At 58.5% G+C, this 115,343-nt stretch carries 104 protein-coding genes and 5 tRNA genes (2 of these 109 only partly in view); 69 read left to right on the top strand and 40 right to left on the bottom strand.

Annotation, left to right across the window (positions count from 1 at the left end):
- Window positions 1-68: the 3' portion of a quinolinate synthase NadA gene (gene nadA, locus FRH_RS02360; RefSeq protein WP_281997683.1), read on the top strand. It extends 961 nt beyond the left edge of the window; the window shows 68 of its 1,029 coding nt (coding positions 962-1,029); its start codon lies off the left edge, out of view; the stop codon is at window positions 66-68.
- A gap of 76 nt (window positions 69-144) precedes the next feature.
- Here nadA and FRH_RS02355 read toward each other — a convergent pair whose 3' ends face one another.
- Window positions 145-1,605: a M48 family metalloprotease gene (locus tag FRH_RS02355; protein ID WP_281997682.1), complete on the bottom strand. Its 1,461-nt coding sequence runs from the start codon at window positions 1,603-1,605 to the stop codon at window positions 145-147.
- A 182-nt stretch (window positions 1,606-1,787) separates the two neighbouring features.
- Here FRH_RS02355 and FRH_RS02350 point away from each other — a divergent pair, with 182 nt between their 5' ends.
- Complete coding sequence (locus FRH_RS02350) at window positions 1,788-2,066, top strand: sulfurtransferase TusA family protein (RefSeq protein WP_139526357.1); 279 nt, start codon at window positions 1,788-1,790, stop codon at window positions 2,064-2,066.
- A complete protein-coding gene (locus FRH_RS02345; RefSeq protein WP_139526358.1) occupies window positions 2,063-3,166 on the top strand; it encodes an AI-2E family transporter in 1,104 nt (367 codons plus the stop codon). Before FRH_RS02350 ends, FRH_RS02345 begins: the two co-directional genes overlap by 4 nt.
- Window positions 3,167-3,206: 40 nt before the next feature.
- On the opposite strand, the gene FRH_RS02340 is transcribed toward FRH_RS02345, so the two are convergent.
- On the bottom strand, window positions 3,207-3,680 hold the full coding sequence (locus FRH_RS02340) for a peroxiredoxin (protein ID WP_153842505.1): 474 nt from the start codon (window positions 3,678-3,680) through the stop codon (window positions 3,207-3,209).
- A gap of 247 nt (window positions 3,681-3,927) precedes the next feature.
- Between FRH_RS02340 and dapA the strand changes: the two genes are divergently transcribed.
- The 3 genes from dapA to purC all read left to right on the top strand — a co-directional run bounded on the left by dapA (window position 3,928) and on the right by purC (window position 6,623).
- The gene (gene dapA / locus FRH_RS02335) at window positions 3,928-4,812 is read left to right on the top strand and encodes a 4-hydroxy-tetrahydrodipicolinate synthase (protein WP_139526360.1); all 885 of its coding nucleotides are present in this window, start codon (window positions 3,928-3,930) and stop codon (window positions 4,810-4,812) included.
- An 81-nt stretch (window positions 4,813-4,893) separates the two neighbouring features.
- Window positions 4,894-5,874 carry an outer membrane protein assembly factor BamC gene (gene bamC / locus FRH_RS02330; RefSeq protein ID WP_139526361.1) on the top strand — a complete coding sequence of 327 codons (981 nt, stop codon included), beginning with the start codon at window positions 4,894-4,896 and terminating at the stop codon, window positions 5,872-5,874.
- A gap of 32 nt (window positions 5,875-5,906) precedes the next feature.
- A complete protein-coding gene (purC, locus tag FRH_RS02325; RefSeq protein WP_139526362.1) occupies window positions 5,907-6,623 on the top strand; it encodes a phosphoribosylaminoimidazolesuccinocarboxamide synthase in 717 nt (238 codons plus the stop codon).
- Here the strand turns inward: purC and tsaA are convergent.
- A complete protein-coding gene (gene tsaA / locus FRH_RS02320) occupies window positions 6,600-7,370 on the bottom strand; it encodes a tRNA (N6-threonylcarbamoyladenosine(37)-N6)-methyltransferase TrmO (RefSeq protein ID WP_139526363.1) in 771 nt (256 codons plus the stop codon). The genes purC and tsaA overlap by 24 nt on opposite strands.
- A 139-nt stretch (window positions 7,371-7,509) precedes the next feature.
- On the opposite strand from tsaA, the gene FRH_RS02315 reads away from it, so the two are divergent.
- Window positions 7,510-8,040: a GNAT family N-acetyltransferase gene (locus FRH_RS02315; RefSeq protein ID WP_139526364.1), complete on the top strand. Its 531-nt coding sequence runs from the start codon at window positions 7,510-7,512 to the stop codon at window positions 8,038-8,040.
- A 4-nt stretch (window positions 8,041-8,044) separates the two neighbouring features.
- On the opposite strand, the gene nadC is transcribed toward FRH_RS02315, so the two are convergent.
- Window positions 8,045-8,899 carry a carboxylating nicotinate-nucleotide diphosphorylase gene (gene nadC, locus FRH_RS02310; protein WP_139526365.1) on the bottom strand — a complete coding sequence of 285 codons (855 nt, stop codon included), beginning with the start codon at window positions 8,897-8,899 and terminating at the stop codon, window positions 8,045-8,047.
- Between the two features lie 82 nt (window positions 8,900-8,981).
- Between nadC and ampD the strand changes: the two genes are divergently transcribed.
- The 7 genes from ampD (at window position 8,982) to FRH_RS02275 (ending at window position 18,310) form a co-directional block, all read left to right on the top strand.
- Window positions 8,982-9,557, top strand: coding sequence for a 1,6-anhydro-N-acetylmuramyl-L-alanine amidase AmpD (gene ampD / locus FRH_RS02305; protein ID WP_281997681.1), 576 nt, complete (start codon window positions 8,982-8,984; stop codon window positions 9,555-9,557).
- Between the two features lie 410 nt (window positions 9,558-9,967).
- Complete coding sequence (gene aceE, locus FRH_RS02300; protein ID WP_153842506.1) at window positions 9,968-12,640, top strand: pyruvate dehydrogenase (acetyl-transferring), homodimeric type; 2,673 nt, start codon at window positions 9,968-9,970, stop codon at window positions 12,638-12,640.
- Window positions 12,641-12,698: 58 nt separating this feature from the next.
- On the top strand, window positions 12,699-14,714 hold the full coding sequence (aceF, locus tag FRH_RS02295; RefSeq protein ID WP_281997680.1) for a pyruvate dehydrogenase complex dihydrolipoyllysine-residue acetyltransferase: 2,016 nt from the start codon (window positions 12,699-12,701) through the stop codon (window positions 14,712-14,714).
- Window positions 14,715-14,976: 262 nt separating this feature from the next.
- Window positions 14,977-15,630: an adenylate kinase gene (gene adk / locus FRH_RS02290; RefSeq protein WP_219861735.1), complete on the top strand. Its 654-nt coding sequence runs from the start codon at window positions 14,977-14,979 to the stop codon at window positions 15,628-15,630.
- A gap of 112 nt (window positions 15,631-15,742) precedes the next feature.
- Window positions 15,743-16,444 (top strand): tRNA (adenosine(37)-N6)-threonylcarbamoyltransferase complex dimerization subunit type 1 TsaB, encoded by a 702-nt coding sequence (gene tsaB, locus FRH_RS02285; protein WP_139526370.1) that lies wholly within the window; start codon window positions 15,743-15,745, stop codon window positions 16,442-16,444.
- Window positions 16,441-17,151, top strand: coding sequence for a class I SAM-dependent methyltransferase (locus FRH_RS02280; RefSeq protein ID WP_139526371.1), 711 nt, complete (start codon window positions 16,441-16,443; stop codon window positions 17,149-17,151). Before tsaB ends, FRH_RS02280 begins: the two co-directional genes overlap by 4 nt.
- A 37-nt stretch (window positions 17,152-17,188) precedes the next feature.
- Entirely contained in the window at window positions 17,189-18,310 is a 1,122-nt protein-coding gene (locus FRH_RS02275; protein ID WP_219861733.1) for a phospholipase D-like domain-containing protein, read from the top strand.
- A 5-nt stretch (window positions 18,311-18,315) separates the two neighbouring features.
- Here the strand turns inward: FRH_RS02275 and FRH_RS02270 are convergent, their stop codons facing one another.
- On the bottom strand, window positions 18,316-18,996 hold the full coding sequence (locus FRH_RS02270; protein ID WP_153842510.1) for a YecA family protein: 681 nt from the start codon (window positions 18,994-18,996) through the stop codon (window positions 18,316-18,318).
- Window positions 18,997-19,083: 87 nt separating this feature from the next.
- Here FRH_RS02270 and FRH_RS02265 point away from each other — a divergent pair, with 87 nt between their 5' ends.
- From FRH_RS02265 to FRH_RS02255, 3 genes are all read left to right on the top strand, one after another.
- Window positions 19,084-19,632 carry a SprT-like domain-containing protein gene (locus FRH_RS02265; RefSeq protein ID WP_219861731.1) on the top strand — a complete coding sequence of 183 codons (549 nt, stop codon included), beginning with the start codon at window positions 19,084-19,086 and terminating at the stop codon, window positions 19,630-19,632.
- A 170-nt stretch (window positions 19,633-19,802) separates the two neighbouring features.
- Window positions 19,803-21,752 carry an acetate--CoA ligase gene (gene acs, locus FRH_RS02260; protein WP_139526375.1) on the top strand — a complete coding sequence of 650 codons (1,950 nt, stop codon included), beginning with the start codon at window positions 19,803-19,805 and terminating at the stop codon, window positions 21,750-21,752.
- A gap of 268 nt (window positions 21,753-22,020) precedes the next feature.
- Complete coding sequence (locus FRH_RS02255; RefSeq protein WP_016916171.1) at window positions 22,021-22,683, top strand: response regulator transcription factor; 663 nt, start codon at window positions 22,021-22,023, stop codon at window positions 22,681-22,683.
- An 81-nt stretch (window positions 22,684-22,764) separates the two neighbouring features.
- Here FRH_RS02255 and FRH_RS02250 read toward each other — a convergent pair whose 3' ends face one another.
- The 4 genes from FRH_RS02250 to FRH_RS02235 all read right to left on the bottom strand — a co-directional run bounded on the left by FRH_RS02250 (window position 22,765) and on the right by FRH_RS02235 (window position 29,477).
- On the bottom strand, window positions 22,765-26,706 hold the full coding sequence (locus FRH_RS02250; RefSeq protein ID WP_281997679.1) for a NahK/ErcS family hybrid sensor histidine kinase/response regulator: 3,942 nt from the start codon (window positions 26,704-26,706) through the stop codon (window positions 22,765-22,767).
- Between the two features lie 87 nt (window positions 26,707-26,793).
- Complete coding sequence (locus tag FRH_RS02245; RefSeq protein WP_139526377.1) at window positions 26,794-27,324, bottom strand: hypothetical protein; 531 nt, start codon at window positions 27,322-27,324, stop codon at window positions 26,794-26,796.
- 104 nt (window positions 27,325-27,428) lie between these two features.
- Window positions 27,429-29,210 (bottom strand): sodium:solute symporter family protein, encoded by a 1,782-nt coding sequence (locus FRH_RS02240; protein WP_139526378.1) that lies wholly within the window; start codon window positions 29,208-29,210, stop codon window positions 27,429-27,431.
- 6 nt (window positions 29,211-29,216) lie between these two features.
- On the bottom strand, window positions 29,217-29,477 hold the full coding sequence (locus tag FRH_RS02235) for a DUF4212 domain-containing protein (RefSeq protein ID WP_054641318.1): 261 nt from the start codon (window positions 29,475-29,477) through the stop codon (window positions 29,217-29,219).
- A gap of 606 nt (window positions 29,478-30,083) precedes the next feature.
- Here FRH_RS02235 and FRH_RS02230 point away from each other — a divergent pair.
- From FRH_RS02230 to ttcA, 3 genes are all read left to right on the top strand, one after another.
- A complete protein-coding gene (locus FRH_RS02230) occupies window positions 30,084-31,901 on the top strand; it encodes a putative nucleotidyltransferase substrate binding domain-containing protein (protein ID WP_139526379.1) in 1,818 nt (605 codons plus the stop codon).
- A 5-nt stretch (window positions 31,902-31,906) separates the two neighbouring features.
- The gene (locus FRH_RS02225) at window positions 31,907-32,557 is read left to right on the top strand and encodes a DNA polymerase III subunit epsilon (RefSeq protein WP_139526883.1); all 651 of its coding nucleotides are present in this window, start codon (window positions 31,907-31,909) and stop codon (window positions 32,555-32,557) included.
- Window positions 32,558-32,632: 75 nt separating this feature from the next.
- Complete coding sequence (ttcA, locus tag FRH_RS02220; RefSeq protein ID WP_139526380.1) at window positions 32,633-33,541, top strand: tRNA 2-thiocytidine(32) synthetase TtcA; 909 nt, start codon at window positions 32,633-32,635, stop codon at window positions 33,539-33,541.
- Here the strand turns inward: ttcA and fnr are convergent.
- From fnr to ccoN, 11 genes are all read right to left on the bottom strand, one after another.
- Window positions 33,531-34,280 carry a fumarate/nitrate reduction transcriptional regulator Fnr gene (gene fnr / locus FRH_RS02215; protein WP_139526381.1) on the bottom strand — a complete coding sequence of 250 codons (750 nt, stop codon included), beginning with the start codon at window positions 34,278-34,280 and terminating at the stop codon, window positions 33,531-33,533. The two genes, ttcA and fnr, sit on opposite strands and share 11 nt — an antisense overlap.
- A gap of 58 nt (window positions 34,281-34,338) precedes the next feature.
- Window positions 34,339-35,766 (bottom strand): oxygen-independent coproporphyrinogen III oxidase, encoded by a 1,428-nt coding sequence (hemN, locus tag FRH_RS02210; protein ID WP_219861726.1) that lies wholly within the window; start codon window positions 35,764-35,766, stop codon window positions 34,339-34,341.
- Window positions 35,767-35,929: 163 nt separating this feature from the next.
- Window positions 35,930-36,625 (bottom strand): sulfite exporter TauE/SafE family protein, encoded by a 696-nt coding sequence (locus tag FRH_RS02205; protein ID WP_219861724.1) that lies wholly within the window; start codon window positions 36,623-36,625, stop codon window positions 35,930-35,932.
- Entirely contained in the window at window positions 36,622-36,840 is a 219-nt protein-coding gene (ccoS, locus tag FRH_RS02200) for a cbb3-type cytochrome oxidase assembly protein CcoS (protein ID WP_044628710.1), read from the bottom strand. The genes FRH_RS02205 and ccoS overlap by 4 nt, the downstream gene beginning before the upstream one ends.
- Window positions 36,837-39,287, bottom strand: a complete 2,451-nt coding sequence (locus FRH_RS02195; RefSeq protein ID WP_219861721.1) for a heavy metal translocating P-type ATPase — start codon at window positions 39,285-39,287, stop codon at window positions 36,837-36,839. The genes ccoS and FRH_RS02195 overlap by 4 nt, the downstream gene beginning before the upstream one ends.
- Window positions 39,284-39,808, bottom strand: a complete 525-nt coding sequence (locus tag FRH_RS02190) for a FixH family protein (RefSeq protein WP_139526386.1) — start codon at window positions 39,806-39,808, stop codon at window positions 39,284-39,286. The genes FRH_RS02195 and FRH_RS02190 overlap by 4 nt, the downstream gene beginning before the upstream one ends.
- A 7-nt stretch (window positions 39,809-39,815) precedes the next feature.
- The gene (gene ccoG / locus FRH_RS02185; RefSeq protein ID WP_219861719.1) at window positions 39,816-41,252 is read right to left on the bottom strand and encodes a cytochrome c oxidase accessory protein CcoG; all 1,437 of its coding nucleotides are present in this window, start codon (window positions 41,250-41,252) and stop codon (window positions 39,816-39,818) included.
- A gap of 223 nt (window positions 41,253-41,475) precedes the next feature.
- Window positions 41,476-42,405 (bottom strand): cytochrome-c oxidase, cbb3-type subunit III, encoded by a 930-nt coding sequence (ccoP, locus tag FRH_RS02180; protein WP_139526388.1) that lies wholly within the window; start codon window positions 42,403-42,405, stop codon window positions 41,476-41,478.
- Entirely contained in the window at window positions 42,402-42,620 is a 219-nt protein-coding gene (locus FRH_RS02175) for a cbb3-type cytochrome c oxidase subunit 3 (protein ID WP_139526389.1), read from the bottom strand. Before FRH_RS02175 ends, ccoP begins: the two co-directional genes overlap by 4 nt.
- A gap of 3 nt (window positions 42,621-42,623) precedes the next feature.
- The gene (gene ccoO, locus FRH_RS02170; protein ID WP_153842519.1) at window positions 42,624-43,232 is read right to left on the bottom strand and encodes a cytochrome-c oxidase, cbb3-type subunit II; all 609 of its coding nucleotides are present in this window, start codon (window positions 43,230-43,232) and stop codon (window positions 42,624-42,626) included.
- 19 nt (window positions 43,233-43,251) lie between these two features.
- Window positions 43,252-44,676: a cytochrome-c oxidase, cbb3-type subunit I gene (gene ccoN, locus FRH_RS02165; RefSeq protein ID WP_139526391.1), complete on the bottom strand. Its 1,425-nt coding sequence runs from the start codon at window positions 44,674-44,676 to the stop codon at window positions 43,252-43,254.
- Window positions 44,677-44,866: 190 nt separating this feature from the next.
- Here ccoN and FRH_RS02160 point away from each other — a divergent pair, with 190 nt between their 5' ends.
- From FRH_RS02160 to FRH_RS02135, 6 genes are all read left to right on the top strand, one after another.
- Complete coding sequence (locus FRH_RS02160; RefSeq protein ID WP_219861717.1) at window positions 44,867-45,586, top strand: alpha/beta fold hydrolase; 720 nt, start codon at window positions 44,867-44,869, stop codon at window positions 45,584-45,586.
- A gap of 106 nt (window positions 45,587-45,692) precedes the next feature.
- Window positions 45,693-45,768, top strand: a tRNA-Val gene (locus FRH_RS02155).
- A gap of 46 nt (window positions 45,769-45,814) precedes the next feature.
- Window positions 45,815-45,891: transfer RNA gene (locus FRH_RS02150), tRNA-Asp, on the top strand.
- 35 nt (window positions 45,892-45,926) lie between these two features.
- Window positions 45,927-46,003: transfer RNA gene (locus tag FRH_RS02145), tRNA-Asp, on the top strand.
- A gap of 51 nt (window positions 46,004-46,054) precedes the next feature.
- A tRNA-Val gene (locus FRH_RS02140) sits at window positions 46,055-46,130 on the top strand.
- A 68-nt stretch (window positions 46,131-46,198) separates the two neighbouring features.
- Window positions 46,199-46,275, top strand: a tRNA-Asp gene (locus FRH_RS02135).
- Window positions 46,276-46,427: 152 nt separating this feature from the next.
- On the opposite strand, the gene FRH_RS02130 is transcribed toward FRH_RS02135, so the two are convergent.
- The 4 genes from FRH_RS02130 to glcD all read right to left on the bottom strand — a co-directional run bounded on the left by FRH_RS02130 (window position 46,428) and on the right by glcD (window position 50,775).
- Window positions 46,428-46,829, bottom strand: coding sequence for a heme-binding protein (locus FRH_RS02130; protein WP_219861715.1), 402 nt, complete (start codon window positions 46,827-46,829; stop codon window positions 46,428-46,430).
- An 81-nt stretch (window positions 46,830-46,910) separates the two neighbouring features.
- Window positions 46,911-48,143 carry a glycolate oxidase subunit GlcF gene (gene glcF / locus FRH_RS02125; protein ID WP_219861713.1) on the bottom strand — a complete coding sequence of 411 codons (1,233 nt, stop codon included), beginning with the start codon at window positions 48,141-48,143 and terminating at the stop codon, window positions 46,911-46,913.
- Window positions 48,144-48,157: 14 nt separating this feature from the next.
- Window positions 48,158-49,258: a glycolate oxidase subunit GlcE gene (gene glcE / locus FRH_RS02120; protein WP_219861711.1), complete on the bottom strand. Its 1,101-nt coding sequence runs from the start codon at window positions 49,256-49,258 to the stop codon at window positions 48,158-48,160.
- 17 nt (window positions 49,259-49,275) lie between these two features.
- Window positions 49,276-50,775 carry a glycolate oxidase subunit GlcD gene (glcD, locus tag FRH_RS02115; protein ID WP_153842521.1) on the bottom strand — a complete coding sequence of 500 codons (1,500 nt, stop codon included), beginning with the start codon at window positions 50,773-50,775 and terminating at the stop codon, window positions 49,276-49,278.
- Window positions 50,776-50,988: 213 nt separating this feature from the next.
- Here glcD and glcC point away from each other — a divergent pair, with 213 nt between their 5' ends.
- Entirely contained in the window at window positions 50,989-51,771 is a 783-nt protein-coding gene (gene glcC / locus FRH_RS02110) for a transcriptional regulator GlcC (RefSeq protein ID WP_139526397.1), read from the top strand.
- Window positions 51,772-51,775: 4 nt separating this feature from the next.
- On the opposite strand, the gene FRH_RS02105 is transcribed toward glcC, so the two are convergent.
- Window positions 51,776-52,456 (bottom strand): GntR family transcriptional regulator, encoded by a 681-nt coding sequence (locus FRH_RS02105; protein WP_139526398.1) that lies wholly within the window; start codon window positions 52,454-52,456, stop codon window positions 51,776-51,778.
- Between the two features lie 221 nt (window positions 52,457-52,677).
- Here FRH_RS02105 and FRH_RS02100 point away from each other — a divergent pair, with 221 nt between their 5' ends.
- The 9 genes from FRH_RS02100 (at window position 52,678) to FRH_RS02060 (ending at window position 63,237) form a co-directional block, all read left to right on the top strand.
- Window positions 52,678-53,151: a heme-binding protein gene (locus FRH_RS02100; RefSeq protein ID WP_219861709.1), complete on the top strand. Its 474-nt coding sequence runs from the start codon at window positions 52,678-52,680 to the stop codon at window positions 53,149-53,151.
- A 204-nt stretch (window positions 53,152-53,355) separates the two neighbouring features.
- Entirely contained in the window at window positions 53,356-54,333 is a 978-nt protein-coding gene (locus tag FRH_RS02095) for a TRAP transporter substrate-binding protein (protein ID WP_139526400.1), read from the top strand.
- Window positions 54,334-54,402: 69 nt separating this feature from the next.
- Entirely contained in the window at window positions 54,403-54,963 is a 561-nt protein-coding gene (locus tag FRH_RS02090) for a TRAP transporter small permease (RefSeq protein ID WP_139526401.1), read from the top strand.
- Between the two features lie 9 nt (window positions 54,964-54,972).
- On the top strand, window positions 54,973-56,256 hold the full coding sequence (locus FRH_RS02085) for a TRAP transporter large permease (protein WP_176558224.1): 1,284 nt from the start codon (window positions 54,973-54,975) through the stop codon (window positions 56,254-56,256).
- A 10-nt stretch (window positions 56,257-56,266) separates the two neighbouring features.
- A complete protein-coding gene (locus FRH_RS02080) occupies window positions 56,267-57,073 on the top strand; it encodes an enoyl-CoA hydratase (RefSeq protein WP_219861707.1) in 807 nt (268 codons plus the stop codon).
- Window positions 57,074-57,125: 52 nt separating this feature from the next.
- Window positions 57,126-58,313: a CoA transferase gene (locus FRH_RS02075; protein ID WP_139526403.1), complete on the top strand. Its 1,188-nt coding sequence runs from the start codon at window positions 57,126-57,128 to the stop codon at window positions 58,311-58,313.
- A gap of 107 nt (window positions 58,314-58,420) precedes the next feature.
- Window positions 58,421-59,644, top strand: a complete 1,224-nt coding sequence (locus FRH_RS02070) for an aminotransferase class V-fold PLP-dependent enzyme (RefSeq protein ID WP_219861705.1) — start codon at window positions 58,421-58,423, stop codon at window positions 59,642-59,644.
- Between the two features lie 16 nt (window positions 59,645-59,660).
- Complete coding sequence (locus tag FRH_RS02065) at window positions 59,661-62,684, top strand: FAD-binding and (Fe-S)-binding domain-containing protein (protein ID WP_281997678.1); 3,024 nt, start codon at window positions 59,661-59,663, stop codon at window positions 62,682-62,684.
- A 28-nt stretch (window positions 62,685-62,712) separates the two neighbouring features.
- Complete coding sequence (locus tag FRH_RS02060) at window positions 62,713-63,237, top strand: gamma carbonic anhydrase family protein (protein WP_153842527.1); 525 nt, start codon at window positions 62,713-62,715, stop codon at window positions 63,235-63,237.
- Window positions 63,238-63,311: 74 nt separating this feature from the next.
- Here the strand turns inward: FRH_RS02060 and FRH_RS02055 are convergent, their stop codons facing one another.
- A complete protein-coding gene (locus FRH_RS02055; RefSeq protein WP_139526407.1) occupies window positions 63,312-65,003 on the bottom strand; it encodes an L-lactate permease in 1,692 nt (563 codons plus the stop codon).
- A gap of 361 nt (window positions 65,004-65,364) precedes the next feature.
- Here FRH_RS02055 and FRH_RS02050 point away from each other — a divergent pair, with 361 nt between their 5' ends.
- The 3 genes from FRH_RS02050 to FRH_RS02040 all read left to right on the top strand — a co-directional run bounded on the left by FRH_RS02050 (window position 65,365) and on the right by FRH_RS02040 (window position 67,361).
- The gene (locus FRH_RS02050) at window positions 65,365-66,057 is read left to right on the top strand and encodes a glutathione S-transferase N-terminal domain-containing protein (RefSeq protein WP_139526408.1); all 693 of its coding nucleotides are present in this window, start codon (window positions 65,365-65,367) and stop codon (window positions 66,055-66,057) included.
- An 80-nt stretch (window positions 66,058-66,137) separates the two neighbouring features.
- Complete coding sequence (locus FRH_RS02045; protein WP_219861700.1) at window positions 66,138-66,827, top strand: glutathione binding-like protein; 690 nt, start codon at window positions 66,138-66,140, stop codon at window positions 66,825-66,827.
- A 177-nt stretch (window positions 66,828-67,004) separates the two neighbouring features.
- Entirely contained in the window at window positions 67,005-67,361 is a 357-nt protein-coding gene (locus FRH_RS02040; protein ID WP_139526410.1) for a phasin family protein, read from the top strand.
- 78 nt (window positions 67,362-67,439) lie between these two features.
- On the opposite strand, the gene uraD is transcribed toward FRH_RS02040, so the two are convergent.
- Window positions 67,440-67,982, bottom strand: a complete 543-nt coding sequence (gene uraD, locus FRH_RS02035; protein ID WP_139526411.1) for a 2-oxo-4-hydroxy-4-carboxy-5-ureidoimidazoline decarboxylase — start codon at window positions 67,980-67,982, stop codon at window positions 67,440-67,442.
- Window positions 67,983-68,120: 138 nt separating this feature from the next.
- On the opposite strand from uraD, the gene uraH reads away from it, so the two are divergent.
- Genes uraH through FRH_RS02020 form a run of 3 tightly spaced genes read left to right on the top strand, consistent with a single transcriptional unit; the run spans window position 68,121 to window position 70,426 of the window.
- Window positions 68,121-68,474, top strand: coding sequence for a hydroxyisourate hydrolase (gene uraH / locus FRH_RS02030; protein WP_153842528.1), 354 nt, complete (start codon window positions 68,121-68,123; stop codon window positions 68,472-68,474).
- An 11-nt stretch (window positions 68,475-68,485) separates the two neighbouring features.
- On the top strand, window positions 68,486-69,685 hold the full coding sequence (locus FRH_RS02025; protein WP_219861698.1) for a urate hydroxylase PuuD: 1,200 nt from the start codon (window positions 68,486-68,488) through the stop codon (window positions 69,683-69,685).
- A 24-nt stretch (window positions 69,686-69,709) separates the two neighbouring features.
- Window positions 69,710-70,426 (top strand): GntR family transcriptional regulator, encoded by a 717-nt coding sequence (locus FRH_RS02020; RefSeq protein ID WP_219861696.1) that lies wholly within the window; start codon window positions 69,710-69,712, stop codon window positions 70,424-70,426.
- A 150-nt stretch (window positions 70,427-70,576) separates the two neighbouring features.
- On the opposite strand, the gene FRH_RS02015 is transcribed toward FRH_RS02020, so the two are convergent.
- The 3 genes from FRH_RS02015 to FRH_RS02005 form a co-directional block, all read right to left on the bottom strand.
- Window positions 70,577-72,049 (bottom strand): NCS1 family nucleobase:cation symporter-1, encoded by a 1,473-nt coding sequence (locus FRH_RS02015; RefSeq protein WP_219861694.1) that lies wholly within the window; start codon window positions 72,047-72,049, stop codon window positions 70,577-70,579.
- A 65-nt stretch (window positions 72,050-72,114) separates the two neighbouring features.
- Entirely contained in the window at window positions 72,115-73,485 is a 1,371-nt protein-coding gene (locus tag FRH_RS02010) for an NCS1 family transporter (RefSeq protein WP_281997677.1), read from the bottom strand.
- Between the two features lie 156 nt (window positions 73,486-73,641).
- The gene (locus FRH_RS02005) at window positions 73,642-74,400 is read right to left on the bottom strand and encodes an aspartate/glutamate racemase family protein (protein ID WP_139526417.1); all 759 of its coding nucleotides are present in this window, start codon (window positions 74,398-74,400) and stop codon (window positions 73,642-73,644) included.
- A 263-nt stretch (window positions 74,401-74,663) separates the two neighbouring features.
- On the opposite strand from FRH_RS02005, the gene puuE reads away from it, so the two are divergent.
- The 13 genes from puuE (at window position 74,664) to FRH_RS01940 (ending at window position 85,805) form a co-directional block, all read left to right on the top strand.
- The gene (gene puuE, locus FRH_RS02000) at window positions 74,664-75,587 is read left to right on the top strand and encodes an allantoinase PuuE (RefSeq protein ID WP_139526418.1); all 924 of its coding nucleotides are present in this window, start codon (window positions 74,664-74,666) and stop codon (window positions 75,585-75,587) included.
- A gap of 14 nt (window positions 75,588-75,601) precedes the next feature.
- Window positions 75,602-76,486 (top strand): MurR/RpiR family transcriptional regulator, encoded by an 885-nt coding sequence (locus tag FRH_RS01995; RefSeq protein ID WP_139526419.1) that lies wholly within the window; start codon window positions 75,602-75,604, stop codon window positions 76,484-76,486.
- 272 nt (window positions 76,487-76,758) lie between these two features.
- Entirely contained in the window at window positions 76,759-77,613 is an 855-nt protein-coding gene (locus FRH_RS01990; RefSeq protein ID WP_153842533.1) for a transporter substrate-binding domain-containing protein, read from the top strand.
- 8 nt (window positions 77,614-77,621) lie between these two features.
- Window positions 77,622-78,299, top strand: a complete 678-nt coding sequence (locus tag FRH_RS01985; protein ID WP_058577175.1) for an amino acid ABC transporter permease — start codon at window positions 77,622-77,624, stop codon at window positions 78,297-78,299.
- Window positions 78,296-78,952, top strand: coding sequence for an amino acid ABC transporter permease (locus tag FRH_RS01980; RefSeq protein WP_139526421.1), 657 nt, complete (start codon window positions 78,296-78,298; stop codon window positions 78,950-78,952). Before FRH_RS01985 ends, FRH_RS01980 begins: the two co-directional genes overlap by 4 nt.
- Window positions 78,933-79,661 carry an amino acid ABC transporter ATP-binding protein gene (locus tag FRH_RS01975; protein ID WP_281997676.1) on the top strand — a complete coding sequence of 243 codons (729 nt, stop codon included), beginning with the start codon at window positions 78,933-78,935 and terminating at the stop codon, window positions 79,659-79,661. The genes FRH_RS01980 and FRH_RS01975 overlap by 20 nt, the downstream gene beginning before the upstream one ends.
- Before the next feature lie 121 nt (window positions 79,662-79,782).
- Window positions 79,783-80,619: a bifunctional allantoicase/(S)-ureidoglycine aminohydrolase gene (locus tag FRH_RS01970; protein ID WP_281997675.1), complete on the top strand. Its 837-nt coding sequence runs from the start codon at window positions 79,783-79,785 to the stop codon at window positions 80,617-80,619.
- 42 nt (window positions 80,620-80,661) lie between these two features.
- Entirely contained in the window at window positions 80,662-81,153 is a 492-nt protein-coding gene (locus FRH_RS01965) for an ureidoglycolate lyase (protein ID WP_281997674.1), read from the top strand.
- Between the two features lie 84 nt (window positions 81,154-81,237).
- Window positions 81,238-82,722 carry a pyruvate kinase gene (gene pyk / locus FRH_RS01960; RefSeq protein ID WP_153842535.1) on the top strand — a complete coding sequence of 495 codons (1,485 nt, stop codon included), beginning with the start codon at window positions 81,238-81,240 and terminating at the stop codon, window positions 82,720-82,722.
- A gap of 3 nt (window positions 82,723-82,725) precedes the next feature.
- Entirely contained in the window at window positions 82,726-83,493 is a 768-nt protein-coding gene (gene modA, locus FRH_RS01955) for a molybdate ABC transporter substrate-binding protein (protein WP_281997673.1), read from the top strand.
- A complete protein-coding gene (gene modB / locus FRH_RS01950) occupies window positions 83,493-84,161 on the top strand; it encodes a molybdate ABC transporter permease subunit (RefSeq protein WP_219861686.1) in 669 nt (222 codons plus the stop codon). Before modA ends, modB begins: the two co-directional genes overlap by 1 nt.
- Complete coding sequence (locus FRH_RS01945; protein ID WP_281997672.1) at window positions 84,154-85,287, top strand: ABC transporter ATP-binding protein; 1,134 nt, start codon at window positions 84,154-84,156, stop codon at window positions 85,285-85,287. The genes modB and FRH_RS01945 overlap by 8 nt, the downstream gene beginning before the upstream one ends.
- Complete coding sequence (locus tag FRH_RS01940) at window positions 85,284-85,805, top strand: DUF192 domain-containing protein (RefSeq protein WP_219861682.1); 522 nt, start codon at window positions 85,284-85,286, stop codon at window positions 85,803-85,805. The genes FRH_RS01945 and FRH_RS01940 overlap by 4 nt, the downstream gene beginning before the upstream one ends.
- A gap of 9 nt (window positions 85,806-85,814) precedes the next feature.
- Here FRH_RS01940 and FRH_RS01935 read toward each other — a convergent pair whose 3' ends face one another.
- Entirely contained in the window at window positions 85,815-86,678 is an 864-nt protein-coding gene (locus FRH_RS01935) for an EamA family transporter (RefSeq protein WP_239285523.1), read from the bottom strand.
- Window positions 86,679-86,911: 233 nt separating this feature from the next.
- Here FRH_RS01935 and FRH_RS01930 point away from each other — a divergent pair, with 233 nt between their 5' ends.
- The 11 genes from FRH_RS01930 (at window position 86,912) to FRH_RS01880 (ending at window position 100,838) form a co-directional block, all read left to right on the top strand.
- Window positions 86,912-87,922: a DctP family TRAP transporter solute-binding subunit gene (locus FRH_RS01930; protein WP_219861678.1), complete on the top strand. Its 1,011-nt coding sequence runs from the start codon at window positions 86,912-86,914 to the stop codon at window positions 87,920-87,922.
- Between the two features lie 59 nt (window positions 87,923-87,981).
- The gene (locus tag FRH_RS01925; protein ID WP_219861676.1) at window positions 87,982-88,461 is read left to right on the top strand and encodes a TRAP transporter small permease; all 480 of its coding nucleotides are present in this window, start codon (window positions 87,982-87,984) and stop codon (window positions 88,459-88,461) included.
- Complete coding sequence (locus FRH_RS01920) at window positions 88,451-89,752, top strand: TRAP transporter large permease (protein ID WP_139526432.1); 1,302 nt, start codon at window positions 88,451-88,453, stop codon at window positions 89,750-89,752. Before FRH_RS01925 ends, FRH_RS01920 begins: the two co-directional genes overlap by 11 nt.
- 430 nt (window positions 89,753-90,182) lie before the next feature.
- Entirely contained in the window at window positions 90,183-91,163 is a 981-nt protein-coding gene (locus FRH_RS01915; RefSeq protein ID WP_139526433.1) for a TAXI family TRAP transporter solute-binding subunit, read from the top strand.
- Between the two features lie 135 nt (window positions 91,164-91,298).
- Window positions 91,299-93,899: a TRAP transporter permease gene (locus FRH_RS01910; RefSeq protein ID WP_219861674.1), complete on the top strand. Its 2,601-nt coding sequence runs from the start codon at window positions 91,299-91,301 to the stop codon at window positions 93,897-93,899.
- 10 nt (window positions 93,900-93,909) lie between these two features.
- Complete coding sequence (locus FRH_RS01905; protein ID WP_139526435.1) at window positions 93,910-94,338, top strand: universal stress protein; 429 nt, start codon at window positions 93,910-93,912, stop codon at window positions 94,336-94,338.
- A gap of 281 nt (window positions 94,339-94,619) precedes the next feature.
- Complete coding sequence (locus FRH_RS01900; protein WP_139526436.1) at window positions 94,620-95,441, top strand: DUF2189 domain-containing protein; 822 nt, start codon at window positions 94,620-94,622, stop codon at window positions 95,439-95,441.
- Window positions 95,442-95,591: 150 nt separating this feature from the next.
- Complete coding sequence (locus FRH_RS01895; RefSeq protein WP_239285521.1) at window positions 95,592-96,119, top strand: molybdopterin-dependent oxidoreductase; 528 nt, start codon at window positions 95,592-95,594, stop codon at window positions 96,117-96,119.
- The gene (locus FRH_RS01890; RefSeq protein ID WP_139526437.1) at window positions 96,109-98,352 is read left to right on the top strand and encodes an ATP-binding protein; all 2,244 of its coding nucleotides are present in this window, start codon (window positions 96,109-96,111) and stop codon (window positions 98,350-98,352) included. The genes FRH_RS01895 and FRH_RS01890 overlap by 11 nt, the downstream gene beginning before the upstream one ends.
- Complete coding sequence (gene nosP / locus FRH_RS01885; RefSeq protein ID WP_239285519.1) at window positions 98,333-99,490, top strand: nitric oxide-sensing protein NosP; 1,158 nt, start codon at window positions 98,333-98,335, stop codon at window positions 99,488-99,490. Before FRH_RS01890 ends, nosP begins: the two co-directional genes overlap by 20 nt.
- A complete protein-coding gene (locus tag FRH_RS01880; protein ID WP_139526439.1) occupies window positions 99,468-100,838 on the top strand; it encodes a hybrid sensor histidine kinase/response regulator in 1,371 nt (456 codons plus the stop codon). Before nosP ends, FRH_RS01880 begins: the two co-directional genes overlap by 23 nt.
- Here the strand turns inward: FRH_RS01880 and FRH_RS01875 are convergent.
- The gene (locus FRH_RS01875) at window positions 100,835-101,515 is read right to left on the bottom strand and encodes a response regulator transcription factor (protein WP_139526440.1); all 681 of its coding nucleotides are present in this window, start codon (window positions 101,513-101,515) and stop codon (window positions 100,835-100,837) included. The two genes, FRH_RS01880 and FRH_RS01875, sit on opposite strands and share 4 nt — an antisense overlap.
- 117 nt (window positions 101,516-101,632) lie before the next feature.
- Between FRH_RS01875 and FRH_RS01870 the strand changes: the two genes are divergently transcribed.
- Window positions 101,633-103,153, top strand: a complete 1,521-nt coding sequence (locus tag FRH_RS01870) for an aldehyde dehydrogenase family protein (protein ID WP_139526441.1) — start codon at window positions 101,633-101,635, stop codon at window positions 103,151-103,153.
- Window positions 103,154-103,223: 70 nt separating this feature from the next.
- Here the strand turns inward: FRH_RS01870 and betT are convergent, their stop codons facing one another.
- Window positions 103,224-105,272: a choline BCCT transporter BetT gene (gene betT, locus FRH_RS01865; RefSeq protein WP_219861670.1), complete on the bottom strand. Its 2,049-nt coding sequence runs from the start codon at window positions 105,270-105,272 to the stop codon at window positions 103,224-103,226.
- Window positions 105,273-105,489: 217 nt separating this feature from the next.
- Window positions 105,490-105,897 (bottom strand): hypothetical protein, encoded by a 408-nt coding sequence (locus FRH_RS01860; RefSeq protein WP_139526443.1) that lies wholly within the window; start codon window positions 105,895-105,897, stop codon window positions 105,490-105,492.
- Window positions 105,898-106,078: 181 nt separating this feature from the next.
- Here FRH_RS01860 and FRH_RS01855 point away from each other — a divergent pair, with 181 nt between their 5' ends.
- Window positions 106,079-107,017 (top strand): alpha/beta hydrolase, encoded by a 939-nt coding sequence (locus FRH_RS01855; protein WP_219861667.1) that lies wholly within the window; start codon window positions 106,079-106,081, stop codon window positions 107,015-107,017.
- On the opposite strand, the gene FRH_RS01850 is transcribed toward FRH_RS01855, so the two are convergent.
- From FRH_RS01850 to FRH_RS01835, 4 genes are read right to left on the bottom strand one after another with little or no spacing between them, the layout of a single operon-like run.
- Entirely contained in the window at window positions 107,002-107,748 is a 747-nt protein-coding gene (locus FRH_RS01850) for a response regulator (RefSeq protein WP_219861665.1), read from the bottom strand. The genes FRH_RS01855 and FRH_RS01850 overlap by 16 nt on opposite strands.
- A gap of 21 nt (window positions 107,749-107,769) precedes the next feature.
- Window positions 107,770-109,194, bottom strand: coding sequence for an ATP-binding protein (locus FRH_RS01845; RefSeq protein WP_239285517.1), 1,425 nt, complete (start codon window positions 109,192-109,194; stop codon window positions 107,770-107,772).
- On the bottom strand, window positions 109,194-112,292 hold the full coding sequence (locus FRH_RS01840) for an efflux RND transporter permease subunit (RefSeq protein ID WP_281997670.1): 3,099 nt from the start codon (window positions 112,290-112,292) through the stop codon (window positions 109,194-109,196). The genes FRH_RS01845 and FRH_RS01840 overlap by 1 nt, the downstream gene beginning before the upstream one ends.
- Window positions 112,289-113,494, bottom strand: coding sequence for an efflux RND transporter periplasmic adaptor subunit (locus tag FRH_RS01835; protein WP_153842551.1), 1,206 nt, complete (start codon window positions 113,492-113,494; stop codon window positions 112,289-112,291). The genes FRH_RS01840 and FRH_RS01835 overlap by 4 nt, the downstream gene beginning before the upstream one ends.
- Before the next feature lie 215 nt (window positions 113,495-113,709).
- Here FRH_RS01835 and FRH_RS01830 point away from each other — a divergent pair, with 215 nt between their 5' ends.
- Complete coding sequence (locus FRH_RS01830; protein WP_139526449.1) at window positions 113,710-114,297, top strand: TetR/AcrR family transcriptional regulator; 588 nt, start codon at window positions 113,710-113,712, stop codon at window positions 114,295-114,297.
- A gap of 11 nt (window positions 114,298-114,308) precedes the next feature.
- On the opposite strand, the gene FRH_RS01825 is transcribed toward FRH_RS01830, so the two are convergent.
- Window positions 114,309-115,112: a helix-turn-helix transcriptional regulator gene (locus FRH_RS01825; RefSeq protein WP_281997669.1), complete on the bottom strand. Its 804-nt coding sequence runs from the start codon at window positions 115,110-115,112 to the stop codon at window positions 114,309-114,311.
- Window positions 115,113-115,218: 106 nt separating this feature from the next.
- On the bottom strand, window positions 115,219-115,343 hold the 3' end of the coding sequence (locus FRH_RS01820; protein ID WP_281997668.1) for a zinc-binding alcohol dehydrogenase family protein. 886 nt of this gene lie beyond the right edge of the window; the window shows 125 of its 1,011 coding nt (coding positions 887-1,011); the start codon falls outside the window, past its right edge — the gene reads right to left on this strand; the stop codon is at window positions 115,219-115,221.

Genomic DNA, 115,343 nt, shown 5'->3' with positions numbered 1-115,343 from the left:
TCGTCGACGACGCGCTACGTCAGCAGGCGCTAAAGCCCCTCGAGCGTATGCTGAATTTCAACGCTTAAGCCACCGCACGACCTCCCTATCGTCAGCCAAACGCCCGAACGCTATGCTCGGGCGTTTGGCATGTCTTGATAGGTATTAAAACTTCTCCAGCGCCTCCCGATACTCAAGAAACGCTTCTCGGCGCTGCTCGATGCGCGCGAGCGCTTGGGCGTCGTTCTCCTGCTGGGCAGCGTCTTTGGCAATACCCAGCTGGCGGATGGCGCGGTCTATGCGACCGGTGAGCTGGAGGTGTTCGGCGCGCGCCAAGTGCCCCCAACCGTTAAAGCCGCTGCGCCCAGCAGCCTCCGCAAGCAGGTTGAAGCCCTGTGGATTCTCCGGGTGCTGCGTAGTAATCCCCCGGAGCAAATCGTAGGCGGCGTTAGGATCACGCTGTAACTGCGCTTCCGCCAGGGTGAGTTGAGCAGGCAGATAGTGGGGCATCAGCCGCAGCAGCCGTTGGCTGCGCTCGATGGCGTCGTCGTAGCGCTGTGCTTCCAGGGCTACCTGCGCCGCCGTGGCGGGCAGCATGCCGTAATCAGGCAGTTCGTTGGCTAGCTGGTCGAGGGTTTGCAGCGCGCGGTCGGTATGGCCGTTTTGCGCTGCGATCAGCGCGTCGATGTAGCGTAGTGCAGGCGCCTCGGCACCTTCTTGTGCCAGCCGCGAGGCCGCCTGCTGGGGGGTGTTGCGATAAATGCTCAGCAGCGCTCGTGCGCGCATCATGTCGTACAGCGTATCGCTGGTGTAACGACTGGCGACGCTAAGTTGAGAGGCTCGCGCTTGGGCGTCGCTCAGGCGGCTGTCCGAGACCGGGTGAGTCAGCAAGAACTCAGGCGGTGTACCACCTTGAAGGCGTGACAGCCGCTGCATGGTATCGAACATGCGCACCATGGCCTCTGGATCGTAACCGGCGTCGGCCATGGCCTGCAGGCCGATACGGTCGGCCTCCTGTTCGAAGCGCCTTGAGTAGGCAAGCTGGTCTTGAATCAGCGCCGCTTGAGATCCCATGGCGGTGGCAATGCCCGCGTCGCCGCCGCCGCTGGCGGCAATCAGCATCCCAGCGAGCATGGCCGCCATGGCGGGCAGTTGGGTTTGCTCCGCGCGGGCGCTACCGCGGGCGTAGTGTCGTTGGGAAAGGTGGCCAAGCTCATGGGCAATCACCGAAACGAACGACCCTTCATCCTCGGCGAAGGCAAACAGGCCAGAGTTGATGCCGACGACTCCGCCGGGAACGGCAAAGGCATTGAGCGATCGGTTATCGACCATCACCGTGGTGGTTTGCAGGCTGCCCAACTGACTGTAGGGGGCCAAGCGTGCGACTAGGCTTTCCAGGTAATCACTGACGATGGGGTCCTGCCATTGCGGTGCCTGAGCGCGAAACTGGCGTAGCCACGCGCGACCTAAACGAAACTCTTCGTTGCTCGCGGAGGCCGATGCGCCCCCTAGCGTGGGCAGCCGATAGTCATCATACCCGTGGCTGGGCAAGCTCGCGCACAGGGTGCCAAGCGACAGGGCTAGCGCACAGGCCCAGCGGGCATTGGTGGGTCTAAAAAGCAGCATGACGTCCCCATTCGTTCAAGTAGTGGGCGCGGCGAACAGCGGTGTGACATTGATTCGGGCCAGGAAGTGCCGTTAAATCATCGTCACGATGGGCATCGCAAAAAAACAGTTTATGCAACAATGCGACGCTTATGTAGCCATCGAACGATCGAGCACCATAAAAGCTGCCTTTGGGGAGAAGTATGTCTGAGCAAATAGCGTCTGGGTTGGCCGAAGGGGTTCAGCCTGACCAATTATTGGACGCCACTGGATTGCACTGCCCGCTACCGCTGCTGAAAGCCAAGCAGGCACTGGCTGGCTTGGCTCCCGGTCAGCTGCTGGAAGTAAGCGCCACCGACGCCGGGTCTTGGCGCGATATGGCGGCCTTTACCGAGCTAAGCGAGCATGTCATGGAAGCGCGGACGCAGCGCGGCGATGTGTATGTGTTTTGGATTCGTAAAGCAGGGAACGCTCGCTCATGACCATGCGCAGCATTCTGAAAAGCTGGGTCGAGCGCTATTTTTCAGACGAAGAGGCGTTGATTCTGCTGCTCGTTTTGGTGGGCGGTTTTGCCGCGATCATCTGGTTCGGGCGTATGCTCGCGCCTTTTTTCACCGCTCTGGTGTTGGCGTTTCTGCTGCAAGGCGTGGTCAGCGCCCTGACGAGGCGGCGAGTGCCGCACTTGCTGGCCGTCATTTTGGTGTTTGTGGCGTTCGTTAGCGTCCTGCTGGCGCTTGCTTTCATTTTGATGCCGCTGATTTGGAATCAGCTGGTGGGACTCGTCCAAGAGACACCGCGGATGTTTGCTAGTGGTCAAGGGTGGCTGGATCAGTTGCAGGAGCGCTTTCCCAATATCGTAACGCCCGATCAGATACAGAGCTGGATCGGCGTGGCCGGGCGGGAGATCAGTCAGCTTGGCCAGCGTGCCCTAACGCTTTCATTGACGTCGCTGGGCAACATCATGTCACTGATCATTTATTTGGTGTTAGTCCCCATTTTGGTCTTTTTCATGTTGAAAGATCGTGAGGCGCTGGTGGGTTTTACGCTCTCGCTGCTGCCGCAAAAGCGGACGCTGTTGACCCGCATTTGGCACGAAATGGATCGTCAGATCGCTAATTATATTCGTGGAAAATCCATCGAAATCGTCATCGTCGGTACGGTGGCGTACATCACCTTCGCCTTTTTCGGGCTGCCCTATACGGCGCTGCTGGCGGTGCTGGTCGGTTTTTCCGTCCTGGTGCCTTACATTGGTGCGGCGGTGGCCACGCTCCCCGTGGCAGCGGTGGCCGGGTTCCATTTTGGCATTAGCGAGCAGTTCGTGTACGTACTGGTGGCTTACGGGATATTGCAGGCGCTGGATGGTAACGTGCTGGCCCCTGTACTGTTCTCGGAGACCAACAACATTCACCCGGTCTCGATTATCGTCGCCGTACTGTTCTTTGGCGGTATTTGGGGGTTTTGGGGGGTGTTCTTCGCTATCCCGCTGGCCACGCTGCTCAAGGCGTTGGTATACGCCTGGCCACGGGGGCTCGAAAGCCGACAGGCAGTGCAGCCACCTCAGTTGGAGCAGGAGTCGCCCTAAGCGCGGTGCCCCCCGAGGGGCACCGCGTTGAGCGCCGTGATTACTGGTTGTGAAGCGCCTGCGCTGCGTTCAGCACGTCCTCTGCATGGCCGGGCACTTTGACGCCGCGCCACTCCTGGGCCAGTTTGCCGTCCTGGTCGATCAAGAAGGTGCTGCGCTCGATGCCCAAGTGCTCTTTGCCGTACATCTTCTTGAGTTTGATGACATCGAATAGCCGACAAACGGTTTCGTCTTTATCTGATATCAGCTCAAAATTGAAATCCTGTTTGGCTTTGAAATTCTCCTGGGCACGCAGTCCGTCGCGTGACACGCCAATGATCACGGTGTTGGCCGCATCGAAGGCGGCTTTGCGGTCGCGAAAGTCGCCGCCTTCGGTGGTGCAGCCTGGCGTGCTGGCTTTCGGATAAAAATACACCACCACTTGCTTACCGCGCAGTTCGGATAGCGTAATGGTGGTGTCGCCGGTGGCGGGGGCGGAAAAGTCGGGGACGGGCTGGCCAAGTTCAATGGTCATAAAGGCTCCTTTCAAGGGTGACTTTCATAGAGAATTACACGCAAGCGCCGCGCAACTGTCAAAGCGTTCGATAAACTCACAGCGCTTTACGCTGTACAGGCTCGAATCGCCTGAGTACCATTTGCTGTTTGTGGGCGGGGGTGACGGCGCTCCTTCAAGGCATCAACGCTGCGTCTTGTCGCAATGTACGTTATTGCATCCCACGTGGCAGCTTGATTTCAACTTTTTGCAGGTGAGGAAAATACGGATGATCACAGGCAGCATTGTCGCCCTGGCGACGCCGATGAAGGTCAATGGCGACATCGACTGGGAGGCGCTTCGTCGTCTGGTGAACTTCCACCTCGACAATGGTACCGATGCCATCGTCGCTGCGGGCACCACGGGTGAGCCCACCACCATGTCATTTGCCGAACACTTCGATGTGATTCGCAGCGTAGTGGAAGAGGTGAACGGCCGCATTCCGGTGATTGCCGGTACCGGGGCGAACGCGACCTCGGAAGCCGTCGAATTGGCGCGTTACGCCAGTGAAGTGGGTGCGGATTACTGCCTGTCGGTCTGCCCTTACTACAACAAGCCTACCCAGGAAGGCTTGTATCAACACTTCAAGGCGGTGGCAGAAGGCAGCAAACTGCCGGTGATTTTGTATAACGTACCGGGCCGCACCTGTTCCGACCTTTATAACGAGACCGTGGTGCGCTTGGCCGAGGTGAACAACATTATCGGCCTGAAAGACGCGACCGGGAACCTTGAGCGTGCTGAGGATCTAATCTCACGCCTGAAAGGCAGCGACTTCATGCTCTACTCCGGTGACGACGCCACGGCCTGCGATTTCATGCTGATGGGCGGCCACGGTGACATCTCCGTCACCGCGAACGTGGCCCCAAAAGCGATGCACGATCTTTGCGTGGCCGCTGTGGCCGGTGACGCTGACAAGGCGCACCAAATCAATACGCGCCTGATGCCGCTACATACCAATCTGGGCATCGAATCCAACCCCATTCCCGTCAAGTGGGCGTTGCACCGCATGGGCTATATGGACGCCGGTATTCGCCTGCCGCTGACCTGGCTGTCGGAGAAGTACCACGGCACGGTCAGCGAAGCGCTACAGCTGGCGGGCGTCGTAGAGGAGTAGTCCGGCGCTCGAAACCCTTTTGCTACCCGGTGAAGGCAGTGCCTGCCGGGTAACCGATCTGTTGACTGTTAAGGTGGCTTGATGAGCTCTGTGCTTGAACAACGTGCGCTTAAATGGATACCGCTGGCACTCGCAGCCGCTGTCACACTGGCAGGTTGCGCGCGCGATGGTTACTACCACGACCGCAACTTGGACTACACCGAAGCGGCTCCTGCGCCGCCTCTCGTGCTGCCTGACACCCGCGACACCCAGCGTTACCGCGACGCAATGCCGGTCCCCCAGGTGGCCATGCAGGGCACGCGGCTCGATGAGCCGGCCGAGATTCAGCCGCCGCAGTCACTGGCCATTGGCAGCGGATTGGAGCCCGACTACGTCGAGCGTCGCCAAGTCGGCGATCAAAGCTGGCTGGTCGTGGCGGCAGATCCTGGCAGCGTATGGCCACAGCTGGAAGCCTTCGTGCGCAGCCGCCAGCTTCCCGTTCAAGACAGCAGTGCCAATCAGGGCGTCATCGTAACCCCACAAGCGACGCTCAGGTTGCAAAGCGCTCTGCGTGCCGGTAGCAGCGAAGTACGCTGCGACCAGAACGGCCAAAGCGTCGAGAGCTGTCTTGCTGCCCTGGAACAGTATTTGGGCGCACGCAGTGCCACTGCCAGCTCCTCTTCGTGGACTGCCCAGCGTTTGGCCAATGAGCAAACGCTTCAGCTACGTCAGCAAGGCGAGGAGTGGGAAGTCGTCATTCCGCAGCCCATTGACCGTGTATGGGCCGAGCTGAACCACTATTTGTCGCTCGATTTCACCCAAGAGGGTCAGCGCGACCTGCTCGCGACCTCCGCTGATGACTACGAGTTCTTGGTGGAGTACATGACCGAAACCGAGCGTGGACGTAACCCGTTGCAGATCGTCTTTAGCCCAGATGTACGCCGGATGTCCCAGCAGATTCGCTTGGCGCTCGAGCCCAACGGCGACCAAACCGTGCTGCGTGCCATCAACGCCAGCGAGCGTAATTTTAGTGCTGATGATCAGCGCGAGTTGCTTGAGCGTGTCTCCGGCTACTTACGTTAACCTTTTGATTCTCACTTTCTCACGGAGCCTCCATGGAAAAGCGCCAAGAACTCTATGCCGGCAAGGCAAAATCCGTCTACACCACTGACGATCCTGACCTTCTGGTACTGCACTTTCGTGATGACACCAGCGCTTTCGATGGTAAGAAGAAAGAGGCGCTCGCCCGCAAGGGGATGGTGAACAACATCTTCAACGCCTTCATCATGGAGCGCTTGGAAGAGGGGGGTATCCCCACGCATTTCGAGAAACAGCTTTCCGATAACGAGAGCTTGGTCAAGAGAATGCAGATGATTCCGGTCGAGTGCGTGGTGCGCAACATTGCAGCGGGCGGTTTGGTGAAGCGTTTGGGAGTGGAAGAGGGGATCGCCCTTAACCCGCCGACTTTCGAGTTGTTCTTGAAGAACGACGAGAAGGGCGATCCGATGATCAACGAGTCGCTGGCGGAAACGTTTGGCTGGGCAACGCCCGAGCAGCTTGCCAAAATGAAGGCATTGACGTTCAAAGTGAACCACATTCTCAAGCAGCTATTTGCCGAAGGCGACATGCTGCTGGTGGATTACAAATTGGAGTTCGGCGTATTCAACGGCGAGGTGGTACTGGGCGATGAGTTCTCACCGGACGGTTGCCGCCTGTGGGATGCCAACACCCGCGAGAAGCTGGATAAAGACCGCTTCCGTCAGGGCTTAGGTGGTGTGATCGAGGCCTACGAAGAGGTGGGTCGTCGTCTAGGCATTACCTTTCCCGCCTAGGACCGTTTCGTCAGTCAGCGGATCGATTGCCACCACCTTGAAGGTGGTGGCGTCGTTTCCAGAGGCGGCATTAGTCGCCTGAAATTTGACGTCCACATCCCGCAGCCGTACGCCGTATATGCGCTCGCTCTGGAGGTCTTTCTGGTAGGCAGGGCGGGGGTCTTGGCCCAATACTTGCTCTATCAGCGCATGGAGTGACGCCCCATCGGCACGAGCGGCAAGGCTTGCTTGGGCGGCCTGGCTAAAGTGCACGGGCAGCAGTGTCGGTGCATGGGGAGCAAACCCGCCCCGTGCTTCAGGCTTGGCTTCGGCCCACGGCAGATAGGGCTTGATGTCGACCACGGGCGTACCGCTAATCAAGTCACACCCGGCGAGGTGCAGGCTCACGCCTTGCCGAGTGTCGATGTGCGACAGCTCAATCAATGACAGCCCAAGTCGATTGGGACGGTGAGTGCTGCGGCTAGCAAAGACGCCGACTTTGCGGTTGCCGCCCAGCCTGGGTGGGCGCACCAAGGGCGTCCAGCGGGTCGGGCTGTGATGAAAGATAAACGTCACCCACAGGTGGCTAAACGCTTCCAAGCCTCGTACGGTGAGAGGATCATCGAACGGTGCAGTCAGTAGCAAACGCGCGTTGGCCGCTGGCGCGAGCCCAGGCTGGCGGGGGACGCCGAACTTATCCGGATAGTCGCTGACGATATGGCCAATGGGCGTCAGTGTAAACGACGCGCTGTCCGAGCGATCATGCATAGCACTGCCTTGTGGTTGACCGACACCGACGGGGTCGACGAGGTGGTACTTTCGTAACGTGGCAACGAGTATAAAATAGCTCGCTGGTGACCGACAGTCCGCTATCGTTACCAGCCGCTAAATCGCATTGAGGCGAAGCATGTTGAAAACGAACGAACGCGCACCCTCTGCTGCGCCGACGGCCCGTGTGACCTACCGCGCGGCGCTAGCCAAAGATGCCGCTGACCAGGCGGAAGTCTTCTATCATGCGGTCATGCAGGGGGCGGCCACTCACTACGGGTTGGATGAGCGCCGCGCCTGGGCCAACGCGCTACCTCGCGAGGCGAGCGCTTGGGCGGCGCGCCAAGCGCTCTATACCACGCTGGTGGCGGCTTGCGATGGCCGTTGTGTTGGTTTCCTGGAACTCAACATTAGCGCAGGTCGTATCGAAACGCTCTACGTCTGGCCATCGCTGGCGGGGCGAGGGATCGGTACCACGCTACTGATCCACGCCGAGCGCATTCTGCTTGAGAACGGCGTGTCTAGCATAGAGATCGAGGCGAGCCTGGTCCTCTATGAGCGCCTGCTGCGTCGAGGCTTCGACAACCTCGGCGAGCAGTGGGTCGAACGCAGTGGTGAAATGCTGCGTCGTTACCGATTAGTGAAGCGGCTCAGCGCAATAGAAACGTAGCGCGCTAAACGTTGAAGGTTTGGGTGATCCGCATCGACAGGTCGATGGAGGTGACGTCTTTCGTCAGTGCGCCGCTGGAGATGCAGTCGACCCCTGTGTCGGCAATCGCCCTTAGCGTGGCATCCTTTACGTTGCCAGAGGCTTCTAGGGTAGCTCGCCCGCCGTTGATTTCGACGGCCACGTGGAGATCCTCGATGGCGAAGTTGTCCAGCATGACGATATCCGCCCCGGCCGCTAGCGCTTGGTCGAGCTCCTCAAAGGTTTCGACTTCTACCTCTACGGGCAGGTCGCTGGCCACTTTGCGGGCTTGCGCTACGGCCGCCTGAATGCCACCGCAGGCGGCAATGTGGTTCTCCTTGATCAAGAAAGCGTCCCATAGGCCGATGCGGTGATTGTGGCCGCCTCCACAGGTGACCGCGTATTTTTGAGCCAGTCGCAGGCCGGGAAGGGTTTTCCGAGTATCCAACAAGCGTACGCCGGTGCCTTCGAGCAAGTCGACGTAGCGTCGCGTCGCACTCGCGGTCGCCGACAGCGTTTGCAGCACGTTGAGCGCGGCGCGTTCGCCAGTGAGCAAGCTACGCGCCGGACCTTCTAATTCGAGAAAGCACTCGTCGGCCGCCAAACGGTCACCGTCGGCGGCTTGCCAACGCAGCGTGACGCGGGCATCCAATCGGCGAAAAATCTCGTCGACCCAGGCAACACCGCAGAGCACGGCGGGCTCCCGGGTCACCACCTTGGCGGTGGCCCACTGGTTCTCAGGAATCAGCTGAGCCGTGATATCGCCCGCTCCTACGTCTTCTGCTAGCAGGCGGGCGGCACAAGCGCGAATCTCTTCAGCAAGAGCAGTTTGATAATCCATAGCGGTGAGGTCTCTGGGCGTCGTCTTCGATGACGGGCATTATAGTGAAAGGGAACGCCAACGTAGAGGAGTGCGTGCGCGCATGAACCAAGAAAACCGGCCGGGGGAGTGGGCCAAGGCGCGGCAGCTGCCATCGCCTAACCAGGACGCACGCCCTCAAAACGAGGTCTCGCTGCTGCTTTTGCACGCCATTAGCCTGCCGCCTGGGCAGTTTTCAGGCGATGCCATCGAGGCGCTGTTCACCAATCGGCTCCATCCAGGCGAGCACCCTTTTTTTGCCGAGATCGCCCATTTGCGGGTGTCGGCACATCTTTTGATTCGCCGCGACGGCGCGTGCGTCCAGTTCGTCGATACCGGCCGTCGCGCCTGGCACGCAGGACGCTCGTTGTGGTGGGACCCAGCGCTGAGCGAATGGCGATCCAGGCTCAATGATTTCTCGGTGGGCATCGAGCTCGAAGGCGATGACGTCACCCCGTTTACCCGGGCGCAGTATGCAGCGCTGGTGGAAGCGGTGGGGTGGCTGATGGCCCGCTACCCCAATGTGACGCCGCAGCGTATCACCAGCCACGCCAAGGTGGCGCCGCTGCGTAAGACCGACCCAGGGCCCGCTTTCGACTGGGCGTATTTTCGCCAACAGCTGACACTTGCTACCTTTTAATTAGAGTAAGCCCGTTGGTTAAAAAGCCATGTTAAGTGATTCTTGAGGCAGGTAATAAAACGGTAGTTTAACTACATTTTGGGGGTGTTAGTCGTAGCGACAAAGGTCTTATAAAGCGCTTATGTTGCAGTGCAATAGTTTGTTTTGGATAGCCTTTTACGTTTCACTGGAATTGGCAGCGTGGCGACTTTGCGGTATCTTCGCATATACAAAAGGCTAACTTTCACTCTATACGTGTAGCTTTACTACATCAAGGCGAGCGTAGCTCGTTGAATGTAGAACGAAAACCCCCGTACGATGCAAACGCGTCGTGCCATTGCATGGCCTGTGGTGGCCCAACACCGCAGCCGCCCCAGGCCCGAAGGGTTGGCGGGGCTCATTGTCATTTATCGTCATTCGGAGAGACCTCTATGAGTCTGGAGACAAGAGAAGATCTCGATCCGGTCGAAACCACGGAGTGGCTGGAATCCCTGGAATCGGTACTGGATCGTGAGGGCGAAGATCGTGCCCGCTACCTGATGACCCGCCTGGCGGATCGCCTGCGCCGGGACGGGATGAAGGTGCCCTTCTCGGTGACAACCCCCCACCGTAATACGATTCCGGTTCACCGCGAAGCGCCCATGCCTGGCGATCTGTTCATGGAGCGCCGTATTCGCTCTTTGATCCGTTACAACGCCATTGCACAGGTCATTCGTAACAACCGGGCCAACCCGGGCTTGGGTGGTCACATTGCAAGCTTCATGTCGTCTGCCACGCTATATGATGTGGGGTTCAACCACTTCTTCCGTGCCCCTAAAGGCGATTTCGAAGGCGACTTGATTTACATTCAGGGTCACGTAGCGCCGGGTATCTACGCGCGTTCGTTCCTGGAAGGTCGCCTGACCGAAGAGCAAATGGACAAGTTCCGTCGCGAAGTCGACGGCGACGGCCTCTCTTCTTACCCGCACCCGTGGCTAATGCCGGATTACTGGCAGTTCCCCACGGTGTCTATGGGTCTGGGCCCGATTCAGGCCATCTATCAAGCCCACGTGATGAAGTATCTGCATCACCGTGAGCTGAAAGACATGCACGACCGCAAGATCTGGTGCTTCATGGGCGACGGCGAGTGTGACGAGCCGGAATCCCTGGGCGCGATCTCGTTGGCGGGCCGTGAGAACCTCGATAACCTGATCTTCGTCATCAACTGTAACCTGCAGCGCTTGGACGGCCCGGTACGCGGTAACTCCCGCGTCATGGACGAGTTCGAAGGCGTCTTCCGCGGTGCCGGTTGGAACGTGATCAAGGTCGTTTGGGGTCGTCACTGGGATCCGCTGTTCGAGAAGGATAAGAAAGGCATCCTTCAAAAACGCATGGACGAGGCGGTCGACGGCGAGTACCAGAACTACAAGGCGAACGGCGGTGCTTATACCCGTGAGCACTTCTTCGGTAAGTACCCGGAAACCGAAGAAATGGTCAAAGACCTCTCCGACGAAGATATCTGGAAGCTCAACCGTGGCGGTCACGACCCGTTCAAGGTCTACGCGGCCTATCACGAAGCGGTCAATACCTCCAATGGCAAGCCCACCGTCATCCTGGCGCACACCATCAAAGGGTACGGCATGGGCAGCGGCGATGGCGAAGCGGCCAACGAAGCGCACCAAGTCAAGAGCATGGAGTACGAAGCGCTGAAGAAATTCCGCGACCGTTTCGGTATTCCGCTCACCGACGAGCAGCTCAAGGACGTGCCGTACTACAAGCCGGAAGAGGACTCTCCCGAACTCAAGTACATGCACTTGCAGCGCGAGCGTCTTAACGGCTATCTGCCGAGTCGCCGCAGCACGTTCGAGCCGCTGGACATTCCGACCCTGGAAGACAAGACCTTTGCCTCGCAAATGGGCGGCTCCAAAGGGCGCGAAGTGTCTACCACCATGGCGTTCGTGCGTATTCTGAACGGCCTGGTGAAAGACAAGAAGCTGGGCAAACAGGTCGTGCCGATCATTCCGGACGAAGCGCGTACCTTCGGTATGGAAGGTATGTTCCGCCAGCTCGGTATCTACACCTCTGAAGGTCAGAAGTACGAGCCGGTCGATAAGGGCCAGATCATGTACTACCGCGAGGACCAGAAAGGTCAGGTTCTCGAAGAGGGGATTTCCGAAGCAGGCGCGATGTCGGCGTGGATTGCCGCTGCGACCTCCTACAGCAACAACAACGTCACGCTGCTGCCGTTCTACATCTACTACTCGATGTTCGGCTTCCAGCGTATCGGCGACTTGGCCTGGGCCGCAGGCGATCTGCAGGCGCGTGGCTTCATGGTCGGCGGTACCGCTGGGCGTACCACGCTCAACGGTGAAGGCCTGCAGCACCAGGATGGCCACAGCCTGATTCAGGCGTCCACCATCCCTAACTGCCGCAGCTACGACCCGACCTACGGTCATGAGGTGGCGGTCATCGTTCAGGATGGTTTGAAGCGCATGTTCACCGATCAGGAGAACTGCTTCTACTACCTGACCGTGATGAACGAGAACTACGAGCATCCCGAACTCGAGGACGTACCGGCCGACGATATCGTCAAGGGCATGTACCTGCTCAAAGAGACGAAGGGTGACAAAGGTCGCGTTCAGCTGATGGGCTCGGGCACCATTCTGCGCGAAGTGGAAGCCGCCGCCGAACTGCTGGCCAACGACTGGGGCATCGGTGCCGACATCTGGAGCGTGACCAGCTTCAACGAATTGCGTCGTGAAGCGCTGCTGCTGGAGCGTGAAGCGTTCCTCAACCCGGATGCCGAGGCCAACAAGCCCCACGTTACCAAGTGCCTGGAAGGTCGTGATGGTCCGGTGATTGCGTCTACCGACTACATGAAGCTCTACGCGGATCAAGTACGTGCTTGGGTGCCCAGTGATTACACCGTGTTGGGTACCGACGGCTTTGGTCGTTCCGATACCCGCGAGAAGCTGCGCTACTTCTTCGAAGTAGACCGCTACTTCGTCACCGTTGCTGCGCTGCGTGCGCTGGCCGACCGTGGTGAGCTTGATCGCAAGCAGGTTGGCGAAGCGCTGAAGAAGTATGGCATCGATGCCAACAAGCCGAACCCGCTGACCAGCTAAACCGCTGCCCGGCGGACAGATGTCCGCCGGCTCGATCCGATTTGGAAGGAGCGCGACCTTGAGTAGCGAAATCATCAAAGTTCCCGACATCGGTGGGGATACCGATGTCGAAATCATCGAGATTGCGGTGTCAGAAGGCGACGTCATCGAAGCGGAAGACACCCTGATCACTCTGGAATCCGACAAAGCCAGCATGGACGTACCGGCCCCGAAAGGCGGCAAGGTGATCAAAGTGTTGGTCAAAGAGGGCGATAAAGTCTCGGAAGGCGACGATATCGTCGAGCTGGAAGTGGAAGGTGGCGGTGAGAGCGATGCCGAGCCAGAAGCGGAAGCCGACGAAGCGTCGTCGTCAGACGAAGCGCCCGCCAAACAGCAAGAAGACGCCGCTCCGGCGCCGAAGAAAGCCAGCGGTGGCAAGCAGACCGTCGACATCAAGGTGCCTGACCTTGGCGGCTCCGATAACGTCGAAATCATCGAAGTCGCCGTGAGCGAAGGCGATGACGTCAACGCCGAAGACCCGCTGATCACCCTGGAGTCTGACAAGGCCTCCATGGACGTGCCTAGCCCGCACAGCGGTAAGATCGTGTCGCTAACGGTGAAAGAGGGCGATACCGTTTCCGAAGGTGACGTGATTGGCCAGATGGAGATCGCGGGCGAAGGTGACGATACCGACGACGCGGACGCGCCTGAGCAGGCTGACGAGTCTGCCTCCGCTAACCAATCTGCCGACGCCGAAGACGATGCGGCTGACGACGATAGCGGCAGCGGCGAGCCCGAACGCAAAGAGATTCGCGTGCCGGATCTGTCGGGCTCTTCCGACGTGCCGATCATCGAGATTGGTGTTGCCGCCGGTGACGAGGTCGACGTCGAAGATCCGCTGATCACCCTGGAGTCCGATAAAGCCTCCATGGACGTGCCGAGCCCCTTCAAGGGCAAGATTCTGGAGCTCACCGTCAAAGAGGGTGACACCGTTTCTGAAGGCGACGTGATCGGCTATATGGAAGTCGCGGGTGCCAAGAAAGCCGCACCCAAAAAAGCGGCTCCTGAAAAGTCGGATAGCAAGCCGCAGCGCGCGCCCAGCGCCAAGCAGGCGTCTCCGGCGGGTTCCCCCAGTCCCGAAGCGCAAATGGCGTCTCACAAGCCTCGCGACGGCAAGCTGGTGCATGCAGGCCCCGCCGTGCGTATGCTGGCCCGTGAGCTAGGCGTCGATCTGGGCCTCGTGAAGCCCAGCGGCCCGAAAGACCGCGTGCTGAAAGAGGACGTGCAGGCCTACGTCAAACAGGCGATGGCCAATCAGGGTAAAGCCCAGGCCGCCGCTCCTGCGGCCAGCGGTGGAGCAGGCATTCCCGCCGTGCCGGACGTCGACTTCAGCCAGTTTGGTGAAGTGGAAGAGAAGCCGATGGGTCGCCTGCTCAAGATGGGCGCGACGAACCTGCATCGTAGCTGGCTCAACGTGCCCCACGTGACCCAGTTCGACGAAGCCGACATCACCGAGCTCGAGGACTTCCGCAAGGCCATGAAGGCCGAGGCCGAAGCCCAGGGGGCCAAGCTCACGCCGCTGCCCTTCCTGGTCAAGGCGTGTGCCTTTGCACTGCGTAAGTTCCCGCAGTTCAACGTCAGCTTGAAAGGCGACGGCGATACGCTGGTGTGGAAGAAGTACGTCCATATCGGCATCGCGGTGGATACACCGGACGGCCTGATGGTGCCCGTGCTGCGCGACGCCGATAAGAAATCCTTGATCGAGATTGCCAAGGAGATGGCGGAGCTAGGCAAGAAAGCGCAGAGCAAGAAGCTCAAGCGGGAAGAGATGACCGGTGGCTGCTTCACCATTTCGAGCCTGGGCTCGATTGGCGGCACGGCCTTCACACCGATCGTCAACGCCCCCGAGGTCGCGATCTTGGGTGTGTCGAAAGCGCAGATGAAGCCGGTTTGGGATGGCAACGCCTTCCAACCGCGCTTGATGATGCCGCTATCGCTCTCCTACGATCACCGCGCGATCAACGGGGCAGATGCAGCGCGCTTCACCGCCTTCCTGGCGGACGTGCTCACCGATATCCGTCGCTTACTGCTGTAAGCGGTCGACCGAGCAAGCCACAAGCGGCGCCCTGAGGGGCGCCGCTTGTGTTTATAGCTAGGCCACTTAAACGATAGTTTGATTAAAACAGGGTGACCAAAGTACTAACGCTGGCCACTTTGCTGTTTTTACTCAAAAAAACACAAAATAATCGTGCTCTCAGGCTTTTGGGGAGTTGTGTCGCCTGAACGGCACGGTTATTGTCGATTCATTGATTTCAACGATCACTATCATTCAAGACGATCATTCAAGGAGCAGTGCCATGCGTTTAATCCTGTTGGGTGCCCCCGGCGCGGGGAAGGGGACTCAAGCTCAATTCATCTGTGAGCAGTTCAAGATTCCCCAAATTTCCACCGGGGATATGCTGCGCACCGCCATCAAAGACGGCACCGAGCTGGGCCTGAAGGTCAAAGAGATTATGAACAGCGGGGGACTGGTGTCGGACGACATCATCATCGACCTGGTCAAGGAGCGCATCAGCCAGCCGGACTGCGAGAATGGGTTCTTGTTCGACGGCTTCCCGCGGACCATCCCCCAAGCAGACGCCATGAAAGAGGGCGGCGTCAAACTGGACCACGTGCTGGAAATCGCCGTGCCTGACGAAGAGATCGTCAGTCGCTTGGCGGGTCGCCGCGTGCATCCGGCCTCTGGTCGTGTGTATCACATCGAGCACAATCCGCCCAAAGAAGCGGGTAAAGACGACGTAACCGGCGAAACGCTGATCCAGCGTGAAGACGATCAGGAGTCCACGGTGCGTAATCGCCTGTCGGTCTACCACGACCAAACCGCTCCGCTGGTGGACTACTACCAGCAGTGGGCGAAAGAGGATCCGGCGACTGCACCGCAGTATCACCGCGTCGAAGGCGTAGGCAGTGTGGCAGACATCACTCGTCAGGTGAAAGAAGCGCTCAGCTAAGCGCGCCTCAGTGTTACGTGCCTCGATGGCCCGCAGGTTTCCTGCGGGCCATCGTCGTTTCAGGCGTGCGGCGGTATACTAGAGGCCTATTTTTACGGAGTGCAATACCGCTATGTCGTCGTTATACCTTCTGGCACTGGATGCCTCCTCCAGCGCCTGCTCTGCGGCACTACTCCGCCAAACAGGCGGCCAACGTGACTGCCTGGCACGCTTCGAGATGACGCCACGCGCGCACACCAAGCGCTTGATGCCAATGGTGGATGAGCTGCTTGCCGATGCGGGCATTGCCCCACAAGCCTTGAATGCCGTCGCCTTTGGGCGCGGTCCCGGCTCGTTCACCGGCCTGCGCATTGCGGCCGGTGCCGCGCAAGGATTGGCGTTTGGCTTGGACTGCCCATTGCTCGGCGTGTCGACCCTGGAAGCGCTCGCGCTTCAGGCGCATCGGCGTTATCACTTTCGCCATGTGGTCACCGCGCTGGATGCGCGCATGGGCGAAGTGTATGCCGCTACCTGGCACTGCCTGAACGATACCCTAAGCTTACAGAGTGACGAGGTCGTCATCCCGCCCGGTGCATTCCGTTTGCCAGCCGGTGAAACCGATTGGGTGGGCGTGGGCTCGGGCTTTAATCTGTGGGACGAATTTGCCGTCGGCGTGCAGGCCAGCTTGTCGCAACATCTCACGGATCTAGAGCCACGCGCGGAGGAGATGGCGTGGCTGGCCGCGCGCGACTTGGACGCAGGTCTGGGCCAGGCGGCCCATGAGGTACAGCCGGTGTATCTGCGAAATGACGTGGCTTGGAAGAAACCGGCATGAGCCAGGCAGTACCGGAGGTTTTGCTACCACCTGGGCTGACGCTGGGTTACATGGAGGGTCGGCTTGCCCTGGCGGGAGACGAGCGCGAGTACGGCAAACCGCTCAGCGTCGACTTCGTCTCGGGCAAGGCCGCGCACCGTCGTCAGTTCGGTGGCGGCCGTGGACAGCTGGTGGCAAAGGCCTGCGGGCTAGCCAAAGGCGTGACGCCGAGCGTGGTCGATGCCACGGCGGGCCTGGGTCGCGACGCCTTCGTACTGGCCAGCCTCGGGGCGCCGGTACTGATGATCGAGCGGGTCGCGGCCATCGCCGCCTTGCTCAGCGACGGCCTAGCGCGTGCGGCGGCCGCAGAGGACACCGCCGCGATTGCCGCGCGCATGTACTTGCGTCATGGCGATGCCGCCGAGCGGTTGGCGAGGCTGGTGGCGGACGCCGAGTTTACGCCCCAAGTCGTCCACCTGGATCCCATGTTCCCCCATCGCGACAAGTCCGCGCTGGTGAAAAAAGAGATGCGCGTGTTTCGCGAGCTGGCCGGAGACGACGACGATGCTCCTCGCTTGTTGGAAGCCGCGCTCGACGTGGCGACCCACCGGGTGGTAGTGAAACGCCCCCGTAAAGCGCCGCCTATTGCAGGGCCCGCGCCGCAGCACACGTTGGAAGGCAAAACGAGCCGCTACGATCTATATGTCCATCGCTCCCTAAGTCGCTGAGCGTTGATGACACAGCGGAGCCAGAGAAGGAGTCTCTATGCAGCACGAGTGGCGAGAAGGGAACCGGGTGGTGTTGCTGCCGGAAGCGTCGCGCTTTTTACCGGCGATGTTCGACGCGGTGAGCCAAGCGCAGCACTACGTGCTGGTGGAACTCTACTTGATGGAGTCGGGGGAGCTTGCCACCCAAGTCATCGACGCGCTGGCGTCCGCCGCTAGGCGCGGCGTGCAGGTGTTTCTACTCCTGGACGGCTACGGTGCGATGGGGCTGGAGCGACGCGACCGTGAACGCTTGCAGAGCGCTGGCGTAGCCTTGCAGCTGTTCAACCCGATTGGCTTTCACTCGTTGGCCCGCAATCTGAGCCGTGATCACCGTAAGATCGTGGTGGTGGACGGCGAAATTGCCTTTACCGGCGGTTTTGGCGCGGTGGATGAGTTTTTGCAGGCGTGGTACGAAATCGCGCTACGTATCGACGGACCGACCGTTGCAGACTGGGAGGCACTGTTTCGCCGTTTGTGGCGTTCCCGGCTGACCCGCCAGGCGTCGGGGGATCCAGCGCCCCCTCCGCTCCCGCCTCAGCGCAGCGCGACGTCCCATGCCGATGGCGTGCGTGGGCGAGTAATGTCGGCCAGAGGCTATCGCTACCAAGCAATTCGCCACTCGCTGTATGCCCGGGTCAGTCGTGCGCGTCAGCGGCTGTGGCTATGCACGCCCTACTTCGTGCCTACGTTTGCGCTGCGCCGCCGCTTGATCCGCGCCGCTCGACAAGGCGTGGATGTACGTTTGCTGCTGCCCGGCGCCAAGCACGACCACCCCGGCGTGCGCTATGCGGGCCAGCGTTTTTATCAGGCACTGCTGAAAGCGGGCGTGCGCATTTTCGAGTTCCAGCCGACCTTCATACATGCCAAGTTCGTCCTGGCCGATGAGTGGGTTAGCCTAGGCTCTTGTAATTTCGATCACTGGAACCTGCACTGGAACCTAGAGGCCAACCAGGAGATAGACGATCCAGGATTCGCCAGCGACGTGCAGGCGCTTTTCGAACGTAATTTTGCTGCCAGCCAAGAGGTGGATGCTGCCGCCTGGGCCGCGCGCCCCTGGGGGCAGCGGGCCAAGGAGTGGGTGTATGGTGTCGTGGACGGTTTGGTGATGCGCCTGAAATAACGCGGCTACTGGCGCTTTTTGCCCTTCGCTTTGGCGGGCGTCTTTTTGCGCGGTTTGGGTTTGGGCGTTTCTGGTGGTACCCGGTAGTGCAGGTAGAGGTCGAGCACCAGCTCGGGCAGCTGGGCGACGAAGGATTCTTGGCTGGCCTGATCTTTGGCCATCTCGGCCATGTCGGGTTCGTCGTCGAAGAGCCCCGATAGCGACATGAACGGCAGCAGCAGCGTGGCGGCAGCCTCTTCATCATCCTGGAACCAAGCGCTCTCGTCGCTGAACACGCCTTCCATGAAGCCTGCACACCAGTCGCCAATCGGCGTCTCTTCTGCGGGCAGACCATCCAGCGTTAGTTCGAAGGGCAGTTCCGGTAGGCCCCCTTGCTCCAGGACCGCCATGGCGTTGTCGCGCAGCAGTGTCAGCAGTCGGACGATCTCATCGCGCTCGGTGGCATCGCGGTAGTTGGGTTCGCCTTGAAAAAGCTCCTCCAGCCACTGCTCGGTGGGCTGCTCGCTAGGCGCGACCGCCAGAGCGACCAGAAAGCCATGGGCCGAAATCAGGTCGAGGGCATCTTCGCCCACTTGTTCAGAGTCGAGAAAATCGTCCAGCCTGTCGAGCTGTTCGTCGTCAAGCAGCGGCTGAGGCGGGGCACTGTCGGGCGAGTTAGCGTCGGTCATGGTATTGCGCTCTGCCATGGGGAGCCTCGTTATCAACGTCATGTTTGAAAACCGCTGTCGATCCATCACAATCGATCAACGTCACTAATGGCTAGTTTATCACTAATGAAGACGTCTCCACTCCCCCCTTGGCCGCGCGATGAACTATCGGCGCTTTCTCATCCGGCACTGCTTCGCGCCGTCCAAGAGCGGGTCGAGCAAGCTTTGGCACGCTGTCGAGAGGTACATCCCGCGCTGCCCGCGCCCAAGGTGTGGTTTGATCTAAAGGGCGCATCGGCGGGGCAGGCACACCTTGGTCGGGGCGGATTGCGCTTCAATCCGGTGCTGCTGGCCGATAATCGCGAGGAGTTTTTCGATGAGGTGATTCCTCATGAGATGGCCCACTGGCTGGTCTTTCATCTGGCCCAGGGGACTCGCTTTAAACCGCATGGCCGCGAGTGGCAGACGGTCATGCGGGATCTGTTTGGGCTCGCGCCTCGGGTCACCCACCGTTTCGATATTCAGCGCTCGCAACCGCGCCCTTTTCACTATGAGTGTGGCTGTCGAGTGCATCGCTTTACGTCGAGACGTCATGCCTTAGCCGCAAAGGGGCGTCGCTACCGCTGCCGTCATTGCGATCAGACCTTGGTCTATCGTGCTTTCGTTAGTCCATAATTGTTATTTTAAGCTGCTGTTTTTTAAATAAAAATTGTTAATACCAATGTCTAAAGGGAAGCCGATCGGGACAGGTTTATGCTAGGTAAATATTACGCGCGTCGGTGCAGCCAATAACAAAACCGACCACACTTACCAGAGAGTGCAACTTCACGGACAGAGGCAATTTCATGAGCGAGCATAACAACGTCTATCCAGTGCGCGATAGCATCGCTGCCAAGGCATGGGCCGATAAAGATAAATATGCGGCAATGTATCAGCAGTCCATGGACGACCCGGAAGGTTTCTGGGGCGAGCAGGCCAAACGCCTTGACTGGATCAAACCGCCCAGCAAGATCAAGAACACCTCCTTTGCCCGCGATAACGTCGATATTCGCTGGTTCGAAGATGGCGAGCTGAATGTCGCGGCGAATTGTCTGGATCGTCACTTGGAGAAGCGCGGTGACCAAACGGCGATCATTTGGGAAGGCGATAATCCCAATGAATCCAAGCACATTAGCTACCGTGAGCTCTACGAGCGAACGAACCAGCTAGCCAACGGCCTGAAATCGCTGGGTATAAAGAAAGGCGATACTGTCACGCTCTACATGCCGATGATACCCGAAGCGGCCATGGCCATGCTGGCTTGTGCCCGTATCGGCGCGGTGCACTCGGTGGTGTTTGGCGGCTTCTCCCCCGACGCGGTGGCCCAGCGAGTCATCGGTGCGGACTCCAAGCTGGTCATCACTGCCGATGAGTCAGTGCGTGGTGGCAAGCATGTACCGCTCAAAGAGAACGTCGACTCCGCGCTCAAGCGTGACGGCACCGACGTATGCAAGAACGTCCTGGTGGTGAAGCGCACCGGCGGCGATATCGATTGGCAGGAAGGTCGCGATATCTGGTTCGACGAGCTGGTCGATAAGCAGTCAACCGAGTGCCCGGCCGAGGCGATGAACGCCGAAGATCCGCTGTTCATTCTCTACACCTCCGGTTCCACCGGCGCGCCAAAAGGCTTGAAGCACACCACCGGCGGTTACCTGACTTACGCGGCCATGACGCATCAGTACGTCTTCGACTACCAGGAGGGCGAGATCTACTGGTGTACGGCGGACGTGGGTTGGGTGACCGGCCATAGCTATATCGTTTACGGTCCGCTGGCAAACGGCGCCACGACGCTGATGTTCGAGGGCGTACCGAGTTATCCGACCCACGGCCGCATGGGCGAGATCGTCGACAAGCATCAGGTCAATATCCTTTATACGGCGCCCACCGCCGTGCGTGCGCTGATGGCTCACGGTGACGGCGTGATGGACTCTAGCAAACGCGATTCACTGCGACTGTTGGGCTCGGTAGGTGAGCCGATCAATCCCGAAGCCTGGGAGTGGTTCTACCGCGTCATCGGCAATGAGAAGTGTCCGATTGTCGATACCTGGTGGCAGACCGAAACCGGCGGCATCATGATTGCACCGCTGCCGGGGGCCACCGACCTGAAACCAGGCTCGGCGACCACGCCTTTCTTTGGCGTCAAACCTGCCCTGGTCGATAACGAAGGCCACCAACTCGAAGGAGCCACCGAGGGCAACCTGGTGATTCTGGACTCCTGGCCTGGGCAAGCGCGCTCTATCTGGGGCGATCATGAGCGCTTCGTTCAGACCTATTTCTCTACCTACGACGGCATGTACTTCACGGGCGACGGCTGCCGTCGTGATGAGGATGGCTACTACTGGATCACCGGCCGGGTGGACGACGTGCTGAACGTCTCCGGCCACCGCATGGGCACCGCCGAGATCGAGTCGTCGCTGGTGGCGCACTCTGCCGTGGCCGAAGCGGCGGTAGTGGGCTTCCCCCACGATATCAAAGGCCAGGGCATCTACATCTACGTAACCCTGAACGACGGTATCGATCCCACGGACGAGCTGAAGAAAGAGTTGACCCAGTGGGTACGCAAAGATATCGGGCCGATTGCATCACCCGACGTGATTCAATGGGCTCCGGGGCTACCGAAAACGCGCTCGGGTAAAATCATGCGGCGTATTTTGCGTAAAATTGCTGCCAACGAGTGCGATGGTCTGGGCGATACCAGTACCTTGGCGGATCCGTCGGTCGTCGACGATTTGATCGAGCATCGGGCCAATCAGTAATCGACTCGCCCCGCTGCCCATGGCAGTGGGGGTATTCAATGACGGGCGTCAAGCATTGGCGCATTGCTGTCAGGCAAACTGCGCTTACCCGATGCAGTGCCGGCCACAGGGCCGGCACTGCTGTTTTTGTGCGGATGACGTCTCAACGACAAATTGTGCATGTGATGCTTGGGCATGATGAAGCCCATGGGGTACCATGCTTCAACCGTATGAGCCTAGCGTCGCGGCGGCAGGCAACCCCGCTGCTCGAGGAACCGGAGGAATATCCATGGCAGTAGCCCATAAGTTTATCGTCGCTGACGACCATCCGCTGTTTCGTGCAGCACTCACCCAGGCGTTGCGCCAGTTGGCCCCCCAGGCTGAGATTGTCGAAGCCGACACCATGGAAGCCACCACTGAGGTCGTCAATCGACACCCCGATGCAGATTTGATTCTGCTGGATCTGCACATGCCCGGTGCCCACGGCTTTTCGGGCCTCATTCAACTGCGCGGTCAGATGCCGGATATTCCGGTCGCCGTAGTATCTGGCAGCGATGAACCCTACGTGGTACGTCGTGCCATCGACTACGGTGCTTCTGGCTTCATTCCCAAGTCGTCATCGCTGCAGCTGATTGCCGAGGCGGTGGGTGAGATTCTGCAGGGGGAGGTGTGGCTGCCGGAGGCGCTGGCCAACGTCCTCGAAGAGACCAGCGAAGAGGAGTCGCGCTTTGCCGAGGCGATCGCCTCGCTCACGCCGCAGCAGTTCCGCGTGCTCAATATGCTCACCGAAGGGCTGTTGAACAAGCAGATTGCCTACGAGCTAAACGTTTCGGAGGCGACCATCAAAGCCCACGTGACGGCCATTTTGCGCAAGCTGGGTGTCCATTCACGCACCCAAGCGGTGATCGCGGCACAGAAACTGGAAGTGGAGCCGCCAAAAGTCGAGTCGTAACGGCGGACGGTCGATCAGAGGCGCCGCGCTTAGAGAATGCTAAGCGCGGCGCCGTCGTTTTGGTTGGAACTCTTTGTCCAGTCACGCTTTGGCGCGGCTGGCCTGGAGGGTGCGGGTGAGCAGTGCGCGAAGTGCGGCGGGCTTCACCGGTTTCAGCAGCAGCTGGTAGCCCGCACGCTTGACCTCTTCGGCGACTGCTTCGGTGCGATCGGCGGTGATCACAATCCCAGGAACGGCACCAGCAAAACGCTCGCTCAGAGCCTCTAGCGCCATCAGGCCGGTGACCTCGTTATCCAGATGGTAATCCGCCAAGATAGCATCAGGGTCGCCATCCATGTTGCGCAGAATGGATTTGGCCCCACCAATGCTGGTGGCAGTGAATACCTCGCAGCCCCAGCCGCTGAGCATGGCGGTCATCCCTTCTAGAATCAGCGTCTCATTATCGATACACACGATCCGTGTACCGGCCAGCTTATTGCCGCTGCGACGGCTACTGGGTTCCTGCTCGGCAACGGACACTTCCCGAGCGGCTACGATAGGCACGCTGACCGAGAACACCGTACCAACGCCTTCCCAGGAGCGCACTTTGATGGGGTGGTCGAGCACTCGGCTCATGCGATCAGCGATGGAGAGCCCCAGCCCCAGGCCTTTTTCACTCTCTTTATGACGGGAAACCTGATCGAGGCGTCGGAACTCCTGAAAGATCTCCGTCAATTTGGATTCAGGTATCCCTGGCCCGCTGTCCCATACTTCGATCAGCAGTCGCCCTCCTTGGCGGCGACAGCCAAGCAGCACGCGCCCCTCTTGAGTGTAGCGAATTGCGTTGGAGAGGAAGTTCTGCACGATCCGGCGCAGCATCTGCGGGTCGGAATCCACCCATTGCTGGGTGGGCACCACGACCAAATCGAGCCCTCGATCGTCCGCCATGACGTCGAATTCGGCGCGCAGCGGGCGAAAAATATCGGCCAGGGCAAAGTGGCTGCGCCGAGGCGTCAGCGCCCCTGCATCCAGCTTGGAGATGTCCAGCAGCGTGCCCAGCAGCTCTTCGGCGGCCTGTAGCGAGTTGTCGATATGGCCAATGGTGCGCTGGGTATCGCTGGCGGTGACGTTCTGCATCAGTGCCGAGGTAAACAAGCGCGCCGCGTTCAGAGGCTGCAACAAGTCGTGGCTGGCGGCCGCCAGGAAGCGCGTTTTCGAAGCATTGGCGTCTTCCGCTAGCTGTTTGGCCTGGCGCAGGGCCTGCTCCGCTTCGGCACGCACGCGGTTCTCTTGGCGAAGCGCGGCGTTGGCTTCGGAGAGCGCCTGGGTACGCTCGCGCACCCGCTCTTCCAGGGTTTCGTTGGTCTCTTTGAGGGCAATTTCTGCTTGGCGGCGCTCGGTAATGTCTTGATACAGCGCGAAGAAGCCCAGAATCGACTGGCTATCGCCAAAGTGCGGGGTGTAGGTCACCAACATATAGCGCATGGCGTCGTTGACCCGCATGGAAACTTCAAAACTCACCCGCTCACCGGCCAGCGTGCGCTGTACCCAGGGCACCCGCTCTTCGGCTTGCTTCACCGGTAGCACGTCCTCGTAGCGACGCCCGATCACCGCGTTGCGGTCGATGTTGAAGGCCTGCTCGTAGGCACGGTTGGTAAACAGGTAGCGGCTCTCTTTATCGAAGTAGGCGATCAGGGCCGGGACGTTATCGGTATAGATACGGATATTGTTTTCCGAGCGGATCAGCGCTTCTTCGATACGCTTTTGCTGGGTGATGTCTTGATAGGTATAGACGAAGCCGCCGCCGGGCATGGGGTTGCCCTGTACTTCCAGCACGCTGCCGTCCTGGCGGTAACGCACGTAGCGGTGGGGCTGGCCTTCTCGGATGTTGTCCAGCAGCAGTTGAACGTGCTCTTCGGGATCGCCGGGCCCGTACTCGCCGTTGTGGGCGTTGTAGCGGAAGATACGGTCCATCGGTGCGCCAACGCGAATGATGTGGTCGGGGAAGCGAAAGAGCTCCAGATAGCGCTGGTTCCACACCACCAGGCGTAAGTTCTGGTCGACCACGCTAATGCCCTGATTGATGTTCTCGATGGTCGCCTGCAGCAGGGCGCGGTTGAACTCGAGCACTTGGGAGGCTTCATCCACGATGGAGATCACATCGGAAATGCCGATACCACGCCCCTGAAGGGCCGAGTTCACTACGATCCGCGCCGACGATGCCCCCAAGACAGAGGCGAGAAACCGCTCGGTGAATTGGATCACGTCGATGGAGGCGCGGGTGCCATCATCCAGCGGCTTGCCCGCTCGGCGAGCGTAATCATCGAAGGCGCGGTCGACCTGACCTGCACCCAGGAAGCGCTCGCACAGCACTTTCAAATCGCCCACCGTCGTGGCCCCCGTCCAGGGGCGATTCACCGAGGTTTGTCGGGTTTCGACGCTATCGACGAACAGCGACGCTTGAATGCGCTCTACCACTCGTTGAGACGTCACCTGAGAGACGAAGATATAGCAAAACAGATTGATGCCGAGTGACAGCATGACCCCGTGAGTAAAGGTGTCCCCCAGGTTCAAACCAAATAGCGCCGTGGGTGACAGCCAGTTAAGCCCCAGCGGGCCGCCCGCTAACCATGCTTGTGGCAGCACGCCGGCATTGATCATGGCGGGCATCAGCAGGCTATACGCCCAAATGGCAAAGCCCACGTTCATGCCCACGATCACGCCCAAGCGGTTGCCGCGCTTCCAGTACAGCCCGCCAATCAGCGCGGGGGCAAACTGGGCCGCTGCGGCAAACGAGAGCATGCCGATGGAGGCCAGCGAGGTGAACTCGCCAATCAGCTGGTAAAAGCCGTACGCCATGGCCAGCACGGCCACGATGGTCAAGCGGCGAGCGCGCAGTACCAAACGGCCATAGTCGCGGGCCTTGGTGTCGAACCAGCGCAATCTAAAGAGCGCGGGAATCACGATCTCGTTCGAAATCATGATCGAGACCGCTACCGCCGCCACGATGACCATGCCGGTGGCGGCAGAGAAGCCGCCGATGAAGGTCAGCAGCGTGAGCCACTGCTGGCCGGAGGCCATGGAGAGCGCAAGCACATAGGTATCGGGCTCTACACCGCTTTCTGAGAACAGCAGCAAGCCAGCGGCCGCCAGTGGCACGACGAAGAATGCAATGGCCAGCAAATAGAGTGGAAACAACCAGCGCGCTTTGGTGGCATCGTCTGGATGGATGTTTTCCACCACGGCCACGTGAAACTGGCGCGGCAGGCACAAAATGGCGAGCATGGCGAGCAATGTTTGCGCCCAGAAGCTTTGGCCAAAGTCTTGGTTGGCGAGCTGGCGCTGCAACTCGAGCTGGCTTTCGGCATGGCCCATCAATTCGCCAAGGCCGTCGAACATCCCCCAGGTGACGAAGGCACCCAGCACCAAGAACGCTACCAGTTTGACCAGCGACTCGAAGGCGACCGCATGGATCAACCCTTCGTGATGCTCGGTGGCATCGGTGTGCCGGGTGCCAAACAGAATGGCAAAAATGGCCATCACCACCGCTACGTAAAAGGCCGTATCGCCAAACAGAGGGGCGTGGGACATGTCGGGGGCGTCGGTCAAGACACTAAAGGTCGTCGAAACGGCCTTTAGCTGAAGCGCGATATAAGGCAGCGTGCCGATCAGGGCTACTAGGCTCGCAAAGGCTGCTAGAGATTGGGTTTTACCGTAGCGAGAAGCGATGAAGTCGGCAATGGAGGTGACGTTCTGGTGCTTGGCAACGCGGATCATCTTCGCCAGCACGGGCCAGAAGAGCAAAAAAGTCAGAATGGGCCCGACAAAGATGCTGGCAAACGACCAGCCCGCCGTGGCAGCCTGGCCGACCGCGCCGTAGAAGGTCCATGAGGTGCAGTAAATGGCGAGCGCCAGACTGTAAATGAGGGGGCGGCGGCGGCTGGCGCCATGAGTACGCGCCCGCCGGTCGCCAAACCAGGCAATTCCAAACAGCACTGCAATATAGAGCAGTGACACTGCGATCAGCAGCCCGCCATGAAACATAGTGTCTCCTCACCCATCCTGCTTTGAACGGAGCTTTAAACCGCCCTTCGCCCAGTAAAGGGCTCCATTCTAGGCGAAGGTGAGGCGCTACGTCTGCCGTTCGTTGGCTAGTTGGCAAACGGTGGTCAGTAGGGGGGACGTTTCCCGTAGAGGGCGAAGCTCGTTGAGATCTGCTTCTCCGCTCTCTAGGTTGAGGGGAATCAGCTCTCGGCTAGCGCAGTTGAGAAGATAGGGCTGCGTGGTGATCAGGTCGGTATGGCGACGCTCGAACTGGTACAAAATGAACTCGGCGATGATGTCGCCCTCGACGGTTTGCGAACGCACGTTGTCGCTATCCACCACGCTGAAGGTAGTCGTCATGGGAAACAGTAGTGTCCACGGCCGCCAGATCTGGCGAGTGGTATCGCTGGAGATCACTTTGGCCGTTTCCGGTAACTGCTGTTGTTTATGCTCATACCAGCCGTACTCGAACTGTATTTGATAGCCCAGCATGCCCAGTCCGCCAAACACTGGCACAATCCATTTGGGAAGCCGCTTGCGGCTCAAAGTGCGAAGCAGAAGGCCAATCCCAGCCGCGGCAAGACCTGCAAACACGGCGGCCACTAAGTGCCAAATCATACGTTTTCCTTCTGAAAAGCCATCGGGCTTCCCTAAGGAAGCCCGATGGAGGGTGGTTCCGTTCGCTATTGGCCCACGGCGCAATAGAGTGGAACGATTATGACTTAGTGATCGACCGCAGCACCAGCACCTTTCGGATAGCGTACACTTTCCACCAGGTCCTGAATTTCTTGCGGCGGTGCATCGGTGGCGTTGGAGACAATGAAGGCCACGGCGAAGTTGATGATCGCACCTACGGCACCAAACGAGAGCGGTGAGATACCCAGCATCCAGTTATCCGGCGTGTTGGCCAGCATATTGGTGCCCGGAATGAAGAACCAGCCCAAGTAGGTGAAGATGTAGAGCAGGGTGCAGATGAGACCCGCCAGCATACCGGCAACCGCGCCTTTGTTGTTCATGCGCTTAGAGAAGATACCCATCATCAGCGCAGGGAACAGCGAGGCACCGGCAATACCGAAGGCAAGTGCTACCGTTTGTGCTGCAAACCCAGGCGGATTGAGCCCTAAGTAGGTCGCCAGTAAGATCGCGCCGCCCATGGAGATACGGGCTGCCAGCATTTCGCCTTTTTCAGAGATTTTCGGGTTGATCATGGTTTTGATCAAATCGTGACTGATCGCTGACGAGATCGCCAAGAGCAGACCCGCTGCCGTGGAGAGTGCCGCTGCGATACCACCTGCCGCGATCAAGCCCACTACCCAGCCGGGCAGGTTGGCAATTTCAGGGTTAGCCAGTACTAGGATGTCGTTGTTGACCTCCAGTTCGTTGCCTTCCCAGCCGCGGTCTGAATAGTCAGCAGCACCGTTGTAGAACTGGATACGGCCATCGTCGTTCAGATCGTTGTGGGTGATCAGGCCGGTCTCTTCCCAGGTGCGGAACCATTCCGGACGATCTTCGTAGAGGATCGGGTTACGCGCAGCTTCTTCGTAGTTTTCCGTTTGGCCAGCCATTTCTGGATAAACGGTCGTCATCAGGTTCAGGCGTGCCATGGAGCCAACCGCGGGGGCTGTCAGGTAGAGCAGGGCGATGAACACCAGTGCCCAGCCTGCCGACCAGCGTGCATCGGCGACCTTCGGTACGGTGAAGAAGCGAATGATCACGTGGGGCAGACCGGCGGTACCGACCATCAGCGACAGGGTGAACAGCACCATGTTGAGCTTGTTGTCCACGTCGGCGGTGTAGTCACGGAAGCCGAGTGCATTCACGACGTCATCCAGCTTTTGCAGCAGCGGGATACCGGACTCGGTGTGGGTGCTGAACATGCCGAACATCGGAATCGGGTTGCCGGTGAGCTGCATGGCGATGAACACCGCCGGAATTGTATAGGCAATGATCAGTACGATGTACTGCGCTACCTGGGTATACGTGATGCCTTTCATACCGCCGAATACGGCATACATGAAGACGATGGCAGCGGCAATCCAGATGCCCCAGGTGTTACTCACTTCCAGGAAGCGGGAAAACGCGACGCCCGCACCAGTCATCTGACCGATAACGTAGGTGACGGAAGCCACGATCAAGCAGATGATCGCGACCAAACGCGCTGTGTTGCTGTAGAAGCGGTCACCAATGAAGTCTGGCACGGTGAACTTGCCGAACTTACGCAGGTAAGGGGCCAGCAACATCGCCAGAATGACGTAGCCACCGGTCCAGCCCATCAAGAACGTGGAGTTGGCGTAGCCGCCCGACGCGAGCAGGCCCGCCATGGAGATGAACGACGCCGCCGACATCCAGTCGGCCGCCGTGGCCATACCATTGGTGATCGGGTGTACGCCGCCGCCGGCAACGTAGAAGTCTTTGGTGGAGCCTGCTCGCGCCCATATCGCAATGCCGATATAGAGCGCAAACGAGGCGCCAACGAACAGTAAGTTGATTGCAAACTGGCTCATGCTGGCTTACTCCCCCAGGCCGTATTTTTTATCGAGCGCGTTCATTCTCCAGGCGTAGAAGAAGATCAGCACGATGAAGGTGAGAATGGAGCCTTGCTGAGCAAACCAGAAGCCCAGATCCGTACCGCCGACGGGAATGCCCGCGAGCAGTGGGCGAAAGAGGATGGCGCAGCCGTAGGAGACAAATGCCCAGACTACGAGGCATCCGAAGATCAGCCGGACGTTGGCCTTCCAGTATTCAGCAGCATTGGATTTATCGTCTGCCATTGTGTTGCTCTCCAGTTGTGATTTTTAGGGTTGGAAAGTGAACTCAAGATAGCGTGTGGTTCATCAGGGCAACCCCGCATGGAAAACCGCGCTGTTGAGTGAGCGGTAAAACAGTGCTGCCAAACACGTCACCTTCTTATTGTTAAGCCGTTTATGTCGTTAAGGGGTGGTCGGCAAGTTATCGTTAGCGGCTTGAAGTGCATAAGACAAGCGGCATGCGATTACCCTGTATGACTCATGGGTAATACTGGGCAATAATCACCAAAAATAAATCCCAGACTTTGGTATCAGGGTGTTTAAATGGCGGGGTAAGAGCCGGGTGTGAAGACATAAAGCATTATTTTTGATGAATTTTAAGCGTTATTTTAACGCCATTCATGTCGCGATAGGACAATGGTCTATGGCTCGCTTAAAAACAATGTTTGCTACCTTAACCAAAGGTGTTTAGCCGAATTTAAAACGTTCGGGAAAGTCACTACTTTCGTCGCTAAACAAAGGTCGTTAAGACGTAAGCGCTATAGCTAAAAGTATAATGAGTCGATATGTCTAACGTTCGCCACCCCGTGGGTGGTATGTCTCAATCACTGCCCTTAAGCGAGGTCGCCCATGGTAGACGTGGATCTCTCCCAGCTGCCGTTTACGCTGATCGATGACGCCGGGCGTGATCATGTTCGTCGTGGGATGGATCTTGCCTTCTTCGATCGCGATGAAGTCATCCTCGAGATGGGGCAGGCAGGCGAGTCGGTGTTTCTGATTCATAAGGGGGAGGTCGCTGAGTTGGACCCCACGCTGCCTGCCGCTAGCGCGCGAATTGGTCACTACACCGCCGGTGATCTGTTCGGAGCGATCAGTATTCTCAATGGCAAGAGCCGTTACCGCTTCCAAGCCGAGCAGGAGTGCTTGTGCTATGTGATGCCCAAAGCACTGTTTACCCAGCTCTGCCGTCACTACCCACCGTTTGAACAGTTTTTCAAGCAGTCGCTGTCACACAAAGCGCGCCTGCTAACGGAAAAACGCGCTGATGGTGGCGTCACGATGGCGGGTTTCATGCTGGCCAAAGTGCGCGAATGTATGCGCGAGCCGGTACTCATCGATGCATCGAGCACCATTCACGACGCCGTTCGCCAACTGAACGATAGCCATGCCGATAGCCTGCTGGTGAATACGCAAGAGGCGCTGGGCATGGTCACTAAAACCGACCTGCTCAATGGGTTGGTATTGGGGGAGAGTACCCAGCACTCGCCTGTGGCGTCGCTGGCCAACCAATCACTGGTCACCGTCGCGCCCGATCAATACCTGTTCGAAGCACTGATTATGATGACTCGGCATAAGGTCGCTCGCGTAGTGGTAATGGAGGATGAGCACGCCCGAGGCGTCGTGGAATTGATGGACGTGCTGAGCTTTTTCTCCAGCCGTAGCTACGTGGTGAGTTTACAGGTCGAGCAAGCCAATGGCCTGGAAGCTTTGGCGGCTGCCAGCCAACGTACCCCAGAGTTGGTCAACGCGCTAATGGCGCAGGGCGTGAAGCTGCGCTTTGCCATGGAGTTACTGGCAGCGCTCAATGGCCGCATCATGAGTAAAGCCTGGGGTTTTACGGTGCCCGAGCAGTATCACCGCCAAAGTTGCCTGATGGTGATGGGCAGTGAGGGGCGCGGCGAGCAAATCCTAAAAACCGACCAGGATAACGGTTTGATCCTCGCTGACGACTGCCAGTGGCCCACGGTCGCTGACGACATGGCGACCTTGACCCAAACGTTGATAACGCTGGGTTACCCGCCCTGTCCGGGGAATATCATGGTGTCCAACCCTGAGTGGGTGGGCACGGTCTCCCAGTGGCAGCAGCGTATCGCCAAATGGGTCAGTGCCCGCGATGGTGACAGTTTGATGAAACTGGCCATTCTGCTCGACTCTCATGGCGTGGCGGGCAATCCGACGCTGCTCGACCAAGTCCGCCACGCGCTGTTCGAGCACTGCTCCCACGATGAGCTGCTGCTCTCGTACTTTGCCCGTGCGGCACTGCGCTTCTCGACGCCGCTGACCCTATTTGGCTCACTGAAGAAGCCGCAGCACGGTATCGATATCAAAAAAGGCGGGATTTTCCCCATCGTGCACGGCGTGCGCACCATGGCCCTCGAGCGGCGGATAACGGTCACTTCGACGCTGGATCGTTTGGATGATCTGGCCACCGACGGGCGTCTGGATCGACGCTTTGCCGACGATGTGGGTGAGGCGCTGGCACTGTTCACCGAGCTGCGCCTGCGTCAGCAGCTTCAGGAGCTGGATAGCGCCCACGCCAAGCGCACTAACCGGGTCGTAGTGCAAGAGCTCTCTTCGCTGGAGCGAGACCTGCTGCGAGAAGCCCTCCACATTGTGAAGGACTTCAAGCAGCGCCTTTCCCACCGCTATCATTTGGAGTATTCGTGAGCGGAATGCGCTTGTTAGATCGACACATGACGCTGCTGAGCGGCTCGTTAAGAACGCTGCTGCAGCGGGAAAGCGATCGACGCCGATGGGCCGATTCGCCCTACGCGTGGCTATTTCAGCCGTACATGGGCGAGGAGTCCGTCGCGATGGCCTGCCAGGTGAGTGACGGTCAGCCCAATGTCGTCAGCGTGGCGGCCGTCGTGCTCAGTCCGCGGCGTGTGCACACTAGCCGTATCTGGTGGGCCACACTGTCAGAATCTCCCGTGCCAGTGTCTGCCACCCTGCGCCGCCATCAGCAGTTACACGCGACGGATACCCCGCGCTCCCCAGATATCGAATGCCTGACAGAGCTGGCCGAATTCATCGAGAATCGGCCGCTCGTTGGTTGGCAGTTAGAGCGCACGATCGAGCCGCTCAACGGGCTATTCAAACGCGTATTGGGGTTCGGTTTACCCAACGCCCAGGTCGACGTTGCCAAGTTGCACGGGCGACAGCTACGGCGGCTGCATCCGCAGGTCGATACCCTCGAATCGCTTGGCGAGGCGCTGACCCGTTGGCGGCTGCCACGGCTGATCTGGCCTAGCGTGACCAGCGAAGCCACCGCGAGTGCACTTCTGTATCTACGTTTGCAGCGCGAGATCGCCCTGACCGCCTAGGGTTTGTATTGGGTAGAGCTTCGGAGTGTTGTTAGAATACATACTGCTCCTTTACCCACCGGCAGTGCGACGACCATGTTATCACCTGACTACTTTGACCCTACTTTGTCAGACAGCGCGTCTGACGAGCCTACCGCCACGCAGCACGAGCTGCAGGATGCCAAGCAGAAGCGTGAATTCAACAAGTTGCAAAAACGCCTGCGGCGCGAAGTGGGAAACGCGATCATCGATTACAACATGATCGAGGATGGCGATCGGGTCATGGTGTGCCTCTCCGGCGGCAAAGATAGCTACACGATGCTGGAGATTTTGCGCAACTTGCAACGCAACGCGCCGGTCGATTTTTCGCTGGTGGCGGTCAACATGGACCAAAAACAGCCTGGTTTCCCAGAGCACGTCTTGCCCCAGTATTTGGATAAGCTGGGGGTGGAGTATCACATTCTCGAGCGTGACACCTACTCGGTGGTAAAGGAGAAAACCCCGGAGGGTAAAACCACCTGCGCGCTCTGCTCGCGCTTGCGCCGCGGCTCGCTGTATGGGTTTGCCGAAGAGATCGGCGCGAACAAGATTGCCCTCGGCCACCATCGCGAAGACATTCTAGAAACGCTGTTTCTGAACATGTTCTTCGGCGGTACGCTAAAAGCCATGCCGCCGAAACTGCTCTCGGATGACGGTAAAAACATCGTGATCCGCCCGCTGGCCTACTGTAAAGAGGCGGATATTGCTGAGTTTTCGCGGCAGATGGCGTTTCCCATCATTCCCTGTAATTTGTGTGGGTCGCAGCCGAACATGCAGCGACAAATCGTCAAAGAGATGTTGGCGGAGTGGGACAAGAAGCATCCTGGGCGCTTGGAGAGCATGTTCAAAGCAGTCACCAACGTGGCACCCTCGCAGCTTGCCGATCGCGAGCTATTCGACTTTGCCGGTCTCGAAGCCAAGCAGGCGGCCTTGATGGAAGGACGCATCCAAGCCTTCAACGTGTGATCGTTGGCGCCTCCTCTTCTGCCAGGGTAATGAGGCGCTGCATGTCCAAAATATTGACCTCGCGCCCTGAGACGGCCACGACCTCCTGCTGCTGAAAGCGGCTAAGAATGCGGCTGACCGTTTCGACCGCTAGGCCCAGGTAGTTACCCATATCGGCCCGGGACATGGATAGGCGGAAGCTGTATGGCGAGTAGCCCCGCCGCCGGAAGCGATCAGAGAGCGTAATCAAAAAGCTCGCCAGCCGCTGATCCGCGGTCTTACGCGACAGTAGACGCATCATTCGCCGATCGTCGCGCAGTTCTTTACTCATGCTGCGATAGAGCTGGCCGCGCAGCTCGGGCAGCTCCTCGGAGAGCGAGTCCAGGCGGTCGAACGGAATTTCGCACACCGTCGTCGTTTCCAGAGCCATCACCGTGCCGGGGTAGTGCTCTTCGTCGATGCCGTCCAAACCCACTAGTTCGCTGGGTAGAAAGAAATTGGTGAGCTGGTCATGGCCGTTGCCTTCGCTGGTGACCTGCTTCAAGCTACCCGAGCGCACCGCATAGACACTGGTGAAAGCGTCCCCTTGGCGGAACAGGGGTTCGCCTTTCTTCAACGGCGAGCGGCGGCGAATGATCGCATCGAACTGGCTCATATCCTCGAGCTCCAAGGCGAGCGGTAAGCACAGCGAGCTTAGACTACACGTCTGGCAGCGCGCCTCTTGCAGCAGTGAACGTCGTTGGCTGGCAGGATATGGCATAGGAGTCTCCCTTCTTCTTTCGCCATCATAGGCACAGGGGGCAGGCGGCTCAAGGCGCTCACACGATCTTCGAGTAGCGCTGACCATCCTGACGTTGTAAGTGAGTGTCGAAGGCCATGGCCAAATGCCGAATGAGCAATCGCCCGATCGGCGTGGCGCTCAGCCGAAGGCCCTCACGCTGTACGAGGCCATCCCGTTCGGCGATCGCCAGTCGCTCGAAGGCAGTGGCAAAGTAGTCTGCCGCATCGATATGCCAACGCTGACCGATCGCGTCGAGATCAATGGCCATATCGCACATGAACCGCTCGATGACGTCTCTTCTTATTAGGTCATCCTTATTTAAGCGTAGTCCTTTTATCGTTGCCAGCCTACCTTCATCCAAGGCGGCTTCATAGTGGGCGAGCTGAGTAGGGTTTTGGGCGTAAATATCGTCGACCCGAGAAATGGCGGATACGCCCAAACCGATCAAATCGCACTCGGCGTGGCTGGAGTAGCCTTGAAAATTACGCTGCAGCGTGCCGTTGCGCTGCGCCTGGGCCAAGCTGTCGTCGGGGCGTGCAAAGTGGTCCATGCCAATATGCACATAGCCCGCCTGGGTGAGCATCTCGATAGTGGTGTGCAGCATGGCCAGCTTTTCATCGGCGCTGGGCAGGTCGGCCAACTGGATACGTCGCTGGGGCGCAAAGCGGGCTGGCATGTGGGCGTAGTTGAAGACCGATAATCGTGCTGGTCCCAGCTCGATGACCTGACGAAGCGTTTCGGCAAAACGCCGTTCGGTTTGAAAGGGAAGGCCATAGATTAAATCGAGGTTGAGCGAGCGAAAGCCGAGCCGATGCGCTTCGTCCATGAGCGTTTCGGTGAGCACCCGGGGCTGCACGCGATTGATCGCCGCTTGAACCTGCGGATCGAGATCTTGAACGCCAAGGCTTAGGCGGTTAAATCCTAGCGATTGGAGATGTCGCAGGGTAAAGACATCCGCTTCGCGTGGGTCAATTTCAATGGCATAGTCCCGATCTGGCGCGTTCGATAACCCAAAACGGGCATCAAGCCGGTCGACCAAATCGCTCATTTGCGCCAAGGTAAGAAACGTCGGCGTGCCGCCGCCCCAATGCAGTTGCTGCACCGGTCGTTGGGTATCTAAATGGCGCGACGTGAGCACCATCTCACGATCTAGCCGAGACAGGTAGGGCTCGGCCAGCGACGTATTTTTCGTAGCGATTTTGTTGCACGCACAGTAGAAGCAGATCTTGCGGCAAAATGGGACGTGGACATAGAGCGACAGTGGCTTTTGGCTGGCGTTACTGCGTTCTAGTGCCTGGGCCATATCGTCGGCGGTGAAGCCGTCGTGAAACGACAGCGCTGTCGGATAAGAGGTATAGCGCGGGCCGCTCGTGTCATAACGACGTATCAGGGCGTCGTCCCATGCAGTGGCCTCAGCCACTGATGAAGTGGTCTGGGCGTGGGCAGCAGTAGCATGAACGGGCATAGGCAACGCTCCGGTGTAACAGAACAAGCGAGTGAACGGATGCGTTCATGCTACGCCAGGGGGTAGCGCAATGCGTTGAGCTGTATCAAGCAATGGCGTAAAAGCCCATGCCGAAGCGGCTAAGCTAGTTAGAAAGGTGAGAAAGTGCGGCCCGCCGATAGGTTCAGTGCCCGGTGGGGGAGAACAGCGTCCAGAGCTGCCACAGCGCAAAACTGATGATGGTCAGCGCGGCGATACTGCGCGTGGCACGGTGGCGAATCAAGTGGCTGAGCTGGCGTGCCGCTAGGCCCGTCGCAAGCAGCGCGGGCAGGGTGCCCAAACCAAAGGCACCCATCAATAGCGCCCCTTGTAACGGATCGGCAATGGCTAGGCTCCAAGCAAGCATCGAGTAGACCAATCCGCAGGGTAGCCAGCCCCACAGGGCGCCTAAAGCAAACGCCTGGGGCAGGTACACGACGGGCATCAAGCGCCTGCCGATGGGTTCGATATGGCGCCAAAGCCTGCGCCCTATCGCTTCCACTTTCAATAAGCCTTTCCACCAGTTAGCGATATACAGCGCCATCAACATCAGCATCACCGCCGCGACGACCTGTAGCGCGAGACGCGCCTGAGGCGATAGTGAGATCAAGGTGCCTAGTCCGGCTACCAAAGCGCCAGCCGTCATGTAGCTCATGATGCGCCCTAGGTTATAGCCGAGCAATAATCCACCCATACGGGCAGGGTGTCGCATGCTGGGTGGCACGGCAAAGGTGAGCGCACTCATGATGCCGCCGCACATGCCAATGCAGTGGGCACCCCCCATCAAGCCAAATACGAAGGCTGCCAGCAGTGGCGGCAAGTCAAGTCCGGTCGGGTTCACGGCGGTGGCTCACGGTCACGGGGTGGCTTGGTGCCTTTTTTGCGCTCGGCGCGCTGTTCGGGGGTGAGATCGTTCTCATCGTCGTCGAACAGAATACGATGGGCAGGGCCTTCCAAGTCGTCGAACTGGTCATTCTTCACCGCCCAAAAGAAGGCCCACACTGCGAGCCCTAGCAAAATCAGCGACAGTGGAATCAATAAATAGAGAATCGTCATGCGGTCACCGGTCTCGCGGGAGCTGCCTGGGAAACGGTCGAGCTACGCCAGCGGGTCAAGCGCAGCGCATTGCCCACGACCACGAGTGAGCTGAGCGACATGCCAATGGCCGCCAGCCAGGGCGGTACCAACCCCATCGCAGCCAGAGGCAGTGCAGAGAAGTTGTAGCACACCGACCAGATCATGTTTTGACGCATGATGCGTCGCGTGGCGTTGGCAATCTCGATGGCCTCGAAAATACGCATCAAACGTGGGCTGAGCAAGACCGCATCGGCGCGGGTACGCGCCAAGTCGGTGGCACCGTTCATGGCAATGGCCACATCGGCGCCGGCCAAGACCGGCACATCGTTGATGCCATCCCCAATCATCACCACGCGCTCGCCTTGGGCCTGTAGCTCGCGCAGCCGCTCGAGTTTGCCTTCCGGTGACTTGCCCGCGTGCCATACGGGGATATCGAGCTGCTCGGCTAAGCTTTCTACCGCTTCTTGGGTATCGCCGGAGAGTAGCTCCACGGTAAGCCCTTTCGCTTGTAGGGCGGCAACGGTGTGCGCAGCGTCTTCCCGGACACCGTCATGGAGCTTGAACCAGGCGCGTGGTGCATCGTCTTCGCTAAGTAGTAGCCACTGACCGCGGCCAGGCGTGCTGAGTGTTTGGCTCGTTGCAAAATCGGGCTTGCCCAAGCGCCATGTAGCGCCGTCGAGTATGCCCTCCAGTCCGCTGCCGGTAACGCTTTTGACCTGCCGCGCTTGCAGCGTGGCGTCCCTATACGGTCGAAAAGCGCGGGCAATCGGGTGCTCGGAGTGAGCTTCTAGTGCGGCAGCGATCGCGCGTAGCCGTTCGCTGCTCTGCTCGGTTAACGGATGCGTCTGGGTGAGCTGCATCTCGCCACGGGTCAGCGTGCCGGTCTTATCAAAAATCACCCGTGTCACGTTCGAAAGTGACTCAATAGCATCGGCTCGGGTGATCAGGACGCCGCGTTGGCGCAACTGACCATGCCCTGCCGTGAGAGCCGTTGGGGTGGCGAGCGCCAGTGCACACGGGCAGGTGACCACGAGCACCGACAGCAGCACCCAGAGCATACGGGACGGGTCGATGAACCACCACGCCACGGTGACACAGGCGGTGACCACCAGTAGGCGTAGAACGAATAGGTGCGCCATTCGCGCTGCCATCTGGGCCAGCCTTGGGCGGCTGGCAAAGGCCCGATCGGTCAAATCCACGATACCCGCCGCGCGCGCATGGCTGCCGGCATGGGTAACCCGCACCGTGAGCGGGTTTTCCATGTTTTGACTGCCGCCCACGACCTGTTCGCCTACTCGGCGAGTGACGGGTAGATATTCGCCGGTTAGCATCGACTCATCCAGGCTGGATTCACCATCTTCTATGATGCCATCGGCGGGCACACCGTGGCCGGGCTTGATGAGCACTCGATCCCCGGGAGCTAGCTCGCTGGCGGGTAGGATGCGTTCGCTGCCGTCCGCCTCCAGTCGGGTAGCAGAAACCGGCAGCACACCACTTAATGCATTGCCGCTGTGGCCGCTGCGCCGCCGCGCGCGTCCTTCCACGTAGCGGCCAAATAGTAGGAAGAAGGTGAACATGGCGACAGAGTCGAAATAGACCTCGCCAACGTTGAACAGTACGGCATAGCTGCTGGCCAGATAGGCACCGCCGATGGCCAGTGAGACGGGCACATCCATGCCCAAGACGCCCGTTTTGAGATCACGAAGGGCGTTGCGGAAAAAGGGTAGTGCTGAGAAGAAGACCACCGGAGTGGCCAACGCAAACGAGAGCCAGTGAAAAAGCGCAAAGAAATCTTCACTGAGTTCCCCAGGCCCTGACACATAGATTGGGATGGAAAACATCATCACCTGCATCATCCCTACCGCTGCCACGATTAACCGGCGCACGTTCATGCGCTCCTCATGCTGCAAGCGCGTTTGGGCGTGGTCGGGCTCGTAGGGCTGTGCCTCGTAGCCGATGGCGGCAAGCTCGGCAAAGAGCTGGGAGAGCTTGATGGCGCTGGGATCCCAGGAGACGCGTAGGCGGTGATGGGTCAGGTTGACCGCGCTGGAAGCGACTCCTTCGAGTGCGTTCAGGCGGTGTTCGATGAGCCAGGCGCAGGCGGCACAGGTAATGCCGTCGATGGCCAGCGTTGCCCTGACGTGGCCCTCTTCTCCGTCCGGGTGAACGAACTGCGCCTGAAGTCCAGGGTCGTCGAACACGGACCAGGTTTCCGCTTTGGCCGCTTGGCGCTCGTCGGGCCGCTCGGGTAGTTCGGTGCGGTAGCGGTAGTAGCTCTCTAGCCCGCCATCCACAATGGCGTGTGCCACGGCTTCGCAGCCGGGGCAGCACAAGGGGTGGGACGTGTCATCGACGACGATGCGCCATGTCGCCCCGTCAGGCACCTGACTACCGCAGTGGTAGCAGCTTTGCGGGTGGGTGCTCATTCGCTCTCTGACCGCCCTCCCGGTAGCAGCGCAATAGTCTGCTCATTGGGAAAGCGAGCTTCGCCAATGAGACGCCAGTCCGCGTCGTTGCCTTGCTCGGGCTGAATTTGAAGGTACCACCGGTAGCGCAGGTTATCTGGACCTTGCGTGATATAGCGGCCCTCCCGCACGTGCTCCAGTACGAAGGATTGATCGCGATCATCTTCGGTGGGGAAGATCAGATCGAGATAGAGCTTATCTGGCCGAGCGTCCCCAGTCAGGTCGATGACGATATCGCTGGTGAGTGGATCGATGCGCAGATCGGCGCTCAAGTTGAGTTCGCGTGCGCGCTCCTGCTTCGCTAGCACCATGTTGATGGCTTTACCGTGCTCGTAGTAATCCTCCTGAACCACCATGCCGTCGTAGCTTTTGATCGACATGATGGCGAAGCCAGTGCTGAAGAGGATGGACGAAAACAGCAGTCCGAGTAAAAACCACGGCCAGAACTGTTTGTACCAAGGCGGAATGGGGGTGTCGGACATGACGTACTTATCTCCTGATGTCGCTCAAGAACCGCGCTTCACGGGTCTGTTGAATCTGTTCGTCTTGCTGCGCTTGCAGCGTCAAGGTGATGGCGTGGCTAGGCTCGCTCAACGTATCTGGGGTTGCCAGTACGGTAATGACCTGAATGCGCGACTCGCCTGCGGGTACCCGCAGCGAGGTGTTGTCCACCTGTAGGTTGGGGAGCCCGGCGGCGCTGATCACGTAGGTGTGATCTTGCGAATCCAGGTTGCGTACGGTGAGGCTATAAACGTTGCTGATCAGCCCATCGCGAGTGACTTGATAGAGCTGCGTTCGCTCGCGTTCGGCATCGAAACTCAGCGGCGTACGATCGTTCACCGCCCAGGCAAAGGTCGCTATCATCACCAGCAGTGCGACGAAATAGCCGATCAAACGCGGACGCAGGATATTACTCTTTTTACCTTCCAGCGCGTTTTCGGTGGTGTAGCGAACGAGGCCGCGGGGGTAGCCCATTTTGTCCATCACACTATCGCAGGCATCGATACAGGCTGCACAGGTGATGCACTCGTACTGCAGCCCGTCGCGGATATCGATACCGGTAGGACAAACTTGAACGCAGAGTTCGCAATCGATGCAGTCGCCCAAGCCCGCTTCACGAACCTGGGCGTGGTCGAGGGATTTTTTACGATGGCCACGGGGTTCGCCGCGCGCGGCGTCATAGGAAACGATCAGCGTATCGCGATCGAACATCACCGACTGGAAGCGGGCATAGGGACACATATAGATGCACACCTGCTCGCGCAGCCAGCCCGCATTGAGATAGGTGAAGACTAAAAAGAAGCCTACCCAAAAATAGGACCAGCCGTGGGCTTCCAAAGTGGGGAGCTCCGTGACCAGGTCACGAATCGGCGTAAAGTAGCCGACGAACGTCACGCCGGTGGCCAGGGCGATCAGCAACCAGGCGGCGTGTTTGGCGCCTTTGCGCCAGGCTTTATGGGCATTCATTGGTTGGTTATCCAACTTCATGCGCTGATTGCGCGACCCTTCGATGCGATGTTCGAGCCAGATGAACAGAAAGGTCCAGACGCTCTGCGGGCAGGTATAGCCACACCAAACGCGCCCAGCGAAAACGGTAATAAAAAACAATCCAAAGGCGCAAATGATCAGCAGCCACGATAAGAGGATGAATTCCTGCGGATAGAAGGTCGCCGAAAAAATATGAAATTCGCGGCCTGGCAGATCGAACCATACGGCGGGGCGATCCCCCCAGTTCACCCAAGGCAGCAAAAAGAAGCCCAACATGAGCGCCCAGTTGGCGCTGCGTCGTACCTTTTGAAACAGCCCTTTGATCTCACGCACATAGATATGTCGCCGCTTGGCGTACATCTCTTGCGTGGTGGTGTCACCCGGCGTGTGGTGCCCAACGGTTGGCGGCGTAATATCGTGGCTAGGTATTTTTTCCATGGCGGTGATCGCAGCTCAATAGGCAGGAGTGGACATCAGCCCGGCAAACTCGACGTCAACACACAGCGCAGGTTGCGTTGTGCTATGCCGAGTCGTTGTTCGCACATGACTAGCGATAGTGTAACGGATCGTCGGGCGGCTGAGCGGTCGCTAGATGTAGAAAGGGTGCGGTATGTAACCGCACCCCTTCGTTCACGCTTGCGTTAAACGCCTGTCAACGGGACTAGTCGTTGAAGCGCAGGCTATACACGTAAGCGGCGACGAGATGGACGCGTTCCTCACCGATATACGCTGCCTGGGCAGGCATGTGGCCGTTACGGCCGTTACGCAGCGTTTGACGAATCGAGTCGGCCACACTTTGGCCTGGGGCCAAGTAGAGCCACACGTCGTCGGTCAGGTTCGGCGCACCAAGCGCAGTGTTCCCCGTGCCGCTGGGCGTGTGGCACGCCGCACAGGCGGCCAGGAAGGTACTTTCACCACTGGCAGCGCGCTCGGCGTCATGCTCCTCACCGGAGAGTGACAGCACGTACTGAGTCAGGTTTTCGATGTTGTTCTCACCGAGCTGCTGCCAGGACGGCATCAGGCCGTTACGGCCGTTGTTCAGCGTGGTCAGAATGTTCTCGGGTTCGCCACCGTAAAGCCAGTCATCGTCGGTCAGGTTGGGGAAGCCGTAGCCGCCTTGGGCGTTCGAGCCGTGACACACGGCACAGTTGTTCAGGAAGATACGCTCGGCCACCTGCATGGCGTCACCATCACGCGCCAGCTCGGGGATGGGCACTTCCTGATACTGAGCAAAAATGGGCGTGAAGCGCTCTTCGGCCTCGGCCACTTCCTCTTCCCACTGACTCTCCTGGGACCAGCCCAGGATACCGGCATAGTTACCCAGGCCGGGGTAGAGCACCAAGTAGCCGAGCGCAAACACCACGGTCAAGATGAAGAGTTTGAACCACCACTGTGGCAGCGGGTTGTCATACTCTTCGATGCCATCAGCTGCGTGGCCAGTGGTCTCGACATTGCCATCGGCGTCTGGGGTTTTGTCGGTGCGGCGGTTGGCTAGCAAAATCCAAACGCTTAGCGCGATCGTGCCCAGTGTGATGACGATGATCCAGGCGCTCCAGAAGCTGGATAGGGAGTCACCCCATAAATTATTCATCTATTCTTATCTCCCCTGTCGTGGCGGGAATCCGCTTCGTGTTTGGTCGAAGCATGCTTGTCACGGGTCGGCTGCTCATCATCGTCGGCAAAGGGCAGGTTAGCCGCTTCGTCGAAGTCTGGCTTGCGTCGCTTCGAGTAGGCCCAGAAAAAGATGCCAATAAAAGCGAAGATCAAAATCAGCGTGATCAGGCCGCGGAAAGTTCCCGTATCCATAACTTAACGTGTGCCCTCGAGCACGGTTCCTAACTGTTGTAAATAGGCGACCAGGGCAGTGATTTCCTGGGTGCCGCGTACGTCAGCGGTAGCATTGGCGATGTCCTCATCGGTGTAGGGCACGCCGAGCTGACGCAGGGTGCGCATTTTATCCGGTGTGGCTTCGCCGTCGAGGGTACGCTCAAACAGCCAGGGGTAGGCTGGCATGATCGATTCTGGCACCACATCGCGCGGGTTGTAGAGGTGGGCTCGGTGCCAATCATCACTGTAACGACCGCCTACGCGCGCCAGGTCTGGCCCAGTGCGCTTGGAGCCCCACAGGAAATTGTGCTCATACACCTGCTCGCCGGCAACGTTGTAGTGGCCGTAGCGCTCGGTCTCGGCGCGGAAGGGGCGGACCATCTGTGAGTGGCAGCCCACGCACCCTTCGCGGCGGTAGATATCGCGACCTTCCAATTCGAGCGCCGTCAGCGGGCGTAGCCCTTCGACCGGCTCGGTAGTTTGTTTTTGGAAGAACAGCGGAACGACTTCGGCCAAACCGGCAAAGCTGATCACGACCAGGATCAATACGGCGAGTAGGCCAACGTTCTTTTCGACAATCTCGTGTTTCATTGGTCTTAACTTCCCCGGTTTAGGCGGCTTGTGGCGCAGTGAGGCCAATGGCTTCGCGGCGCTTCACGGTCATATACACGTTGAAGGCCATCAAGAGCATACCGGTTACCCAGAAAAGGCCACCCACCATGCGCACAAAATAGCCTGGGCCGCTGGCCTCGACTGATTCCACGAAGGTGTACATTAGCGTGCCGTCAGCATTGATGGCGCGCCACATTAGGCCCTGCATGATACCGTTGACCCACATGGCGGCAATGTAGAGTACGGTGCCGATGGTCGCTAGCCAGAAGTGCACGGCAATCAGGTTGACGGAGTACATTTCGGTGCGGCCAAACAGACGCGGGATCAGATGGTACATGGAGCCGATGGTGATCATCGCTACCCAGCCCAGTGCGCCTGAGTGGACGTGACCGATGGTCCAGTCAGTGTAGTGCGATAGCGCGTTGACGGTCTTGATCGCCATCATCGGGCCTTCGAACGTCGACATGCCGTAGAACGACAGCGCGACGACCAAAAAGCGCAGGGTCGGATCGGTGCGCAGCTTATGCCAAGCGCCCGACAGGGTCATCATACCGTTGATCATGCCGCCCCAAGACGGTGCCAGCAGAATGATCGACATGATCATGCCCAGCGACTGCGCCCAGTTCGGCAGTGCGGTGTAGTGTAGGTGGTGCGGGCCCGCCCACATGTAGATCATGATCAGCGCCCAGAAGTGGACGATGGACAAACGATAAGAGTAGATCGGACGCTCAGCCTGCTTGGGTACGAAGTAGTACATCATGCCCAGGAAGCCCGCCGTCAGAAAGAAGCCCACCGCGTTGTGGCCGTACCACCACTGCACCATGGCATCGACGGCACCGGCATAAATGGAGGTGGAGTACATGGGCGTGACGGGGATCGCGGCGTTGTTCACGATGTGCAGAACGCCAACCGTTAAAATGAACGCAGCAAAGAACCAGTTGGCCACATAGATATGCGACGTGGTGCGCTTTTTGATCGTCATCAAGAACACGATCGCATAACTGATCCACACCACCGCCAGCAGGATGTTGATCGGCCATTCGAGCTCTGCGTACTCTTTGGTCGTGGTGTAGCCCAGCGGTAAAGAGACTACCGCCGACAGGATCACCGCTTGCCACCCCCAAAAGGTGAATGCTGCGAGCTTGTCAGAGAACAGGCGAGTCTGACAGGTACGCTGCACGACGTAGTAAGACGTCGCAAAGAGCGCTGAACCACCAAAGGCGAAAATAACGGCGTTAGTGTGTAACGGACGAAGACGCCCGAAGCTCGTCCAAGGTAGGCCGAGGTTCAGTTGCGGCCAGACCAGCTGGGAGGCAAGGATAACGCCAAGCGTCATACCTACGATGCCCCACACAACGGTCATAATCGCGAACTGCCGAACTACCTTGTAATTGTAGGTCGGGTGTTCCAATGCTGTGCTCATTTCATGTTCCCATCGAACGCGGTTAGGGGGTAACCCGTGGCATTTTGCAATCGCACGCTGCCATCGCATTGTGCACGGGTGCGGCCACCCGCTTGATGATGCAGGTCAAGATCCGGCCTAGATTCTATCGCAGCCGCGCCCTAAGCTGAACACGCCAATGGATGTAACGCTGAATTATTAGGAGAGCAGGGTGTCGTACTACGCCGATCATGGTTTCGAGGCTGTCGCTCCAAATGACCTGAAGGCACGGCCCGCTAGCCCCGCAGTTCAGCGGTTCGTCGTGGAGGGTGTTGGACCGGTGAGCGTTTCGGGAGTGCCCGTAGGGGGAAGAATTCTTCTGGCCCATGGTGCTGGTGCAGGTCACCTGTCCGATTTCATGCGGCAATTTGCCGCGATGCTGGTTAGCCAAGGGCTTCAAGTCTGGGCCATCGACTTTCCTTATATGCAGCAGATGAGCGAGCAAGCGAAACGTCGGCCTCCACCGCCCGTGGCGACATCTGTCGATCATTTTGCCGCTTGGTATGACTTGCTCGCGCCGCTGCACGATACGCCGCTTTGGTTGGGAGGGAAATCGATGGGCGGTCGAGTGGCCTCGCTGCTTGCCATCCAATATCCTTGCGCAGGCGTCATCGCAGCAGGCTATCCATTTCACCCTCCCAAAAAGCCTGAGTCACTTCGCACCGGCCACTTTTCTCAGCTCTCGGTGCCCATGCTCATTCTACAAGGTGAGCGTGACCCATTCGGCACGCGTGAAGAGGTAGCCTGTTATGCGTTACCTGACTCGCTACGCATTCATTGGCTCACCGATGGTGACCATGACTTTAAACCGCGACGACGTTCTGGCGTCAATCAGCAGGTTTTGATTGACGAAGCCGCCATAGTTGCGGCATCCTTCGTCCGCGCTCAGTAAGCGGTTGCCTTGAGTAGGTGCAGCACACTGGTTTAAATCATAAATTTAAACACGATGTGTTGACATTCAAGCAGGCTTCTGTAGAATGCAGCGCCACGTGACCAGCGGGTGGTTAGCTCAGTTGGGAGAGCACCAGCCTTACAAGCTGGGGGTCACTGGTTCGAACCCAGTACCACCCACCATTCATTTGGTGCCCTGGAAACGTAACGCAGTCAATGATGCATTAGTGGACCGGTAGTTCAGTCGGTTAGAATGCCGGCCTGTCACGCCGGAGGTCGCGAGTTCGAGTCTCGTCCGGTCCGCCATCATCATATAAGCCTGCAGTTGGTTATCGTTATTCGGACCGGTAGTTCAGTCGGTTAGAATGCCGGCCTGTCACGCCGGAGGTCGCGAGTTCGAGTCTCGTCCGGTCCGCCACGATAACTTGATAAGTAGCAATATTGATAAGCGATGAGCTTTCAGTATATTGGGTGGTTAGCTCAGTTGGGAGAGCACCAGCCTTACAAGCTGGGGGTCACTGGTTCGAACCCAGTACCACCCACCATTCAGTTTCACATTTATGCGCCCCTGAACCGCTTAAATTGTCTGTTGAATGGTTATGTGTCTTATAGTGGACCGGTAGTTCAGTCGGTTAGAATGCCGGCCTGTCACGCCGGAGGTCGCGAGTTCGAGTCTCGTCCGGTCCGCCATTAAGCACTCATCGGCAATCGTTTGATAAAGCCGAACAAATTCCTAAAAGCCCGAATCTATGATTCGGGCTTTTTTATTGCGTGTACACCACACGTTAACGAACAGCGTGCAGTCAATACGCTGCACGCTGCTGTTATTGACTAGGTAAGCGTTAGGCGATCGAGCTGACGCCTGCTTTGGCAATTTGCACGTCTTGATCTGGCTTGACGCCAGAGATGCCGACAGCGCCGACGACGTGACCATCCACGATGATCGGCACGCCGCCAGATAGCAGACCCTGTAGCGGTGCAGAGACAAACGCCGTACGGCCACCGTTAATCATCTCTTCAAACACTTGGGTCTCCTTACGACCCAGGGCCGCGCTACGCGCTTTTTGGGTAGCAACATCGGCGCTGAACGGGGCAGCACCGTCTAAACGGCGCAGTGCCAGTAGGTGGCCACCATCGTCAGTAACGGCAATGGTGACCGGCCAGCCGTTGTTGTCAGCTTCTTTCTGGGCAGCGTCGAGAACTTGGATAACGTCTGCTTGGCCTAAAACAGCTTTGGTTTGCATCGAAGATTCCTTTTTGTCATCGGGGGTGAAGCGAGGCGCACGACGGTTAGCGTTGTGCCGAGCGCCGCAAGTGTTAGAGGTTTATACCAGGGCAGCGTCCACGACTTCCACCCAGTGACGTACCGGCGTGCGGTTGGCGCTGGCGAGATGCGTCTGACAGCCGATGTTGGCGGTCACGATCACCTCAGGGTTGCCTGCCTCCAGCGCATTCAGCTTGTTATCGCGCAGCTGAGTGGCGAGCTCTGGCTGTGTGACCGAGTAGGTGCCTGCTGAGCCGCAGCACAGGTGGGCATCTTTCACGGGCGTTAGTGCAAAGCCGAGTTTGCTAAGCACGCCTTCCACTGCGCCGTTGAGTTTCTGGGCGTGCTGCAGCGTGCAGGGGCAGTGGAAGGCTAAGCGCTGGTGCTCTTTAAGCTGCAGCGACTCGAGCGGCTCGTCGCGCAGTACTTCGACGATATCCTTCGCCAGTGCGCTGACTTTTTTGGCCTTTTCAGCGTAGGCGGGGTCGTCCTTGAGCATGTCAGCATACTCTTTGACGAACGCGCCGCAGCCGCTGGCGGTTTGTACGATGGCTTCGGCTCCCTGCTCGATTTGCGGCCACCAGGCATCGATGTTGGCGCGCATCCGCTCGCGGCCCGCCTCTTGGGCATTGAGGTGGAAGTCGATAGCACCACAGCAGCCAGCTTCACTAATCGGTGTGACGCTAATGCCCAAACGGTCGAGCAGGCGCGCCGTGGCTGCGTTGGTGTTGGGCGACAGGCCGGGCTGCACACAGCCTTCTAGAATCAACACCTTGCGGGCATGGCGCTGGCTGTTGGGTCGCTGGCCTGCATCGACCGGTGCAGGCGGCATTTTGCTACGCAGTTTGCCGGGCACTAGAGGCTTGAAGGTTTGCCCTAGCGTTAGTAGCGCTTTGAAGCGTTTCGGGTCCACCAGCATTTTGCGCAGCGCATAGCGCTGGGCGCGCTCGGCGGCTGGTCGCGGCACGCGGCGGTCGATTTCGGCGCGGCCAATGTCCAAAAGTTTGTGGTACTCCACGCCAGAGGGGCAGGTCGTCTCACAATTGCGGCAGGTTAGGCAACGGTCGAGGTGAAGACGAGTCTCTTCGGTGACTTGGTCATCGTCATCGCGGCTCTCCAGCAACTCTTTCATCAAGTAGATGCGCCCGCGCGGTCCGTCTCGCTCATCGCCCAGTAGCTGATAGGTAGGGCAGGTGGCGTTACAAAAGCCGCAATGTACGCAGGTGCGCAGAATGCGCTCGGCTTCCTGGATATGCGGTTTCTGGCGGTCGGCATCGGTAAAGTGCGTCTGCATGTCAGCTCTCCTGATTAAAATGCCGCATAAAGACGACCAGGGTTGAAAATACCGTGGGCGTCCAGCTCGGCCTTCAGGTTGCGATGGTACTTCTCGACCACAGGATTCAGTGGCGTAAAGGGTGACTCTGCACCCCCTTGGGCATGCGGGGTATAGCAGGTAGCGTGGCCACCGGCCTTCTGGCATTCATCGCGCAGCGTGTCTGCGGGTAGTGCGGTTTTCACCCAGCGTTGGCTGCCGCCCCAATCATAGAAGATATCGCTTTCATCAACGGCGAGTTCTAGCGCTGGGGTATGGGGCGGTAGCGAGAGGCGCCACAGCGCCTGTCCTTCATTGAGGCTGAAAAAGCCATGCTGCTGGTCACGCAGCTGCTGCCAGAAATCCGCAGACAGTTCTTCACCGCCCAGGCGTTCTTTGGTGGCCTTGACGGAGCTTTCACCGCCTTCCAACCGAATAAAAAGCTCGCCTGCGTGCCATGCCGCAGCGGTGATGGGCAGCGGCTGGCGGCCAAGCTCAGAGAGCTTCGCTAAGGCATCTTGCAAGCCCATGTCAAGGCGCAGGCTGTGGCTGGCGGTGGGAATGGGCAGCACCTTAAACGAGATATCGGCCAGCACGCCCAGCGTGCCCTGGGCACCTGCCATCATGCGGGACAGGTCATAGCCCGCCACGTTTTTCATGACTTCGCCGCCAAAGCGCAGCAGTTTGCCCTCTTGGGTAATCACTCGAGTGCCCAGGACAAAATCCCGTGCGGCACCTGCCCAAGGGCGACGAGGGCCGGACATACCGGTGGCCACCGCGCCGCCAATGGTGCTGGCGTCGCCAAAAATGGGCGGCTCGAAAGGCAGCATTTGATGTTTTTCTGCCAGCGCCGCGTTCAGCGCGCTCAGGCGGGTGCCTGCCCGAACCGTGACGACGAGTTCTATAGGGTCGTAAGAGACGATGCCGCTATGGGCAGCGACGCTGAGTTCCGTGCCTTCCACCGGACGACCATAAAAGGCCCGGGTATTGCCCCCCACGATGCGCAGCGGAGTGCGGTCGTGGTAGGCGCTGCGAACCTGTTCGCTCAGCTCAATGGCAATGTCTCGGTCGGCAGCGTGTATCGCTAGTTCGGTCATGGTGGTTCCTTATAGCATCAGAAGCGTGGCAGCTCCGGATGCGGTAACTCGTTGTTATGCACATGCATCGCGCCAAATTCGGCACAGCGCGCCAGGGTTGGAATGTTTTTCCCTGGGTTGAGCAGCCGTTTGGGGTCGAACGCCGCTTTCAGCGCGTGGAAGACCGTCAGCTCATCGGGCTGGAACTGGCTGCACATCTGGTTGATTTTTTCGCGACCTACGCCATGCTCGCCGGTAATCGAGCCACCGGCGGCCACGCATAGCTCCAGGATCTTGCCGCCTACGTCTTCCGCCAGGGCAAGCTGACCCTCTTTGTTGGCATCGAACAGGATCAGCGGGTGCATATTGCCGTCACCCGCGTGGAAGACGTTGGCCACGGGCAGGCCGCTCTCTTCTGAAAGTGCGGCAATGCCTTTCAACACGCGCGGCAGCTCGCGGCGGGGAATGGTGCCATCCATGCAGTAGTAGTCCGGCGACATGCGGCCTACGGCAGGGAAGGCATTCTTGCGCCCGGCCCAGAACTTGGCGCGCTCGGCTTCGTCACGTGCCTGTTGAATGTTAGTGGCGCCAGCCTTTTCCAGTACGCGGCGCACGGTCTCGCAGTCGTCGTCCACGTCGGCTTCCACACCATCCAGCTCACAGAGCAGAATGGCTTCGGCCTCCACGGGGTAGCCTGCCTTGATGAAATCTTCCGCCGCTTTGATGGCGAGCTTATCCATCATTTCCAGGCCACCGGGGATAATGCCTGCGGCAATGATGTCGCCCACCGCGCGGCCCGCTTTTTCCACATCATCGAAGCTGGCCATCAATACCTTGGCGGTTTCCGGCTTGGGCAGCAGCTTCACGGTAATTTCCGTGACCACGCCTAGCATGCCTTCTGACCCGTTCATCAAAGCCAGAAGGTCGAAACCGGGGGCATCCAGGGCTTCAGAGCCCAGCGTCATACGTTCGCCTTCAATGGTCAGGACATCCACGCGCATGACGTTATGCACGGTAAGACCATACTTCAGACAGTGCACGCCGCCTGCATTTTCAGCCACGTTGCCGCCAATCGAGCAGGCAATTTGTGAGGAGGGGTCCGGGGCGTAGTAGAGCCCGTAAGGGGCGGCCGCCTCTGAAATGGCAAGATTGCGCACTCCTGGTTGCACGCGGGCAATGCGAGCATCAGGATCAACGCTGATGATCTGGTTGAACCGCGACATGACCAGCAGCACGCCCTGTTCGAGCGGTAGCGCACCGCCGGACAGGCCGGTGCCTGCGCCGCGGGTAACCACCGGTACGCCCAGCGCGTGGCAGCGCTTCAACAGGCCTTCGACCTGTTCCAGCGTTTCCGGTAGCGCCACCAACATGGGCAGCACGCGATAGGCGGCGAGGCCATCGCACTCGAAAGGACGTAAATCTTCCTCGCGATGCAATAGCGTCAAAGAGGGGACAGCGCCTTGCAGGTCGCTGAGTACGTCAGCTTTATCACGGTGGACAAGCTCGCCATCGAGGCGCTCGTCGAAAAGGATATTCATAACGACATCCCTAAGTTTTTATCATTAAAAGTAACGGTAGCGTTGCTTTACCATGGCGCTCAATTTGAGCTTTTTTTGTGCGCCTGTCTAGGTTGTGGTGCAATGGTCTGACCAGTAATTGGTCGATAGTAGGGCGGTGGTAAGTTTGAAGAAGAGCCTGAATGACTTGGTCTTACCCAGTTGAGATGGCCAATTGATCCAAGGGAGCGGCGTATGGCGTTTAGCAGAGACGATATCTCCATGGGGCGGCGCACGCCCGAGCATGTGGCTGCTCGCCTGGAAGAGTTGATACTGGAAGGTGTTTTTCGGCCTGGGCAGTTGCTGCCTTCCGAGCGGCGTCTGTGCGAACGACTAGGCGTTTCGCGGGCTTCGCTGCGGGAAGGGCTGCGCATTCTGCGCAGTAAAGCCATTATCAATACCCGCCAGGGTCACGGCTCGACCGTGGCGTCGCTGCTCCCCATGCACCAGCAAAGCCCGCTGATGCACCTGTTTAACGACCATCCGCGTACCCTGTTTGATTTGCTCGAAGTGCGTGCCTTATTGGAGGGAGAATCCGCCTATCTGGCCGCACGGCGGGGAACATCGATGGATCGAGTATTGATCACTCGCCGCTACCGCGAAATGGCGGCGTATGCTGCTGCCTCGCCAGATGAGTTAGAGGTAGAGCATCTGGCTCGACTAGACCATGCGTTTCACCTCGCCATTTCGCAAGCTTCCCATAACCCGGTTTTGGTGCATACCTTACAGAGTTTGACCGATTTGCTGCTCAGCTCCGTGTTTGCTTCGGTAAAGCATCTCTACCATCGGCCTGGTCCTCGCGAGATGATCAATCAGCAGCACGCTCGGCTGCATGAGTCGGTGGTAAGTGGTGATGCCGAGCAGGCGCGACAGATTGCGTTGGAACACTTGACCAGTATCAGCGAGCTACTTCGTGAGCTAGAAGCGGAGCATGATCGTTTAGAGCGTTCAGCAATGCGCCTCGAACAGTGGCAATAGCAGGTTAAGCGTTGGCCGCACTCAGGCTGTCATCCTCAATGACGCCTGCCAAGGTGGCCACTTCCAGCTTGTTGCACAGGTGGTCGCGTAAAATTTGCCCAAGTCGTTTACTGTCGCGCTGCTCGAGCGCGGAGATCATGTTCTCGTGATCTTGAACGGCTTGGCTCCAAAATTTTTGGGTCATTTTTTTCGAGTAGCGCACTCGCTTTACGCGCTGACTGAGGTTGCTGTACATCTCTTGCAACACCTCATTACGCGAAGCGGCCAAAATGCTTTCATGGATCTGCTGGTTGATCTCGAAATAAGTGGCCAGATCTCGATGGCGATAGTGTTCGAGCATGGCATCGTGTAAGGCACGTATAGCCGCAATTTCAGCGTCGCTGATGTGCTGGCAGGCGAGCTCGCCGGACAAACCTTCCAATGCTGCCATTAAGTCGTAGGTATCTTTCACTTTTTTGAACGTCAAGCGCACCACCCGCGCACCTCGATTGGGCAGCAGCTCGATAAGCCCCTCTGTGGCCAGCACCTTGAGTGCTTCTCGAAGCGGCGTGCGTGATACGCCGAACCGTTCGCAAAGCTGCTTTTCTGAGATCCGCTCACCCGGGGCCAGTTCACCGTGCTCAATCAGCTCACCAATGCGGTCAGCGACTTCACGATAAAGATTACGCTGTAAAATTTTCGTCATTGTTCTGTCCCTTCTTGTGTATCCGCTTGGTATCCACCAAGCGACGGGTGCCGCTTTGTAAACACCATTTGAACACAAAGCCATACGCTTATATTGGCGACTCTTTGTATGATTCGCAAAAGTAATTATGAATTCAATTGTAGCAAGTCGAGCTATGCTAGATAGGCGGCAGTGACCCAACTGCTCCCCATAACAATCAATAACCATGTAGGAGCCAATGTATGGCAATGAATATTTTCATGTGTAGCGTTCAGTTGAGTCGAGAGCAGGCCAGAGCCATCTTAGACGGGGCGAGGGCACAGGCGAGAAAAGTCGGTCTTCCGCCTCTCACGCTGGTAGTGCTGGATGGAGGTGGCCATGTGGTGGCTGCCGAGCGTGAAGATGGCTGCGCGCCACTACGTTTTCCGGTGGCTCAGGGAAAAGCACACGCCGCACTGGGTATGGGCATTGCCAGCGGCATTATTGGGGAACGCAATATCGAACGCCCTGCGTTTCTTGCTAGCGTTGCAGCGGCTTCGAAAGGGCATTTTGTGCCGGTGGCGGGAGGCGTGCCTATTCTTGATGGAGAGCAATGTGTCATAGGTGCCGTGGGGGTGAGTGGCGCTTCGTCAGAAGAGGATCAGCAAGTCGCCATTGCCGGTATCAAAGCGGCCGATTTGCACTGGGGGTTAGCGCCCGGTGGCGAAGAGCATTAGGCCAACGAGGTGGTTGTTCAAGCAGGCAGCGTTCGTTGAACGCTGCTTTTTTTATGTCATCACTTTTTTAAATGCTAGGTGTATCAGTAAGTTGACGCTTAGGAGGCTGCTTCAAGACGAAAGTTTAATACCTAATTTTGAATTTTGAATTCAAATTGAAATGGTGAAGACCCAACAACAACAACGGTTCACTTGGAGTACCCCATGAAATTTATCAAGACTGCGCTAGCGGCAGCTGCCGTTACCTTCGGGCTACACGCATCGGTTGCCAGCGCTAACCTCGAGGTGAGGCTTGGCCACGTCGGTGGGCCTGGCTCGCTGTTTGAAATTACTGCTAACCGCTTTGCTGAGCTGGCCAATGAACGCTTGGACGGCGCTGCCGAAGTGAATGTCTATGGCAATAGCCAGTTAGGTAGCGACGAGTCCATGATGCGTCGTCTGCGTCTTGGTTCGCTCGATCTTGCGATTCCCTCAACGGTCATGAGCTCAGAAGCCGAGCAGTTTGCACTGTTTGAAATGCCTTATCTGATTGAGGATCGCGAGCACATGAAACGCGTTCGCGATGAAGTCGTCCGTGGCCCGCTCTATGAGGCGGCCCAAGCCAAGGGCTTTAACATTATTGCCGTGTGGGAAAATGGCTTCCGCCAAATCACCAATAACGTACGCCCTATTACCACTCCTGAAGATCTTGGCGGCATCAAATTACGCACCCCGAGCGGTGTTTGGCGGATAGAGATGTTCCGCAGCTATGGTGCCGCGCCTTCTCCCATGTCGCTCTCCGAAGTATTCGTGGCCCTGCAGACAGGAGCCATGGATGGTCAAGAGAACCCGCTGATTCAAACCTACTCCTCGCGTTTTCACGAAGTGCAAGACTATCTCTCTATTTCCAATCACGTTTATACCCCCGCCTATTTAACCGCCGGTGCCAGTTGGAATCGCCTACCTGACGATGTCCGTAACGTGCTGCAGGAAGTCGCTCTTGAACTCGAAGACTTTGCTCTGGAAGAGGGGCAGCGTCTGGATGATGAGACGTTGGTTCTGATGCGTGATGCGGGAATGGAAGTGAACGAAGTAGACTTCGATGCCTTCGTGGCCGCCTCTCAGTCCATTTATGACACCTTTGCCAATGATGTCGAAGGCGGCCAGGAAATGCTGGATGCCGTCGCTGCCCTGCGCGAATAACCAAGCCATCATCTCGAAGCGGCGTTCCACCTCTTTGGAGGTGGGCGTCTCTTCCTAAAGGAGGTTTCAATGAGCGCTTATACCAAATTCAAGAATGCTTACTTTGCATTTCTTGAAGGTATCGTTGTGGTGTTGGTGATTGCGTTAGCGGGGGTGGTCACCATTGGCTTCGTTTCTCGCTATTTAGGTTCTCCGTTGAGTTGGTATGACGAATTGGCGGCCGTTCTATTGGCTTGGGTAACGTATTACGGGGCGGCTTTGGCGGCCGCTAAAGGGGCTCACATTACATGTCCTAGTGTACTGAATATGTGTCCGCCCTCCATTCGTGTGCCAGTCGCATTACTGGCCGAAGCGATCACCATTGGTTTTTTCATATTTCTGGGGCTGGCGAGCTATCAAGTCATGCTGATTCTCGACGGCATGAACATGGTGAGTCTGCCGGCTATTTCCATGCAAGTGGTGCAGTCGGCCATTCCCATTGCATCGGTGCTGTTCATCATCGCGGAGCTGCTACGGCTACCCGACATAGTGAGAAGTGCCCGCGGCAAAGGCTTCATCGACCACGAGCTTGAAGAGGCCGGTATCGATGCCGACGACATTGAAGCCGTTAGCACCCAGCCGCGAGGATAAGTAACCATCATGATCATTCTCTATATCTTCATTGCACTGATTGCGCTGATCTTGATCAATGTGCCTGTGGCGGTCGCTCTGGCATTGGTGGGGACGATCGCCACCTTCATTACCTACGGCAGCATGGCGATGCCGACGGTGGGTATGACGATGTTCGAGGGGGCAACCAACTTTCCGTTGATTGCCATCCCGCTGTTCATTCTGGCAGGTGCCATCATGAACGCCTCCAGCATCTCGCGACGCTTGATCGATCTGGCCATGGCCATGGTGGGGTTCATCAAGGGTGGCCTGTCGATGGTGACCATCGGTGCGTCGGTGTTCTTTGCCGAAATTTCCGGGTCATCGGTGGCGGGCGTGTCGGCGATTGGCAGTATCTTGATTCCTGCCATGCGCAAGAAGGGGTACTCCAAAGAGTTTGCCGCCTCGATTTCCTCTTCGGCGGCCAGTCTGGCAATTATCCTTCCGCCTTCCATACCCATGATTCTGTACGCGGTCATGTCGGGGGAGTCGGTCGTTCAGATGTTCGTGGCCGGTATCTTTCCTGGCCTGCTGGGGGCGATGGGCTTGGCGGCCATGTGCTACTACCTGGCGCGTAAGTACAACTTCCCCTCTGAAGGTCGTTTCCGGGTGTCGCAACTCTGGAAGGCACTGAAAGAGGCCGTTTGGGCGCTGTTGATTCCGGTCATCATTCTGGGTGGGATTTTCGGCGGCTTCGTGACGGCGACGGAGGGTGCTGCGCTGGCAGTGTGTGTCGCCATCTTCATCAGTGCGGTGGTCTATCGCGAGTTTACCCTCAAGAACTTCATCGACTCGTGCAAAAGCGCTGGTGTGCAAACTGCCGTCGTCATGCTGCTCGTGGCGGCGTCTGCGGTGGTGGGCGGGTATCTGACCGAAACCCGTATTCCTCAGGCCATTGCTTTGCAAATCAGCGACCTGACCAGCAACAAGTATGTGATCCTGGCACTGCTGAACATCATCTTCCTGATTCTCGGTGTGTTCCTGCACTCGGCAGCCGCCATCATTCTGGTCGTCCCTATCGTGCTGCCGCTGGTACTGGAAGTGGGTATCGACCCGCTGCACTTCGGTCTGATCGTCACGCTGAACCTGGCCATTGGGCAGCAGACCCCGCCGGTTGCCAGCGTATTGATTGCCTCCTGCTCCATTGCGAAATCAGACATCTGGGCCACGTCCAGAACCAATCTCTGGTTCATTGCCGTACTGTTCACGATTTTGATGATCAATACCTACATTCCTGCCTTTGCCCTGGCATTGGTCAACTTCATCTACGGATAAGGGGTGCTCCATGACACAGCAACGACAAGCACCCACCACTGAGAGTGTGCGCTTCGAGGTGAAAGACGGTGTGGCCTGGTTAGGGTTCAACCGTCCGCAAAGCCGCAATGCCATGACGTGGGAAATGTACAACGCCTTGGAGTACTACTGCGACACGTTAGCCGACGATACCGAGATCCACGCTCTGGTGCTTCACGGTGTCGGCGGGGAAGCCTTCGTGGCGGGTACCGACATCACCCAATTTGCACATTTTGCGGAAGCGGAGGATGCCATTGGCTACGAGCGGCGCATCGACCGCGTGGTGGGAAAGCTGGAAGCCTTTCCGAAACCCACGCTGGCGCTGATCGAAGGTGCCTGTGTAGGCGGTGGCGCGGCGTTGGCGCTGGTATGTGATTTTCGCTATGCCACCGACACGCTGAAATTTGGCGTGCCCATTGCCAAGACGCTGGGCAATACGCTCTCCATTTCCAATGTGTCTCGACTGGTGGATATGGTCGGTATCCCGCGCACGAAAGAAGTGTTGATGATGGCGAAACTGGTGACGGCAGAAGAGGCGCTGGGCGCGGGTTTGGTCAATCAGCTGTTCGATAGGGCGGATATCTACGCCGAAGTTGCCACCATTGCCGCCGAATTTGCCAAACGTGCACCCCTGACCCTGCAGGCCAGCAAGGCGCTGATCAATCGCGTGCAGGCCCAGCGGCGGCTCCCGGCCGATGCTAGCGACGATTGGGTGGCCACTTGCTACCTGAGCCAGGATTTCTCGGCAGCGGTGAACAAGTTCGTCAATAAAACGCCTTTTGAGTGGCGCGGCCAGTAAGGCTGCCGCTCTGCTCAGTAGATGCCTATCACAGGCTTGAGGAGGAAAGCGCATGCTTCCTTTACAAGATATAAAAGTACTCGATGTGTCACAGATCATGGCTGGCCCTTACTGCACCATGGTGCTGGCGGATATGGGGGCCGAGGTCATCAAGGTAGAGAAACTCAATGGTGGCGATGACAGCCGTCAGATGGGGCCATACGTGAACGGCGAGTCGACCTGCTTTTCGCAAATCAACCGTAACAAGAAAAGCATTTCACTCAACCTGAAAGACGAGCGTGCCCGCCAGATCTTTTATCGACTGGCAGCGGATGCGGATGTCATCGTCGAGAACTATCGGCCGGGGGTCACCCAATCGCTGTCGATCGACTACGACACCATCAAAGCGATTAATCCAGGCATCGTTTACTGCTCCATTTCGGGGTATGGCCAAACCGGGCCCTACAGCCACAGAGGCGGATTCGATCTGGTGGCGCAAGGCATGACCGGGCTGATGTCGATGACCGGCGAAGCCGGGCGGCGCCCTTTGAAGACCGGCATCGCGGTCTACGACATTGGCGGTGGCATCACGGCGGTCTATTCGATTTTGGCCGCCCACATCCACAAGATGAAGACGGGGGAAGGGCAGCATATCGATATCGCCATTACCGAATGCGGGTTGCCCTGGTTTACCTGGGAAGCGGCGGCTTACTTCTCTGAAGGCACCGTGCCTGGCCCCACTGGCTGGCGCCATCGGGTGTCTGCGCCTTATCAGGCGGTGAAGGCCAAGGATGGTTATTTGATGCTGGGCTGCGCCAACCAACGAACCTGGGAGCGGTTTTGCGGCGATGTATTGAAACGTCCCGCACTGATGGAAGACCCCCGCTTTCTGACCAACCATGATCGTGGCCAGCATGTGGATGAACTGGAGGCGCTGCTCGAAGAGCTGATGGCCCACCAGACCGTCGATGAGTGGCTGACACTCTGCGATACCGCAGGCGTACCGGCAGGCCCCATCAATGACTTTGCCCAGGCCATGCAGGATGAGCACTACTTGGCCCGTGGCATGGTGGAGGAGATGGACCATCCGGTGATCGGCAAAATGAAAACCATCGGCTTTCCCAGCAAGTTCTCACGCACACCTGCTCAGATCCGCTCTTCAGCGCCGCTCTTTGCTCAGCATACCGACGAGGTACTCGAGCAATTGGGCCTGTCGGATGAAGAGCGTGACACACTGCGTGCCGAAGGGTGCATAAAGTAGTTTTTTTAAAAATTCAGTTTGAATTCATTATCCAATTTAGTGCCGTGCTGTTTCGCGATAACCGCATCACAACAACCGCATTACAACAACAATGAGGAAGCGACATCATGTTGAAGCTAGATTTTCACCCCTCCGGTCGTCATTTTCTGCAGATTCCTGGCCCATCGCCGGTGCCCGACCGCATCCTGCGCGCCATGAGCCTGCCAACGATCGATCACCGCGGGCCAGAGTTCGGCGCGCTGGGCCGCGAACTGCTGGCCAAGACCAAGCAGGTATTCAAGACCGAGCACCCGGTAGTGATCTACCCCGCCTCGGGCACGGGCGCATGGGAGGCGGCGCTTGCCAACACTATGTCGCCTGGCGACCGGGTGCTGATGTTCGAAACAGGCCACTTCGCTACGTTGTGGCACAAGATGGCGCTGCGCCTGGATCTGACGCCGGAATTCATAGGCCTGCCGGGGTATGAAGGCTGGCGCCAAGGCGTGCAGGCCGAGATGATCAAAGAGCGGCTAAAAGACGACCCCGAGCACGAGATCAAAGCGGTCTGTGTGGTGCACAACGAAACCTCCACGGGGGTCACCAGTGACATCGCGGCGGTTCGTCGCGCCATCGATGAGGCCAATCACCCGGCCTTGTTGATTGTGGATACCATTTCCGGGTTGGCCAGTGCCGATTACCGCCACGATGAGTGGGGCGTGGATGTCACGGTGTCCGGCTCACAGAAGGGCCTGATGCTGCCGCCGGGCATCAGTTTCAATGCGCTCTCACCCAAAGCGATCGAGGTGAGCAAGCAGGCCAAGCTGCCCAAGAGTTTCTGGGCCTGGGATGAAATTCTGGAAGCCAACCAGAACGGCTATTGGCCCTATACCCCCAGCACCAACTTGCTGTACGGCCTTAATGAAGCGCTCGACATGCTGCTGGATGAGGGCATGCCGCAGGTCTTGGCCCGCCACCAGCGCTGGGCGGCAGGGGTGCGTGCGGCGGTACAAGCGTGGGGCTTGGAGATTCAGTGCCAGGACCCCGCGCTGTACTCGCCGGTACTCACAGGGGTAGTGATGCCGGAAGGCGTGGATGCGGATGCCGTGCGCAAGATCATCTATGAGCGTTTTGACCTGTCGCTGGGAATGGGCCTTGGCAAGGCGAAAGGCAAGATGTTCCGGATCGGGCACCTGGGGGATTGCAACGACTTGACCCTGATTGCCACGCTGGGCGGCTGCGAAGCGGGCATGAAGCTGGCAGGCGTATCGCTTCGCGGCAGCGGTGTCTTGGCAGCGTTGGAGTACTTCGCGGCGAACCCGTTGCAAGCGTCAAGCGACCATCAGGCGCGTTAAAAAGGGGAGAAGTGTCATGACGTCACTGACCAGCCAACCTGCGCCTAGAGATGCCAAGATCAAGCCGATCAGCGGTCTGGCTGAACGGCTTTCACGAGAGCTCACAGGCGATGTCTTATTTGATCAGGCGACTCGGGGGCGTTATGCCACTGACGCATCCATTTATCAGGTAACCCCCGTTGGCGTGGTGGTCCCACGCCATCAGGAAGATTTGAAAATTGCCCTGGACATTGCCCGTGACGCCCACGTGCCGGTGTTGGCACGTGGGGCAGGCACCAGCCAGTGTGGTCAAACCGTGGGTGAGGCATTGGTCATCGATACCACGCGCTGGCTGAACCAAGTGGTGGAGTTCGACCCCGACGCACGCACCGTGGTGGTGGAGCCAGGCATGGTGCTGGATCATCTCAATGCTTGGCTCAAGCCCCATGGGCTATGGTATCCGGTGGATGTCTCCACCAGTGCCCAGTGCACCATTGGCGGTATGGCAGGTAACAACTCCTGCGGGTCGCGCTCTATTTACTACGGCAACATGGTGCACAACGTCGAGGGCATCGAAGCCACGCTGGCCGATGGATGCGACGTGAATTTCAGCTTTGTGGATGGGTTCGCTGAGGGCACAAGAGAACACCAACTTGCCCAGCAGGTAAAAGCCATTGCCGAGCGGGTCGGCCATGATATTCGCGACCACTTTCCCAAAGTGTTGCGTCGCGTGGGGGGCTATAACCTCGACCTGTTCGACTGCCAAAACCCTATCCCCTATGACCTGAATGGGCGGGCGAATTTAGCGCACTTGCTTATCGGCTCTGAAGGGACGCTCGGGGTAAGCCGCCGTATCAAGCTGAAGCTGTCGCCGCTCCCCGAACAAAAAGTGCTGGGGGTCGTCAACTTCCCCACGTTCTATCAAGCCATGGATTTTACCCAGCATATCGTCAAGCTGGGGCCGATGGCGGTCGAACTCGTCGACCGCACGATGATTGAGCTCTCGCTTGAGAATCCGGCGTTCAGGCCGGTGATCGAAAAAGCGCTGATCGGCAAGCCGGAAGCCATTTTGCTGGTGGAGTTTGCCGGGCAAGACCGAGAGGCGCAGCTTGAATCGCTGCAGCGCCTTAATGAGCTAATGGGCGATTTAGGCCTGCCCGGCAGCGTGGTGAATATGCCGGAGGCGGCCGAGCAGAAAGCGCTGTGGAACGTGCGCAAGGCTGGGCTCAATATCATGATGAGCATGAAAGGCGATGGTAAGCCGGTCTCCTTCATCGAAGATTGTGCCGTTCCCCTTGAGCACCTTGCCGAGTACACCGCAAAGCTCACCGAGGTATTCAATCGCTATGGCACGGAGGGCACCTGGTACGCCCATGCGGGGGTCGGCACGCTACACGTTCGCCCCATTCTGGACATGCGCCGCGACGGGGCGCAAAAAATGCGTGAAATCGCAGAGCTGGCCTCTTCGCTGGTACGTGAGTACAAGGGCGCGTACTCGGGTGAGCACGGCGACGGTATTTGCCGTGGCGAGTGGGTTGCTTGGCAGTTTGGCGAGACCATCAATGACGCTTTCCGCGAAGTGAAACAGCTCTTTGATCCGAAGAACCTACTCAATCCTGGAAAAATCGTCGATACCCCGAAAATGGATGACGAGCGCTACTTCCGTTTTCCGTCCACCTATCAGCGTATTCCGATGACACCGGTATTCGATTGGTCCTCCTGGAACGTGAAGCGAGATCCGCTCACGGGTGAGCAAACGCCTCCTGGCAGTGCTGGAGACACGACCCATGGCTTGGCCATGGCGGTTGAGATGTGCAACAACAACGGCCACTGCCGCAAGTTCGATGCAGGCACCATGTGCCCAAGCTACCGCATCACCAAAGAGGAGCAGCACCTGACTCGGGGCAGAGCGAATACATTACGGCAAGTGCTCTCGGGGCAGTTGGGGGATGAAGGACTCGCCAGCGATGAGGTGAAAGACGCGCTGGACCTATGCGTTTCTTGTAAAGGCTGCAAACGCGACTGCCCCACGGGCGTTGATATGGCCAAGTTCAAGATCGAAGCGCGGGCGGCTCGAGTGCGCGCCAAAGGCCTCACGTTGCGTGATCGCATGGTTGGCGAAATGCCCCGTTACGCCCCTTGGGCTAGCCGGTTCTCAGGTTTGGTGAACGGTATCGAACGGGCTCCCTGGCTGGCGAAGCGCATCAAGCAGGCGCTCAAGCTCGCCCCGCAAAGAGCGCTCCCCGCGTTTAACGGCAACTTCCTGGCGACGGCGGCCTCTTCGTCAACCGCTGAGAGGCCAACTGCAGAGAGGCCGATTGCAGAGAAAGAAGTCCTGCTGTTTGTGGATACCTTCAATAACTATATGGAGGTCGATAATGCCTCCGCCGCCAAGCGAGTGCTGGAGGCCGCTGGTTATCAGGTTCATCTTAACGTGACCCAAGGTCAGCGGCCGCTCTGCTGTGGCCGCACCTACCTCTCTTCGGGCCAGTTCGAGAAAGCCAAGGCCGAGGCACAGCGCACGCTGGATTTCCTGATGCCGTTCGTGGAGCGTGGCGTGGCCGTGGTGGGGTTGGAGCCCTCGTGTTTGCTCAGCATGCGTGATGAATTCTTGCAGTATGGCTTTGGCGAACAGGCGCAGGCATTGTCGGAAGCTGCCTATCTGTTTGAGGAGTTTTTGCTACATGCTCACTCGACAGGAGCGCTGTCGTTAACGCTCAAGCCCATGGAAGGCCAGCGCGTGATGCTGCATGGCCACTGCCACCAGAAAGCGTTTGATGCGTTGCGTCCGGTAGAACAAGTGCTGAGCTGGATTCCTGGCGTGGCGGTCGAGACGGTCGAGTCGTCCTGCTGCGGCATGGCAGGCAGTTTTGGCTACGAAGCCGAACACTACGAAGCCTCGATGAAAATGGCAGAGCTGACGCTGTTGCCTGCCGTGCGAAGCGCGAATGAGCAGGCGGTGTTGGTGGCCGATGGCACCAGCTGTCGCCATCAAATTCAGGATGGCAGCGGACGCCAAGCGATTCACGTTGCTCGCCTGCTGGCGCAAGCGCTAGCCTGATAGCGACAACCAACAAAAGGAGCGTTACGTGGCCATCTATCAATTTGGCGAGCATCAGCCCGCTATTCATGAAGACGTATACATTGCCGACACGGCGGACGTTATCGGTCAGGTTACCCTGAAGGCTCGCGCCAGCGTGTGGTATCAAGCCGTATTGCGCGGCGACAGCGACCATCTGGACATCGGTGAAGAGAGCAACATCCAAGATGGCGCCGTGCTGCACGCGGACCCCGGCTACCCGCTGAAGGTGGGAAAGGGGGTGACCGTCGGGCACCAGGCGATGCTGCATGGCTGTACCGTGGGGGATGGCTGTTTGATCGGCATTCAGGCGGTAGTGCTCAACGGCGCCGTGATTGGCGAGAACAGCTTGGTAGGCGCGGGGGCCTTCATCAAGGAAGGGGCGGTATTTCCGCCAAACTCGTTGATCGTCGGTTCACCCGCCAAAGTGGTCAGAGAGCTGACGGCGGAGGCGGTGGAAGCACTGAAGCTCAATGCGCAAAGCTATGTGATTCGAGGCCAGCAGCATGCAACGACTCTGAAGCGGATTGGTTGAGGTGAGTAAGTCGTAAAAAATTTACCCCCAGGCAATGCCTGGGGGTAAATCGTTTTACGGGGTTGAGAAGAGGACTACATCAACGGATCTGTCACCCCTAAAACATAAAACGCAATCATCGCGATAACGCCGGTGAATACCAGGTAGTAGATGGTCGGGATGATCGTTTTACGAATGGTGGTACCTTCGCGTCCCAAGAGACCAACGGTCGCTGATGCTGCCACCACGTTGTGAATAGCGATCATGTTACCTGCCGCAGCACCAACGGCTTGCAGTGCCACCATCATGGCCGTTGATAGTCCCAGTGTTTCAGCGATGCTGAATTGGAATTCTGCCAGCATGAGGTTAGACACCGTATTGGAGCCCGCAATGAAAGCCCCCATTGCCCCGACGGCAGGCGCAAAGAACGGGTAGATACCGCCCACACCGTTAGCCACTGCTTGCGCCATCATGACCGGCATCGAGACTAAGTCGGCACCGTTAACACCAGAGTTGATCAGAATCCGCACCATCGGCACGGTAAAGATCAGTACGAAACCAGCTCCGAAAATGGTCTTGGTGGACTCGGAGACTGCTGCGCTCATCTGGCGAGGGTTCATCTTATGCAGGAAGTAAGTGATGAATACGACGGCTAGGATGATGCCGCCCGGCAGATAAAGTGGTTGAACGCCACCGCTCACGCCTGCTTCGCCGAAGATATTGGCCCAGTTCAGGTTAACCGAGGTCAACGCCGCCCGCAGTGGCTCGATGGTACGAGAGGCCACCAGGAACAGTGCTAGCAGTACATAGGGTACCCAGCCTTTGAAGGTGGACATTGGGGCTTTACCGGCCACATCGTCGAGCTTGATTTGCAGATTACCGATCCACTCATCAGGCCACGAGGTCGATTCAGGGAAGTCCCAGGTCTCTTTGGGCAGCAGGAAGCCTTTACGAGCAGCAGGCACCACGATGGCCAAGCCCACCATTGCCCCAATCATGGAGGGGAACTCCGGGCCAAGCAGTACGCCTACTAGCATGTAGGGCACCACGAAAGAGACACCCGTGAAGATGGCAAACGGTGCAATCGAGAGCCCCTCTTTCCAAGAGCGGTTGGCACCGAAGAAGCGCACCATTACCAGCACGAGGATTAGCGGCATCAAAATACCCACGATACCGTGGGTGATCGCCACCGAACTGGTCACCTGTTGAAAAAACACGTCCCAGGTGGAGCCGTTCGCTTCCAGCTGAGCAGTAATGTCAGCACGGTTCAAGCCGCTGCCGACACCCACGACGATCGGCGTGCCCACAGCGCCAAACGATACCGGCGTGGATTGAATCATCATGCCCACGACCACCGCGGCTAGCGCCGGGAAGCCCAGCGCTACCATCAGCGGAGCGGCGACAGCCGCCGGTGTGCCGAAACCGGAGGCGCCTTCGATGAAGCAACCAAACAGCCAAGCAACGATCAACGCCTGTACGCGGCGGTCAGGGCTGATGCCCGAGAAGCCGTTACGGATCGCGGTAATGCCTCCCGAGTGCTTGAGCGTGTTGAGCAGCAAGATGGCGCCGAAGATAATCCACAATAGACCAGCGGTTTGGATAAGACCCTGTACCGTGGATGCCGCCACGCGGCTAAACGACATATCCCAGGCGGTCAGACCAATGATGGCTGCCGTGAGGAAGACAATTGGCATCGCTATTTTGGCCGGAATCTTAAAGCCTATGAGCAATATTCCGGCTAGCAACAGCGGCAGAAACGCCAGAAGAGCGAGTATAGATTCATTCATGGGAGGAACGGCCCCTTGTTATTGATTTGGTATGCTCCGCGAAAGCCAACTTGTCATTGCAATGATAGTTGGGTCAGCGTGAAAGATACGGTCAGGCAGGCTGAATGACTACATTGGAAAATTGGTCTTACCAGTAAATAGGCGCAAGATAGCATGGGAACCAAGCGGTCGTTTTAAAATAAGATGTTGTTTTTATGGAGCTTTAAAGTTTGCGTTAGCATGCTAGCTAGGTGGGCCTCATTAGACTAATAGACAGTGTGAAGCGCTTGCACCGACATCGCCAAACGCGCCGCTTGCGCTGTCGATCACTTAGACTCACTGTAGTGGCGATGCCCCCCAATGACAAAAGGAGTATGACTCGATGGCAATCACCCTTTATGACCTGTGCGGCCGTGACGAACGCCTGCGTTTTTCTCCCTATTGTTGGCGTGTACGTATGACGCTGGCCCACAAAGGCTTGGAGGTCACCACCGTGGCTTGGCGCTTTCAGGAAAAAGAGGCGCTCGCGTTTGCCGATTACGACAAAGTGCCCGTGCTGACGGATGGTGACAACGTGGTCACCGATAGCTTTGACATCATGCGCTACTTAGACCGCGCTTATCCAGATGCCCCCGTGGTGGGTGAAGGGATGAGTCTGCAGCGCTTGATGCTGTTCAAGCAGTCGGTAGAGCGGAGCATTACTCCTGCGCTATTCAAGATCGTTGCGTTAGATCTGTTAGCCGCTATTCATCCTGAGGATCGTGATTACTTTCGTAAAACACGTGAGGCGCGCTTTGGAGCTACTTTAGAGGCCGTCAACGATCCTGAGCAGGGGCGACACCTGTTGAAGCAAGCGCTGGTACCGGTGAATGCTCAGTTGAAAGAGAGCCCGTTTTTAGATGGCGATACCCCAAGCGGTGCCGATTATTTGCTGTTTGGCAGCATGATGTGGGCCTACACCGTTTCAACCGAAACACTAGTGGATGAAAAAGACCCTGTCGCGGCTTGGTTCAAGCGTATGCTAGAGGTGCACGATTCAGTGGCAGGCAAGGCCGTCACTGTTCGTGATCTATAATCGTTGAGACGGCCATAAGCCGTCAGACGACCCACAGGCAACACCAACGACCTAGGTCGTTGGTGTGAAAGGAGATGGCGATGATCGACCTGTACTACTGGACAACCCCGAACGGCCACAAAATCTCCATCATGCTCGAAGAGACCAAACTGGCGTATCGCGTCAAGCCGATCAATATTGGTCGGGGGGAGCAATTTGACCCTGAATTTTTGACCATTGCGCCGAATAACCGTATCCCAGCCATCGTGGACCATGCCCCGAAAGATGGCGGCCAACCCATGGCGCTATTCGAATCTGGCGCTATTTTGGAGTATCTCGCCGACAAGACGGGCCAGTTTCTACCGACAGAAGGGCGCGAACGTTACGTGGTGCTGCAGTGGCTGCATTGGCAAATGGGCGGACTGGGTCCCATGGCGGGGCAGAATCACCACTTCTGCCACTACGCGCCGCAAAAAATCGAGTACGCCATCGAGCGTTACGTGCGTGAGACCAATCGTCTTTATAGCGTGCTGGATCAGCGGCTTTCCCAGCAGCATTTTGTTGGCGGTGACCGCTACTCCATTGCCGATATGGCGATTTATCCCTGGATCGTTCCCTGGGAGAAGCAGCGCCAAACGCTTGAGGAGTTTCCCGATCTTGAACGCTGGTTCGACGACGTCTCGCAACGCCCCTCCGTGCGTAAAGCCTATGCCTTAGTGGAAGATGTGAACCCCGAGTCAGGCGTGACGATGGATGCTGAAGCTCGTAAGCACCTGTTTGGAAATCGTTAATCAAGCGGCCTTTTCGAGCGTCCTAGAGAACGACAGATGAGCAAGCGCAGTATGACCAAAAATCATGTTGCGCTGCACAAAAAGCGCTGCTAGCTTTGTGGGTAGCAAAGGCAAACGCCCGCTTACGACCTGCGTCAATGCAGGCCGAACCACTATCTCACTCAAGGAGATTACGTGATGAACAAGGCCGCAGAAAAAACCAGCCAACAGTTCGACTCTGTTTTCGTGTCCCCGATGCGTTCTTACACGCTCGCTGCGCTGAACTACTACGAGCAGCTAGTGGGCGCGCAGATGGATGCAGCCCGTGCCTACTCCGACATGACCATCGCCCAAGCGCGTACATGGTTAGACGTGAAAGACGCGGACAGCTTCAAAAAAGCGATGGAGAGCCAGCAAAAAACCGCTACCGATCTAATGGAGCGCATGAAAGGCGACTCTGAAAAAGTCACCTCCATTAGCCAGAGCTTCATGCAAGACAGCCAGAAAATGGCCGAAGAAACCACCAAGAAAGCGGTAGAGACTGCCAAGCAGTAAGCAACCGTCTGATGGCAAAAATGCCGCGCCCAGAACCGATTCTGGGTGCGGCATTTTTTTGGGATGGAGGAAAGATGACTAGGATGCCTCGTCAGCACGGGCTCGAAGACGGAAGCGCGCGATGCGAATAATTTGTTGAATCGCGGTTTCACGCTCCTGGGCCAAGCCGTTATCCAAACGCTCTTCAAACGCCGCAAGGATGTCGTAGCGATCCAGACCTTTCACCGCAATTACGAACGGAAAGCCGAATTTCTCTTTATAAGCGGCGTTCAGCTGTTCGAAGCGAGTAAATTCCTCGGGCGAGCACTGGTCGAGCCCTGCGCCGGCCTGCTCGCTGGTGGAGTCGTGGGTCAACTCGCCCGCCAACGCTGCCTTGCCCGCTAGATCGGGGTGGGCGCGAATGACGTCAATCTGCTGCTCAGGAGTAGCTTGTCGAAGCATCAAGCCCATCAATTCGGCCAGTGCATCAGGGGCATCATGCTCTTGGCGTAAGCCGTGTTGCCAAGCGGCTTCCGCCACCCAGGGGGAGTGCTCATACACATCACCATAGTGGGCAATGAACGTTTCCAAGTTGGATTGGCTGGGAAGAGGGAATAACGTGAGTGAGGTGGCGGTTGACACAAAAATTCTCCAGGCGTGCGAAAAGGGAAATGCTGTATACAATAAATAGCATCGACGGTACTCTTTGACCAATAGGTCAAACCCTACTCATAACGTCTATTCATAACGCCAACAACCTCGCCAATGTAAGGAGTGACGATGGGACGCTTAACTACCCACGTGCTGGATACCGCCAAAGGGCAGCCCGGCCAAGGCATTACCATTGAAGTCTTTCGGCTAGCGAGCGGCCACCGCGAGCACTTAGGCTCCACCGTCACCAACAGCGATGGCCGTTGTGATGTGCCCCTGTTAGAAGGCGATGCGCTCACGCCCGGTGAGTATGAGTTAGTGTTCCACGCGGGGGACTATTTACGCCGTCAGGGTATCGAAGCCGCCGAGCCACGCTTTTTAGACGTGATTCCGCTGCGCTTTGGCGTAGCCGATGCAAGCCAGCACTACCACGTGCCGCTGCTACTCTCGCCGTATGGCTACTCGACCTATCGCGGTAGTTAAGAGGGCAGATCATGCAAGCGTACATCATCGAATTCGTCAACCTGCTGCTGCGCTGGCTGCACGTGATTGCGGCCATTGCCTGGATCGGCGAATCGATTTACTTCGTCATGCTCGATAACGGCCTGCGCACTCCCAAAGCCGCTGAAGATCGTGAGAAAGGCATCTTTGGTGAGATGTGGGCCGTCCACGGCGGCGGTTTCTATCATAACCAGAAATACGCGACGGCCCCCGCCAAGCTGCCCAACGACCTGCACTGGTCGTTCTGGAAAGCCTATACCACGTGGCTATCGGGGTTTGCGCTGTTCGTCATTCTTTACATGGTGAATCCCGGTTTTTACTTGGTGAACCCGGACAGCAACTGGGCCTGGGCGGCTAACCTGACCGGTTGGCAGGCGAACCTGCTGGCGCTTGGCTTCCTACTCGGCGGCTGGGTGGTTTATAACGAGCTATGTAAGCGCATCAGTCCCAACATGGAGCGCGATGGCCTGCTGAGCATTGCCGTGGCGGTGATGATGGTGGTGGTGGCCTACCTAAGTACCCAGATGTTCACCGGACGTGCGGCGTTTCTACTCACTGGCGCGGTGATGGCCACGGCCATGTCGGCCAACGTCTTTTTCTGGATCATTCCCGGCCAGCGCCGCATGGTGAAAGCCATGAAGGCGGGCGAGGCTCCCAACCCACTAGACGGCAAGCGCGGCAAGCAGCGTTCGGTGCACAACACCTACTTCACGCTCCCCGTGGTGCTGCTGATGGTGAGTAATCACTACTCCTTTATCTACGCCCATGAACTTGCTTGGGTAGTGATGGTGCTGTTCATCTTTGCCGGTGCGTTGATTCGTCAGTTCTTCGTGCTGATGCATGCCGGGAAGATTCAGCCTGCTTACCCGGCGGTGGGCGTTGGACTGATTCTGCTCGCGTTCTGGATGGCGGCGCCCAGCCCAAGTAGCACCGCAGAAAGCACTGGCGGTGCGCCCACACAAGCACAGATTTCTGGATTGATTGAGCAACACTGCACCCAGTGCCATGCCCGCAACCCTGAGCACGCCGGTTTCTCCGCGCCACCGGCAGGCTATGCCTTCGATAGCTGGGACGATATTCTAGGCCACAAAGCGCACATCCAGCAGGTCGTTGGCAGTCGCTACATGCCATTGGGTAATATCACCAACATGAGTGACGAAGAGCGCGATATCATTGCGGCCTGGAAGGAGTGATCACAGTCGCGGACAGGAGACACTATGAGCGATGCGCAGGCGGCGTTAAAACGACGACCCACTGAGAAAGAGGGTGACGAGCGCCACGAAGCGATTTACCGGGCAGTGAGCGATGCCATTGTGGAGCAACGCCTCAAACCCGGCGCTCGGCTGCGGGAAGATGCGCTCGCGGAGGTGTTCGGCATTAGCCGCACGGGGATTCGTAAAATTCTCCAGCGGCTGGCGCTGGAGCAGCTCGTAACCTTGACCCCGCGTCGTGGGGCTAGCGTGACGCGACCTACCGCCGAGGAAGCGAAAGACGTGTTCGATGCCCGCCAGTTGATCGAATGCGGCCTCATGCCCGATGTGGCCAGGCGAATGAACACCGCCGCAGCGGCGGAGCTTCGCGAGATGGCCCGCCAAGAGCGCCAAGCCCTGCGCAGCGGTCAGCAGAGCGTGGCCATTCGCCTCTCGGCGGATTTTCACGTGCGGCTCGCTCAGCTCTCCGGCAACGCCACCCTGGCGGAGTTCGTGGAACGCCTCTGCTCCCGCTCTTCGCTGATCCTCGCCGTCTACGGGCATCGCGGCCACCTAGGCTGCGAATCCCACGACCATGACGACCTGATTGGCTATTTGGAAACCGGCAACGGAGAGCGCGCCAAAGCCTTCATGAGCCGTCATCTCAAAGCCATCGAGGCGTCGCTTTCCATGGTCGAAGAGGAGGAAAACGTACCGGATCTGCAGCAGATTTTTGGCGTTTAGCGACGTAGCCGCTCTGCTCGCTCTGCTCAACGGCAATGACGGTTAAGCAGCGTTTTTGAGGCTTTCTATTAACGTCAACACGCCACCAAAGCTCATCCTGTGGCGTGTTGAGTGGTTACTGCGTTTTTCTGTGAGTCATCACGTCATGGCTTAGTGCGTTTTCTGCTCAGCCATCACAGGTGCTGCCTCAAACCGCTTCATTAGCCCGTAGTAAAATATCCCACCTAAGCCTGCTCCGATCAGCCAACCGTAGCCGCCCAGGCTGGATAAGGCCGGTACCAATACGGTAGATAGCGAGAACATCGCCGCCACGCCAAAGGCGATGAGGGCGCGAGTGTTCCAGCCGTTGACGTAGTAGTAAGCGCTGCCGGGGGCTGAGGAGAATAGCTCCTGCATATTGAGGTGCTGGCGTTTGATCAGGTAGTAGTCCACCACGATGATGCCGTAAAACGGCGCGACGATAGCGCCCAGCGCATTCACGAAGCCCGGCACGCCAATTTGGCTGATTACCGAGATCCACAGTGCACCGACGAAAAAGGCAATCACGGCGGTAATCAAGCCGCCCATTTTGAAGCTGATTTTGCTGGGGAACAGGTTGGCGAGGTCGTAGGCGGGGGGAATGAAGTTGGCGACCAAGTTGATACCCACCGTGGCGGCAAAGAAGGTGAGAGCGGCCACGATGGTCAGCGGCAGCGAATCGACGCGCTCCACGATATCCGCTGGGTTGGTGAGCGCTTCGCCAAACAGCACCAGCGTGCCCGCGGTGATGATCAGCGCAATGAACGAGAAGAATGCCACGTTTAACGGCAGGCCCAGCAGGTTGCCCAGCTTCATCTGGCGCTCGGTTTTCACAAAACGGGTGAAGTCGCCGAAGTTGATCACCACCGCGGCGAAGTAGGCCACCATCGTACCCACGATGGCGAGAAACGCCCCCAGGCCACCCTGCTCACCGCTGCCGCTAAAAATGGTGCTAATGGCGGGGAGCAGCTCGCTACCAGCTTGCATCCATACCACGAGCATCAACACCACCATCACCGCATAGACCAGCGGGCCTGCCCAGTTCAGGAAGTGCTTGATGCGCTCGATGCCCTGCCAAAAAATCGCGATCTGAAACAGCCACACGATCACGAACGAAAGCCACGCCACTCCGGAAAGGCCGAGGAAAGTCCCCCCGTTGCCTACACCAAACAGCGCGGTAATCAGCAGCGCCACCGCGGTGGAGGCGAAGTAGGTCTGCACGCCGTACCAAAAGATCCCCACGATGGCGCGCAGCATGGCGGGCAGGTTGGCACCACGCACGCCCATGCTGGCGCGCACCATCACCGGGAAGGGAATGCCATATTTCACGCTGGGTTTGCCGGTCAGGTTGACTAGAAACATCACGATCACCCCGGCCAAAATGATTGCGGCCATCACGGCCCAGCCGTTCAGGCCGTGAGAGAGAAACAGCGAGGCTGCCAGGGTGTAGCCAAACAGGCTTTGGATGTCGTTGGACCAGACGTTGAAAATCTCGAATGCGCCCCAGGTGCGATGTTCTGGCTTGAGCGGGGCGAGGTCGTCGTTATAGAGCGTTGGATCGATCTGCTGAATGTTGAGATCGCTTTGGTTGGGCTGTTCATTCATGGCAAGGCTCGTTATCCGGAAATGATCGCCTGCCACACGAAGGTGGCAGGCGCGGGTAGGGCGGGTTACTGGGTGAAGCGCTGGAAGGCGGGCCAGTGTTTCATCAGCAGGTAGTAGGTCAGCCCGGCAGGAATCAGGCTGGCGTACCAAGAGACCGCCGAGAACGAGAGCGCAGCGACGATCCCTACTGCCGTTGCTATTAGCGCCGCTTGGTTAATGCCTTGATAGGGGCCGTTTTCATCGTAGAGCTTGCCGATATCCAGCGTGCGGCGGCGAATCACGTAGTAGTCCACCACCAGAATAGCGAAGATGGGGCCAAGGAAGGCAGAGTAGGTTTGCACGAAGAGCTGTAGGCCTGCGCCGGATTCCGGCTGCACCAGTTTCCAAGGGAAGGTGGCGAAGGCCAGCAGCCCCACGATAACGGTGGCAACGGAGAACTTGAGTTTGAACACGTCCATCAGCACGTAGGTGGGCGGCACCACATTGTTCAGCACGTTGGTGGTCACCTGGGCGAAGGCGATGAACAGCAGGGTGATCATGAGTAGCGGTGTATTATCTACCGCGTTGGCGAACACCTGAATAGGGTCGGCGGTGCCGGTAGCTTGCGACACCATGTAGCCAATCAGGCCCATAAACAGCGTGCAGGGTAGAATCGACATCGCGTAAATGGTGGTCAATAGCCCTGGGCCGGTGCCCTTTTTATGCTCCCGGGAGTAGTCACTAACGTTGAGCATCATGGTGCTGTAGATGCCCAAAAATAGCATGGTGGCGCTCCAGAAGGGCATCCCCCAAGAGCCTTCCATGGTCAGCAGGCTGGTGGAAAGCTCGTCGCCGTAACGCTGCACCGTGGCGTAAAACATGTACATCAGCGAGCAGAGAATGAAGGCGCTGCCAATGTTCTCCAGCCACTTGATGCCCTGAAAGCCGAGTACCGAAAGGCCAATCTGCAAAAACTGAAAGGCAATGAAATAGAAGATCAGGTTATCGAAACCGAACAGCGTCGCCGACACCATGTTGAGGGCGCCCGCGCCAATCCAGCTTTGAAAACCGTACCAGACGATGGCGGGCACGGCGCGCACCAAACCGGGAATACGCGTGCCGGTAAAACCAAATGCACTGCGGGCCTGCACCATGAACGGAATGCCATATTTATAACCAGCGGCCCCGTTAATGGCGAGCGCCACGCCAATCACAAAACAGCCAATGGCAATCGCCAGGGTGGCTTGCAGTAAGTTGAGCGTGCCCACTACGCTTGAGCCCATGGCGAAGGTGCCAATCGACACGCACCCCCCAAACCAGGCTAAAAAATAGGAGGTGCGCCCCATGATGCGGGTGCTTTGCGGAGCTAGGCTTTCGGCCCCAACGGCTTTGGCGGTGGCGGGGCTAGTTGCTCCCGGCGCTTCATCTGAGGTAAGAGCAGAGGTTGAAGTGCTCATGTTACCGTCCTCGCAAGATTATCGATGTTATTGGTAACCTGGGCGCTACTGGCCCAGGAGACGCTTGCGGCGTGGCGTGCTGATGGCGGTAGTCGTTGTGTTGTTATCTTTTTTAGTCGTGCTGTGTAGCCTATTGTTAGTGTGATGCGGAATGTCTCAACGGCGTGTAGGTGGCAAGGTGAGGTTTGAAAAATCCGCAAACTTGCCGGTAAAAGGTTTCGGGCGCGGGTAGTCTAAATCGCCGTATTTGCTGGTAGATAAGCCCAGCCCCACCAGCGATTCGGCAAGCTTCAACGCCGCACTGACCCCTTCCACCACGGGCAGGCCCACTTCTCGGCTAATGGCGTGGGTGAGGTTCGCCATCCCGCCACAGCCCAGCACGATCGCGCCAATACCATCTTCATCGCGGGCACGGCAGCACTCTTGCACGATCCGGCTGAAGGCGGCGTCAGGGTGGTCTTCCAAATCCAGTACCGGGATTTCAGCGGCGCGAATGCGGCGGCAGTGGTGGCTAAAGCCGTACTGCTCGAGCAGGTGTTCGGCAATAATCCCGGTGCGGCCTAGCGTGGTCACGATCGAGAAGCGCGTGCTAATCAGGGTCGCCATATGAAAGGCGGCTTCGGCAATGCCGATCACCGGCGCGCGGGTCAGTTCGCGGGCAGCCAGTAGGCCGGGATCACCAAAACAGGCCACGACGTAAGCATCGATGTTGCCCTCTCGCTCGCCTTTCAAAACCTCTTCGGCCACGCCCACCGCGCTCACGGCTTCATCGAAATGGCTCTCGATAGAAACCGGTCCCGCGTCGGGCTGAGTGGCGCTCACGGTGGTCGAAGGAGCCGCCAATCGTTCGGCCGCTTGCCGAATCGTCGCTGTCATGGCAGCCGTCGTGTTGGGGTTAATCAGGCGTATATGCACGGGGTGATACTCGCATGTGAACAATATTTTCTATCTTGTATACGAAAATAGGGCGCTTTTCTGCGATGCGCAAGCCCTTTCATGCGACGTGTAGGCGCTGGAAGAGTTGACCAAGTGTTCAAGTTTCAAAGGGTTAGCGTGCTATTGAGCCGAAAAGCGCCGTCATCTCAATTGATTAGCCCTGCGTTGAATTGCGATGACTATTCAAAATGGCTATTTTGTATACAAACTAAAACGCTCTGCCTTTATCAAGGAGCCTGTCCATGACCTCTCATTACCCTCGCGATCTCATCGGCTATGGCCGTACGCCGCCCCACGCTAACTGGCCAGGCAAGGCCAAGATCGCCGTTCAATTCGTGCTGAATTATGAGGAGGGCGGGGAAAACTGCGTACTGCATGGCGATGCAGGCTCGGAGCAGTTTTTGTCCGAGATCATTGGTGCAGCCAGCTATCCAGACCGCCATTTGAGCATGGAGTCCATCTACGAATACGGCTCCCGCGCTGGCGTGTGGCGTATTCTGCGCGAGTTCGAGCGCCGCGGGTTGCCGCTCACCGTATTTGGCGTGGCCATGGCGCTAGAGCGCCACCCGGACGTGGCCCAGGCATTCAAAGAGCTGGGCCATGAAGTGGCGTGCCACGGCTACCGCTGGATCCACTACCAGGAAGTACCCGAGCATATCGAGCGCGAGCATCTGCAAAAGGCTATGGAGATCTTCCAGCGCTTGTACGGTGAAAAGCCCCAAGGTTGGTACACCGGGCGCGACAGCCCCAATACGCGCCGTTTGATTCTGGACGAAGGTGGCTTTCTTTACGACAGCGACTATTACGGCGACGACCTGCCGTTCTGGACCACGGTGAGCGATAGCCAAGGCGCGGAGCATAACCACCTGATCGTGCCCTACACCTTAGATACCAACGACATGCGTTTTGCGGCTCCACAAGGGTTCAACACGGCGGATCATTTCTTTACCTATCTGCGCGACGCCTTTGATGTACTGTATGCCGAAGGGGAGGATTCGCCGAAAATGCTCTCTATTGGTATGCACTGCCGTTTGCTGGGCCGCCCTGGGCGTTTCCGGGCGCTGCAGCGCTTTTTAGACCATATCGAAGCCCACGACCGTGTGTGGGTAGCCCGACGGGTCGATATCGCCCGTCACTGGGCAGAGCATCACCCAGCACCCAAATAAACAAACAGGACACCATGACACCCCATATCGGACAACGGATTGCCGCCCAGTTTGATGCGCTCAGCGCCCAAGAGCAGCGCGTGGCGAGTTTCATTCTGGATCACTTCGATGATTTGGCCGTGTACAGCGCCGCCGACTTGGCGCGTTTGACCGGGGTGTCAAAGTCCACCGTCAGCCGCCTATTCAAGCGACTAGGGTTCGAAAGCTATCGCACGGTAAAGGATCACGCTCGACAGCTGCGTAATTTGGGCGTGCCGTTGGTGATCGATGCCCATGCCATGGAGGAGAAGAGCGAGAGCGGCACCTCGTTCCAGCGCCACCTGCAGCGGGAGCAGGAGAATCTGCAGCGCTGTTTCGCGAGCCTTGTCCCCCAGGAATTTGCTGCGATGGTCGAGGCGTTAGCGGTGGCGCAGCAGGTCGTGATCGTCGGTTTCCGCAACAGCTATCCGCTGGCACTGCACTTACGTCAGCAGCTCGTGCAAGCCCGTCGCCACGTGCGCTTGGCGCCGCAGCCGAACCAGTCGTTGGCCGAAGAGCTGGTGGATTTAACTGAACACGACACCGTGGTGCTGTTTGGTTTTCGCCGTCGTCCATCGGCATTTGGCGCGTTAGTGGACGCCCTTGAACGCTCGCCTGCCAAGGTGTTGTTGATCGCTGACCCCACCGCCTCTCCGTTTGCTTCGCAAGTGACGTGGTGGTTGGAAGTACCGTTAGAGAGTCTCTCGGCGTTCGATAGCTATGCCACCGCCAACAGCGTGATTTGCCTGTTGGCAAATGCCGTTTTGCACCAGCGCTTAGCGGAGGGCCGCGAGCGAATCAGCGCGATAAGCGACCACTATGCTGAGTTGAACGAGCTGGCATCGCCCATCATGAGCGTCGATTGGGACGCCCATCAATAATGGTGCGCTTTGACTGCCTGATGCACCAAATGTAATCGCTTTACTGAACGCACGCTGGGTTACCCTGCGTGCTCTCCTGCCTGATTGTAACCTAACGCACTGTTGTTGCGCTGCTTTCCCTGCGGCTGGTCTCGTTATTGCTAATGCTAGTGGGCGTGTGAAACAAAAGTTTCTTTGATGAGATTTGTGCAACGAACTTTTCAGAGGGCGACATCACACGCGTTACACCTTCTTCTCGGCATTGGCTTGCGACACACTTTCAGGAGAGCGTCATGGGAACTACCCTTCAGGGCTTTAAAGATTCGGTTCAGCACTACTTGAAACGTCTTCAAACCGGCGTGGTGGCCACCGGCATAGCGGCCACGCTGGCTATGGGTGGGCTGGGTGCCAGCAGCGCGGTTCACGCCGATGCGCTGGAAGACATTGAATCTCGCGGCACGATTCGTATCGCGGTTCCGCAGGATTTCCCTCCCTTTGGCTCGGTAGGCACCGACCTACAGCCGCGCGGTTACGATATCGACATGGCCAACTACATTGCCGACGAGATGGGCGTCACCCTGGAACTGATTACCGTGACCAGCGCCAACCGCATTCCTTATCTGCAAACAGGTCAGGCGGATCTGGTGATCTCGAGTCTGGGTAAAAATCCGGAGCGCGAAGCGGCGATCGATTTCTCCGATGCCTACGCGCCGTTCTTCCTGGGCGTGTTTAGTGCGGATGCCGACGAAAGCGTAGAAGGACCCGAAGGCTTCGCCGATAAAACCATTGGCGTGACTCGCGGTGCCGTCGAGGATATGGAGCTTTCCAACGTCGCTCCCGACTCCACCACCATTCAGCGCTTTGAAGATAACGCCACCACCATCTCGGCGTTTCTTTCTGGCCAAGTAGATTACATTGCCACCGGTAACGTAGTGGCCGCCGAAATTGCCGAGCGCAACAGCAATCGTGCGCCTTCGCTGATGTATCAGCTGAAAGATTCCCCTTGCTACATTGGCCTGAACAAAAACGAAGCGGCGCTACAAGCAGAAGTGAATCGCTTGATTGCCCAGGCATTGGAAGACGGCACGCTCAACGAGTTTTCCCAGCGCTGGTTCAGCGCGGACCTTCCTGACAACTTCGGTAGCTGAGAGGCGGTATGGGGCCAACACTCGATTTTCTCACCCTGTTGCCCTACGCCAGCGAGCTGATCAAAGGTTTGACCACCACGGTCGTGCTGACCGTGGTGACCACCTTGACCGGGCTGGGGCTGGCCGTAGCGGTGGCGTATTTGCGTGTGAACGGGCAGCCCTGGATGCGCTGGGGGCTGGGGGGCTATGTCGAAATCACCCGTAACACGCCTTTTATCGTTCAACTGTTTTTTATCTTTTTTGGTTTACCGGGGCTGGGTATCAAAATCGATGCCATTACCGCCGCGTTCATCGCCATGACGCTAAACCTCGCCGCTTACAGCGCCGAAATACTACGCGCCGGCATTAGCGCCACGGCGAAAGGGCAGCTAGAAGCCGCCAGAGCGCTGGGCATGAGTACCCTGCAAAGTTACCGCCATGTGGTGCTGGTGCCCGCCTTTGCCAGGGTATACCCCTCACTGATTAGCCAGTCGATCATCGTCATGCTGGGCTCGGCGGTGGTGTCGCAGATTTCCGTTTTCGACCTCACTTACGCGGCCAACTTCATTCAGTCGCGCAACTTTAGAAGCTTTGAAGTCTACCTGCTGATTACCTTGGTGTACCTGCTGCTGGCGTTTGGTATGCGCCGCGCCTTTATGCTGGTGGGTAAGCGTGTGTTCGCGTATCAGCAAGGAGAGCAACGATGATCGAATTCACCCTATGGGATATCGTGCGCAACCTGCTGCTCGCCGCCCGCTGGACCGTGGTGCTGTCACTGATTGCCTTTATCGGCGGGGCTACCGTGGGGCTAGTGCTCACCTTTATGCGTCTTTCCAGCCGCCGCTGGCTGCAGCGTTTTACCTCGCTGTACGTGGACCTGTTTCAAGGCACGCCGCTATTGATGCAGCTCTTTTTGATCTTCTTTGGCGCGGCGGCGATGGGGCATCCCATTTCTGCCTGGTGGGCCGCTTCGATTGCTCTCACGCTCTTTACCAGCGCGTTTCTCTGCGATATCTGGCGGGGCTGCCTGGAAGCCGTGGCGAAGGGGCAGTGGCATGCCGCTCGCGTGCTGGGCATGAACTATTTCCAAACCATGCGCCACGTGATCCTTCCTCAGGCGCTGAGACTCTCGATTCCACCCACGGTGGGGTTTTCGGTTCAGGTGATTAAAGGCACCGCGCTGGCGTCCATCATTGGCTTCGTGGAGCTCACTAAAGCGGGCACGATGCTGAATAACGCCACCTTCGAGCCGTTCACTATCTTCACCCTCGTGGCCCTTTTTTACTTCGCGCTGTGCTACCCGCTCTCCTGCTACGCGCGCCATTTGGAGAAAAAGCTCTATGACGCTGGTCTGCGTTAATAACGTTCATAAAGCCTTTGGCGACCTGCAGGTGCTCAAAGGGATCGACCTCAACGTTGCCCAGGGGGAAGTGGTCGCCATCATCGGCCGCAGTGGTTCGGGTAAAAGCACCCTGCTGCGCTGCTTGAACCAGCTCGAACAGCACGATAGCGGCGAGATCACCATTGCCGAACAGCAGCTCGATGCGGGCTCCATGTCGCCCAAAGAGCTGAGTGAAAACGTCGGCATGGTGTTTCAAAGCTTTAATCTGTTTCCCCATAAATCCGTGGGCGACAACGTGTGCCTCGCCCCCGTGGTGGTGCGTGGCGAAGCCCGCGATGATGTCGAGAAAGTGGCCCGAGAAGTGCTGGATAAAGTAGGGCTGGCCGATAAGTACGATGCCTATCCTGCCCAGCTTTCCGGCGGCCAGCAGCAGCGGGTGGCCATCGCCCGTGCGCTGGCCATGCGCCCGAAGGTGCTACTGTGCGATGAAGTCACTTCGGCGCTCGACCCTGAGTTAGTCGGCGAAGTGCTGCGCGTGTTGGAAGCGTTGGCAGCAGAAGGCATGACGCTGATTCTCGTCACCCACGAAATGGGCTTTGCTCGGGATGTGGCCGACCGCGTGGTGTTCATGCACCAAGGGCGCATTCACGAAGAGGGCGAGCCTGCCGAGCTGTTCGGCAATCCTAAAACCCCAGAGCTCAGGCAGTTTATCTCAGCGGTACTTTAAGTGAAGCTGGCCTTTAAGGTTTGTTTGAAGCCGCACTCCATAATATTGTATACAAAAAAGACGATGCAGCACGCTTGTGCTGCATCGTCGTCGAGTACGCTTACACTCTCAGGGAGAGACAATGCCAACAACACGCCAACCCGCTCACTATTACGCCCCCACCGGCGGGCATCCGCCGCAAACCCAGCTCACCGCTGACCGTGCGGTCTTTACCGAGGCCTACGCGCTGATTCCTAAAGGCGTGATGCGCGATATCGTGACCAGCAACCTGCCGTTTTGGGAGGGCACTCGGCTATGGGTGCTGGCGCGGCCGCTGTCAGGGTTTGCGGAAACCTTCTCCCAATACATCATGGAAGTGCAGCCGGAAGGCGGTAGTGACAAGCCCGAACTGGATCCCCAGGCGGAGGGCGTGCTGTTTGTTGTGGAAGGTGAGTTAACGCTTACTTTGGCGGGTGAGCGCCACGCCATGGGCCCCGGTGGCTACGCGTTCATTCCCCCGGGCAGCCACTGGCAGGTACGCAATGAAACCCGCGAGCCGGTGCGTTTCCACTGGGTGCGCAAAGCCTACGAGTATGTAGAAGGATTGGATGTCCCCAAAGCTTTCGTGACCAACGAGCAGGAGATCGCGCCGATCGAGATGCCGGGCACCGAAGGTCGCTGGGCGACGACGCGCTTTGTCGACCCCAGCGACGTTCGCCACGATATGCACGTCAATATCGTGACCTTTCAGCCGGGCGGCGTCATTCCGTTCGATGAAACCCACGTCATGGAGCACGGTCTTTACGTACTGGAAGGCAAGGCGGTGTATCACTTGAACCAACAGTGGGTGGAAGTCGAAGCAGGTGACTTTATGTGGCTACGCGCTTTCTGCCCACAGGCGTGCTACGCAGGTGGACCCGGCCCGTTCCGCTACCTGCTGTACAAAGACGTTAACCGCCACGCGGCGCTAAAAATCTGAGTCGGCCAGCCGATCCCCCACCTCACTTGCTAGGATGATTCTATGTTAGAGCTGACGGCGAAGCCGCTCACGGCAGAAGCCTTTGCACCGTTTGGGGATGTGTTGGATGCCCGAACATCGGCCTCGTTTCCGATTAATGCCGGCCGCACCCAGCGTTATCACGACCTCGCCAAGGTGGAAACGTTGGGCGAGAACGCCCATACGCTGATCAATATTTTCGTTAGCCAACCGGTGACGCTGCCGCTAACCCTCACGTTTTTGGAGCGCCACCCGCAGGGTAGCCAAGCGTTCATGCCGCTGCATCAGGAGCGTTTCATTATTGTCGTGGCACCGCCGGGCGACAGCATTGTGCTAGACGAGGTGCAGGCGTTCGTGACCGACGGCCGTCAGGGGGTGAACTACCGCGCCGGGACTTGGCATGCCATTCAGTCGGTGCTGGAGCGCGAGGGGGAGTTTTTGGTGGTAGATCGCGGAGGGGAGGGCAACAACTGTGACGAGTACCCGCTGGATGTTACCGTCACGTTAGCGCAGTAGCCCACCTCAAGTGCATGCGAGTGTCATCTTGGTTGGGTTATCCTGATAAGCTGACACTCCACTCCATGAACGGTTAGGACATTTATGAGCGCACACAGCCATACGCCCCTTCGTCGTACCAAAATCGTCGCGACCCTCGGCCCCGCCAGCGATCGTGAAGGCGTGCTGGAAGCCATGCTGAAGGCGGGGGTGGATGTGGTTCGCTTGAACTTTTCCCATGGCACTGCTGACGACCATCGCCGCCGCTTGATGCGTGTGCGTGAGATTGCTGCTCAGCTTGGCCGCAGTGTCGCCGCGCTGGGCGATTTACAGGGGCCTAAAATCCGCGTTGCGCGTTTCAAAGACGGCGCGGTGTACCTGGAAGAGGGGCAGCCGTTTGTCCTGGACATGGCCATGGATAGTGATGCCGGTGACAGTCACGGCGTTGGCTGCGATTACAAAACGCTGGCCGACGATGTCACCGCAGGCGACCGCCTGCTTCTGGACGATGGCCGTGTGGTGCTGGACGTTACCCGTGTCGAGGGCAAGCAGGTACATACCGAGGTGGTGGTGGGCGGCAAGCTCTCTAACCATAAAGGTATCAACAAACAGGGCGGAGGACTCTCGGCCCCCGCGCTGACGGACAAAGATAAAACCGACCTGAAAACCGCCGTCGAGATTGGCGTCGATTACTTAGCGATTTCTTTCCCGCGTTCGGCGGAAGACATGCTGGAAGCCCGCCGCTTGTTAGGGGAAGAGGGCAAGGAGATTGGCCTCGTTGCCAAAGTAGAGCGCGCCGAAGCCGTGGCCGATGAAGCCACGTTGGATGGTATCATCGAAGCTTCCGAGGCGGTGATGGTCGCCCGTGGTGATCTGGGCGTAGAAATTGGCGATGCCAAACTGGTCGGCGTGCAAAAGCGTATGATCAAGCGAGCCCGCTCGCTCAACCGTGCCGTGATCACCGCGACCCAAATGATGGAGAGCATGATCTCCGCGCCGCTACCCACTCGCGCTGAAGTCTTCGACGTCGCTAACGCGGTGCTGGATGGCAGCGATGCGGTCATGCTCTCGGCAGAAACCGCCGCAGGGGATTACCCGCTGGAGACCGTGGAAGCGATGGCGCGGGTGTGTCTTGGCGCCGAGCGTGAGCGGGTCGCTCAAGAGTCGGGCCACCGTATCCACGAAGGCTTTACCCGCCCAGACGAAACCATTGCGCTATCGGCGATGTACGCCGCTAACCACATGAATGGCGTGGTGGCGATTGCTTGCATGACAGCCTCGGGCTACACGCCGTTGATCGCCTCGCGCATACGCTCGGGCTTGCCTATCGTGGGGTTGGCTCACAACCCGATTGCCCAGCGTCGCATGGCCCTGTACCGGGGCGTGGTATCGCTGCCATTCGACACGTCGCAAATGACCGCCACCGAGCTGAATGATCAAGCGCTCACGCTGCTGGTGAAGCAGGGCGTCGCCAAGCCGGGAGACCACGTCATCTTGACCCGTGGCGATCACATGAACGCCCACGGTGGTACCAATACCATGAAAGTGATGGCTATTACCGAGCAACACGCCGACAGCGCAAAGGCCTAGCATATGCGCTTACTGCTGTTGCTATGCGGTTGGCTGCTGAGCGCGCCTGTGATGGCGGGCGCGCCCATCGTGGCGGCGGCATCTAGCCTGCAGTTCGCCTTGGAAGAGGCTGCCCAGCAGTTCACTCAGCAAACCGGCCAGGCGCTGCGTCTCAATTTTGGCTCTTCCGGCAATTTTCGTCGTCAAATCGCCCAGGGCGCGCCCTTCGAACTGTTTCTGTCCGCCGATGAAGAGTACGTCCAGGCGCTGTACGACGAGGGGCATGTCGATAATCTGGGCGTGATTTATGCCCGGGGGCGCTTGGCTTGGGTCCAGCCTGCCGACCGTTACGCCCTGCCTGACGAACAAACGCCACTTGTTGGTGTGGAGGAGGCCATTGCGGCCTTAGAAAAAGGCCAACGGCTGCGTATCGCCATTGCCAGCCCTGAACACGCCCCCTACGGCGTGGCCGCCCGGGAAGTGCTGCAAGAAGCAGAGCTATGGGAAGACAGCGAGCCGCTTAGGGTGCAGGGTGAGAACGTCTCCCAGGCGATGCAGTTTGCCCTGTCCGATGAAGCGCGCGGCGGCTTGGTGGCTTACTCGCTGGCCGTGGCGCCTGCGCTGGCCGGGCGTAGCGAAACGGTATTGATTCCTGAGACGTGGCATACGCCGCTGCGCCAGCGCATGGTGTTAACGCCCCAGGCCACCCGGGCAGCCCATGCCTTTTATGAGTGGTTGCAGCAGCCTGAGGCGAAGACGATTTTCGACACCTACGGATTCAGTACCGATTGATGGACTGGTCGGCCCTCTCCGTCTCGCTGCGGCTCGCGGCGTTTACTTGTCTCTTCTTGTTACCCCTCGGTATATGGTGGGGACGTCGACTGGCGACGACGTCGTTTCGAGGTAAGGGGCTATGCGAGGCGCTGATTGCGCTGCCGCTGGTACTGCCGCCCACGGTGTTGGGGTTTTATCTTCTCCAGCAGTTTGGCCGCGATGCACCGCTGGGCAGCGCTTGGGCCGCGTTGACGGGGGGTGGGCTCAACTTTACCTTCAGCGGTATTTTGCTGGCGTCTGTGATCGCCAATCTTCCGTTTGCCATCCAGCCGATTCAGCGCGCCTTCGAGCACGTGCCTGCCAACTTACGCGAGGCCGCTTGGTGCAGTGGGCTAAGCCCCTGGCAAACCCTATGGCGTATCGAGCTGCCTCTCGTATGGCCGGGCATCCTATCGGCGGCAGCGCTAACCTTTGCTCACACACTAGGCGAATTTGGCGTGATTTTGCTGGTCGGTGGGGCCATCGATGGTGAGACCCGCACGCTCTCGATTGCCATTTATGACCGTGTGCAAGCCTTCGATGAGCAGGGTGCTGCGAATATGTCTGCCCTCCTGCTGGTCATTTCTTTGGCCACCTTAGGTCTGGTCTATGGGCTCGCTGGCAAGCGCAGGTGGTCACGTGGATGAGCTGGTAGTGACTGCCCAACAGGCTGGCCCGATTCCGCTCAATGCGTCGTTTCGCTGCGCTCCTGGCGAGCTTTTGGCACTCGTCGGACCGTCCGGCAGTGGCAAAACCACCTTACTGCGCACCATTGCGGGGCTTTACCAGCCGGAGCAGGGGCGAGTGAGCTGCGCGGGCGCGGAGTGGTTTTGGGCGCAGGAGGGCCAGCGCCGATCGCTGACGCCGCAAGCGCGTCGGATCGGCATGGTGTTTCAGGACTATGCGCTGTTTCCGCATTTGACGGCGCTGCAGAACGTGCAGCTCGCCATGGGGCATCTGCCCCGCGTCCAGCGCCTCGAGCAGGCTACGCAGTGGTTGAGCAGGGTGCGCCTGCAAGGGCTCGAAGCGCGCTATCCCAGCGAGCTTTCCGGCGGCCAACGCCAGCGAGTGGCATTGGCGAGAGCATTGGCGAGGGAGCCCCAAGCGCTGCTGCTGGACGAGCCGTTCTCTGCGGTGGATCAAGTGACGCGTCGACGCTTGCAGCGCGAGCTGGCACTGCTGCGCCAACACATCTCCATCCCCATCATTCTCGTTACGCATGACTTGGATGAAGCCACCGCGCTCGCCGATCAAATCTGCGTGTTGCATAACGGGGTGAGCCTGCAGCAGGGCACACCTGAAGCGCTGTTTCGACGGCCCGCTTCGCCGCTTGTCGCTAGGTTGCTGGATCGCCACAACGTTTTTAGCGGGGAAGTGGTAGAGACGGACGCTGGGCGACGCCTGCAGTGGGGAGAGTGGCGGCTAGAAGTGGCAGAAGGGCTAGACCGTGTTGAACTCGGCAAACCGCTAGCTTGGTACCTGCCGCCGTCGGATATCGTGCTGCATCGTCGGGGACGGCCGTCTCAAGGTGAACGCGAAAACCCGGTAGCGGCAACGGTCAGCGAAATGGTGGTATTGGGCGGCATGACGTCCATCTCGCTGCGCGTTTCCCATCAAGATATGCTACGTTTCGACATCGCCACCCACGCGGCTAAACGTAATCAGCTTCGACTGGGAGAGCGGGTACACGTCTCGCTACTGGCCGAGGGCATTCACCTCATGCCCGAGCAGCAGATGCATATGGCACCCTACAACAAAAGGAATCTGTTATGACCCTGACACGCCGCCAACTGCTCAAAACCGCTTTAGGCGTTTCGCTTGCGGCTTGTTTGCCGCTTCCTTTGTTGGCGGCGTGGGCCGCGGAATCGACATCTGCCAACACGCTACCGCTGGCGATACACAGTGAAGGCGGTCCGCACCGTCTGGATGTCGAAGTCGCCGAAACCGCTTCCCAGCGCCAGCGCGGCCTGATGGGACGTGAACATCTGCCAGAAACACGAGGAATGCTGTTTCGCTTCGAGCGTGAGCAGCCTGCAGGCAATGCATTTTGGATGTACCGCACGCTGATTCCGCTGGATATTGCCTATATCGATGGTGAAGGCCGCATCGTCGCCATCAACACCATGCCGCCTTGCGAATCCAGTGCGCCTCAAGAGTGCCCCTCTTATCCAGCAGGTGCGGCCTATCATGCGGCGCTGGAAGTCAATGCGGGCTACTTTGCCGAGCGTGGCATCCAGGTAGGCGACTGTGTCTCGGTACCTGCGTTGGCGGGCTTTTGTCGCCCCGACTAATGCCCACGCTCACGCCCTGGTTGGCGGCTGTTGGCCAAATTTCAGCACGATCAGGGCGATGCCTGCGACCACCAAGCCGCCGCCGACCAGTTTATGCACCCCCAGCGGGTCGTCCATCAGTAGCGCGCCTAAGCCCACCGCAAACACGGGGGTGAGTAGTGTCATCGGCACCACACGATTCACCGGATGGCGGCGTAGCAGCGCGTACCAAATGCCGTAAGCCGCTATGGACGACATGATCGCGGTGTACGCCACCGCTCCCCAGCCCAACCAGCTGGCCTGAGTGATGGCCTGCCACTGGTGTTGTTCAAAGAGCCACGAACCTACGGCCACTTGAGGCACCGCAAAGAGCGCCACCCAGCCTGCCAGCGCCAGCGGGGCGATGGGCGGTCCGCGCTTGATCAAGAGCTGTGAGACGGCCCAGCCAAGTGCGCTTAGCAGCAGAATGGTCAATGGCAGCGGTGACGGAAGCGTGGGCCCGCCTGCTAGCACCACCACCCCCGCAAACGAGAGCAGCAAGCCCGCCAAACGCTTGGGGCCCAATGTCTCTTTCAAGAAGATCACCGCCAATAGGGTGGCAAAGGGCGTGCCCATTTGAACGAGCAGCGCCCCGGTGCCTGCTTCGGCTTGCCCTAGCCCAATGAACAGCAGCGCAAAGTGAAGGCTGCCAAACGTGATGGATAGCAATATTAAAAAGGGTAGCTGTGCCCGAGCGACCGGGTAAAACGGCACCAGCAGCGCGGCGACCAACATAAAGCGCAGCGTCGTCATTAACAGTGGCGGCAGCTCCGCTACGCCCACTTTGATCACGATGATGTTGAGCGACCAGATGGCAATGACCAGCAGGCCCAGGAGCAAATCACGAAGCGGCACGTATCTATCCTTGAAACGCTGAAGGAGACAACAGCTTATCAGCAAGCACGTGATGCATCGAAAGTTGATGGTTAAAAGCCTAATCAATGGCTTTCTTTCATTCGTCGAGTGCCTACAATGGGGTGTCGCTCGCTATGGCGATTGCCGCCATTGAGCGACACTTGGGCAGGAGGTGTAAGCTTGCCCCGACACTTCATGAACACCCCATAAAAAAGAAAAAAGGATCGACAATAATGACGCTGACACGCTCTATGGCTCGTTTTACCGCTGGCTTGGCTGGCGCTGCACTGCTCTCGGCTGCTTTTTCCGCGCAGGCCCGCGAACTCTCGGTCTCTACCGTGCTTTCAGATGCCTTTCCTTGGGGGCAGGCCGCTGAAAAGTGGGCAGAGCTGGTTGAAGAACGCAGCGGGGGGGAGCTTACCCTGCGGGTCTATCCGAATTCACAGCTCGTCTCGGGTGACCAAACCCGCGAATTTTCTGCCATGCGCTCTGGCCTGATCGATGCCGCTGTTGGCTCCACCATCAACTGGTCACCCCAGGTACCGGAACTGAACTTGTTCTCGTTGCCGTTTTTCATTCCTGACGAGGCCGCCGTCGATGCCGTGACCGGCGGGGACGCAGGCACGATGGTGTTCGAAGCGATCGAATCACGTGGCGTTATTCCTTTGGCCTGGGGCGAAAACGGCTTTCGTCAGGTATCCAATTCCCGCGGCCCGATCAGCCAGCCAGAGGATCTGGAAGGTCTGAAGATCCGCGTGGTGGGCTCGCCGCTGTTCCAGGATACGTTCTCTGCGCTAGGTGCCGACCCTACGCAGATGAGCTGGACCGACGCCCAGCCCGCTCTCACTACGGGCGCGGTGGATGGCCAGGAAAACCCGCTGTCGGTCTTTGACGTGGCGCGTATCGACCAAGTAGGCCAGGAGCATTTGACGCTCTGGAACTATATGAACGATCCACTGATTTTTGCCGTCAACCAGCAAGTCTGGCAGACATTGAGCGAAGAGCAGCAAACGATGCTGCGCGAGACGGCCGAAGAGGCGGGTGCCTGGGAAATTGCCATGACTCGTGAGCAGGAGAGCGAGCGTCTGGCCGCGATTCAAGAGCGTGGTGTCACAGTGACCGAGCTGACCGATGCGCAGTACCAAGCCTTCGTGGATGCCACTCAGTCCGTTTATGAAAAGTGGGCCCCGCGCATTGGTGAAGAGGTGGTCGAAGCCGCCCAAGCCGCTATCGACGCCCGTTGATGTTCGCATGTTTTCGCTGCCGCCCTTACAGGGCGGCAGCTTGCTGATGTGAGACTGCCATGAAAGGCTTTCCCGATGCGCGGCCCGAACGCTGGCTTGGCGCGCTTTCGTTGATCGTGATTGCGCTGATTAGCCTAGGCAATGTGGTCACGCGCTATCTGACAGGCGGCTCGTTTTCGTTCACCGAAGAGTTCTCCGTCTTCCTATTGGTTGTACTGACCTTTGCTGGGGCGTCGGTTGCTTTGAGGTGCGACCGTCATATCCGTATTGGCTTTTTAGAGCGCGCATTGCCACCTCGCTGGCGTGGTGCGCTGATTCTCTTTCAAGCCCTGTGTGGCTTGATCGTGCTGGGCTTAATCACTTGGTACGGTGGCAAGCTAGCGTGGCAGGAGTACCAATGGGAGTCGCTCTCGCCGGGCTTAGGGCTGCCACAGTGGTGGTATTTGGTATGGCTGCCCGTGCTGTCGGCGGCCATGCTGTGGCGTTTGGTGCAGCAAACCCGTGATCGGTTTGCGGGGGAGATCAACGGTGACACCTGATATCTGGATGATTTTAGCGTTCGCCGGACTGCTGATTGCTGGCGTGCCGGTGGCGTTCTCGCTGGCCCTGTCTGGAGCGGTGGGCATCGTACTGGGGCTGTCACCGGATATGTTGGCTACCCTGGGCACCAATACCTACAACAGCATCGCCAAGTATCCTCTGATTGCCATTCCGCTGTTCATTCTTACCGGGCTGATTTTCGAGCGGGCAGGGGTCGCGCTACGCCTAGTGCGTTTCGCCCAAGCGCTGATTGGTCCCCGCCACGGCGGGCTGGCACTGGTCGCGGTATTGGTGTGCATGATCATGGGGGGGATGAGCGGCTCTGGGCCCGCCGATGCCGCCGCCGTGGCGATGGTGATGCTACCCAGCATGACCAAAGCGGGCTACCCCAAACCGTTCTCTGCCACGCTCATTGCGGCGTCGGCCTCTACGGCGATTTTGATTCCACCATCGGTGGCGCTGATTCTCTACTCGATTGTGGTACCCGGCGTTGATCTCCGGGCGCTGTTTGCAGCGGGGCTTTTCCCGGGCGTCTTAGCCGGATTGGCGTTGCTGGTGCCAGCCATGCTGGCTGCCAAGCGTCATGGCTGGGAGGGGACACCGGTAGAAGGAGCTGAAAGGCTGACGGTACGAGGCACCTTCCGTGAAGCGCTACCTGCTTTGTTTGCGCCGGTGCTGATTTTAGGGGGGCTGCGTTCAGGCCTCTTTACCCCCACGGAAGCCGCCGTGGTCGCCGTTGCCTACGGAGCGGTAGTAGGCCTGTTCTTGACGCGAGAACTCACGCTGCGCGATGTATGGGAGCTGCTAGGGGAGGCCGCGATCATCTCAGGCGTCGTCATGTTGATCATTGCGTTGGCAGGTATCTTCGCTTGGGCAGGCACCATGCTGGGCACCTTCCGTCATTTGGCAGAGTGGATCATTGGCTTGACCGACAACGGAGTGCTGCTGCTAATACTCATCATGTTAGCGGTGCTGGTAGCGGGCATGCTGCTAGACGCGATTTCCATTTACCTGATCATGATGCCGATTCTGATTCCGGTAATGCAGCACTTCGAGTGGAACCCGGTGTGGTTTGGCATATTGTTGGCCATGAACATTGCGATCGGTCAGTTTACCCCGCCGGTGGCGGTGAATCTGATGGTGACCACGGAAGTTGCCAAGATTCGCTTGGAGCACACACTTGGCTGGGCGCTGCTCTTTGTGGTGGCCATGGGCGGCGCCTTGGCGCTCGTCGCCATCTTTCCAAGCATCGCGCTCTGGCTCCCCACGGTGCTGGGCTATAACGTTTGAGCATGGCAGGGATACGATCAGTGATGGCCCATGCCAAACCGGCATACCTTTATGCCTATGTTTAACGCTTACTAAACGTTACAGGCCGCTAGACTTGTCGAGTATCACCCAACGTGCACACGGGGATGCTTGGTGTGGCTTAGAACAATAGGCCGAGTGGCGTCTTTGTCAGTGCCTATCTCAGCGATCACCACTGGTGAAAAGAACGAAACGTCAAGTGGCGATGCTGCACTGCATCCTCGGTTAAATGACATCGCGCTTCGCCAATTAGCTTTTTTTTCGCTAAAGTAGGAACAGTCGGCACTAAATGCCGAGGTTGATAACAGACTGTCTTGACAACGTTTTGGAACCTATACACCTGAAGGGAACCGTTCTGCAGGTGGCTTCAAAGCGCATAACGCTCACAACATCAAGATAAAGAGGTGTGTTCATGAAACGCCATGTATTTTCTACCGCGGCCTTTTCAGGCGCGTTCATCGCGGCGGCAACCTTCGCCTCTCCGGCCGTTGCCCAGGAGCGCTACATCACGATCGGTACCGGTGGCCAAACCGGTGTTTATTATGTCGTTGGCCAGTCGGTATGCCGCATGGTCAACCGTGGCAGCGATGAGCACAACATCCGCTGTAACGCTCCGTCCACCGGTGGCTCCGTGGCTAACGTCAACGGCATGAAGAGCGGCGAGCTGGACATGGGTGTCGTACAGTCCGACGTTCAGTACCGCGCTTATAATGGCGAAGCTAACTTCGAGGAAGAAGGCGCTTGGGAAGATATGCGTGCCGTCTTCACCATGCACGGTGAGCCGCTGACCGTGGTGGCCCGCGCGGATTCCGGTATCGAAAACATCAGCGACTTCCCTGGCAAGCGCGTCAACATCGGTAACCCCGGTTCTGGCCAGCGTAACACCATGGACGTGGTCATGGATGCGTTCGGTTGGGATGAAGACACCTTCGCACTGGCGTCTCAGCTCGACGCGGCCGAGCAGGCGGCTGCCCTGTCTGACAACAACATCGATGCCATGGTGTACGTGGTAGGTCACCCCAATGGCTCTATCCAAGAAGCGACCACCACCATCGATGCGCGTCTGGTCTCCGTGACCGGTGAAGAGATCGACGGCTTGATCGAAGAGTACCCCTACTACACCCGTTCCGTGATTCCGGGTGGCCTCTACCGTGGTAACGACGAAGACGTCGAGACTTTCGGCGTTGCGGCTACGTTCGTTTCCTCGACCGCCGTCGATGAAGACATCGTTTACGAAACCGTGAAAGCCGTCTTCGAAAACTTCGATCGCTTCAAGCGTCTGCACCCGGCGTTCGAGAACCTGAACGAAGAAGACATGATCTCTGATGGCTTGACGGCGCCGCTGCACGATGGCGCAGCACGTTACTATCGTGAGCGCGGCTGGATCGAATAAGTCGTAAAAAGAGTGACGCTATTGACGAAAGGTGAATGGCGTCGCTTTGAGTTGCAAAGCGCGGGCACCTTGGGTGTCCGCGCTTCTTGTTGAGAGCGCTGATTGTCAGCGCTGACCATTAGGCAGGGCAAGCGTATGCGTGATGACAAACACCCTTCGGCAGCCGCTGAGAACGACCTGGAGGATATGGTCGCTTCCAGCGATACAGGGGCAAGGAAACCCCTAGGCGTACCCGGTAAGCTGCTAGTGAGTATTGCAGCCGCTTGGTCGCTGTTTCAGCTATGGATTGCATCGCCACTTCCCTACATCGTTGGCTTTGGCGTGTTCAGCGCCACAGAGGCGCGCTCGATTCATTTGGCGTTTGCGCTCTTTCTAGCCTTTATGGCGTACCCCGCCTTCAAACGTTCGCCGCGCGATCGCGTGCCGCTGGCCGACTGGGTTCTTGCGGCAGTGGCAGCCTTTTGCGGCGCCTATCTGTTTATTTTCTATGCGGATTTGGCCCAGCGGCCTGGGTTGCCGATTACCCAGGATATCGTCGTGGGCGTCGTCGGCATATTGATGTTGTTAGAAGCCACGCGCCGCGCATTGGGGCCACCCTTGATGATTGTGGCGGCGGTTTTTATCGCCTATTCACTGTTTGGTCCTTACATGCCCGGCATTTTGGCCCACCGTGGCGTGAGCCTCGGCGGTTTGATCAATCACCAGTGGCTGGGTACGCAAGGCGTGTTCGGGATTGCGCTAGGGGTCTCCACTAGCTTCGTGTTCCTGTTCGTGCTGTTCGGTGCACTGTTGGATAAAGCAGGCGCCGGTAACTACTTCATCAAAGTAGCGTTCTCGATGCTTGGCCACTTCAAAGGCGGCCCGGCGAAAGCAGCCGTGGTCGCCTCAGGCATGACCGGTTTGATCTCGGGGTCGTCGATTGCCAATACTGTGACGACCGGTACCTTTACGATTCCGATGATGAAGCGAGTCGGCTTTAGCGCTGAAAAAGCGGGCGCGGTGGAAGTGTCGTCTTCGGTGAACGGCCAAATCATGCCACCCGTCATGGGGGCAGCAGCGTTTTTGATGGTGGAGTACGTCGGTATTCCCTACGTCGACGTGATCAAGCACGCCTTCTTGCCAGCGCTGATCTCTTATATCGCCCTGATCTACATCGTTCACCTGGAAGCGCTCAAGGCCAATATGAAAGGCCTGCCTTCCAGCAACCCGGCGCGCCCGCTGTTGAACAAGGTGATCGGTTTCATGACCGGCTTGCTGCTGCTCATGGGGCTCTCGATTGCCGTCTACTATGGCCTGGGATGGTTAAAACCCGTGCTGGGTGAAGCGACGCCATGGGTGGTGTCTGTCGGTCTTGCGATTGTCTACGTGGCGCTGCTGAAAGTGAGTGCTAACTACCCCGAACTGGAGATGGATGATCCTAATTCGGAGGTCGTGAAGCTGCCGCAAACCCGTCCCACGGTGATGGTGGGCCTTCACTATATTCTCCCTGTCGTCGTTTTGGTGTGGTGCCTGATGGTCGAGCGTCTATCTCCTGGGCTATCAGCGTTCTGGGCCACCATGTTCATGATCTTCATCATGGTGACGCAGCGCCCGATCATTGCGATCTTCCGTGGTCGTAGCCGGATGGCGGCGGATATTAAAGAAGGCTTTAAAGACCTGTGGGATGGCTTAGTGACGGGTGCCAGAAACATGATTGGGATCGGTATCGCGACGGCCACAGCGGGTATCGTGGTCGGGGCGGTGTCGCAAACCGGTGTGGGCTTGGTGCTGGCAGACGTCGTCGAGATTCTTTCCGGCGGCAACCTGATGATGATTCTGCTGCTGACGGCCCTGCTGAGTCTGATCCTGGGCATGGGCTTACCGACAACCGCGAACTACATCGTGGTGTCGGCGCTGATGGCGCCGGTCATCGTACTGCTTGGGCAGCAAAACGGCTTGATCGTCCCACTGATTGCCGTGCACCTGTTCGTGTTTTACTTCGGTATCATGGCGGATGTCACGCCACCGGTAGGTTTGGCCTCCTTTGCGGCGGCGGCCGTGTCGGGTGGGGATCCGCTGCGCACTGGCTTCCAGGCGTTTTATTACAGCCTACGTACCGCTGCGCTGCCATTCCTGTTCATCTTCAATACGGACCTGCTGCTGATCGATGTCACGGTGATGCAGGGTATTTTGGTGTTCATAGTGGCCACCATTGCCATGCTGATCTTTGCGGCAGGCACTCAGGGCTACATGCTGACCCGCAACCGCTGGTACGAATCGCTGCTGCTGCTGCTGGTCGCCTTTACGCTGTTCCGCCCCGGCTTCTGGATGGACAAAATCCACGACCCCTATGAATCGGTGCCGCCTGCGCAATTTGCCGAGGCACTGGGCCGGGTCGATGACGGTAGCAACCTGCGCGTGCAAATTGCCGGTGAAGACGATTTCGGGGCGCCGATGACCACCTATATGCTCGTCCCCGTGCCGCGCGGTGAAACAGGTGAAGAGCGCATGGCGAATCTAGGTATCGAACTTTACGAAGATGGTGACCAAACCTTGGTCGATTTCGTCGAGTTCGGCAGCCAAGCGGCCGAGCTGGGCTTTGATTTCGACCAAGAGATTCTCGAAGTGCTGGCCCCGGTGGATCGCTGGACCAAAGAGTGGATGTGGCTACCCGCGCTGGGCATCTTTGGCTTGGTCGTGGTGATGCAACGCCGTCGTCGGCGTCATGAGCAATCCAACGAAGTGGCCGCTGCCTAAGGAGGTTGCCATGTACCATAAAGTGCTACTCCCCGTGGATTTGAACGAAGAAGCCTCATGGAAGAAAGCGCTGCCTACGGCAGTAACGCTGTGCCAAACCTTTGGTGCGTCGCTGCATGTGGTATCGGTTCTTCCAGAATTCACTATGCCTATGGTGGGCGCTTATTTTCCGAAAAACTTCTCGGAAAAAGCGCACTTGGCAATGAAAGAGGCGCAGCACACCTTCATTCAAGAGCATGTGCCGGAAGGGATCAAAACCCAAAGCGTAATCGTCGATGGTTCACCGTGGGAAGCCATCATCAAGGTCGGCAAGAAGATCGATGCTGATCTGATCGTGATGGCGTCGCACACCAAGCGCAAATTCGTCGATTATGTGCTCGGTCCCAACGCGGAACATGTCGTTCATCATGCCAAGGTATCAGTGATGATCGTGCGCTGAACGCCGTTACCCCAACGAAGCTCCAGGCCAGTGGCCTGGAGTTTTTTTTGTCATCAATATCGTGAATTGCTAACGCATCGATTTAATCGTCGTTGAGAGCGCTAAAGAAGGATTTTTTGTACCGAGTGGCGGTAAAGCTCTTCGGTCGGCATTGGCTCAGCTACATTAAAAGAACATTAAGCCATTAACGTTGGATTAATGGTGTCAACACACATGGTAGCTATTTACCTTGGTGCTTGGGTCAGAGACAGCCATTTGGGGTAAATCACAGGAGTTACGCCATGAATGCAGTAACAACAAAAACACACGGCCAATCAGCCGACGCGCCCAACGTTAAAATCATCATCAACAAAGTCGGGATGGACAGACCAAAGGCTTGGCTTGCCGCCGGTATGGAAGACTTCCGCCGTGCGACTGCCGTCAGTCTTTCGTATGGCATGTTTTGGGTTGGTTTGAGTATTGCCATCACGTTAGGGGCCTACACACTGGGTTATTGGCACTGGCTGCTGCCCATGATTGCGGGCTTCATGTTCATTGGGCCGCTCGTGGCGGTGGGTTCTTACGGCATCAGCTTGGCGCTCGAGCGTGGGCGGGTGCCTAACTTGGGCGATGCCTTCGGCAGTTGGCGGCCGCATGCTGGGCAGTTGGCCATGATGGGCGTGATGATGATGATTTTCTTTCTAGCCTGGATACGTCTGGCTACGCTGCTGTTTGCACTTTTCTTCGGTTTTGAAGTACCTAGTCCGGCAACGCTTTACACGGCCTTGGTCACCACACCGGAAGGGCTCAGCATGCTGGCGGTCGGCACAGTGGCAGGTGGCATTCTTGCCTTTGGCGCTTTCGCCATTAGTGTGGTCGCTATTCCAACTCTGATGGATCAAGATCTGACGTTCATGGAAGGCATCGAGGCCAGCGTGCGCTGCGTGGCGCGTAACTTCCGGACCATGCTGCTATGGGCTGCTATTTTAACCGGCTGCGTCGTCGTTGGGGTGATGACCTTCTACATCGGTCTGGCCCTCATACTGCCCGTGCTTGGTCACGCTAGCTGGCATGCCTACGAAGAACTCGTTCGGTTCGAGCCGGTCGAGAAGCTGAGTACTTAACGACATCTCCGCTACATTTCTCATCGCTAAGTAAAAAAGTCGACATTCGACTGACCAATGAAACGAGATGGCGTACCCTAACGCCATCTCTTTTTTATTGCCTGGGGCGGCCGCTGCTGCGTCGTTCAGGCACTGCGATACAAGGAGTCGATGGTGAAAGCGTTGTTATTGGGGTGGACTATGCTGGCGTTCAGCATTCCCCATACGGGGCTAGCGGACGCGGCTGAGGCAGACGTGGATAAATTGGCCGCTCCTGATGGGCCCGTCATCCTCAAAATAGATGGTGAAGTAACGGCAGCCAACGTCGAGGAAGAGGCCCATTTTGACCGTGAGATGTTGGGCGCGCTGCCGCAGCACGCTTTTACGACCGGTACACCGTGGACCGAGGGAGCGAGCCACTACCGCGGCCCGCTGATGCGCACGCTGCTCGAGCATGTAGGGGCCGAAGGCGACACCATTAACGTAGCGGCCTTGAACGGTTATGAGGCCGAAATTCCTATTGAGGATTTTTACGACTACGACGTTATTTTGGCACTAGAGCGGGACGGGCAGGCCATTCCTATCCGCGAATATGGCCCACTATGGGTGCTATATCCATTCGACCATGATGAGGCGCTGTTGAGCGAGCGTATGCGTTTCAGGGCCGTATGGCAGGTCATGCACATCAATGTCCGTTAGTGAGTCCGCTCGGGCACCCCGCCTGCTACGCTACCCGCGCCGCCTCAAGCTGGTCGCGATCATCACCGTACTGCTGTTTGCGGCTGCGTTGGTGGTGGCTGGCCTTTCGGCATGGCGGCAGGATAATTTGACGCAGAGCTTGCGAGAGGACACCGCCTGGGTGGTCTATAAACTCGACCGCGATGCCGTGCAATTGCTCAATCATTTGTTGGCCGACACGCGGGGCCCCTTATCGCCTGCCGCCCAGGACGCCCTCAATCTTCGCTTCGAATTGCTCTATAGCCGGATCACCCTGCTGCGAGAGGGAGAGGTTAGTTCGCTATTGCAAAGTATCGGTGCAGCGAGCGAGCTGTTGGATCAGATTCAGCAGCAGCTCGACACCCTCGATCCCATGTTCGAACCCCACGAGGAGATGGATCGGCTGCCCGTCACGGCCTTGGAGAGCGAGCTTCAATCGCTTACCCGTTTGACCGAGCGTTTGGTGATTGCGATCAACGGTTATCTAGCGGAATCCGCCACCGAAGAGAGGGCGCTGCTAAGTACGCTCTATAAGCTGCTCATTTCGCTGCTGATTGGAATCAGCTTTGCCGTGTTGACGGTCATCGTCTTTTTGGTACGTGAAATGCGCGAAAGCGCAGCGGCGCGTCGAGAACAAGAGCAGCTCAGTAAACAGCTCCAGGTCACTGCGAAGCAGGCCCAAGCGGCCAATCATGCAAAGTCAGACTTTCTCGCCATGGTCAGTCACGAAATTCGTACGCCGCTCAATGGTGTGATTGGCATGAGCGAGCTGCTGCGCGAGCCCGCCAGCCCCGCCCAGGTCGAAGACTATGCTCGCACTATTCACGATAGTGCCAATCAGTTACTGGCGATGATCAATGAGATCCTCGATTTTTCTAAAATCGAGGCCGGCCATTTGACCCTGGAGACGTCGCCTACGGCGCTGACGCCGCTAGTCGAAGGTGTCATGGCGCTATTCGAGCCAAGAGCGCAAGCAAAAGGGCTGCAACTATCGCTTCATGTGGACCCACTCGTGCCAGCATGGGTCATGATCGATGCGGGGCGTCTGCGACAGATACTGCTCAATCTCATTGCTAATGCGATCAAATTCACTGACTACGGCAGCGTCTCGGTACGCGTCTCCTCGACCGTCGAGCATTTGCTCTTTGATATCAGCGATACCGGTTGTGGTCTGAACAGTGAACAGCAAGAGACGCTCTTCGAACCCTTTCAGCAGGCGGATGAGAGCGTCGCACGCCGCTACGGCGGCACCGGTTTGGGATTGGCAATCTGTAAACGGCTGAGCGAAGCCATGCAGGGACGTCTGGGTGTCGACAGCACGCCGGGTCAAGGCAGTACGTTTTGGTGCGAACTGCCGTTAGTCGAGGCTTCTCCTGTCAGCTCCCCCCTGCCCGTTGAGCCAGCGCGAGATTTTGACGGCACCTCGTTGCTGCTGGTCGAGGACAATGCGGTCAATCGCAAAGTCGCGGTGGGACTTTTGTCGCGACTTGGTTGCGAGGTGGTGTGCGCAGAAAACGGCCGCGAAGCCCTTGCCATGGTACGACGCCAGCAGGTACATCTTATTTTCATGGACATACAGCTTCCTGATATCGACGGCGTGACGGTGACTCAGCGATTGCGTGAAATGGGCGGCTGGTGCAGCGAGGTGCCCATCGTGGCCATGACCGCAGGGGGGGCAGAGGATGATCGTCGCCGCTGCCTCGCTGCGGGTATGAATGACTACATCACCAAGCCGCTCTCGCTGTTGGCGCTTGGCAACGTGTTGGCGCTGCAGCTATCAACGACACCAACACCGATGATGCCGATCCCTTCTGCGTTGCGTGAGGAAGGAGGTGACGCGGCCCTACTCAATGAAACGACGTTGGCCACCCTCGTCGGCTCGCTGGGGGCTGATAGTGTCGATCAACTGGCAGTGCTCTATCATCAGCAGGCGAGTGACTACATTGCCCAGCTTTCTGGCTACTTTGCTGCCGGGAGCACGTCGAGTCGTGACCACTGGCGTCAGGTCGAGCGGCTAGCGCATCAACTGCGGGGCGAGTCAGTGAGCATGGGCGCAGAGCAGTTGGCTGCGCAAGCCAAGCGGTTGGAGAGCATGGCTGCGCTTGACGAGGCATCGCTCGAGCCGCTAACAGCGTGTTTTGACACGCTGCGTCACTGCGCTGCACGAACTTATGCCGCGCTGGAGAAATGGCGTCGTGACCACCCGCTTCACTAATCATGGTTTGAGTGCGGCCGCGAGCCGTGAGCCCAACCCTCAGGATGCTGCCCATGCGCTGGCTCTCGCGCTGTGTCACGAGCACGCCGGTTTCGTGCTGTTCTTTTGTAGCGCTGAGTATCCGCTGTCGCAGCTAGCGGACGCGCTTTGTCAGGCGTTTGGCGAGCTTCCAGTCAGTGGCTGCACGACGGCGGGTGAGCTGACGCCCGATGGCTACGATCGCGGCTCTATTGTCGCCATCTGTTTCGATAGGCGCTTGTTTGCCGTCGAAACCGCGCTGATCGATGACCTCGAACACTTTGATTTGCCCACCGCTCAACCGCTGGTCGATGGGCTACTGGAGCGCTGCCGCCAGCAAGCCGTGGCGCCGGTCAATGAGCATAGCTTTGCTCTGACACTGCTGGATGGGCTTTCCAGCCGTGAAGAGCAGGTGCTGGCAACGCTGGATGCCGCGCTTGGGCGCATTCCAAGTTTTGGCGGCTCCGCCGGGGACGACAACCACCTCACCCACACCCATGTGTATGCTGAGGGTCGCTTCCATACTCGGGCGGCCGTGGTGGTCATGATCAATACGCGGCTGCCGTTCGACGTCTTCTCTACCCATCACCTAGAGCCGCTGGCGCATAAGCTCGTGGTCACCGCTGTCGACCGAGAGCGCCGCCGGGTGCTGGAACTCAATGGCCTGCCGGCTGCCGAGTTGTATGCTTCCCTCGTGGGATGCCCGGTGGAAGCACTGACGCCTGCGGTCTTTGCCCAGCATCCGCTGGCGGTGCATTTAGGTGGGCAGCACTATATTCGCTCGATTCAGCGGGTCAACGACGACGGTAGTCTCAGCTTCTATTGCGCGGTGGAAAACGGCATTGTGCTGACCGCCATGCAACCCACGCCGCTATTGGAAGATTTGGCTCGTATGCTGCAGGACGTGGAAGAGCGCCTCGGCGAACCCGCAGCGATCATCGGCTGTGACTGCTTTTTGCGGCGAATGGCGCTCGAGTCGCTGGGTCAACTCGATCGAGCCTCCGCACTACTGCGCCAGGCAAGAGTGATCGGTTTCAATACTTACGGCGAGCAGCACCACGGGATGCATGTGAATCAAACCTTTACGGGGGTGGCCTTTGGCACTCTTCCAGCTCTCTGATGCGCCGTCGTCGAACGACGTGGCGGCCCTGCGTGAAGAGAATCAGCGCCTGCGCAAAGTGTGTGCAGCGCTCATGGAGCGCGTGGAGTCCGGCGGTGGCCCTAACGGGGCGCCCTATGCGGCCTTCGAGCGCTCGGTGCTGTTGGCCGAGCAGGTGCGCGAGCGCACCGACGCGCTGCACCGCACGTTGGATGAACTAAGCCAGGTCAACGGCCGGCTGCTGGCCGCCAATGCCGACGCCCAGGCGGCCAACGCATCGAAAACCAAATTTCTGGCAGCCGTCAGTCATGACCTGCTTCAGCCGCTCAACGCGGCGCGACTGTTTGCCAGTGCCCTGGAAGCCCATGCGCTTCCGGCAGCGTCCCAAGCACTGGTCGGCCATATTGGCCGGTCGCTGAAAGATGTCGAAGGGCTGTTGGGAACGCTGGTGGACATCTCCCGCCTGGACGCCGGTGTGCTCCACGCTGATAAAGCACCCTTTGCCGTTAGCACGCTGTTGGATGCGCTGGCCGAGGAGTATCGCCAAGTCGCCGGGGTACGCGGGCTAACTCTCCACTACGTACCTTCTCAGGTATGGGTGGAGTCGGACTTGGCGCTATTGGCGCGGGTGGTTCGCAATTTTCTCAGCAACGCGGTGCGCTACACCGAGCATGGCCATTTGCTATTAGGCTGCCGCCGTCGCCGTGAGGGGTTGGAGATCATGGTGGGTGATACGGGGCCAGGAATTCCAGAACCACAGCGTCAAGCGATATTTCTGGAGTTTCGCCGCGCCAGTCAGCCTCAGGCGAACCAGAGTCGTGGGCTGGGATTGGGGTTGGCCATCGTGGACCGCATTAGCACGATGCTGGGCCATCCTGTTCGGTTGGCCTCTCAACTGGGCCACGGCTCTCTGTTCTCGATTTTGGTGCCCTATGCCGATATCGGCAAGGACCAAGCTGCCCCGCTGCGAACGTCCATCGAGTGGGATGTCGATCCCTTGCAGGGGTGCATCGTGTGGGTGGTGGACGATGATCCGGCCATTACCGAAGGTATGCAGGCGCTCTTGGGCGGTTGGGGATGCCGGGTACGAGCGGCCGCGACGGTGAGCGCGTTGGAGGCGGCCAGCGACGGTGAACGTCCGGCCGTGCTGTTGGTGGATTACCACCTCGGCGAGCATCGTGAGAACGGTATCGATCTCGCTGCCAGGCTGCGCCGCCGCTATCCCGGATTAGCGGCCGTGGTCATTACGGCCAATCACGAAGCCGCCGTAAAGCGGGCCACCCGCGAAGCGGGCATCCACTGCCTGTTGAAACCGCTCAAGCCGCTGCGCCTCAAAATGCTGCTGGGCACGCTGTTGGAGAACGGCTAGCGCGCCGGGCGTTTGGCTAAATAGCCGCTCAAATCTTCCTCACCCGCCATGACAATGGCGTGCACTCGGCTGCTCGCGCCGAGCTTACGCAAAATCGCCGATACATGGGTTTTGACCGTGGTTTCGGCAATGTTCAGTTCCCGGGCGATCTGTTTGTTGGACATGCCCTGACTCATACAGCTCAACACGTCTAACTGCTTCTCCGTGAGCCGCGTCAGCCTGCTTGACGGAGTAGTCGAAGGGGAAGCGACCGATGCCGCGCGTGACGGAGGGGGAGGTCGGCGCATGATATCAGCGGGTAAGTAGAGCTGTCCCTGAAGAATTTGCTGCAGAGCAGCCAGCAGCTGCGCGCGCGGGGTCGATTTAGGGATGTAGCCCACGGCACCGAGCGTAATGGCATCGAGCACGAGCTGGCGCTCTTGATGCGCCGAGACGATGGCCACCGGCAGCCAGGGGAAGGTCTCGCGTAGGGTTTTCAACCCCTCCAGCCCATCGGCATCCGGCAGGCTCAAATCCAGCAGCAGCAGATCCAACCCTTCTTGTGTATCGATACGTGCCATGGCCGCGGCGAGGCTATCGGCCTCGAACAGCTGCGTATCGGTGAAGCCGCTGACGATCACTGCTTGCAGCGCATCGCGAAACAGCGGATGGTCATCTGCCACTAACAGCGAGTACATGGCGTCTCCTACCAAGGAATGAGGGTGCGTCCTGCCATCGGGCTATATCGTGATCGGCGCAAGTGGCCAACACTGGGTAGGCACCTTTTAACAATCATAATACTCAGGAGCAGTACCATGATCTACGCCAACCCAGGTGAAGCGGGCTCGGTTGTATCGTTCGAAAAGCGCTACGGCAACTACATCGGCGGCGAATTCGTTCCCCCCGTGAACGGTCAGTATTTCGACAACGTTAGCCCAGTCAATGGCAAAGTGTTCTGTGAAATTCCCCGCTCCAGCGCGGAAGACATCGAAAAAGCGTTGGATGCTGCCCACAAAGCCGCCCCGGCCTGGGGCAAAACGTCGGTGCAAGAGCGCAGCAATATCCTGCTCAAAATCGCCGACCGCCTCGAACAGAATCTCGAAATGCTGGCCGTGGCCGAAACGTGGGACAACGGCAAAGCTGTGCGTGAAACCCTCAATGCGGACATCCCACTGGCGGTCGACCACTTCCGCTACTTCGCTGGCTGCCTGCGCTCCCAAGAGGGGACAGCGGCCGATATCGACGCCAATACCGTGGCGTACCATTTCCACGAGCCGCTGGGCGTGGTGGGGCAAATCATCCCCTGGAACTTCCCGATTCTCATGGCGGCCTGGAAGCTAGGCCCGGCGCTAGCGGCAGGTAACTGTGTCGTTCTCAAGCCCGCCGAGCAGACGCCTGCTTCCATTTTGAAAGTGGTCGAGTTGATTGGCGACCTGCTGCCGCCTGGCGTACTCAATATCGTCAACGGCTTCGGCGCAGAAGCCGGTCAGGCGCTGGCCACCAGTAAGCGCATTGCCAAGATTGCCTTCACCGGCTCGACGCCCGTGGGCTCACACATTCTGAAATGCGCAGCAGAGAACATCATTCCCTCTACCGTCGAGCTGGGCGGTAAGTCCCCCAACATCTACTTCGCCGATATCATGAACGCCGAGCCGACCTTCATCGACAAAGCGGTCGAAGGGCTGGTACTGGCGTTCTTCAACCAGGGCGAAGTGTGTACCTGCCCATCGCGTGCGCTGATTCAAGAGAGCATGTACGACGAGTTCATGGCAAAGGTCATCGAGCGTACCAAGACCATCAAGCGTGGGAACCCGCTGGATACCGATGTGCAGGTAGGTGCGCAGGCTTCCCAAGAGCAGTTCGACAAGATCATGTCGTACATGGATATCGCCCGTGACGAGGGCGCCGAATTCCTCACTGGGGGCAATAAAGAGACGTTGGATGACAGCATCAATAGCGGTTACTACATTCAGCCGACGCTGTTGAAAGGCAATAATCAGATGCGCGTGTTCCAAGAGGAGATTTTTGGTCCGGTGGTGGCGGTGACCACCTTCAAGGACGAAGAAGAAGCGCTGGCGATTGCCAACGATACCGAGTTTGGCTTGGGGGCTGGCGTGTGGAGCCGCGATATCAACGTCGCCTTCCGCATGGGGCGTGGCATTCAAGCGGGCCGCGTATGGACTAACTGCTACCATCAGTATCCCGCCCACGCGGCCTTTGGGGGCTACAAGAAATCCGGCGTTGGCCGCGAAACCCACAAGGTAGCGCTCGAGCACTACCAGCAAACCAAGAACCTGCTGGTCAGCTACGATATCAATCCGCTGGGCTTCTTCTAAGCCGCGCGAGTACGCAAAGCACAAAAAACCCCGGTCGATGTGACCGGGGTTTCTTATTGAGCGAATGTCATTACATCTGAGCATCCTCCGGCGGTTCGCCGATGGTGCCTGGCATAGCCTGGACATGGCCCATTTGCTGGCCCGCCAGGGTGAGGAAGTGTAGGTGACGTTCGTACTCTGCCACCAGGTCTCCAATCACTTGACCCCGGGTGTAGCCGTTAAGGTCTTTTTCCTGACCACCTTCTGCCAAATAGACGTCCAAACGCACGTAGAAGTCATCGTCTGCGGGGATGAAGCTCGGTGTGCGCATGCGGTGCGGGCAAACCTGATAGACGAAGCTCGTCGCGTCGCCAAGGTCGACCTGCAGCGTCAGCGTGGGCAGTGATTCCCCCTCGACCTGTTCTTCGGTGACGTTGGCCGTCTGGCCCCGGCTCTCGAGCTCCTGGGCAAACTGTGTCATCGCCGGACGAATCGAGTGCTCGATGGTGGCGGCGGCACCTGCACGGTTGGAAGTGTCCAGCGCGCGGTCCAGGCGCTCGCGCCAGTCGCCGCCGGGCGCGCTGCCCGCAATCATGCGGCGGGCGTCGGCTTTGCTACCTTCCAACTTCAGTGCTTTGTAAGTCCCCACCATGATGGCGAAGATCACCACCGAGAACGGCAGCGCGGTGATCACCACGGCGCTTTGCAGCGCGTTCAGCCCGCCAGCCATCAATAGCGCGACGGTGATCAGGCCAATCACGGCCGACCAGAAAATACGCAGTTTCACCGGTGCGTCGTGGTTCACGTCGCTCAAGATCGAAGTGAAGTTGGCCAGCACCAGCGCACCCGAATCCGCCGAGGTAATGAAGAATACGATCCCCAGAACGGTCACGACCGCAGCGGTGATGCCCACGTAGGGGTAGTACTCCAACAGCGTATAGAGCGTGGTCTGTGGCGAATTCAAGGCCTGCTCGCCCAGTTCGGCAACGCCTTGGTTGGCCACCAGTTCGATACCGCTGTTACCGAAAATGGACATCCATACCATCATGAACGAGAGCGGAATGAACAGGGCGCCAGCCACGAATTGGCGAATGGTACGGCCGCGGGAGATGCGCGCCAGAAACAGCCCGACGAAAGGCGTCCAGGCGATCCACCAGCCCCAGAAGAAGATGGTCCACCACATTTTCCACTCTTGGGCACCTTCATCGGCAAAGGCGTAAGTATCGAAGCTGGCAGCAACGAAGCCTGAGAGGTAGTCGCCAGCGTTGTTGACCACTTTATCCAGCAGCACCAGGGTGTCACCGGAGAAAAGAACGAACAGCATCAGCGCCAGAGCCAGCAGCATGTTGAACTCGGAGAGGCGGCGGATGCCTTTCTCGACACCCGTCACCACCGAGATCGTGGCAAGCACGACCACCAGGGCGATCAAGATGACCTGAACCGTCAAGGTTTCCGGCACGTCGAACATATAATTCAAGCCGTAGTTGAGCTGGATCACCCCAATACCCAAGCTGGTGGCAATCCCGAATACGGTCGAGATCACGGCGGTGATATCCACGGCGTTGCCAATTGGGCCGTGAATGCGCTTGCCCAGCAGCGGATAGAGCGCACTACGAATCGCCAGCGGCAAACGGTGGCGGTAGCTGAAGTAGGCCAGTGCCATGCCCATCAGCACGTACAGCCCCCAACCGGAGAGCCCCCAGTGCAGATAGGTTTGAACGACGGCGTTACGCATGGCCTCTTGGCTTTCAGGAGTTAGATCGGGCGGCGCCAAATAGTGGGCGACCGGCTCGGCAACGCTGAAAAACAAGAGGTCAATGCCGATACCTGCGGCAAACAGCATGGCCGACCAGGAGAGTAACGAGAACTCGGGCCGTGAGTGGTCGGGTCCTAGGCGAATGCAGCCGTAACGGGACATGCCAATGAGGATGACGAACACCAGGTACGCCACGATGGCCAACATGTAGTACCAGCCAAAGGTTTCGCTCACCCAGGCGAGACCTGCATCGAAGAAGGCGCCTGCTTGCTCGGTGAACAGCATCGTCATGATCAAGAACACGAGAATACCCGCGACACTGCCGTGGAAAACCACGGGGTTCAAGCGGTCTCGGGAGGGGAGGACGGGGTTGTCTTTCGCCATGGAGGCGGACTCCTGTTGTTAAGACAAAGAAGAAAATACGTTATTTTTGAATGAACGTTCAAATAAAATACGCGGTTTAGACGCTCGCTTCAAGTCGTTGGCCGAGGGTGAGAGATGGGGTGGTCGCGTATGAGAGGAGTATAGAAACAAACGCGCCCAGCTAGGCTGGGCGCGAAGAGCGTATTAGACGCTAAATAAACGCTTGCTCGATTGAGGTTTACTCAGCGTTCATCTCGTGGGCAGCATCATCGTGGTGGCCGCGCTTGCCATGACCACCATGGCCGCGCTCCTGGCGATATTCTGCGAGCATCTCGTGCATGGCATTACTGAGCGCCTGCTGCTCTTCTTCGGAGAGAATCTCGGCGACTCGGGCTTGGTGCTCTTCACGCAGCGCCAGAACGGCTTCACGGTGCTCGGCGTGGGCCTCATCGAGCGCTGCTTGCTGCTCCTCGCTGAGTTCCGCGCGCTGGTAGACCTCCTGACGGCGCTCTTCCATGCGCTCTTTCATGGCTTCTCGATCCATGCCTTGTCCGTCGTGATGGTCCGCTTGTGCAGTGAAGGCGAGTGGCATTAGGGCAACGGCCAGAAACGCGGGAGCAAACAGTTGGCGAAGTGACATCTTCATGGCATACCTCATCGGTGAATACGTGGTAATTTGACGATGTCAGTATTCAATGGCTTGGTGTAAAACGGTTGCACAAAGTGTGCAACAACCGTGATCTTGCTCAGACAATTCGACAACGAGAACACGGGGCGATCGAGCGGTGAGGGGAAACGCCACTACCGATGGTCAGAAGGAGAATTGCATGCCCGATATGCTTGGTCTTCGACGAATCGTGGGCTTCAGCGCGCTTGCGTTATGGTTAAGCGGCTGCGGCGCCACCCATCAAGTCACTCAGGGTGAGCCTGCCATCGAGCAGAGTGCCCTGCGTGAGCCCCAGCCGTTCACCCGCCTGGACCCCCAACGCTATACACCAGAGGCGTGGCCCGAACCCTTACGTGCCCACGTGCTGCTCCCCAGTACGCAAAGCAGCGCGCTTCGCCCAGCAGCGCTCGTCGTGCATGGGGGCGGCTGGCGGAATCGTGGGCCGGAGGATATGGAGCGTATCGCAGAGCAGTTAGCGGCTCAGGGATACGTGACGGTAAATATCGAACACCGTTTTGCCCCCGACTATCGCTTCCCCGCCCAGCTACACGATCTTCAGCAGGCCATGGCCTGGATACACGCGAACGCCGCGACATGGCAGATCGATACCGACCGCATTGTCGGTGTCGGTTTCTCCTCCGGCGCGCATTTGGTCAGCCTGCTGGCGCTTGCGGGCAGTGACGGCCCGCTGGCAGATCCTTACGGCGGTGAGCACGCACGCTTGGCTGCGGTCATGGCCGGAGGATTACCCAGTGATCTGCTGAAGTTCGACGATGGCCGCTTGGTGGTCGATTTTATCGGCGGGACGCGGGCCGAGCGGCCGGAAGCTTACGCATTGGCCTCTCCGGCACGCCAGATTACCGCGAAGGCACCGCCCTTTTTTCTGTTTCACGGCAGTTGGGATCAGCTCGTGCCGGTCGACCACGCCACTGACTTCTACGCGGCGTTGAAAGCCCAGGGAACGCCTAGCGAACTCTATCTACAGCGTGGGCGAGGCCATGTCACGAGCTTCCTGCTGCGTGGCAGTGCCATCGAAGCGGGCATTGCGTTTTTGAATCGCCAGGTTTCACTTAGGGAAGCGGCTTACCCCTCGGGCTGATATTTGTAGCCCACGCCATACACCGAGAGAATGATTTCCTGCTCGGGTAGCGCTTCGGTGATTTTTTTACGCAGCTTCTTGATATGGCTGTCAACGGTACGTTCGGAGACGATGCGGTTGTCACGGTACATATGGTCCATCAGCTGCTCGCGGCTGAAAATACGTCCGGGCGACTGCATCATGACTCGCAGTAACTGAAACTCCACTGCCGTGAGCCCCAGGTCGTGACCATTGACCAGCGCTTGCCAGCCCTCTTCGTCCAGCGTGACCGGGGCGAGTTTGACGGTCGTCGGAGCATCGCCCTGAGCGGCGGCCTGGCTTCTGCGCAGCACGGCCTTTACCCGGGCGACGACTTCGCGGGGACTAAAGGGTTTGCAAATGTAATCATCGGCGCCCAGTTCGAGCCCGAGTAAGCGGTCGACCTCCTCGACCTTGGCCGTGACCATGATGATCGGGAGCGTGGGCCACTGTTGGCGAATTTCCCTACAGAGCGTCAGGCCATCCTTACCTGGCAGCATCACGTCCAATAGCACCAGGGACGTCGCGTGTTGAGTGAGCCATGGCATGACCTCGCCACCGTGGCTGATGATGATCGGGGCGAAGTTGTTGTTTTGCAGATAGTCGGCCATGAGCCGGGCGATTTTGGGCTCGTCCTCGACGATCAGTAGAGGAGTATCCTCTGTGAGGCCGTCGTGAGATGAAGCGTCGGGGTGTGCAGCACTCTGAGACATATCGGCTCGCTTATGATCGGATTATGAGGCGCTTAGCAGCGGTAAGCGGAGGATCCAGGTCAAACCGCCCAGGGGCGAAGCGCTAGGCGTGAGTGTGCCGCCGTGGGCGGCGACGAGGGCGCTGGCAATGGAAAGCCCCAAGCCGCTGCCACCGCTGGCGCGGTTGCGGGAACCCTCCACACGATAGAGCCGCTCGGTCAATCGTGACAGCTCCTCTGGGGGTACGCCAGGCGCGCTGTCTTGCCAAGTAATCACTGCGTGGTCGCGTTCGCAGGTCAGGGCGACGCTTAGCTGACCAGGCGGTTGGGTATAGGCACAGCTGTTGTCCAGTAAGTTGTTCCATAGTTGGCGCAGCCGCTGGGCATCGCCACGTATCATGACGTCTGGTGCCAGATCGGTGCTCAGTGAAAGGCCGCTCTCTTCTAGCCAACGGTCGGCATCGTTCAAGCGACTTTCCAGACTCTCACTGAGGTTCATGGGGGCTAGCTGAATATCCAGCGCGCCCGCGTCGCTTTGGGAGAGCAAGCGTAAATCGGCCACCAACCGCTCGAGTTGGGCCACTTCCTGGGCCAGCGACCCCAGATTTTCTTGGTTGAGCGGGCGGATGCCATCCTGCATGGCTTCGATTTCTCCGCGCAGAACGGCCAGCGGTGTGCGCAGTTCGTGGGCAGTGTCCGAGACCCAGCGGGCGCGGGCTTCGCGGCTGGCTTCGAGCGTGGCGGCCAGCACGTTGAAGTCCCGTGCCAAGCGCGATAGTTCGTCTCGTCCGCGCTCTGGCAAGCGGGTGTGATAGTCGCCTTCGGTCAACCGCAGGGTGGCGCCGGCTAACGCTCGGGTACGTCGCCCAAGCCACCAGGAGAGGCCTCCTGCTAGAAGCAGCGAGGCAAGCCCCAGCGAGATGACGATGAGTACCAGATTGCGCTGCTGGCGCTCCAAAAACCGGCTCTCCATGCGCTCCATCATCTCTTGCGGTGGACGAAAACCCAGCGCGCCAATCGCTTCTCGCTGGCCGCTTGGGGTCATATCGCTATACAGCATCAGCCAGCGCCAGCCTATCGAGCCGCGCGGGGTATCCGTCGGCGGTATCACATACTCACCGTCGCTATCGCGCAGCGCGAAGTCTTGTGCCTCGCCCAAGGGAGAAGGGCGATCACGATGCTCTTGCCCTAACTCGAACCGGACGATGTAGGGCCAGCGCTCTGGAGACGCTTCCAACCATGCCCAGTCGCCTTGGGTCTCCCAGCGGGTAATGAGCCCGTCGGCGAGCAGCGTGGCCCGCCGCTCTTGGGCTTGATTGAGGTACTCGAGAAAACCGCGGTCGATACTGTACGACACGGCCAGAAACACGCTGGCCGCAATGGCGACGTTGACGCTGAGAATCACGACGAACAGCTTTAGCCCCAGCCGCGACGGTCGCCACTGGCGAAGTCGACTCCATCTACGCATTAGGTCATATCCGTTTGGCTAGGCGGGTGTGGTGCGCTCAACCGTTCACGCAGATTTTCCAGGCTTAGATAGAGGCACGGCACCACCAGCAGCAGAATCAGGGTGGCGAACAGCATGCCAAAACCAAGCGAAATCGCCATGGGAATCATAAAACGAGCCTGACGGGAGGTTTCCAAAATCATCGGCGCAAGCCCCAAAAAGGTGGTCAGCGTGGTCATCATGATCGGCCGCAGGCGGCGGGTTGCGGCCGCCACGATGGCTTCTCGCGGGGCCAAGCCTTCACGACGCTTGCGGTTGGCGTAGTCGATCAACACCAGCGCATCGTTAATCACCACGCCGGAGAGTGCTAGCATACCCAATAGGCTGATGATCGACAGCCCAAAGCCCATGAGTAGATGCCCACCTACCGCGCCCACGATGCCAAACGGAATGGCAGCCATCACCAGCAGCGGCTGCAGGTAGCTTCTGAAAGGAATGGCGAGCAGCGCGTAAAGCGCGGCGAGCATCAGCCACATGGCGGTGCGCAGCGTGGCGAGGTTGTCGGCGGTGTCCTGCTGTCGGCCGCCCATGCTCACTTCGAGCCCCGGCCAAGTGTTGCTGAGCGTTGGGAACACCTCTTCTTGCAGGGTGGCGATTACCTGATTAATCGCTTGGTCACCCTCGGAATCGGCGGTGACGGTGATGATGCGCCGCCCATCGATCCGCTGTAGGCTGCTGGAGGCCTGGCTCAGTGTGATATCGGCGACTCTCGAGAGTGGCACGCTCATGCCGTCCGGCGTGCGGATCGGCAGACGGTAGAGCTCGCTAAGGCTGTTACGCGACGTCTCTGGCAGGCGCACTTCCACACTGACTTCCTGACGACCGATGAACTGCTCCACTGCCGTGGCGCCTTGCAACGGGCCGCGCAGCGCCTGAGCCAGGTCACTACCGGTCAGCCCTAACGAGCGCCCCTCGGCGGATAGGCGCATTTCGAGTTGAGGCTTTCCGTCGCCCAAGCCGCTGTCGATATCGGTCAATCCATACTCGCCAAGTCGTTCTGCCAGACGGGCGGCGGCGGCTTCCAAGACGTGGGTGTCAGGGTGGGAAAGGCGTAGGCTCAAGGCCGCGCCGCTGCCTGGGCCGCCCACATCAGATTCGAAGCGAACCGACTGCGCGCCTAAAAGATCCCCAGTGAGCTCTCGCCACTCCCGGGCAATACGTGACGGTGGCCAGGCGTCCAGGCTTTCTGGCGCGATATCCAGACGCACTTCCAGGCTTTCGCCGTCCAAACGACTACGAGTGCTGCGAAAACTAAGCGTCTCTTCTCGCTCGCTGAGCCGCTCGGCGGCGTCGAGCAACTGCTGGCTCAGCTCGCGGCTCACGCTGATGTGGCTGCCAATCGGCAGCGTCACGCTGGCCTGCACCTGATCCGACTCGACCCGGGGCATCAGAGAGAATCCGAGCCGGCCGCTCATCGCCCAGGCCAGCGTCACGCAGAGAATGGCCACTCCCACGGAAACGGTCAGCAGGCGCTGGTCGAGCGCGCGCTGCAACAAGGGTTCGAACTGCCGGTAGGTAACGTGATGCAAGCCGCGCTGCATGCGCAGGCGCACCGCTTCGATGGGTCGCTGCCAGGCGGGCGTTTGGCGGGGCTTGCTGGCATGCGCCAAGTGGGCAGGCAGAATGAATAGCGCTTCTACCAGAGAAATGATGAACACCGTGATCACGACGACCGGTACGGTGGCAAAAATCAGCCCCAAAAAGCCCGGCAGAAATAGCAGCGGTAGAAAGGCGACGATATTGGAGAGAATCGCGAAGGTCAGCGGGGTGGCGATTTCTTGAGCGCCTTTGACGGCCGCATCGCGCAGCGAATAGCCTTGCTCCCGATAGCTGTAGATGTTTTCACCCACCATGATGGCGTCATCCACCACGATGCCCAGGGCGATGATGAAGGCGAACATCGACATCATATTGAGCGACACGCCGACCCAGGGTAGAAACAGCATGGCCCCCAAAAACGCCGTGGGAATGCCGAGCGTGACCCAAAAGGCCAGCCGCGCCTCTAAAAAAAGTGCCATCAAGAACAGCACCAGGGCCAAGCCCATCCAGGCGTTTTTCAACAGTAGGCTAAGACGGTCCTCATAGACCTCCGAACTATCCCGTGACACGTCCAAGCGAACGCCATCAGGTAGGTTGGTGCGTAGTCGCTCCAGCTCGCCATAGACCGCATTGGAAATGCTAGTAGGGGTCTGATCGCCGATTTGGTACACGTCCACCGATAGCCCTGGCAAACCGTTGTAGAACTCCTCTCGGTCGGTTTCGGCAAAGCCCTCGCTGACCCTGGCAATATCGCCCAGCACCACGGGAGCGCCCTGGGCGGTGGTCAAGATCGGCAGCTCGGCGAACTCGTCGGCGCTATTGCGTCGTCCTTGGTAGCGGATCAGCCACTCGCCTTCGGCGGTAGTGAGCTGGCCGCTGGCAAGATCCAGCGCCTCCTCGGCAATGCGGCTGGCCAACTGCTGATGATCCAATCCGTAGCGCTCGATGGCCTCTTCATCCAAATGCACCTGAATCTCTCGCTCACGATTGCCCGAGAGCTCTGCGCGTGAAATACCGCTCGTGGCCTGCAGCTCGGCACGCACGCTCTCGGCGGCGTCGTGGAGAGCGGCCAACCCAACGCTGCCATACACCTGCAGGCTGACCACACTGCGTGAGCGGCCTGCCAGGGTGAAGCGGGGCGGGTCGGCGGCGGCGGGCAGGGTAGTGATGGCATTCACGGATTGCTGAATATCCTGGTACGCCCGCATCACGTCGATGCCATCGATCAACGTAGCGCTGACCACCCCGCTGCCCTCGCTGGCACTGGCGGTTAGCTCATCGATGCCTTCGACATCGGCAATGGCGGCCTCGACCGGCAGTAGCAAACTCTGCTCGACGTCCTCTGGCGTAGCGCCCGGATAGCTGATGGTGACCTGGACGATTTCCGTCTCGAATTCGGGAAACACCTCTTTTTTGATCGCCAGCGACGCCATCAAACCGCCGACGATGAACAGCACCATCAACAGGTTAGGAGCAACGCCATGATCGACCATCCATGCCAACGGTCCTTTGCGCATCATCGAGCCGCTCCCTCATTCTGAGCGGGCGTGTCGCCGCGCTGGCGAAGGCGAACTTCCTGACCTTCTCGCGGCTGGGCAAGGCCCGCGACCACTACCCGTTGGCCGGGCGCCAGGCCGCTGCGCACCAACACGTCGTCTTGGCCGCGGTAGGCCAGCGTTACCTGAGTGCGCTGTAGGCGGTTCTCGTCGTCTACCCACCACACCTGCTCGCCGGGGCGCAGCGCTGCCGAAGGCAGCGCGATCAGTGGCTCTTCGGCGGTGGTGTGGAACGCCACACGCAGCACATCGCCCATCCGTAGGGCAGGGCCATCGTGATCGAGCGCCAGCGGATCGTCCACGGCGATCAATAGCTGGGCCTGCAAGCCGTTCTCTTCGAGGTTGGGTAAAATAGAGAGCAGGGTGCCTTCTCTGGAAGCGCCTTCCGGCCAGCCTTGGCTGGAGAGCGTGACGCTGCCCCCCGGCGACAGCCAGTCCAGCGATTCCCCCGGCAGTGATGCGCGCACCCAGAACTGCTCGACGCCGACCAAACTCACCACGGCGGTGCCTTGGCTCAATAGACTGCCAGCGCCCACCAAACGCTCTTGGACCATGGCTCGCCACGGGGCGGTCAAGGTCGCACGCTCCAGGTTGAGCGCCGCTTGGTCTCGCACCACGCGGGCTTGGGTCAATTGGGCCTGTGCCTGACGAAGCTGTGGTTCTCGCAGTACCAGGGAGCGGCGTTCGGCGCTGAGTTGGCGTCCAAAGGATTCATACTCGCTGCGCGCGCGCTGCTGTTCGGCCTGCTCCAATGCTAACTGCGCCTGAGCATTCGCCAGTTGAGCTTCGGCGTCTTCGAGAGCCAAACGCAGGTCGGCTTGATCGATATAGGCCACCGGTTCGCCCTGTTCCACGACTCGCCCAGGCAACACGCCCTCGCCAAAGCGTTCGAGCTGGCCCGCTACGCGGCTGGCAAGCTCGGTGGCTTTCTCTGCTTCCACGCGGCCGAAACCCTCTAGCGTGGGGGATTGCAGCCGCTGTTCGGTGGTGATGACATCGACCACCGGCGGCGTTGGCGGCGGGGGCGGACGACGCTCGACCCGAGGCGGTTGGCTGACGATCCACCACGCGAGCGCCAAACCACCGACGAACACCAGCAGTGCTGCCAGTGCACCAATACCGATGCGGCCTTGCTGAAAGAAAGCGTAAGAGCGAAAGGGGGTCATGGACGGGTGATATCCGTTGGCTAAGAGCGAAAATTCCAGAAAAATAGGCGTATCATGCTAGCATCACCGATTGCCGAGCAGCGATTAGGTAAGCTTTGTGCAAAGAGTGTGCAAGCCGACAAGAAGCGCTTTTTTTGCACCCGGCGCTGACGAACTGCGCTATAACTGCCATCATCCATGTGAAAAGCCATAGACTTCCTGGTCTGTACGACGTTATGAAAAACACCGCCACCCGCGACAAACTCATTGATTCTGGTGCCGAGCTGATTGCCCAGCAGGGCTATAATGCGACGGGTATCAATGCTGTATTAAAAACCTGCGGTGTCCCCAAAGGCTCGTTTTACCACTACTTTTCCAGTAAAGAGGACTTCGGCTTGGCGGTCATCGAGCGCTTTGCCGACGATTACGATGCGTCGTTGGCGGCGCTGCTGGAAGATACGACGCTGGCGCCTCTCGAGCGCTTGCGCCGCTACTTCGCCACCGGTCGCGCCCACATGCTCGATTGTGATCACACCACCGGCTGTCTGATCGGCAACCTTGGTCAAGAGCTATCCGGTCAGAGCGATACCTTTCGCGATGCGTTGAACGTGGTGTTTCAGCGTTGGGAAAGGCGCTTCGTCACCTGCCTAAACCACGCCCAAACCGACGGGACGATTAATACAGCCATCGCGCCCGAGTCGCTGGCGAGCTTTATACTCTCTGGCTGGGAGGGCGCGATTCTACGAGCCAAAACCCTCAAATCCGTTGCGCCTATGGAACACTTCGAAGCCATTTTGTTCGAGCACGTCTTGGTGCCTCGCTAGCACGCTAGCGCTCAATGACGCGCGCGGAAGTGGTAATCTCCACTCTGCACGTCGTTGTTCACGGCGGCGAGCAGCGACGCATCTAGCGACGGATCATCCATGGCTAGCAAACCGCACTTGGCTAGCGCCTCGCGTAGGTTGACCTGTTCATCCAGGCGTTGATACACCACTCGAACACAGCAGGGCATGCGTTCACTGTTGTCCGCCACGCCCATTTTCAGGCCGGTGAGACGCGTGACCTGGCTCTGAAAGCTGGGAAACAGAATGGTTTGGGTGATTTCGTGTCCGTTCAGGGTTTCGTGGTCGACCAAAAACAGCCGATCGGCCAGCTTGACCGCGGCGCCGACGTAGCGGTTATGACAGGGTCGCTTACCCGGTATTACTTGCATGCGCTCGGTACGCTGGTAGACCACGCCACCTTCTCGTTTTTCCAAACACACCAGTGTGCGCATTAAATAGCCGGGGCGCGACATCGAGTGATAAAGCTCGAAATAGCGCCCTAGGTAGCGCTCCATCCCTTCGCTACCCCGCTGGATGAGCGCATTGGGCCAGGGCAGTGAGGTGCTTGCGGTGTCGGCGTTGAGCTGCCCGGTTTGAACCAGTGCACGAAAATCGTGGTGGGGCAGGGCAATATCGTCTGGCGTTACGCCAAAAAAGTGGCAGATCCGCTGGAGCGCCGCATGGCTGGGATAGTAACGTCCGCTGAGATAGCGGTTGAACTGTGCCCGGTTGATGGGCAGGCGACGGCACACGTCGGCAATCGACGGGTAGTAGCTGCACAGCAGGCGCAAATTGGCCACAAATTCATCGTGCATGGGCGTGACTCGGAGCTCTTGGGCGGTGGCGGCTAATGTGCCGCCTTGCGCCCAAGAGTGCAACGGCTGATGCCCCAAGCCGTCTTAAAATGATCGGCGAGCGTGTTTAAAACCCTTCCAGCACCAACTTGCCCACGGTGCGGTTGCTCTCGATCAGTGCGTGAGCGCGCGTTAAATTGTCGGCAGTGATGGGGCCAAGTACCTCGCCAAGCGTCGTGGTCAAACGGCCGC

Origin of the sequence: Halomonas sp. A020 (assembly GCF_027943625.1) — a bacterium.
Taxonomy (GTDB): Bacteria; Pseudomonadota; Gammaproteobacteria; order Pseudomonadales; family Halomonadaceae; genus Vreelandella; species Vreelandella piezotolerans.
This window is presented reverse-complemented; position numbering and strand designations above follow the sequence as displayed.

Coding starts and splice junctions, on each gene's coding strand:
- FRH_RS02355 (WP_281997682.1), bottom strand. CDS start 1,605: ATGCTGCTTTTTAGACCCACCAATGCCCGCTGGGCCTGTGCGCTAGCC.
- FRH_RS02350 (WP_139526357.1), top strand. CDS start 1,788: ATGTCTGAGCAAATAGCGTCTGGGTTGGCCGAAGGGGTTCAGCCTGAC.
- FRH_RS02345 (WP_139526358.1), top strand. CDS start 2,063: ATGACCATGCGCAGCATTCTGAAAAGCTGGGTCGAGCGCTATTTTTCA.
- FRH_RS02340 (WP_153842505.1), bottom strand. CDS start 3,680: ATGACCATTGAACTTGGCCAGCCCGTCCCCGACTTTTCCGCCCCCGCC.
- dapA (WP_139526360.1), top strand. CDS start 3,928: ATGATCACAGGCAGCATTGTCGCCCTGGCGACGCCGATGAAGGTCAAT.
- bamC (WP_139526361.1), top strand. CDS start 4,894: ATGAGCTCTGTGCTTGAACAACGTGCGCTTAAATGGATACCGCTGGCA.
- purC (WP_139526362.1), top strand. CDS start 5,907: ATGGAAAAGCGCCAAGAACTCTATGCCGGCAAGGCAAAATCCGTCTAC.
- tsaA (WP_139526363.1), bottom strand. CDS start 7,370: ATGCATGATCGCTCGGACAGCGCGTCGTTTACACTGACGCCCATTGGC.
- FRH_RS02315 (WP_139526364.1), top strand. CDS start 7,510: ATGTTGAAAACGAACGAACGCGCACCCTCTGCTGCGCCGACGGCCCGT.
- nadC (WP_139526365.1), bottom strand. CDS start 8,899: ATGGATTATCAAACTGCTCTTGCTGAAGAGATTCGCGCTTGTGCCGCC.
- ampD (WP_281997681.1), top strand. CDS start 8,982: ATGAACCAAGAAAACCGGCCGGGGGAGTGGGCCAAGGCGCGGCAGCTG.
- aceE (WP_153842506.1), top strand. CDS start 9,968: ATGAGTCTGGAGACAAGAGAAGATCTCGATCCGGTCGAAACCACGGAG.
- adk (WP_219861735.1), top strand. CDS start 14,977: ATGCGTTTAATCCTGTTGGGTGCCCCCGGCGCGGGGAAGGGGACTCAA.
- tsaB (WP_139526370.1), top strand. CDS start 15,743: ATGTCGTCGTTATACCTTCTGGCACTGGATGCCTCCTCCAGCGCCTGC.
- FRH_RS02280 (WP_139526371.1), top strand. CDS start 16,441: ATGAGCCAGGCAGTACCGGAGGTTTTGCTACCACCTGGGCTGACGCTG.
- FRH_RS02275 (WP_219861733.1), top strand. CDS start 17,189: ATGCAGCACGAGTGGCGAGAAGGGAACCGGGTGGTGTTGCTGCCGGAA.
- FRH_RS02270 (WP_153842510.1), bottom strand. CDS start 18,996: ATGGCAGAGCGCAATACCATGACCGACGCTAACTCGCCCGACAGTGCC.
- FRH_RS02265 (WP_219861731.1), top strand. CDS start 19,084: ATGAAGACGTCTCCACTCCCCCCTTGGCCGCGCGATGAACTATCGGCG.
- acs (WP_139526375.1), top strand. CDS start 19,803: ATGAGCGAGCATAACAACGTCTATCCAGTGCGCGATAGCATCGCTGCC.
- FRH_RS02255 (WP_016916171.1), top strand. CDS start 22,021: ATGGCAGTAGCCCATAAGTTTATCGTCGCTGACGACCATCCGCTGTTT.
- FRH_RS02250 (WP_281997679.1), bottom strand. CDS start 26,706: ATGTTTCATGGCGGGCTGCTGATCGCAGTGTCACTGCTCTATATTGCA.
- FRH_RS02245 (WP_139526377.1), bottom strand. CDS start 27,324: ATGATTTGGCACTTAGTGGCCGCCGTGTTTGCAGGTCTTGCCGCGGCT.
- FRH_RS02240 (WP_139526378.1), bottom strand. CDS start 29,210: ATGAGCCAGTTTGCAATCAACTTACTGTTCGTTGGCGCCTCGTTTGCG.
- FRH_RS02235 (WP_054641318.1), bottom strand. CDS start 29,477: ATGGCAGACGATAAATCCAATGCTGCTGAATACTGGAAGGCCAACGTC.
- FRH_RS02230 (WP_139526379.1), top strand. CDS start 30,084: ATGGTAGACGTGGATCTCTCCCAGCTGCCGTTTACGCTGATCGATGAC.
- FRH_RS02225 (WP_139526883.1), top strand. CDS start 31,907: ATGCGCTTGTTAGATCGACACATGACGCTGCTGAGCGGCTCGTTAAGA.
- ttcA (WP_139526380.1), top strand. CDS start 32,633: ATGTTATCACCTGACTACTTTGACCCTACTTTGTCAGACAGCGCGTCT.
- fnr (WP_139526381.1), bottom strand. CDS start 34,280: ATGCCATATCCTGCCAGCCAACGACGTTCACTGCTGCAAGAGGCGCGC.
- hemN (WP_219861726.1), bottom strand. CDS start 35,766: ATGCCCGTTCATGCTACTGCTGCCCACGCCCAGACCACTTCATCAGTG.
- ccoS (WP_044628710.1), bottom strand. CDS start 36,840: ATGACGATTCTCTATTTATTGATTCCACTGTCGCTGATTTTGCTAGGG.
- FRH_RS02195 (WP_219861721.1), bottom strand. CDS start 39,287: ATGAGCACCCACCCGCAAAGCTGCTACCACTGCGGTAGTCAGGTGCCT.
- FRH_RS02190 (WP_139526386.1), bottom strand. CDS start 39,808: ATGTCCGACACCCCCATTCCGCCTTGGTACAAACAGTTCTGGCCGTGG.
- ccoG (WP_219861719.1), bottom strand. CDS start 41,252: ATGGAAAAAATACCTAGCCACGATATTACGCCGCCAACCGTTGGGCAC.
- ccoP (WP_139526388.1), bottom strand. CDS start 42,405: ATGAATAATTTATGGGGTGACTCCCTATCCAGCTTCTGGAGCGCCTGG.
- FRH_RS02175 (WP_139526389.1), bottom strand. CDS start 42,620: ATGGATACGGGAACTTTCCGCGGCCTGATCACGCTGATTTTGATCTTC.
- ccoO (WP_153842519.1), bottom strand. CDS start 43,232: ATGAAACACGAGATTGTCGAAAAGAACGTTGGCCTACTCGCCGTATTG.
- ccoN (WP_139526391.1), bottom strand. CDS start 44,676: ATGAGCACAGCATTGGAACACCCGACCTACAATTACAAGGTAGTTCGG.
- FRH_RS02130 (WP_219861715.1), bottom strand. CDS start 46,829: ATGCAAACCAAAGCTGTTTTAGGCCAAGCAGACGTTATCCAAGTTCTC.
- glcF (WP_219861713.1), bottom strand. CDS start 48,143: ATGCAGACGCACTTTACCGATGCCGACCGCCAGAAACCGCATATCCAG.
- glcE (WP_219861711.1), bottom strand. CDS start 49,258: ATGACCGAACTAGCGATACACGCTGCCGACCGAGACATTGCCATTGAG.
- glcD (WP_153842521.1), bottom strand. CDS start 50,775: ATGAATATCCTTTTCGACGAGCGCCTCGATGGCGAGCTTGTCCACCGT.
- glcC (WP_139526397.1), top strand. CDS start 50,989: ATGGCGTTTAGCAGAGACGATATCTCCATGGGGCGGCGCACGCCCGAG.
- FRH_RS02105 (WP_139526398.1), bottom strand. CDS start 52,456: ATGACGAAAATTTTACAGCGTAATCTTTATCGTGAAGTCGCTGACCGC.
- FRH_RS02100 (WP_219861709.1), top strand. CDS start 52,678: ATGGCAATGAATATTTTCATGTGTAGCGTTCAGTTGAGTCGAGAGCAG.
- FRH_RS02095 (WP_139526400.1), top strand. CDS start 53,356: ATGAAATTTATCAAGACTGCGCTAGCGGCAGCTGCCGTTACCTTCGGG.
- FRH_RS02090 (WP_139526401.1), top strand. CDS start 54,403: ATGAGCGCTTATACCAAATTCAAGAATGCTTACTTTGCATTTCTTGAA.
- FRH_RS02085 (WP_176558224.1), top strand. CDS start 54,973: ATGATCATTCTCTATATCTTCATTGCACTGATTGCGCTGATCTTGATC.
- FRH_RS02080 (WP_219861707.1), top strand. CDS start 56,267: ATGACACAGCAACGACAAGCACCCACCACTGAGAGTGTGCGCTTCGAG.
- FRH_RS02075 (WP_139526403.1), top strand. CDS start 57,126: ATGCTTCCTTTACAAGATATAAAAGTACTCGATGTGTCACAGATCATG.
- FRH_RS02070 (WP_219861705.1), top strand. CDS start 58,421: ATGTTGAAGCTAGATTTTCACCCCTCCGGTCGTCATTTTCTGCAGATT.
- FRH_RS02065 (WP_281997678.1), top strand. CDS start 59,661: ATGACGTCACTGACCAGCCAACCTGCGCCTAGAGATGCCAAGATCAAG.
- FRH_RS02055 (WP_139526407.1), bottom strand. CDS start 65,003: ATGAATGAATCTATACTCGCTCTTCTGGCGTTTCTGCCGCTGTTGCTA.
- FRH_RS02050 (WP_139526408.1), top strand. CDS start 65,365: ATGGCAATCACCCTTTATGACCTGTGCGGCCGTGACGAACGCCTGCGT.
- FRH_RS02045 (WP_219861700.1), top strand. CDS start 66,138: ATGATCGACCTGTACTACTGGACAACCCCGAACGGCCACAAAATCTCC.
- FRH_RS02040 (WP_139526410.1), top strand. CDS start 67,005: ATGAACAAGGCCGCAGAAAAAACCAGCCAACAGTTCGACTCTGTTTTC.
- uraH (WP_153842528.1), top strand. CDS start 68,121: ATGGGACGCTTAACTACCCACGTGCTGGATACCGCCAAAGGGCAGCCC.
- FRH_RS02025 (WP_219861698.1), top strand. CDS start 68,486: ATGCAAGCGTACATCATCGAATTCGTCAACCTGCTGCTGCGCTGGCTG.
- FRH_RS02020 (WP_219861696.1), top strand. CDS start 69,710: ATGAGCGATGCGCAGGCGGCGTTAAAACGACGACCCACTGAGAAAGAG.
- FRH_RS02015 (WP_219861694.1), bottom strand. CDS start 72,049: ATGAATGAACAGCCCAACCAAAGCGATCTCAACATTCAGCAGATCGAT.
- FRH_RS02010 (WP_281997677.1), bottom strand. CDS start 73,485: ATGAGCACTTCAACCTCTGCTCTTACCTCAGATGAAGCGCCGGGAGCA.
- puuE (WP_139526418.1), top strand. CDS start 74,664: ATGACCTCTCATTACCCTCGCGATCTCATCGGCTATGGCCGTACGCCG.
- FRH_RS01995 (WP_139526419.1), top strand. CDS start 75,602: ATGACACCCCATATCGGACAACGGATTGCCGCCCAGTTTGATGCGCTC.
- FRH_RS01990 (WP_153842533.1), top strand. CDS start 76,759: ATGGGAACTACCCTTCAGGGCTTTAAAGATTCGGTTCAGCACTACTTG.
- FRH_RS01985 (WP_058577175.1), top strand. CDS start 77,622: ATGGGGCCAACACTCGATTTTCTCACCCTGTTGCCCTACGCCAGCGAG.
- FRH_RS01980 (WP_139526421.1), top strand. CDS start 78,296: ATGATCGAATTCACCCTATGGGATATCGTGCGCAACCTGCTGCTCGCC.
- FRH_RS01975 (WP_281997676.1), top strand. CDS start 78,933: ATGACGCTGGTCTGCGTTAATAACGTTCATAAAGCCTTTGGCGACCTG.
- FRH_RS01970 (WP_281997675.1), top strand. CDS start 79,783: ATGCCAACAACACGCCAACCCGCTCACTATTACGCCCCCACCGGCGGG.
- FRH_RS01965 (WP_281997674.1), top strand. CDS start 80,662: ATGTTAGAGCTGACGGCGAAGCCGCTCACGGCAGAAGCCTTTGCACCG.
- pyk (WP_153842535.1), top strand. CDS start 81,238: ATGAGCGCACACAGCCATACGCCCCTTCGTCGTACCAAAATCGTCGCG.
- modA (WP_281997673.1), top strand. CDS start 82,726: ATGCGCTTACTGCTGTTGCTATGCGGTTGGCTGCTGAGCGCGCCTGTG.
- modB (WP_219861686.1), top strand. CDS start 83,493: ATGGACTGGTCGGCCCTCTCCGTCTCGCTGCGGCTCGCGGCGTTTACT.
- FRH_RS01940 (WP_219861682.1), top strand. CDS start 85,284: ATGACCCTGACACGCCGCCAACTGCTCAAAACCGCTTTAGGCGTTTCG.
- FRH_RS01930 (WP_219861678.1), top strand. CDS start 86,912: ATGACGCTGACACGCTCTATGGCTCGTTTTACCGCTGGCTTGGCTGGC.
- FRH_RS01925 (WP_219861676.1), top strand. CDS start 87,982: ATGAAAGGCTTTCCCGATGCGCGGCCCGAACGCTGGCTTGGCGCGCTT.
- FRH_RS01915 (WP_139526433.1), top strand. CDS start 90,183: ATGAAACGCCATGTATTTTCTACCGCGGCCTTTTCAGGCGCGTTCATC.
- FRH_RS01910 (WP_219861674.1), top strand. CDS start 91,299: ATGCGTGATGACAAACACCCTTCGGCAGCCGCTGAGAACGACCTGGAG.
- FRH_RS01905 (WP_139526435.1), top strand. CDS start 93,910: ATGTACCATAAAGTGCTACTCCCCGTGGATTTGAACGAAGAAGCCTCA.
- FRH_RS01900 (WP_139526436.1), top strand. CDS start 94,620: ATGAATGCAGTAACAACAAAAACACACGGCCAATCAGCCGACGCGCCC.
- FRH_RS01895 (WP_239285521.1), top strand. CDS start 95,592: ATGGTGAAAGCGTTGTTATTGGGGTGGACTATGCTGGCGTTCAGCATT.
- FRH_RS01890 (WP_139526437.1), top strand. CDS start 96,109: ATGTCCGTTAGTGAGTCCGCTCGGGCACCCCGCCTGCTACGCTACCCG.
- FRH_RS01875 (WP_139526440.1), bottom strand. CDS start 101,515: ATGTACTCGCTGTTAGTGGCAGATGACCATCCGCTGTTTCGCGATGCG.
- FRH_RS01870 (WP_139526441.1), top strand. CDS start 101,633: ATGATCTACGCCAACCCAGGTGAAGCGGGCTCGGTTGTATCGTTCGAA.
- betT (WP_219861670.1), bottom strand. CDS start 105,272: ATGGCGAAAGACAACCCCGTCCTCCCCTCCCGAGACCGCTTGAACCCC.
- FRH_RS01860 (WP_139526443.1), bottom strand. CDS start 105,897: ATGAAGATGTCACTTCGCCAACTGTTTGCTCCCGCGTTTCTGGCCGTT.
- FRH_RS01855 (WP_219861667.1), top strand. CDS start 106,079: ATGCCCGATATGCTTGGTCTTCGACGAATCGTGGGCTTCAGCGCGCTT.
- FRH_RS01850 (WP_219861665.1), bottom strand. CDS start 107,748: ATGTCTCAGAGTGCTGCACACCCCGACGCTTCATCTCACGACGGCCTC.
- FRH_RS01845 (WP_239285517.1), bottom strand. CDS start 109,194: ATGCGTAGATGGAGTCGACTTCGCCAGTGGCGACCGTCGCGGCTGGGG.
- FRH_RS01840 (WP_281997670.1), bottom strand. CDS start 112,292: ATGATGCGCAAAGGACCGTTGGCATGGATGGTCGATCATGGCGTTGCT.
- FRH_RS01835 (WP_153842551.1), bottom strand. CDS start 113,494: ATGACCCCCTTTCGCTCTTACGCTTTCTTTCAGCAAGGCCGCATCGGT.
- FRH_RS01830 (WP_139526449.1), top strand. CDS start 113,710: ATGAAAAACACCGCCACCCGCGACAAACTCATTGATTCTGGTGCCGAG.
- FRH_RS01825 (WP_281997669.1), bottom strand. CDS start 115,112: ATGCACGATGAATTTGTGGCCAATTTGCGCCTGCTGTGCAGCTACTAC.